The 114,233-nt window shown below is 72.2% G+C and carries 104 protein-coding genes and 1 riboswitch (2 of these 105 running past the window's edge); of the genes, 53 read left to right on the top strand and 51 right to left on the bottom strand.

Annotated features, from left to right (window positions below):
- The 3 genes in view from FJQ56_RS16170 to FJQ56_RS16160 are tightly spaced (each overlapping or abutting the next) and all read left to right on the top strand, a layout consistent with a single transcriptional unit that may run on beyond the window.
- Positions 1–376, top strand: the 3' end of a protein-coding gene (locus FJQ56_RS16170; protein WP_140010613.1) for an ABC transporter permease. 605 nt of this gene lie to the left of the window's left edge; only the last 376 of its 981 coding nucleotides appear in the window; its start codon lies off the left edge, out of view; it ends in the stop codon at positions 374–376.
- A complete protein-coding gene (locus FJQ56_RS16165; protein ID WP_170215434.1) occupies positions 373–1,446 on the top strand; it encodes an ABC transporter ATP-binding protein in 1,074 nt (357 codons plus the stop codon). The genes FJQ56_RS16170 and FJQ56_RS16165 overlap by 4 nt, the downstream gene beginning before the upstream one ends.
- On the top strand, positions 1,430–2,770 hold the full coding sequence (locus FJQ56_RS16160) for an ABC transporter ATP-binding protein (RefSeq protein ID WP_140010612.1): 1,341 nt from the start codon (positions 1,430–1,432) through the stop codon (positions 2,768–2,770). Before FJQ56_RS16165 ends, FJQ56_RS16160 begins: the two co-directional genes overlap by 17 nt.
- On the opposite strand, the gene FJQ56_RS16155 is transcribed toward FJQ56_RS16160, so the two are convergent.
- Positions 2,725–3,636 carry a RecB family exonuclease gene (locus tag FJQ56_RS16155; protein WP_246084206.1) on the bottom strand — a complete coding sequence of 304 codons (912 nt, stop codon included), beginning with the start codon at positions 3,634–3,636 and terminating at the stop codon, positions 2,725–2,727. The genes FJQ56_RS16160 and FJQ56_RS16155 overlap by 46 nt on opposite strands.
- A gap of 41 nt (positions 3,637–3,677) precedes the next feature.
- On the opposite strand from FJQ56_RS16155, the gene FJQ56_RS16150 reads away from it, so the two are divergent.
- The 19 genes from FJQ56_RS16150 to FJQ56_RS16060 all read left to right on the top strand — a co-directional run bounded on the left by FJQ56_RS16150 (position 3,678) and on the right by FJQ56_RS16060 (position 23,490).
- The gene (locus tag FJQ56_RS16150; RefSeq protein ID WP_140010611.1) at positions 3,678–4,640 is read left to right on the top strand and encodes a zinc metalloprotease; all 963 of its coding nucleotides are present in this window, start codon (positions 3,678–3,680) and stop codon (positions 4,638–4,640) included.
- A gap of 18 nt (positions 4,641–4,658) precedes the next feature.
- Positions 4,659–5,657, top strand: coding sequence for a tRNA (adenine-N1)-methyltransferase (locus FJQ56_RS16145; RefSeq protein WP_379142188.1), 999 nt, complete (start codon positions 4,659–4,661; stop codon positions 5,655–5,657).
- Positions 5,654–6,403 carry a glutamine amidotransferase gene (locus FJQ56_RS16140; RefSeq protein WP_140010610.1) on the top strand — a complete coding sequence of 250 codons (750 nt, stop codon included), beginning with the start codon at positions 5,654–5,656 and terminating at the stop codon, positions 6,401–6,403. The genes FJQ56_RS16145 and FJQ56_RS16140 overlap by 4 nt, the downstream gene beginning before the upstream one ends.
- A gap of 73 nt (positions 6,404–6,476) precedes the next feature.
- Positions 6,477–8,231, top strand: coding sequence for a proteasome ATPase (arc, locus tag FJQ56_RS16135; protein WP_140010609.1), 1,755 nt, complete (start codon positions 6,477–6,479; stop codon positions 8,229–8,231).
- A 161-nt stretch (positions 8,232–8,392) separates the two neighbouring features.
- On the top strand, positions 8,393–8,983 hold the full coding sequence (locus tag FJQ56_RS16130; protein ID WP_140010608.1) for a 1-acyl-sn-glycerol-3-phosphate acyltransferase: 591 nt from the start codon (positions 8,393–8,395) through the stop codon (positions 8,981–8,983).
- Positions 8,984–8,993: 10 nt separating this feature from the next.
- Positions 8,994–10,505: a depupylase/deamidase Dop gene (dop, locus tag FJQ56_RS16125; protein ID WP_140010607.1), complete on the top strand. Its 1,512-nt coding sequence runs from the start codon at positions 8,994–8,996 to the stop codon at positions 10,503–10,505.
- A 430-nt stretch (positions 10,506–10,935) separates the two neighbouring features.
- Positions 10,936–11,133: a ubiquitin-like protein Pup gene (locus tag FJQ56_RS16120; RefSeq protein ID WP_140010606.1), complete on the top strand. Its 198-nt coding sequence runs from the start codon at positions 10,936–10,938 to the stop codon at positions 11,131–11,133.
- A 5-nt stretch (positions 11,134–11,138) separates the two neighbouring features.
- Positions 11,139–11,990 carry a proteasome subunit beta gene (gene prcB / locus FJQ56_RS16115; RefSeq protein WP_170215435.1) on the top strand — a complete coding sequence of 284 codons (852 nt, stop codon included), beginning with the start codon at positions 11,139–11,141 and terminating at the stop codon, positions 11,988–11,990.
- A complete protein-coding gene (gene prcA / locus FJQ56_RS16110; RefSeq protein ID WP_140010604.1) occupies positions 11,987–12,865 on the top strand; it encodes a proteasome subunit alpha in 879 nt (292 codons plus the stop codon). Before prcB ends, prcA begins: the two co-directional genes overlap by 4 nt.
- The gene (locus FJQ56_RS16105) at positions 12,862–13,419 is read left to right on the top strand and encodes an NUDIX hydrolase (RefSeq protein ID WP_140010603.1); all 558 of its coding nucleotides are present in this window, start codon (positions 12,862–12,864) and stop codon (positions 13,417–13,419) included. The genes prcA and FJQ56_RS16105 overlap by 4 nt, the downstream gene beginning before the upstream one ends.
- 64 nt (positions 13,420–13,483) lie before the next feature.
- On the top strand, positions 13,484–14,845 hold the full coding sequence (pafA, locus tag FJQ56_RS16100; protein WP_140010602.1) for a Pup--protein ligase: 1,362 nt from the start codon (positions 13,484–13,486) through the stop codon (positions 14,843–14,845).
- A gap of 159 nt (positions 14,846–15,004) precedes the next feature.
- Complete coding sequence (locus FJQ56_RS16095; RefSeq protein WP_140010601.1) at positions 15,005–16,006, top strand: FKBP-type peptidyl-prolyl cis-trans isomerase; 1,002 nt, start codon at positions 15,005–15,007, stop codon at positions 16,004–16,006.
- Positions 16,007–16,034: 28 nt separating this feature from the next.
- Positions 16,035–17,000 carry a helix-turn-helix transcriptional regulator gene (locus FJQ56_RS16090; protein WP_140010600.1) on the top strand — a complete coding sequence of 322 codons (966 nt, stop codon included), beginning with the start codon at positions 16,035–16,037 and terminating at the stop codon, positions 16,998–17,000.
- A complete protein-coding gene (locus FJQ56_RS16085; protein WP_140010599.1) occupies positions 16,997–18,013 on the top strand; it encodes a helix-turn-helix transcriptional regulator in 1,017 nt (338 codons plus the stop codon). Before FJQ56_RS16090 ends, FJQ56_RS16085 begins: the two co-directional genes overlap by 4 nt.
- A gap of 49 nt (positions 18,014–18,062) precedes the next feature.
- Positions 18,063–18,386, top strand: coding sequence for a twin-arginine translocase TatA/TatE family subunit (tatA, locus tag FJQ56_RS16080; RefSeq protein ID WP_140010598.1), 324 nt, complete (start codon positions 18,063–18,065; stop codon positions 18,384–18,386).
- Positions 18,387–18,405: 19 nt separating this feature from the next.
- The gene (gene tatC, locus FJQ56_RS16075; protein ID WP_140010597.1) at positions 18,406–19,242 is read left to right on the top strand and encodes a twin-arginine translocase subunit TatC; all 837 of its coding nucleotides are present in this window, start codon (positions 18,406–18,408) and stop codon (positions 19,240–19,242) included.
- Positions 19,242–19,679 carry a hypothetical protein gene (locus tag FJQ56_RS16070; protein ID WP_140010596.1) on the top strand — a complete coding sequence of 146 codons (438 nt, stop codon included), beginning with the start codon at positions 19,242–19,244 and terminating at the stop codon, positions 19,677–19,679. Before tatC ends, FJQ56_RS16070 begins: the two co-directional genes overlap by 1 nt.
- A 98-nt stretch (positions 19,680–19,777) precedes the next feature.
- A complete protein-coding gene (locus tag FJQ56_RS16065) occupies positions 19,778–20,671 on the top strand; it encodes a diacylglycerol kinase (RefSeq protein WP_246084205.1) in 894 nt (297 codons plus the stop codon).
- Complete coding sequence (locus FJQ56_RS16060) at positions 20,668–23,490, top strand: DEAD/DEAH box helicase (protein ID WP_140010595.1); 2,823 nt, start codon at positions 20,668–20,670, stop codon at positions 23,488–23,490. The genes FJQ56_RS16065 and FJQ56_RS16060 overlap by 4 nt, the downstream gene beginning before the upstream one ends.
- 3 nt (positions 23,491–23,493) lie before the next feature.
- Here FJQ56_RS16060 and FJQ56_RS16055 read toward each other — a convergent pair whose 3' ends face one another.
- Positions 23,494–24,732, bottom strand: coding sequence for an NAD(P)H-binding protein (locus tag FJQ56_RS16055; protein WP_140010594.1), 1,239 nt, complete (start codon positions 24,730–24,732; stop codon positions 23,494–23,496).
- A complete protein-coding gene (locus tag FJQ56_RS16050; protein WP_140010593.1) occupies positions 24,729–25,682 on the bottom strand; it encodes a 5'-3' exonuclease in 954 nt (317 codons plus the stop codon). The genes FJQ56_RS16055 and FJQ56_RS16050 overlap by 4 nt, the downstream gene beginning before the upstream one ends.
- Positions 25,683–25,748: 66 nt before the next feature.
- Here FJQ56_RS16050 and FJQ56_RS16045 point away from each other — a divergent pair, with 66 nt between their 5' ends.
- Positions 25,749–26,204 (top strand): Lrp/AsnC family transcriptional regulator, encoded by a 456-nt coding sequence (locus FJQ56_RS16045; protein ID WP_140010592.1) that lies wholly within the window; start codon positions 25,749–25,751, stop codon positions 26,202–26,204.
- A 155-nt stretch (positions 26,205–26,359) separates the two neighbouring features.
- Here the strand turns inward: FJQ56_RS16045 and FJQ56_RS16040 are convergent, their stop codons facing one another.
- A complete protein-coding gene (locus tag FJQ56_RS16040; protein ID WP_140010591.1) occupies positions 26,360–27,307 on the bottom strand; it encodes a type IV toxin-antitoxin system AbiEi family antitoxin domain-containing protein in 948 nt (315 codons plus the stop codon).
- A 189-nt stretch (positions 27,308–27,496) separates the two neighbouring features.
- Positions 27,497–28,957, bottom strand: a complete 1,461-nt coding sequence (locus FJQ56_RS16035) for a KamA family radical SAM protein (protein WP_140010590.1) — start codon at positions 28,955–28,957, stop codon at positions 27,497–27,499.
- A 128-nt stretch (positions 28,958–29,085) separates the two neighbouring features.
- On the opposite strand from FJQ56_RS16035, the gene kdd reads away from it, so the two are divergent.
- The 7 genes from kdd (at position 29,086) to FJQ56_RS16000 (ending at position 36,213) form a co-directional block, all read left to right on the top strand.
- Positions 29,086–30,141 (top strand): L-erythro-3,5-diaminohexanoate dehydrogenase, encoded by a 1,056-nt coding sequence (gene kdd / locus FJQ56_RS16030; protein WP_246084203.1) that lies wholly within the window; start codon positions 29,086–29,088, stop codon positions 30,139–30,141.
- A complete protein-coding gene (gene kamD / locus FJQ56_RS16025) occupies positions 30,141–31,739 on the top strand; it encodes a lysine 5,6-aminomutase subunit alpha (protein ID WP_140010589.1) in 1,599 nt (532 codons plus the stop codon). The genes kdd and kamD overlap by 1 nt, the downstream gene beginning before the upstream one ends.
- Positions 31,739–32,503: a lysine 5,6-aminomutase subunit beta gene (gene kamE / locus FJQ56_RS16020; protein WP_140010588.1), complete on the top strand. Its 765-nt coding sequence runs from the start codon at positions 31,739–31,741 to the stop codon at positions 32,501–32,503. Before kamD ends, kamE begins: the two co-directional genes overlap by 1 nt.
- Position 32,504: 1 nt before the next feature.
- Positions 32,505–32,921 (top strand): 3-aminobutyryl-CoA ammonia lyase, encoded by a 417-nt coding sequence (gene kal / locus FJQ56_RS16015; RefSeq protein ID WP_140010587.1) that lies wholly within the window; start codon positions 32,505–32,507, stop codon positions 32,919–32,921.
- 442 nt (positions 32,922–33,363) lie between these two features.
- On the top strand, positions 33,364–34,902 hold the full coding sequence (gene lnt / locus FJQ56_RS16010) for an apolipoprotein N-acyltransferase (protein ID WP_246084202.1): 1,539 nt from the start codon (positions 33,364–33,366) through the stop codon (positions 34,900–34,902).
- A 5-nt stretch (positions 34,903–34,907) separates the two neighbouring features.
- Positions 34,908–35,657, top strand: a complete 750-nt coding sequence (locus FJQ56_RS16005) for a polyprenol monophosphomannose synthase (RefSeq protein ID WP_211351106.1) — start codon at positions 34,908–34,910, stop codon at positions 35,655–35,657.
- 22 nt (positions 35,658–35,679) lie between these two features.
- Entirely contained in the window at positions 35,680–36,213 is a 534-nt protein-coding gene (locus tag FJQ56_RS16000) for an FxsA family protein (RefSeq protein WP_140010586.1), read from the top strand.
- A 58-nt stretch (positions 36,214–36,271) separates the two neighbouring features.
- Here the strand turns inward: FJQ56_RS16000 and FJQ56_RS15995 are convergent, their stop codons facing one another.
- From FJQ56_RS15995 to FJQ56_RS15980, 4 genes are all read right to left on the bottom strand, one after another.
- Positions 36,272–36,661 (bottom strand): RNA polymerase-binding protein RbpA, encoded by a 390-nt coding sequence (locus FJQ56_RS15995; RefSeq protein ID WP_140010585.1) that lies wholly within the window; start codon positions 36,659–36,661, stop codon positions 36,272–36,274.
- A gap of 159 nt (positions 36,662–36,820) precedes the next feature.
- Positions 36,821–38,221: an MFS transporter gene (locus FJQ56_RS15990; RefSeq protein ID WP_140010584.1), complete on the bottom strand. Its 1,401-nt coding sequence runs from the start codon at positions 38,219–38,221 to the stop codon at positions 36,821–36,823.
- Positions 38,218–39,024, bottom strand: a complete 807-nt coding sequence (locus FJQ56_RS15985) for a glycerophosphodiester phosphodiesterase family protein (RefSeq protein ID WP_140010583.1) — start codon at positions 39,022–39,024, stop codon at positions 38,218–38,220. The genes FJQ56_RS15990 and FJQ56_RS15985 overlap by 4 nt, the downstream gene beginning before the upstream one ends.
- A 180-nt stretch (positions 39,025–39,204) precedes the next feature.
- On the bottom strand, positions 39,205–40,728 hold the full coding sequence (locus tag FJQ56_RS15980) for a helix-turn-helix domain-containing protein (RefSeq protein WP_140010582.1): 1,524 nt from the start codon (positions 40,726–40,728) through the stop codon (positions 39,205–39,207).
- An 88-nt stretch (positions 40,729–40,816) separates the two neighbouring features.
- Here FJQ56_RS15980 and FJQ56_RS15975 point away from each other — a divergent pair, with 88 nt between their 5' ends.
- The 4 genes from FJQ56_RS15975 to FJQ56_RS15960 all read left to right on the top strand — a co-directional run bounded on the left by FJQ56_RS15975 (position 40,817) and on the right by FJQ56_RS15960 (position 45,599).
- Positions 40,817–41,833: a zinc-dependent alcohol dehydrogenase family protein gene (locus FJQ56_RS15975; protein ID WP_140010581.1), complete on the top strand. Its 1,017-nt coding sequence runs from the start codon at positions 40,817–40,819 to the stop codon at positions 41,831–41,833.
- Between the two features lie 116 nt (positions 41,834–41,949).
- A complete protein-coding gene (locus tag FJQ56_RS15970) occupies positions 41,950–42,228 on the top strand; it encodes a DUF3072 domain-containing protein (protein ID WP_140010580.1) in 279 nt (92 codons plus the stop codon).
- A 33-nt stretch (positions 42,229–42,261) separates the two neighbouring features.
- Complete coding sequence (locus FJQ56_RS15965) at positions 42,262–43,242, top strand: helix-turn-helix transcriptional regulator (RefSeq protein WP_140010579.1); 981 nt, start codon at positions 42,262–42,264, stop codon at positions 43,240–43,242.
- The gene (locus FJQ56_RS15960) at positions 43,239–45,599 is read left to right on the top strand and encodes an ATP-binding cassette domain-containing protein (RefSeq protein ID WP_140010578.1); all 2,361 of its coding nucleotides are present in this window, start codon (positions 43,239–43,241) and stop codon (positions 45,597–45,599) included. Before FJQ56_RS15965 ends, FJQ56_RS15960 begins: the two co-directional genes overlap by 4 nt.
- A gap of 1 nt (position 45,600) precedes the next feature.
- Here the strand turns inward: FJQ56_RS15960 and FJQ56_RS15955 are convergent, their stop codons facing one another.
- From FJQ56_RS15955 to FJQ56_RS15920, 8 genes are all read right to left on the bottom strand, one after another.
- A complete protein-coding gene (locus tag FJQ56_RS15955; protein WP_140010577.1) occupies positions 45,601–46,242 on the bottom strand; it encodes a dihydrofolate reductase family protein in 642 nt (213 codons plus the stop codon).
- A 37-nt stretch (positions 46,243–46,279) separates the two neighbouring features.
- Positions 46,280–48,013 (bottom strand): arginine--tRNA ligase, encoded by a 1,734-nt coding sequence (gene argS, locus FJQ56_RS15950; RefSeq protein WP_140010576.1) that lies wholly within the window; start codon positions 48,011–48,013, stop codon positions 46,280–46,282.
- Positions 48,014–48,176: 163 nt separating this feature from the next.
- Positions 48,177–49,250: a GTP pyrophosphokinase gene (locus FJQ56_RS15945; RefSeq protein WP_170215433.1), complete on the bottom strand. Its 1,074-nt coding sequence runs from the start codon at positions 49,248–49,250 to the stop codon at positions 48,177–48,179.
- Between the two features lie 260 nt (positions 49,251–49,510).
- Positions 49,511–49,726 carry a hypothetical protein gene (locus tag FJQ56_RS15940; RefSeq protein ID WP_140010574.1) on the bottom strand — a complete coding sequence of 72 codons (216 nt, stop codon included), beginning with the start codon at positions 49,724–49,726 and terminating at the stop codon, positions 49,511–49,513.
- Positions 49,727–49,738: 12 nt separating this feature from the next.
- Positions 49,739–50,863 (bottom strand): CaiB/BaiF CoA transferase family protein, encoded by a 1,125-nt coding sequence (locus FJQ56_RS15935; RefSeq protein ID WP_246084201.1) that lies wholly within the window; start codon positions 50,861–50,863, stop codon positions 49,739–49,741.
- Entirely contained in the window at positions 50,860–51,477 is a 618-nt protein-coding gene (locus FJQ56_RS15930; RefSeq protein WP_140010573.1) for a TetR/AcrR family transcriptional regulator, read from the bottom strand. Before FJQ56_RS15930 ends, FJQ56_RS15935 begins: the two co-directional genes overlap by 4 nt.
- Before the next feature lie 13 nt (positions 51,478–51,490).
- On the bottom strand, positions 51,491–53,101 hold the full coding sequence (locus tag FJQ56_RS15925; RefSeq protein ID WP_211351101.1) for a class I adenylate-forming enzyme family protein: 1,611 nt from the start codon (positions 53,099–53,101) through the stop codon (positions 51,491–51,493).
- Complete coding sequence (locus tag FJQ56_RS15920; RefSeq protein WP_140010572.1) at positions 53,098–53,736, bottom strand: nitroreductase family protein; 639 nt, start codon at positions 53,734–53,736, stop codon at positions 53,098–53,100. Before FJQ56_RS15920 ends, FJQ56_RS15925 begins: the two co-directional genes overlap by 4 nt.
- Positions 53,737–53,884: 148 nt before the next feature.
- Here FJQ56_RS15920 and FJQ56_RS15915 point away from each other — a divergent pair, with 148 nt between their 5' ends.
- Positions 53,885–55,855, top strand: a complete 1,971-nt coding sequence (locus tag FJQ56_RS15915; protein ID WP_211351099.1) for a flavin-containing monooxygenase — start codon at positions 53,885–53,887, stop codon at positions 55,853–55,855.
- Positions 55,856–56,076: 221 nt separating this feature from the next.
- On the opposite strand, the gene FJQ56_RS15910 is transcribed toward FJQ56_RS15915, so the two are convergent.
- Entirely contained in the window at positions 56,077–56,925 is an 849-nt protein-coding gene (locus FJQ56_RS15910) for a helix-turn-helix transcriptional regulator (protein WP_246084200.1), read from the bottom strand.
- 173 nt (positions 56,926–57,098) lie between these two features.
- On the opposite strand from FJQ56_RS15910, the gene FJQ56_RS15905 reads away from it, so the two are divergent.
- The gene (locus tag FJQ56_RS15905; RefSeq protein WP_246084199.1) at positions 57,099–58,148 is read left to right on the top strand and encodes an SDR family oxidoreductase; all 1,050 of its coding nucleotides are present in this window, start codon (positions 57,099–57,101) and stop codon (positions 58,146–58,148) included.
- 16 nt (positions 58,149–58,164) lie between these two features.
- Here FJQ56_RS15905 and FJQ56_RS15900 read toward each other — a convergent pair whose 3' ends face one another.
- On the bottom strand, positions 58,165–59,259 hold the full coding sequence (locus FJQ56_RS15900; protein ID WP_140010569.1) for an SGNH hydrolase domain-containing protein: 1,095 nt from the start codon (positions 59,257–59,259) through the stop codon (positions 58,165–58,167).
- Positions 59,260–59,446: 187 nt separating this feature from the next.
- Here FJQ56_RS15900 and FJQ56_RS22955 point away from each other — a divergent pair, with 187 nt between their 5' ends.
- Complete coding sequence (locus FJQ56_RS22955; RefSeq protein ID WP_140010568.1) at positions 59,447–62,203, top strand: choice-of-anchor D domain-containing protein; 2,757 nt, start codon at positions 59,447–59,449, stop codon at positions 62,201–62,203.
- Positions 62,204–62,278: 75 nt separating this feature from the next.
- On the opposite strand, the gene FJQ56_RS15890 is transcribed toward FJQ56_RS22955, so the two are convergent.
- Together FJQ56_RS15890 and FJQ56_RS15885 are read right to left on the bottom strand one after the other, a co-directional pair.
- Entirely contained in the window at positions 62,279–62,953 is a 675-nt protein-coding gene (locus FJQ56_RS15890) for a response regulator (RefSeq protein WP_140010567.1), read from the bottom strand.
- Positions 62,950–64,527 (bottom strand): ATP-binding protein, encoded by a 1,578-nt coding sequence (locus FJQ56_RS15885; RefSeq protein WP_246084198.1) that lies wholly within the window; start codon positions 64,525–64,527, stop codon positions 62,950–62,952. Before FJQ56_RS15885 ends, FJQ56_RS15890 begins: the two co-directional genes overlap by 4 nt.
- Positions 64,528–64,579: 52 nt before the next feature.
- Here FJQ56_RS15885 and FJQ56_RS15880 point away from each other — a divergent pair, with 52 nt between their 5' ends.
- Positions 64,580–64,987 carry a VOC family protein gene (locus FJQ56_RS15880; protein WP_140010565.1) on the top strand — a complete coding sequence of 136 codons (408 nt, stop codon included), beginning with the start codon at positions 64,580–64,582 and terminating at the stop codon, positions 64,985–64,987.
- Between the two features lie 24 nt (positions 64,988–65,011).
- On the opposite strand, the gene FJQ56_RS22225 is transcribed toward FJQ56_RS15880, so the two are convergent.
- The 3 genes from FJQ56_RS22225 to FJQ56_RS15865 form a co-directional block, all read right to left on the bottom strand.
- The gene (locus FJQ56_RS22225) at positions 65,012–69,511 is read right to left on the bottom strand and encodes a M12 family metallo-peptidase (RefSeq protein ID WP_170215432.1); all 4,500 of its coding nucleotides are present in this window, start codon (positions 69,509–69,511) and stop codon (positions 65,012–65,014) included.
- A 136-nt stretch (positions 69,512–69,647) separates the two neighbouring features.
- Complete coding sequence (locus tag FJQ56_RS15870; protein WP_246084197.1) at positions 69,648–70,394, bottom strand: sortase domain-containing protein; 747 nt, start codon at positions 70,392–70,394, stop codon at positions 69,648–69,650.
- Positions 70,381–71,250: an LLM class F420-dependent oxidoreductase gene (locus tag FJQ56_RS15865; RefSeq protein WP_140010564.1), complete on the bottom strand. Its 870-nt coding sequence runs from the start codon at positions 71,248–71,250 to the stop codon at positions 70,381–70,383. The genes FJQ56_RS15870 and FJQ56_RS15865 overlap by 14 nt, the downstream gene beginning before the upstream one ends.
- Before the next feature lie 70 nt (positions 71,251–71,320).
- On the opposite strand from FJQ56_RS15865, the gene FJQ56_RS22950 reads away from it, so the two are divergent.
- Positions 71,321–72,652 carry a peptidylprolyl isomerase gene (locus FJQ56_RS22950; RefSeq protein ID WP_170215431.1) on the top strand — a complete coding sequence of 444 codons (1,332 nt, stop codon included), beginning with the start codon at positions 71,321–71,323 and terminating at the stop codon, positions 72,650–72,652.
- Positions 72,653–72,658: 6 nt separating this feature from the next.
- Here the strand turns inward: FJQ56_RS22950 and FJQ56_RS15855 are convergent, their stop codons facing one another.
- Both FJQ56_RS15855 and FJQ56_RS15850 read right to left on the bottom strand, forming a co-directional pair.
- The gene (locus FJQ56_RS15855) at positions 72,659–73,564 is read right to left on the bottom strand and encodes an oxidoreductase (RefSeq protein ID WP_140010563.1); all 906 of its coding nucleotides are present in this window, start codon (positions 73,562–73,564) and stop codon (positions 72,659–72,661) included.
- Positions 73,564–73,995: an OsmC family protein gene (locus FJQ56_RS15850; RefSeq protein WP_140010562.1), complete on the bottom strand. Its 432-nt coding sequence runs from the start codon at positions 73,993–73,995 to the stop codon at positions 73,564–73,566. Before FJQ56_RS15850 ends, FJQ56_RS15855 begins: the two co-directional genes overlap by 1 nt.
- Positions 73,996–74,140: 145 nt before the next feature.
- Between FJQ56_RS15850 and FJQ56_RS15845 the strand changes: the two genes are divergently transcribed.
- The 4 genes from FJQ56_RS15845 to FJQ56_RS15830 are packed head-to-tail and all read left to right on the top strand — an operon-like array spanning position 74,141 to position 78,753.
- A complete protein-coding gene (locus FJQ56_RS15845; RefSeq protein ID WP_140010561.1) occupies positions 74,141–74,422 on the top strand; it encodes a Fe-S cluster assembly protein HesB in 282 nt (93 codons plus the stop codon).
- A gap of 32 nt (positions 74,423–74,454) precedes the next feature.
- Positions 74,455–75,450, top strand: coding sequence for an NADP-dependent oxidoreductase (locus FJQ56_RS15840; RefSeq protein WP_140010560.1), 996 nt, complete (start codon positions 74,455–74,457; stop codon positions 75,448–75,450).
- A 50-nt stretch (positions 75,451–75,500) separates the two neighbouring features.
- Positions 75,501–77,945 carry an aminopeptidase N gene (gene pepN, locus FJQ56_RS15835; protein WP_140010559.1) on the top strand — a complete coding sequence of 815 codons (2,445 nt, stop codon included), beginning with the start codon at positions 75,501–75,503 and terminating at the stop codon, positions 77,943–77,945.
- Between the two features lie 7 nt (positions 77,946–77,952).
- Positions 77,953–78,753, top strand: coding sequence for a formate dehydrogenase accessory sulfurtransferase FdhD (locus tag FJQ56_RS15830; protein WP_140010558.1), 801 nt, complete (start codon positions 77,953–77,955; stop codon positions 78,751–78,753).
- Here FJQ56_RS15830 and FJQ56_RS15825 read toward each other — a convergent pair.
- Positions 78,744–79,478 carry an SMI1/KNR4 family protein gene (locus FJQ56_RS15825; RefSeq protein WP_140010557.1) on the bottom strand — a complete coding sequence of 245 codons (735 nt, stop codon included), beginning with the start codon at positions 79,476–79,478 and terminating at the stop codon, positions 78,744–78,746. The two genes, FJQ56_RS15830 and FJQ56_RS15825, sit on opposite strands and share 10 nt — an antisense overlap.
- 81 nt (positions 79,479–79,559) lie before the next feature.
- Between FJQ56_RS15825 and FJQ56_RS15820 the strand changes: the two genes are divergently transcribed.
- The 4 genes from FJQ56_RS15820 (at position 79,560) to FJQ56_RS15805 (ending at position 86,809) form a co-directional block, all read left to right on the top strand.
- Positions 79,560–80,735, top strand: coding sequence for an exonuclease SbcCD subunit D (locus FJQ56_RS15820; protein WP_140010556.1), 1,176 nt, complete (start codon positions 79,560–79,562; stop codon positions 80,733–80,735).
- Positions 80,732–83,731 (top strand): AAA family ATPase, encoded by a 3,000-nt coding sequence (locus FJQ56_RS15815; RefSeq protein ID WP_140010555.1) that lies wholly within the window; start codon positions 80,732–80,734, stop codon positions 83,729–83,731. The genes FJQ56_RS15820 and FJQ56_RS15815 overlap by 4 nt, the downstream gene beginning before the upstream one ends.
- Positions 83,732–83,891: 160 nt before the next feature.
- Entirely contained in the window at positions 83,892–85,418 is a 1,527-nt protein-coding gene (locus FJQ56_RS15810; RefSeq protein ID WP_140010554.1) for a TldD/PmbA family protein, read from the top strand.
- A complete protein-coding gene (locus FJQ56_RS15805; RefSeq protein ID WP_140010553.1) occupies positions 85,418–86,809 on the top strand; it encodes a metallopeptidase TldD-related protein in 1,392 nt (463 codons plus the stop codon). The genes FJQ56_RS15810 and FJQ56_RS15805 overlap by 1 nt, the downstream gene beginning before the upstream one ends.
- A 3-nt stretch (positions 86,810–86,812) precedes the next feature.
- Here FJQ56_RS15805 and FJQ56_RS15800 read toward each other — a convergent pair whose 3' ends face one another.
- The 15 genes from FJQ56_RS15800 to FJQ56_RS15730 form a co-directional block, all read right to left on the bottom strand.
- Complete coding sequence (locus FJQ56_RS15800) at positions 86,813–88,324, bottom strand: CYTH and CHAD domain-containing protein (protein ID WP_170215430.1); 1,512 nt, start codon at positions 88,322–88,324, stop codon at positions 86,813–86,815.
- A 46-nt stretch (positions 88,325–88,370) separates the two neighbouring features.
- On the bottom strand, positions 88,371–89,612 hold the full coding sequence (locus FJQ56_RS15795) for a serine hydrolase domain-containing protein (protein WP_140010551.1): 1,242 nt from the start codon (positions 89,610–89,612) through the stop codon (positions 88,371–88,373).
- Positions 89,609–92,530, bottom strand: coding sequence for an aminomethyl-transferring glycine dehydrogenase (gene gcvP, locus FJQ56_RS15790; RefSeq protein WP_140010550.1), 2,922 nt, complete (start codon positions 92,528–92,530; stop codon positions 89,609–89,611). The genes FJQ56_RS15795 and gcvP overlap by 4 nt, the downstream gene beginning before the upstream one ends.
- An 86-nt stretch (positions 92,531–92,616) precedes the next feature.
- Positions 92,617–92,709, bottom strand: a riboswitch (glycine riboswitch).
- Between the two features lie 107 nt (positions 92,710–92,816).
- A complete protein-coding gene (locus FJQ56_RS15785) occupies positions 92,817–93,377 on the bottom strand; it encodes a MerR family transcriptional regulator (protein WP_140010627.1) in 561 nt (186 codons plus the stop codon).
- Positions 93,378–93,567: 190 nt separating this feature from the next.
- A complete protein-coding gene (locus tag FJQ56_RS15780) occupies positions 93,568–94,050 on the bottom strand; it encodes a bifunctional nuclease family protein (protein ID WP_140010549.1) in 483 nt (160 codons plus the stop codon).
- A 182-nt stretch (positions 94,051–94,232) separates the two neighbouring features.
- Positions 94,233–95,021 (bottom strand): transcriptional regulator FtsR, encoded by a 789-nt coding sequence (ftsR, locus tag FJQ56_RS15775; protein ID WP_342776469.1) that lies wholly within the window; start codon positions 95,019–95,021, stop codon positions 94,233–94,235.
- A gap of 10 nt (positions 95,022–95,031) precedes the next feature.
- Positions 95,032–95,562 (bottom strand): FHA domain-containing protein, encoded by a 531-nt coding sequence (locus FJQ56_RS15770; RefSeq protein ID WP_140010548.1) that lies wholly within the window; start codon positions 95,560–95,562, stop codon positions 95,032–95,034.
- 124 nt (positions 95,563–95,686) lie between these two features.
- The gene (gene gcvH / locus FJQ56_RS15765; RefSeq protein WP_140010547.1) at positions 95,687–96,073 is read right to left on the bottom strand and encodes a glycine cleavage system protein GcvH; all 387 of its coding nucleotides are present in this window, start codon (positions 96,071–96,073) and stop codon (positions 95,687–95,689) included.
- Between the two features lie 93 nt (positions 96,074–96,166).
- The gene (locus tag FJQ56_RS15760) at positions 96,167–96,946 is read right to left on the bottom strand and encodes a DUF881 domain-containing protein (protein WP_140010546.1); all 780 of its coding nucleotides are present in this window, start codon (positions 96,944–96,946) and stop codon (positions 96,167–96,169) included.
- Positions 96,939–97,271, bottom strand: coding sequence for a small basic family protein (locus FJQ56_RS15755; protein ID WP_140010545.1), 333 nt, complete (start codon positions 97,269–97,271; stop codon positions 96,939–96,941). Before FJQ56_RS15755 ends, FJQ56_RS15760 begins: the two co-directional genes overlap by 8 nt.
- A complete protein-coding gene (locus FJQ56_RS15750) occupies positions 97,268–98,188 on the bottom strand; it encodes a DUF881 domain-containing protein (RefSeq protein WP_140010544.1) in 921 nt (306 codons plus the stop codon). The genes FJQ56_RS15755 and FJQ56_RS15750 overlap by 4 nt, the downstream gene beginning before the upstream one ends.
- Before the next feature lies 1 nt (position 98,189).
- On the bottom strand, positions 98,190–98,855 hold the full coding sequence (clsA, locus tag FJQ56_RS15745; RefSeq protein WP_140010543.1) for a cardiolipin synthase ClsA: 666 nt from the start codon (positions 98,853–98,855) through the stop codon (positions 98,190–98,192).
- Positions 98,856–98,958: 103 nt separating this feature from the next.
- Complete coding sequence (locus FJQ56_RS15740) at positions 98,959–100,023, bottom strand: hemolysin family protein (RefSeq protein WP_140010542.1); 1,065 nt, start codon at positions 100,021–100,023, stop codon at positions 98,959–98,961.
- Positions 100,020–101,438, bottom strand: coding sequence for a hemolysin family protein (locus tag FJQ56_RS15735; protein ID WP_140010541.1), 1,419 nt, complete (start codon positions 101,436–101,438; stop codon positions 100,020–100,022). Before FJQ56_RS15735 ends, FJQ56_RS15740 begins: the two co-directional genes overlap by 4 nt.
- A gap of 154 nt (positions 101,439–101,592) precedes the next feature.
- Positions 101,593–102,345 (bottom strand): spermidine synthase, encoded by a 753-nt coding sequence (locus FJQ56_RS15730; RefSeq protein WP_246084196.1) that lies wholly within the window; start codon positions 102,343–102,345, stop codon positions 101,593–101,595.
- An 83-nt stretch (positions 102,346–102,428) separates the two neighbouring features.
- Between FJQ56_RS15730 and FJQ56_RS15725 the strand changes: the two genes are divergently transcribed.
- The 5 genes from FJQ56_RS15725 (at position 102,429) to FJQ56_RS15705 (ending at position 107,765) form a co-directional block, all read left to right on the top strand.
- A complete protein-coding gene (locus FJQ56_RS15725; protein ID WP_140010540.1) occupies positions 102,429–102,806 on the top strand; it encodes a nuclear transport factor 2 family protein in 378 nt (125 codons plus the stop codon).
- 58 nt (positions 102,807–102,864) lie between these two features.
- On the top strand, positions 102,865–103,155 hold the full coding sequence (locus FJQ56_RS15720; protein ID WP_140010539.1) for a DUF1330 domain-containing protein: 291 nt from the start codon (positions 102,865–102,867) through the stop codon (positions 103,153–103,155).
- Positions 103,152–103,880 (top strand): enoyl-CoA hydratase, encoded by a 729-nt coding sequence (locus FJQ56_RS15715; RefSeq protein WP_246084195.1) that lies wholly within the window; start codon positions 103,152–103,154, stop codon positions 103,878–103,880. Before FJQ56_RS15720 ends, FJQ56_RS15715 begins: the two co-directional genes overlap by 4 nt.
- Before the next feature lie 216 nt (positions 103,881–104,096).
- The gene (locus FJQ56_RS15710; RefSeq protein WP_140010538.1) at positions 104,097–106,034 is read left to right on the top strand and encodes an N-acetylmuramoyl-L-alanine amidase; all 1,938 of its coding nucleotides are present in this window, start codon (positions 104,097–104,099) and stop codon (positions 106,032–106,034) included.
- Positions 106,035–106,058: 24 nt separating this feature from the next.
- Positions 106,059–107,765: a metallophosphoesterase family protein gene (locus tag FJQ56_RS15705; RefSeq protein ID WP_140010537.1), complete on the top strand. Its 1,707-nt coding sequence runs from the start codon at positions 106,059–106,061 to the stop codon at positions 107,763–107,765.
- 7 nt (positions 107,766–107,772) lie between these two features.
- Here FJQ56_RS15705 and FJQ56_RS15700 read toward each other — a convergent pair whose 3' ends face one another.
- On the bottom strand, positions 107,773–108,570 hold the full coding sequence (locus tag FJQ56_RS15700; RefSeq protein WP_140010536.1) for a CPBP family intramembrane glutamic endopeptidase: 798 nt from the start codon (positions 108,568–108,570) through the stop codon (positions 107,773–107,775).
- A 57-nt stretch (positions 108,571–108,627) separates the two neighbouring features.
- Complete coding sequence (locus FJQ56_RS22945; protein ID WP_281284687.1) at positions 108,628–108,762, bottom strand: hypothetical protein; 135 nt, start codon at positions 108,760–108,762, stop codon at positions 108,628–108,630.
- A gap of 84 nt (positions 108,763–108,846) precedes the next feature.
- Between FJQ56_RS22945 and FJQ56_RS15695 the strand changes: the two genes are divergently transcribed.
- The gene (locus tag FJQ56_RS15695) at positions 108,847–109,275 is read left to right on the top strand and encodes a GAF domain-containing protein (protein ID WP_140010535.1); all 429 of its coding nucleotides are present in this window, start codon (positions 108,847–108,849) and stop codon (positions 109,273–109,275) included.
- A gap of 14 nt (positions 109,276–109,289) precedes the next feature.
- Here the strand turns inward: FJQ56_RS15695 and FJQ56_RS15690 are convergent, their stop codons facing one another.
- From FJQ56_RS15690 to FJQ56_RS15660, 7 genes are all read right to left on the bottom strand, one after another.
- Positions 109,290–109,712, bottom strand: a complete 423-nt coding sequence (locus FJQ56_RS15690) for a type II toxin-antitoxin system PemK/MazF family toxin (RefSeq protein ID WP_246084194.1) — start codon at positions 109,710–109,712, stop codon at positions 109,290–109,292.
- A 73-nt stretch (positions 109,713–109,785) separates the two neighbouring features.
- On the bottom strand, positions 109,786–110,364 hold the full coding sequence (locus FJQ56_RS15685; protein ID WP_140010533.1) for a GNAT family N-acetyltransferase: 579 nt from the start codon (positions 110,362–110,364) through the stop codon (positions 109,786–109,788).
- A 20-nt stretch (positions 110,365–110,384) separates the two neighbouring features.
- Positions 110,385–111,731, bottom strand: coding sequence for an 8-oxoguanine deaminase (locus FJQ56_RS15680; protein ID WP_246084193.1), 1,347 nt, complete (start codon positions 111,729–111,731; stop codon positions 110,385–110,387).
- A gap of 20 nt (positions 111,732–111,751) precedes the next feature.
- Positions 111,752–112,561 (bottom strand): ABC transporter permease, encoded by an 810-nt coding sequence (locus FJQ56_RS15675; RefSeq protein WP_140010532.1) that lies wholly within the window; start codon positions 112,559–112,561, stop codon positions 111,752–111,754.
- Complete coding sequence (locus FJQ56_RS15670; protein ID WP_140010531.1) at positions 112,537–113,337, bottom strand: ABC transporter permease; 801 nt, start codon at positions 113,335–113,337, stop codon at positions 112,537–112,539. The genes FJQ56_RS15675 and FJQ56_RS15670 overlap by 25 nt, the downstream gene beginning before the upstream one ends.
- Before the next feature lie 11 nt (positions 113,338–113,348).
- Positions 113,349–114,206 carry an ABC transporter ATP-binding protein gene (locus tag FJQ56_RS15665; RefSeq protein ID WP_140010530.1) on the bottom strand — a complete coding sequence of 286 codons (858 nt, stop codon included), beginning with the start codon at positions 114,204–114,206 and terminating at the stop codon, positions 113,349–113,351.
- A protein-coding gene (locus FJQ56_RS15660; RefSeq protein WP_140010529.1) for an ABC transporter substrate-binding protein crosses the window boundary here: on the bottom strand, positions 114,203–114,233 show its 3' end. The gene runs 1,073 nt beyond the window's last position; only the last 31 of its 1,104 coding nucleotides appear in the window; its start codon lies off the right edge, out of view; its stop codon occupies positions 114,203–114,205. Before FJQ56_RS15660 ends, FJQ56_RS15665 begins: the two co-directional genes overlap by 4 nt.

Genomic DNA, 114,233 nt, shown 5'->3' with positions numbered 1-114,233 from the left:
CAACGTCGTGCAGTCGGTGCCGGTCATCGCGACGCTCAACGCCGCCGACGCGCTCGGCACCCTCGCGGCGCTGGGGTTCCTCGGGCTCGGCATCCAGCCGACCGAGGCGGCCGAGTGGGGCTACGACATCCAGGTCGGCCTGTCCTACGCCCAGGGTGGCGTCTGGTGGCCGTCGTTCTTCCCGGCGATGGCGATCATCCTGCTGATCACCGCGCTGACGTTCGTCGGCGAGGGCCTCAACGAGACCGTCAACCCGGCCCTGCGGCGGCGGCGCCACCAGCCGGTGGTCTTCCCGGCGCGCGACGCCGACGGGGCCGCCGCGCGCCCCGATGCCGGCGCCGACCCCACCCTCGAGAAGAAGGAGCCCACCTCGTGAAGGCCGAGCTCGTGGACGACCCCGGCACCGGCGCCATCCCGGCCGGACCCGTGATCGAGGCCGACGACCTGCGGGTCTGGTACGCCGGCCCGACTGCCCCCGTGCGCGCCGTCGACGGGGTGAGCTTCGTGATCCGCCCCGGCGAGATCCTCGGCCTGGTGGGGGAGTCCGGCTGCGGCAAGTCGACCCTGGGTCGTGGCCTGCTCGGACTGCTCCCCGACGGCTCGGCCCGCGACGGCGAGCTGCGGTTCCGCGGCGACGACATGCTCTCGCTGGGCAAGAAGGACCAGTACGCCCTGCGCGGCGGCTCCCTCGGGATGATCTTCCAGGAGCCGCTGACCCGCCTCAACCCGCTGATGCGCATCTCCGACCACTTCGCCGAGACCCTGCGCACCCACGAGAAGGGCATCAGCAAGGCCGAGGTCGAGGAGCGCTCGCTCGAGGCCCTCCGGGTGATGGGCATCCCGCCGACCCGCTTCCGTGCCTACCCGCACGAGTTCTCCGGCGGCATGCGCCAGCGGCTGATGATCGCGTTGGCCCTGGTGCTGCGACCGGCGTTCGTCGTGGCCGACGAGCCGACGACCGCCCTCGACGTCCTGGTCGAGGCGCAGATCATCCGGATCCTGCACGACCTGCGCCAGACCTACGAGACGTCCCTGCTGCTGATCACCCACAACCTCGGCATCGTCGCCGAGGCCTGCGACCGCGTCGCGGTCATGTACGCCGGTCGGATCGTCGAGATCGGGCCTGCCCGCGAGGTGTTCGCCAACCCGCGGCACAGCTACACCCGCGAGCTGCTGCGCTCGACGATCTCGTTGAAGACCACCGGCCTGAACTTCATCGACGGCGCGCCGCCCGACCTGAGCGACCCGCCTCCGGGCTGTCACTTCCACCCGCGCTGCCCCGACGCCATGAAGATCTGCGCCACCCGCGAGCCGGTCGACCGCGAGCTGCCGTCGGGCACCCGGGTGACCTGCTGGGCGGCCGACGTGCGCGACGAGGTCGTCACGCTGACCGAGACCGAGAAGGCGCCCCTGCCGAAGGAGATCGACAGTGCTGACGAAGCCTGAGGACCCCGCGGCGACCACCCCGGGCGCGCCCGCCTCCGCGGCGATCATCGAGACCGACAACCTCGAGGTCCACTTCCAGCTCCAGGGTGGCGCGCTCTCGCGCGTGCTCGGACTCGGCCAGCGCCGGGTCAAGGCGCTCGACGGCATCGACATCACGCTGCACCGTGGCGAGGTCCTCGGCCTGGTCGGTGAGTCAGGCTCCGGCAAGACCACGTTGGGTCGGGCCCTCCTCGGGCTGGTGCCGGCGACCGACGGCCGCATCGTCTACCACGCACCCGAGGGTCCCCGGACCGTGTCGGAGATGCGCGGCAAGGAGCTGCGCCAGCTGCGCACCGACCTGCAGATGGTGTTCCAGGACCCGAGCGCGGCGCTCAACCCGTCGATGACGATCGCCGAGGCCGTCGGACACCCGCTGGTGATCCACAAGATCGCCAAGGGCAAGGAGCTGACCCGTCGCGTCCACGAGGCCCTGGAGAAGGTGGGTCTCGCGCCGGTCGAGCGGTTCGCCGACAAGTACCCCTCGGACCTGTCCGGCGGCCAGAAGCAGCGGGCGGTGATCGCCCGCGCGATCATCCTGGGTCCCGAGGTGCTCGTCGCCGACGAGCCCATCTCGATGCTCGACATGAGCGTGCGCGCCAAGATCCTGCAGCTGATGCTCGACCTCAAGAACGACCTGGGGCTGTCCTACCTCTACATCACCCACGACCTCGCGAGCGCGAAGTACTTCTGCGACCGGATCGCGATCATGTACCTCGGGCGGATCGTCGAGATCGGCCCGACCGCCGAGATCTTCGCCAACCCGCGCCATCCCTACACCAAGGCGCTGCTCAAGGCGATCCCCGAGCCCGACCCGACCCGGACGGTGCCGCGCGACCTGCCGCGTGGCGAGATCCCCGACGCGGCCGAGCCGCCGCTGGGCTGCTCGTTCCACCCGCGCTGCGCCGAGGCCGTCGCCTCCTGCGGCTGGGAGTCGCGCGACCTGCGGGTGGTCCTCGAGCAGCACTGGACCCGCCGGACGGCCGACTACGACGCCGAGCGGTCGCTCGTCGGCGACCTCGAGCGCTTCGACCGGCCCGAGACCTCGGCCACCATGACGGCCGGCGACCCGATCGAGACGCTCGCCCTCATGGAGCGCATCCGGGCGGAGAACCCCGACGAGCCGATGTGGACCGGGGTGCGGTCCCTGGAGTCCGACGGACGCCAGGTGCGCATCGACTTCCACGACGGTGTCGACCCCGCGTTGCGCACGGCCGGAGGCGTCGAGGTGGCGTGCGTGCTCTATCCGGAGGGCGGTACGGCGGCCGGCTCGGGCTCCTCCGGCTGAGCCCGGTCGGGCAGGGGCGGGGGAGTGCCGCCCCACGCCGGGCAGATCGACTGGTGGGCGCACCAGCCGCACAGGGGGCTGCGGTGGGGCTGGTAGTCGCCGGTCTGCTCAGCGTGCTTGATGGCGCGCCAGACCGCCTCGACCTTGCGCTCGGTGGCGAGCAGGTCGGCCTCGTCGGGTGAGTAGGTGATGGTCTCGGTGCTACCGAGGTAGAGCAGCTGCAGGACCGTCGGGACCACGCCGCGGGTGCGCCACAGGACCAGGGCGTAGAAGCGCAGCTGGAACATCGCGCGCGCCTCGAACCCCTGCTGGGGGGCCTTTCCGCTCTTGTAGTCCGACAGACGGGTCGCGCCGTCGGGCGCGACGTCGACGCGGTCGATGTAGCCGCGCAGCAGCAGCCGGGAGTCGAGCAGCGCCTCGACGTAGACCTCACGCTCGGCCGGCTCGAGCCGGCGCGGGTCCTCGAGGTCGAAGTAGCGGCGTACGGACTCGCGGCACGACAGCAGCCACTCGACCACGTCGACGCCGTCGAAGGTCAGACCGATCTCGGGCTCCTCGACCAGGACCTGCTCCCAGACGGCCTGGACCATCGCCTCGGCCTGGTCGGGGGTACGCCGGTCGGCGGGCAGGTCGAAGAGGTCCTCGAGGACCTGGTGGACCACGGTGCCCCGGATCGCGTCGACCGACGGCGGCTCCGGCAACCGGTCGACGGTGCGGAACCGGAACAGCAGCGGGCAGCTGAGGAAGTCGGCGGCCCGACTGGGGGACAGCGCCCCGAGGACCTCGACACCGTCGATCTCGGTCGGGACGGGCCCGGCCGGGCTCACGTCGGCCACGACGGTCGCGTCCTGCTGGTCGGTGCCCACGACGCCAGCGTAGGTGTGCCCGGCGACACTAGGCTCGTCCTGTGCCCCTCACCCCCGCGTCGCCGTGGGCCGTGCGGGTCGGCCGGGTCGGGCGCACCGACATCCGGGTGTCGGCGTCGTGCCTGGTCGTGGTGGCCCTGATCGCCGTGGCCTTCGCCCCGCGCGCCGACGCGCTCGTGCCGGGGATCGGTCCGGTGTCCCTGCTGGCCGGGGTCGGCGTCGGCGTCCTCGTGTACGCCGCCGCGCTGGTCCACGAGGGGGCGCACGCCGTCCTGGCCCGACGCCACGGGCACGAGGTGCCGGCGATCGTGCTGGCCGCCGCCGGCGGACGGACCCGGGTGACGGGCGAGTCGGCGGGCCCGCGCGAGGAGGCGGTCACGGCGTTCGCCGGACCGGCGGTGTCGCTGGCCATCGGGGCGGTCGCGCTGGGGTCCCGGCTCACGGTCGACGCCGGCCTGCTCGCGCTCGCCCTCGAGGCCGTCGTCCTCGCCAACCTGCTGATCGGACTCCTCGACCTCGTGCCGAGCCCGCCGCTCGACGGCGGCCGGCTCGTGCGCGCCCTCGCCTGGCACCTCACGGGGTCCCGCGCCCGGGGTGCGCTGGCCGCCGCCTGGACCGGGCGGGCCACCGGTGTCGTGCTCGTGGTGCTCCCCGTGCTGACGGCCGCGGTCACCGGGTCCACGGCCAGCACGTCGGTCTGGGCGATCTGCCTCGGCCTGGGCATGCTCGCGTGGCTGTCGTCGTCCGCCGAGCTCGGCTTCGACCGGTTGCGGGTGCGCGTCGAGGGCCTCGCGGTCGCCGACCTCGCCCGGCCGCTCGTGCCCGGCGTACCGGCGCACCAGGTCTCGTCCGGCCTTCCGACGCTGCCCCACGCCGCCACCGCCGACGAGGTCCTCGTCGCCCTCGTACGACGTCCCGACGACCACCTGCTGGTCGACGCGGCCGGCACCCCGCGCGGCCTGCTGTCGCTCGCCGACCTCGAGAAGATGGGTCCGACGCGCTGACCCCGGTACGGTTCCGCGGTGCCCCACGACGACCAGGACCCGGCCCTCGACGTACCCCCCGAGGCATGGTCGGGGGTGCACCGCGGACCGCTGCGCGCCGGTGAGTGGGTGCGCCTGCTCGACGCCAAGGGCCGCAAGCACAACCTGCCGCTCGAGCCGGGCAAGCGGTTCTTCTCCAACCGGGGCCACGTCGAGCACGACGAGATGATCGGGCGCGAGGAGGGCTTCACCGTGACCGCCTCGACCGGCGGCGAGTACCTCGTGTTCCGTCCGCTGCTCTCCGAGTTCGTCGTCTCGATGCCTCGCGGCGCGGCCGTGGTCTATCCCAAGGACGCCGCCCAGATCGTCGCGATGGCCGACATCTTCCCCGGCGCCGACGTCGTCGAGGCGGGGGTCGGGTCGGGCGCGCTGACGTGCTCCCTGCTGCGCGCCGTCGGGCCGCACGGGCGGGTGACGTCCTACGAGCGCCGCGAGGAGTTCGCCGACGTGGCGCGCCAGAACGTCACCCAGTTCTTCGGCACCGTCGAGGGCGAGGGCCACCCCGCGTGGACCCTGCGGCTCGGCGACCTGGCCACCGAGCTGCCGGCGTCGGGCGAGCGCTGCGACCGCGTCATCCTCGACATGCTCGCCCCGTGGGAGTGCCTCGACGCGGCGGCCGACGCCCTGCGGCCCGGCGGCATCGTGTGCGCCTACGTCGCGACGACCACCCAGCTCTCGCGCTTCACCGAGACCGTGCGGGTGCACGGCGGCTTCACCGAGCCGCAGGCGTGGGAGTCGCTCGTGCGCGACTGGCACGTCGAGGGGCTCGCCGTACGCCCCGGGCACAAGATGATCGGCCACACGGCGTTCCTGGTCACCGCGCGCCGGATGGCGCCGGGCCAGCAGGCACCGCGCAAGACCCGCCGGCCCGCGGCCGGTGCCTACGGACCCGACTACACCGGTCCGCGGCCGCTCGACGTCCCGGACCTGCCGGCCGACGTCTTCGTCGACCAGCCGGAGCAGCAGCACGAGCAGTGAGACCCTTCCTCCTGCTGTCGATCCGGGCCGAGCGCGCGGCTGCCGACGACGAGCACGCCGCCTTCGCCCGCTTCCTCGGCCTCCCGCTCCACGAGGTGGAGCGGCGGCTGCTGGGCACCGACGACGTCGGCGACGTCGCCGGAGGCCTCGCCCGCTGGTCCGGGATCCTGCTCGGCGGCGGCTCGTTCACCTGGTCCGACCCCGCCGCGCACAAGTCGGCCGCCCAGCTCCGCGCCGAGGCGGCGCTGGTGGGGGTGCTCGACGCCGTCGTCGAGGCCGACTCGCCGTTCCTGGGTGCCTGCTACGGCATCGGCTCCCTCGGCAGCCACCAGGGCGGACTGGTCGACCGCTCCCATCCCGAGCCCGTCGGCCCGATGGCGGTCGACCTGACCGAGGCCGGCCTGGCCGACCCGCTGCTGGCGGGCGTGCCCCGCCACTTCGCGGCGTACGGCGGGCACAAGGAGGCCCTGACCAGGCCACCCGCCCACGCCGTCGTGCTCGCCACGTCGGCCGCGTGCCCCGTGCAGGCGTTCCGGGTCGGCGAGCACGTCTACGCCACCCAGTTCCACCCCGAGCTCGACCTGGCGGGCCTGCACACCCGCATCGAGACCTACGCGACCTACGGCTACTTCGACCCGACCGAGGTCGACGACCTCCGGGCGGCCGGTGCCGCCGTCGAGGTCACCCACCCGATGACCCTGCTGCGCAACTTCGCTCGGCGCTATCGGTCCGAGGCGAAATCGTGACCGACACCGGTTGGGACTCACCCGATCGGCGTCGGGCGTCCGGGTAGGGTCGACAGGACAGGAGGTGAGCCGAATGTCGAGCACGAATGACGGTTCCAGCACGGGCGGTCTCAACACCGATGAGCTGGTCGCTCAGGTGCGGTTCCTCGAGTCCGAGGTCGGTGACCTGAGGCGTCGGCTGTCCGACGGCCCGGTGTCCTCGCGAGGCCTCGACGCGCGCCTGGCCGACACGCAGCGCTCGCTGGCGGCGGTGACGTCGCAGAACGAGCGGCTCGCCCAGACGCTCCGTGAGGCGCGCGACCAGATCACCAAGCTCAAGGAGGAGGTCGACCGGCTGGCCCAGCCCCCGGCCGGTTTCGGCACCTTCCTGGCCCGCAACGACGACGACTCCGTCGACGTGTTCACCGGTGGCCGCAAGCTGCGGGTCAACGTCAGCCCGGGCGTCGAGCTCGACTCGCTGCAGCGTGGCCAGGAGGTCATGCTCAACGAGGCCCTCAACGTCGTCGGCGCGATGGAGTTCGAGCAGGTCGGCGAGGTCGTGATGTTCAAGGAGGTGCTCGCCGACGGCGACCGCGCCCTGGTCATCGCCAACGCCGACGAGGAGCGGGTGGTCCGCATCGCCGAGCCGCTGCGCTCGATCAAGCTGCGCGCCGGCGACTCGCTGCTGCTCGACTCTCGCGCCGGCTACGTCTACGAGCGGGTCCCCAAGTCCGAGGTCGAGGAGCTCGTCCTCGAGGAGGTCCCCGACATCGACTACAGCGACATCGGCGGCCTGTTCGGACAGATCGAGACGATCCGCGACGCCGTCGAGCTGCCCTACCTGCACCCCGAGCTGTTCGTCGAGCACGAGCTCAAGCCCCCCAAGGGCGTGCTCCTCTACGGACCTCCCGGCTGCGGCAAGACGCTGATCGCCAAGGCGGTCGCCAACAGCCTGGCCAAGAAGGTCGCCGCCAAGACGGGCCAGGAGGGGAAGTCCTACTTCCTCAACATCAAGGGCCCCGAGCTGCTCAACAAGTACGTCGGCGAGACCGAGCGACACATCCGCCTCGTGTTCCAGCGGGCCCGCGAGAAGGCCTCGGAGGGCACCCCCGTCATCGTGTTCTTCGACGAGATGGACTCGCTCTTCCGCACCCGCGGGTCGGGTGTCTCCTCCGACGTCGAGAACACCATCGTCCCGCAGCTGCTCAGCGAGATCGACGGCGTCGAGCTGCTCGAGAACGTGCTCGTCATCGGCGCCTCCAACCGCGAGGACATGATCGACCCGGCCATCCTGCGTCCTGGTCGGCTCGACGTGAAGATCAAGATCGAGCGCCCCGATGCCGAGGCCGCCCGCGACATCTTCAGCAAGTACCTCACCCCGTCGCTGCCCCTGCACGCCGACGACCTCGCCGAGTTCGGTGGCGACCGCGACGCCTGTGTGGCCGGGATGATCCAGGCGACGGTCGAGCGCATGTACACCGAGACCGAGGAGAACCGCTTCCTCGAGGTGACCTACGCCAACGGCGACAAGGAGGTCCTCTACTTCAAGGACTTCAACTCCGGCGCGATGATCCAGAACATCGTCGACCGCTCCAAGAAGATGGCGATCAAGGACCTCCTCGACCACGACCAGCGGGGCCTGCGCGTCGCCCACCTGCTGCAGGCGTGCGTCGACGAGTTCAAGGAGAACGAGGACCTCCCCAACACGACCAACCCCGACGACTGGGCCCGCATCTCCGGCAAGAAGGGCGAGCGGATCGTGTTCATCCGCACGCTGATCACCGGCAAGCAGGGCACCGAGCCGGGCCGGTCGATCGACACCGTCGCCAACACGGGTCAATACCTGTAGGCCTCGCTCGACCCCACGTTGGTCGAGGAAGTCGCGCTAGCGACTGTCTCGAGACCACACCACCGCAGCCGGCGCACCCACCTGGGTACGCCGGCTGCAGTGGTCTCGAGACGGCCGCAGGCGGCCTCCTCGACCGGCGTAGGGGCCGGTAGGTTCTGCGCATGCGACGCCACTTCCTGCTCCGACGCACGTTCGCCCGGGTGGCGCTCAAGGCGGCCCGTTGGCGCACGGCCGGCGAGGTGCCGCAGCGCGGCATCCTGGTCGGCGCGCCCCACACGTCCAACTGGGACTGGGTGCTCACCCTGCTGCTCGGGTGGGACAGCGGCGTACGGATCCGGCTGCTGGTCAAGCAGTCGTTCTTCAAGGGCCCGGTCGGGGTCCTCATGCGCGCGACCGGTGCCGTCGAGCTCGACCGCAGCAACCCAGGCGCCACGATCAAGGCGCTGCTGGCCGACGCCGCCGACGACGAGTCGTTCCTGCTCGGCATCGCCGCCGAGGGCACGCGCAGCAAGGTCGACTACTGGAAGTCGGGCTTCTACCGGATCTCCCAGCAGACCGGCATCCCGGTCACCCTGGCCTACCTCGACCGGCCGTCGCGCACGGTCGGGTGGGGACCGACCTTCGCCCTGACCGGCGACGTGCGGGCCGACATGGACCGGATCCGTGCGTTCTACGCCGACAAGACCGGGATCAGGCCCGAGCTGACGACCGAGCCCCGGTTGCGCGAGGAGGACCGTCCCACCACCCCGTAGGCTCGAACGCATGAGCGTCCGCCGCGTGATGGGCACCGAGGTCGAGTACGGCATCTCGGTCGTCGGCCAGCCGATGGCCAACCCGATGGTGGCCTCCTCGCAGGTGGTCAACGCCTACGCGTCCAGCACGGTCAAGGCGCGTCGGGCGCGCTGGGACTTCGAGGAGGAGTCGCCGCTGCGCGACGCCCGCGGCTTCGACATGTCACGCCAGGTGGCCGACCCCAGCCAGCTCACCGACGAGGACCTCGGCCTGGCCAACGTCATCCTCACCAACGGCGCTCGCCTCTACGTCGACCACGCCCACCCCGAGTACTCCACGCCCGAGGTGACCACCCCGCTCGACGCCGTGCTGTGGGAGAAGGCGGGGGAGCAGGTGATGCTCGACGCGACCCGTCGGGCCGCCCAGCTCCCCGGCGGGCCCCAGATCCTGCTCTACAAGAACAACACCGACAACAAGGGCGCCTCCTACGGCACCCACGAGAACTACCTGATGCGCCGCTCCACGGCGTTCGCCGACATCGTGCGGCACCTGACCCCGTTCTTCGTCAGCCGTCAGGTCGTCACCGGCGCCGGCCGCGTGGGGATCGGCCAGGACGGCCGCGAGCACGGCTTCCAGATCAGCCAGCGCGCCGACTTCTTCGAGGTCGAGGTCGGTCTCGAGACCACGCTGAAGCGGCCGATCATCAACACCCGCGACGAGCCGCACGCCGACCCGGAGAAGTACCGCCGCCTCCACGTCATCATCGGCGACGCCAACCTCTCGGAGGTCTCCACCTACCTCAAGATCGGCACCACCTCGCTGGTGCTGGCGATGATCGAGGAGAAGTTCATCTCCGTCGACCTCGGCGTCGACGGCCCGGTCGCGGGGCTGCGCGCGATCTCGCACGACCCCACCCTGCGCCAGACCGTCACGCTCCGAGACGGACGCCGGCTGACCGGCGTACAGCTGCAGCTCGAGTACCTCGACCTGGCCCGCAAGTTCGTGGAGGACCGGTACGGCGCCGACGCCGACGCCCAGACCGTCGACGTCCTGGCCCGCTGGGAGTCGGTCCTCGACCGTCTCGAGCGCGACCCGATGCTGTGCGCGCGCGAGCTCGACTGGGTCGCCAAGCTCCAGCTGCTGGAGCAGTACCGCACCCGCGACGGGCTCGAGTGGGACGACGCCAAGCTCCAGCTGATCGACCTGCAGTACTCCGACATCCGCCCCGAGAAGGGCCTCTACCAGCGCCTGGTCGCCAGCGGCCGGATGGAGCGGCTGCTGGACCAGCAGGCGATCGACGACGCCATGCACGACCCGCCGACCGACACCCGCGCCTACTTCCGCGGCCGCTGCCTGGAGAAGTTCTCCGAGCACGTCGCCGCCGCGTCCTGGGACTCGGTGATCTTCGACCTCCCCGGACGCGAGTCCCTGCAACGCGTCCCCACCATCGACCCCCTCCGCGGCTCGCGGTCCCACGTCGGCGGCCTGCTCGACCGGTGCGACACCGCCGAGCAGCTGTTCTCGGCCCTCACGCGCAGCTGACCTCCCGTCGGTCGAGGACCACACGCCGGTCGAGGTGCGAAGGCCGTCAGGCCTGAGCCTCGAGACCCCGCAGCGTCGTGGGGTCTGGACCGACGGGGTCCCCGACCCTCGGGGCGGTGAGCTGGCGACCATTCCGTGTTGTGGTTCGGTCGCTGGCTCACCGCTGACCGTGCCGGTCGTCGGCGGAGCATGCAGGCGCGCGGACACCCCGACCCGTGACACGTCCGCCGTCGGACGGCCCGAGCCGGTCGGTCCTCGGTGGAGTCGGCGCGTCGGCTGCGGGGGTCTCGAGGCTCAGGCCTAGCGGCCTTCGCACCTCGACCGACGTCGGCACGTACCTCGACCGACGTCGGGTGGAGTCAGGCGCGCCGGCGACGGTGGTCTCGAGATGTCCGTCGAATCCGTCGTACCCACTGAGTAGGGTCGGGACATGGCCCAGGAGCAGAAGCAGCCGCGCAAGTCGCAGGAGACCGAGGAGACCACCGAGGTGGCGCCCGAGACCGACGTCGCCGAGCGCAAGGAGGTCCTCGACCACGACGTCGACGACATCCTCGACGAGATCGACGAGGTGCTCGAGGCCAACGCCGAGGACTTCGTGAAGTCCTTCATCCAGAAGGGCGGCCAGTGAGCCAGATCCCCCACCAGGGCGACTCCCGGCTGCCGGCGGCCTACCTGCGTCCCGGCACCTCGTCCTTCAGCGACTTCCTCGCCGACCAGGCGCCCGGGCTGCTCCCCGGCAGCCGCGCGGTGCCCCAGGGCAACGCCGGTGACCTGGCCCCCCACGGCACCACGATCGTCGCCGCGACCTTCCCGGGCGGGGTGATCCTCGCCGGTGACCGGCGGGCCACGATGGGCAACGTCATCGCCCAGCGCGACATCCAGAAGGTCTTCCCGGCCGACGAGTTCTCCGCGGTCGGCATCGCCGGCACGGCCGGGCTCGCCGTCGAGATGGTGCGGCTGTTCCAGACCGAGCTGGAGCACTACGAGAAGATCGAGGGCACGACGCTGTCGATCGACGGCAAGGCCAACCGTCTCTCGGCCCTGATCCGCAACAACCTCGCCATGGCCATGCAGGGCCTGGCCGTCGTCCCGCTGTTCGCCGGCTACGACGTGCTCGCCGACCAGGGCCGCATCTTCAGCTACGACGTCACCGGCGGACGCTACGAGGAGACCGCGTTCCACTCGGTCGGCTCCGGCTCGATGTTCGCCCGCGGCGCCCTCAAGAAGCTCTACCGCGACGACCTCGACGTGACCGGCTGCGTCGAGGTGGTCGTTCAGGCGCTCTACGACGCCGCCGACGACGACTCCGCCACCGGCGGTCCCGACCTGACCCGCCGGATCTTCCCGGTCGTGCAGGTCATCACCGCCGAGGGTGGCTACCGGATGGCCGACGACGACGTCGCGGCGATCGCCGACCGCGTCATCGGCGCCCGGATGGTCCGGCCCGACGGCCCGGCCGCACCCCTGACCGGAGGCACCCCATGAGCGCACCGTTCTACGTCTCGCCCGAGCAGCTGATGAAGGACCGGGCCGACTTCGCCCGCAAGGGCATCGCCCGGGGCCGCTCCGTCGTCGCCGTCCAGTACGCCGACGGCGTGCTGTTCGTGTCAGAGAACCCGTCCCAGGCGCTGCACAAGGTGTCCGAGATCTACGACCGGATCGCCTTCGCGGCGGTGGGCCGCTACAACGAGTTCGAGAACCTCCGCATCGCCGGCGTCCGGCTGGCCGACATGCGCGGCTACTCCTACGACCGGCGCGACGTCACCGGTCGTGGTCTGGCCAACGCCTACGCCCAGACCCTCGGCACCATCTTCTCCAGCGGTGGCGAGAAGCCCTACGAGGTCGAGCTCTTCGTGGCCGAGGTCGGCGACACCGCCGCCGACGACCAGCTGTTCCGGCTGACCTACGACGGCCAGGTGGCCGACGAGCACGGGTTCGCCGTGATGGGCGGCCAGGTCGAGCTGGTCTCCACCAGCCTCGAGGCCGCCTACACCGAGCGCGCCCCGCTGGCCGAGGCGCTCGCCGGGGCGGTCACCGCGCTCGGCCAGACCGAGGGGGGCGGCCAGCGGGTGATCCCGACCCGCGACCTCGAGGTCGCGGTCCTCGACCGCACCCGCGCCCAGACCCGCAAGTTCGTCCGGCTCTCGCCGGCGCGGCTCGACACGCTCCTCGGCGAGCGCGGGCCCTCCACGCCCGGCGCGCCGTCCTCGGGCGACGGTCGCCGTGAGGGTGGCGGGTCCGGTGGCTCGACGGTGCCGCTCGTCGACGACCCCTCCGACCCGACCGACCAGGTCAGCGGCTCGGTCCCGCCGCTGGAGGACCCCGCGACCGGCGAGCCGCCGATCGCCCCCTCGCCGTGACGGCGCAGCCCGGTACGCGAGCAGGGTCCCCGCCGCCCTGGACCCGGGCCGGCGCCGACGAGGTCGCCTACGACGGTTTCGCCCGGATCCTGCACCGGCCGCTGCTGCTGCCCGACGGCCGCGAGGCGCTGTGGGACATCCACGACAGCCCCGCCACGGTGTCGGTGCTCGCGCTCACCCACGACGACCGGGTGGTGCTCGTCGAGCAGTTCCGCCCCGGGCCCGACCGGGTCGTCCTGTCGCTGCCGGGCGGTCTCGTCGACGACGGCGAGGAGCCGGTGGCCGCCGGGGTGCGTGAGCTGCGCGAGGAGACGGGCTACGCCGTCACGTCGGCCGAGCTCGTCGCCACCGTCGACCCCCCGAGCCACACCCGCCCCCGTCACGTGGTGCTCGCGCGCGGCGCCCACCTCGCCGGGGCCCAGCACCTCGACGAGCTCGAGGACATCACCGTGGTGGTGCTGCCGGTGGCCGACGTACGCCGCCGGCTGCCGACAGGGCGGCTCGGCGCCACCGAGCAGACCTACCTCGCGCTCGACCACGCCGGGCTGCTCTGAGGAAACTTCAGCCACCGGCTCCCAGACGCCCGCCGAACTGGGCATCGCCCCGTAGGGTCGTGACATGGACCGGCGCATCTTCGGCATCGAGAACGAGTACGGCGTCACGTGCACGTTCAAGGGTCAGCGGCGGCTCAGCCCCGACGAGGTCGCCCGCTACCTGTTCCGCAAGGTCGTCAGCTGGGGGCGCAGCAGCAACGTCTTCCTCCGCAACGGTGCGCGGCTCTACCTCGACGTCGGCAGCCACCCCGAGTACGCCACCCCCGAGTGCGACGACATCGCCGAGCTCGTCACGCACGACAAGGCGGGGGAGCGGGTGCTCGAGGGGCTGCTCCTCGACGCCGAGCAGCGCCTGCACGACGAGGGCATCGCCGGCGAGATCTACCTGTTCAAGAACAACACCGACTCGGCCGGCAACTCCTACGGCTGCCACGAGAACTACCTGGTGGGCCGTGCCGGCGAGTTCAGCCGGCTGGCCGACATCCTGATCCCGTTCCTGGTGACCCGGCAGATCGTCGTGGGGGCCGGCAAGGTCACCCAGACGCCGCGGGGGGCGTCCTACTCCGTCTCGCAGCGCGCGGAGCACATCTGGGAGGGCGTCTCGAGCGCCACCACCCGCAGCCGGCCGATCATCAACACCCGCGACGAGCCGCACGCCGACGCCGAGAAGTACCGCCGACTCCACGTCATCGTCGGCGACTCCAACATGAGCGAGACGACCACGATGCTCAAGGTCGCCAGCTGCGACCTGGTGCTGCGGATGATCGAGGAAGGCGTGGTGATGCGCGACCTCACGATGGAGAACCCCATCCGCGCGATCCGCGAGATCTCGCACGACGTCACCGGGCGCCGCAAGGTCCGCCTGGCCAACGGCCGCGAGGCGAGCGCCCTGGAGATCCAGGGCGAGTACCTCAGCAAGGCGCGCGACTTCGTCGACCGCCGCGGCATCAGCACCCCCCTCATCGAGCGCACCCTCGACCTGTGGGAACGCGGCCTCAAGGCCGTCGAGTCCGACGACCTGGGCCTGGTCGACACCGAGATCGACTGGGTCATCAAGCTCAAGCTCATCGAGCGCTACCGCGCCAAGCACGGCCTGCCGCTCGGTCACGCGCGGATCGCGCAGCTCGACCTCGCCTACCACGACATCCACCGCAGCCGCGGCCTCTACTACCTGCTGGAGAAGCGCGGGCAGGTGGCCCGGGTCAGCACCGACCTGAAGATCTTCGAGGCCAAGTCGGTGCCGCCGCAGACCACCCGCGCCCGGTTGCGCGGCGAGTTCATCCGCAAGGCACAGGAGAAGCGCCGCGACTTCACCGTCGACTGGGTGCACCTCAAGCTCAACGACCAGGCTCAGCGCACCGTGCTGTGCAAGGACCCGTTCCGCGCGACCGACGACCGGGTGCAGCGGCTCATCGACGGCATGTGAGGCCGCCTCGGCCAGTCGCGCCGGTCGGACACCCGTGCGTCGGGTGCGCCGGGCACGGCCGAGCCTTGTAGGCTCACCGATGCTCAGCGGCCGGTCCCTGGTCGTGCACCTCGACCGCCCGAGCCTGTCCACCCGAAGCCAGCATCGAAGGTTGAACCCGTGCTCCGAGGTACCCGGTCCACCGCCACGCTCGTGGCGTCCCTCGTCGTCGCCACCGGAGCGCTCGCCGCTTGTGGCTCCGACACCCCCGGCAACGGTCTGGACTTCGGCAAGGGGCTCGACGCGGTCACGATCTCCGGCGACGTGGGCGCGGCCAAGCTGACGTTCAAGGAGCGGATGGAGGCCGACAAGCTCGAGAGCAAGACGCTCGTCACCGGCGACGGCGCCGCGCTGAAGGACAAGGACAAGGTCTTCGTCAACTACGTCCTGGGCGACGGCTACACGCGCAAGAACGCCGTCGACACCTTCGGCAAGGACCCGGCGATCCAGGTCACCGTGGGCGCCGCCGAGAACGCCCAGCCGCAGTCCCTCGACGACGTCATCAAGAACGTGCTGGCCGACCACATCAAGGCTGGCGTGACCCGCGAGTCCCGCATCGTGCTCACCGGCAGCACCGAGGCCATGTTCGGCGCCCTGGCGCAGTCGCCGGCACTGGCCACCGAGGGCATCGGCAACGACGACGGCCTGGTGCTGGTCGCCGACGTCCTCGACGTGACCCCCCTGACCGGCCCCGAGGGCACCGCGACCGACGCGCCCGGCTGGGCGCCCGAGATCGTGGAGAAGGACGACGTCCCCTCCGGTCTCGACTTCGGCGACCTACCCAAGCCGACCGCCAAGGACCCGCTCTCGTCCGCGGTGCTGCAGGAGGGCACCGGCAAGAAGGTGGCCGAGGGCGACCTGCTGGTGCTCAACTACCTCGGCTCGGTCTACGACGCGAAGAAGCCGTTCGACGAGAGCTACGGCAAGGACAAGGAGCCGCTGGTGCTGCCGCAGGGCTCGTTCGTCCCGGGCTTCAACGAGGCGCTGCTGGACAAGAAGGTCGGCAGTCGCGTCATCATGCGGATCCCGCCGGACAAGGGCTACGCCGACTCCCCGCCGAGCGAGGAGATCCCCAAGGGCGCCACGCTCTACTTCGTCGTCGACATCCTCGCCGCCGTCTGATCCCTGGCTGCGACGGACCGGGTCACCGATGAGCGCGCACAAGACCGAGCGCCTGCTCAACCTGCTCATCATGCTGCTGGTCACCACCCGCCCCGTCCCCAAGTCGCGGATCCGCGAGATCCTCTACCCCGACGCCAGCCCCGAGGCGTTCGACAAGATGTTCGACCGCGACAAGGAGGAGCTGCGCAGCCTCGGCGTCCCGGTCGAGGTCGGCCAGATCGACGCCTACTTCGACGACGAGCCCGGCTACCGCGTCAAGCCCGACGAGTTCGCCCTGCCGGTCATCGAGCTGGCCGCGGACGAGGCCGCCGTCGTGGGGCTGGCCACCCGCGTCTGGGACCACCAGCGCCTGGCCCGAGCCACGACCGAGGCCGTCCGCAAGCTGAGCGCGGCCGGCGCCGAGATCGACCTCAGCGCCCTCGACATCGCGCAGCCCCGGCTGCCGGCCGACGAGCCCACCTTCGACGTGTTCTTCGAGGCGATCCTCGAGCGCTCCGTCGTGGAGTTCGACTACTGGCGCAGCGGCACCGACGCCCCGAGCCGACGACGTCTCGAGCCCTGGGGCGTCACCCGCTACTCGGGCCGCTGGTACGTCGTGGGCCACGACCTCGACCGGGGCGAGGAGCGCGTCTTCCGGCTCTCGCGGGTCCAGGGCGAGGCCCACAAGGTCGGCCGCCCGGGCGCCTACTCGATCCCCGAGGGCACCGACATCTCCGCCGCCACCCGACGCCTGGCCCCCGACCTGTCGACCGAGCCGGTCGTGCTGCTGGTCCGCGCGGGTGCGGCGCTCCCGCTGCGCCGCGCGGCCGAGACCGTCGAGGTCGGCGTACCCGGCCCCGACCAGGCGACCCCCTGGGACCGCCTCACCCTGACCCGCGCCTCGGTCGGGATCGCCGACGAGGTGCTCGGCTTCGGTGCGTCGGTCTTCGTCGAGTCCCCGGCCTCGCTGCGCGACCAGGTCGTCTCGCGGCTCGAGGCCGTGGTGGCCCGATGAGCGGCGCGGGGGCCAGTGCCGCGGGCGCCAAGGAGCAGGTCGGACGACTGCTCACGCTGGTGCCCTACCTGCATGCGCGGGGGAGCGTGCGGCTCGCCGAGGCCGCCGCCGCCCTCGGCGTGCGGCCCGAGGTGCTGCTCAAGGACCTCAGGGTGCTGTTCATGTGCGGTCTGCCCGGGGGCTATCCCGACGAGCTGATCGACGTCGACCTCGACGCCCTGCAGGACGAGTCGGGTCGGGTGCACGGCGACGGCGTCATCCGTGTCAGCAATGCCGACTACCTCGACCGGCCGTTGCGGCTGACCCCGGTCGAGGCCTCGGCGATGATCGTCGCGTTGCGGGCCCTGCGATCCGGCTCCGCGCCCGACGCCGCCGAGATCGTCGACCGGGTGCTCGCCAAGCTCGAGGGCGCGGCCGCCGACGGTCCCGCGGGGGGCGTGGTCGACGCGGCGCCCGACCAGCCCGACGGTGCCGAGCTGACGGCCCTCGCCGCCCGGCTCGACGACGCGGCCCGCCGCCAGGTGCAGGTCGAGCTCGACTACTACGTCCCCGCGCGCGACGAGCTGTCCCACCGTGTCGTCGACCCGCGGGGGACCGTGCGGCAGGGCGGGCACGGCTACCTCGACGCCTGGTGCCACTCCGCCGAGGCGCCGCGACTGTTCCGGCTCGACCGGGTCGCGGCGGCCCGGGTGCTGGACACCCCGGTCACGACCGAGGGCGACGGCCCGCGCGACCTGTCCGACGGCATGTTCGACCGCTCCGACGAGACGACCCTGGTGACCCTGCGCCTGGCGCCGGCGGCGCGCTGGGTCACCGAGTACTACCCGGTCGACGACGTACGCCCGCTCGGCGACGGCAGCGGCGATGTCGAGGTCGACCTGCTCGTGGCCGACGAGCGCTGGCTGACCAAGCTGTTGCTGCGGTTGGCCCCGCACGCCCGGGTGACCGCACCCGCGGCCTACGGTGGCGACGTCACGGCGGCAGCACAGGACGCCCTCAGGCTCTACCGGTGACCGGACGCGTAGGATCGTCGCGTATCCCCCTCCAACAGATTGGGACCCCATGATCAACCCACTGCTCGGCATGCCGCAGGGCGCGGAGTGGCTCGTCATCCTCGCGATCGTGATCCTCGTCTTCGGTGCCGCCAAGCTTCCCGACCTCGCTCGCGGCACCGGTCAGGCGCTGCGCATCTTCAAGAACGAGACCAAGGGTCTGCGCGACGACGACGACGACACCAAGCCCACCCCGAAGCCGACGCCGGCCTCGGAGATCTCGGCACCGGAGGCCACTCCGGCGGCCCCGGCCGCTCCCGTCGCCCAGCCCGTGGTGACCGACGAGGTCCCGGTCGTCCCCGAGACCGACGTCCGCCCCCACACCAACAGCTGAGCCGGGCGGTCCAGCCCCTGTGTCCATCGTCGGCGTCGCGCGGCTCTTCGTCGGCAAGCCCGTCCACCCCGTCGGCGACGACGGGCGGATGGCGCTCACCGACCACCTGCGAGAGCTGCGCGCCCGGCTGCTGAAGTCCGTCGCGGTCATCCTGGTCGTGCTGGTCGCCTCGCTGTTCTTCTTCGACCAGATCTACGACGCCGTCTACTGGCCGGCCAACCGGGCCCAGGACGCGCTGCCCGCCGGACAGCTGGTGCTCAGCACCAACGGCCCCGGCGCCGGGCTGCTCATCTACCTCAAGCTCTGCGGGTTCGCCTCGCTGGTCATCTCGGCCCCGTTCTGGCTCTACCAGATCTGGGCGTTCATCCTGCCCGGCCTGCACGCGCGCGAGCGACGCTTCACCCGCATCTTCGCCGCGATCGCCGGACCGCTGTTCCTCGCCGGCGCCGCCCTGGGCTACGTCACGCTGGCCAAGGGCATCGAGATCCTGGTCGGGTTCAACCCCGACGGGCTGACCAACCTGGTCAGCTTCGACGACTACCTGTCGTTCTTCAGCCGCACCATCCTCGTCTTCGGGATCGCCTTCGAGATCCCGCTGTTCGTGGTGCTGCTCAACCTGGCCGGCGTCCTCAAGGGCAAGACCCTGGGTGCCTACCGGCCGTGGATGATCGTCGGGGTCTTCGTGTTCGCCGCGATCGCCACCCCCTCGGCCGACCCCTTCACGATGTCGCTGATGGCCGTGCCGATGGTCCTGCTGTTCCTGATCTCCGAGGTCATCGCGCGCTACAACGACCGCCGTCGCGCCAAGAAGAACCCCTTCGCCGGCCTCGACCCGGACGAGATCTCCGTCATCTGATGGTGGCCCCGCCCGGTCGCCACGAGACGGTCGACCCGTTCGACCTCCCCGAGGAGCTCGGCACCGCCGACGTCGTCTGGAGGGCCACCGACGGACTCGCCGGCTGCCTGGTCCGCGGGGTCCTCGAGCCGGCGGACGGCGACCCGCTGCCCTGCGACCTGCTCGCCGTCGACGAGGCCTGCACCGGCCCCGTCACCGACGAGGCCACCCGTCGGCTGGTCCACCGGGCCTGGCGTGACGGCCAGGTCCATCTCGGCCGCACCGCGGGTGTCGACGGCGCCGGCGGTGTCGCCGGGCCCGATCAGGGGCGGCTGACGCTCCTGGTGCCCGGCACGGGCTTCACCGCCGACGACGTGCTCGAGACCCTGGCCCGCCTGGCCCGCTCGCTGGGTGCCGTCCCGTCGTCGTACGCCGTGCTGCTGCGGTTGGATCGCTGACCCGTCGCCCATGGGCGACGGGTCAGCGCGAGATCCTCGGTGACCCGTCGCCCGTGGGGGACGGGTCGGCGTGCTGGGGGCCCGACTAGGGTCGAGGGGTGTCGTCGGCCCGTCGTGAGATCGCCCTGCTGGCCAACCCCGTGGCCGGCATGGGCCGGGCGGCCGGGGTCGCCGACGAGGCGCTGGCACGGCTCCGAGCGGCGGGGATCGTCGTGCACGCCCTGGCCGGACGTGACGCCGACGAGGCACTCGACCTGGCCCGGGCAGCAGTCGCCGACGGCGTCGACGCCCTCGTCGTGGTCGGCGGCGACGGCATCGTCAACCTCGGCCTGCAGGCGACGGCGACCACGCCGACCCCCCTCGGCATCGTGCCGGCCGGCACCGGCAACGACGTCGCCCGCTACGTCGGCCTGACCCGCAAGGACCCGCTGGCCGCGACCGACCGCGTCGTGCGGGCCCTGACCACCGGGAGCCGTCGCACCTTCGACCTCGCGCGCACCGGTGGCCGCTTCTACGCGACGGTCCTGGCCGCCGGGTTCGACGCGCTGGTCAACGAGCGGGCCAACCGGATGACCTGGCCCCGTGGCCAGATGCGCTACAACCTGGCCACCCTGCTGGAGCTGCGCACCTTCGAGCCGCGCCCCTACGTGCTCGACCTCGACGGTCGCACGCTGACCACCGAGGCGATGCTCGTCGCGATCGGCAACGGCCCGTCGTTCGGCGGCGGGCTGCGGATCGCCGAGGGGGCCCTGCTCGACGACGGCCTGCTCGACGTGGTGATCATCAAGCCGATCAGCAAGCCCGAGCTGGTGCGCACCTATCCCCGGCTCTTCAAGGGCACCCACACCACGCACCCCCAGTACGAGCGGCACCTGGTCCGCCGGGTGACCGTGGCGGCCCCCGGCATCGTCGGGTACGCCGACGGCGAGCGGTTCGGACCGCTGCCGCTGACCATCGAGTGCGTCCCTGCAGCCCTGGAGGTCCTGGCATGAGCACCCCCCCGAACGCCCCCGACGACCACGACCAGCCGAGCGCCGCCGAGCGCTACGCCGCCTCCCGTCGTACGGCGAAGCACCCGGTGCTCAAGGACTTCGCCGCCCACTACGAGTTCGGCCTCGATGACTTCCAGCAACACGCCTGCCGCGAGATCGAGGAGGGCCGCGGCGTCCTGGTCGCCGCGCCCACCGGGTCCGGCAAGACGGTCGTCGGCGAGTTCGCCGTGCACCTGGCGCTCACCACCGGGCGCAAGGCGTTCTACACGACACCGATCAAGGCCCTGTCCAACCAGAAGTTCCACGACCTCGTCGCCCGCTACGGCCCCGAGCAGGTCGGCCTGCTCACCGGCGACAACGTGATCAACGGCGAGGCGCCGATCGTCGTGATGACGACCGAGGTCCTGCGCAACATGCTGTACGCCGGCTCGCGGACCCTCATCGGGCTCGGCTTCGTCGTGATGGACGAGGTGCACTACCTGGCCGACCGCGCGCGGGGCGCGGTGTGGGAGGAGGTCATCATCCACCTGCCCGAGTCGGTGACCCTGGTGTCGCTCTCGGCGACGGTCTCCAACGCCGAGGAGTTCGGCGAGTGGCTGGCCACCGTGCGCGGCGAGACCACCACGATCGTCGAGGAGCGCCGCCCGGTGCCGCTCTTCCAGCACGTCATGGTCGGGCGCCGCCTGCTCGACCTGTTCGCCTCCTCCGACGTCGATGCGGCCGCCGGCTTCGTCAAGGAGGGGGCCCCGGTCAACCACGAGCTGCTCAAGGTCGCCCGCGACGACTTCGCCGCGTCGCGGATGAAGGACCGCCGTACGCCGAAGGGCCAGCCGCGCAAGGGGCCGCAGTCGGGCAACGGGCGCCGGGTCTGGATCCCGAGCCGGCCCGAGGTGATCGACCGGCTCCAGCGTGAGCGCCTGCTGCCGGCGATCGTGTTCATCTTCAGCCGGGTCGGCTGCGACGCCGCGGTCCAGCAGTGCCTGGGCGCCGGCGTCCACCTCACGACGCCGGCCGAGCGCGACGAGGTCATCGCCTATGTCGAGGGCGCCACCCGTCACCTGCCGGCCGACGACCTCCACGTGCTGGGCTATCACGACTTCCTCGAGGGGCTGTCGCGCGGCGTCGCCGCGCACCACGCCGGGATGCTGCCGGCGTTCAAGGCCGTCGTCGAGGAGCTCTACCTGCGCGGGTTGTGCAAGGTCGTCTTCGCCACCGAGACCCTCGCCCTCGGCATCAACATGCCGGCCCGGACCGTGGTCATCGAGAAGCTCTCGAAGTGGAACGGCGAGACCCACGCCGACATCACGCCGGGGGAGTACACCCAGCTCACGGGCCGTGCCGGACGCCGCGGCCTCGACGTCGAGGGCCACGGCGTCGTGCTGTGGCAGCCGGGCACCAACCCGCGCGACCTCGCCGGTCTGGCCTCGACGCGCACCTATCCGCTGCGCTCGTCGTTCCGCCCGTCGTACAACATGGCGGTCAACCTCGTGCACCACTTCGGGCGGTCGCGCTCGCGCGAGCTGCTCGAGCAGTCGTTCGCGCAGTTCCAGGCCGACAAGGCCGTCGTCGGACTCGCTCGCCAGCTCGCCAAGAGCGACGACGCCCTGGCGGGCTACGTCGAGGCGGCCCGATGCCACCTCGGCGACTTCATGCAGTACGCCGGGCTGCGCCAGCGCATCGGCGAGGTCGAGAAGTCGGCCAGCCGGTCGCGTCGTACGGACCGGCGCGACGAGGTCATCGAGTCCCTGCGCCACCTCAAGGTCGGCGACGTGATCCAGGTGCCCGTCGGCAAGTTCGCCGGGTACGCCGTGGTCACCGACCCCGGCTGGAACCCCGACAGCCCGCGCCCGATGGTCGTCACCGCCGACCGCCAGGCGCGCCGGCTCGCGATGATCGACTTCCCGACCCCGGTGGCCGCGGTGGCCCGCCTGAAGGTGCCCAAGAGCTTCTCCGGGCGCAACCCGCAGATGCGCCGCGACCTGGCCTCGGCGCTGGTCGACAAGACCCACGGCCTCGCACCGCCCCCGCCGGGTTCGGCGCGCGGTGGAGCGGGCCGCTCCTCGGCGCCCCACTCCGGGGCGGTCGGCGACGAGATCGACGACCTGCGTGCCCGGCTCAGGGCACACCCGTGCCACTCCTGTCCCGACCGCGAGGACCACGCCCGCTGGGCCGAGCGCTGGTTCAAGCTCGACCGCGACGCCGCGACCCTGCGTCGGCGCATCGAGCAGCGCACCAACACCGTGGCCCGCCAGTTCGACCGGGTCTGCGAGGTGCTGACCGCGCTGGGCTACCTCGACGGCGACGTGGTCACCGACCGCGGCAAGCACCTGATGCGCCTCTACGGCGAGACCGACCTGCTCGCGGCCGAGGCCCTGCGCCTCGGGCTCTGGGACGGTCTCACCCCCTCCGGGCTCGCCGCCGCCCTGGCGTCGCTGATCTACGAGACGCGGCGGGCCGACGACAACCGGGTGCCCCGGATCCCGGGTGGCGACATCGGCGACGCGATCGAGGCCACCCGCAGGCTGTGGGTCGACCTCGACGCCCTCGAGCGGGAGCATCGCCTCGACTTCCTGCGCCCACCCGACCCGGGGTTCGCGTGGCTGGCCTACCGCTGGGCTGAGGGCGACGACCTCGACGACCTGCTCGGCCCGAGCGACCTCTCGGCGGGTGACTTCGTGCGCTGGACCAAGCAGCTGCTCGACCTGGCCGGCCAGGTCGCCGATGCCGCGGGCGACTCCCCGCTGCGTCGTACGGCGCGTGAGGTGATGGGTCTGCTCAAGCGCGGCGTGGTCGCCTACTCCAGCCTGGTGGAGGACTGACGCCTAGTCCGAGGTGATGCCCGGCGGCGCCGGGGCGCCGGCGACCTGGAAGGCCCCGCCGACGGCGTCCTCGTCGCGGATGGCGGCGACCAGGACCTCGGCCAGGTCGCCGCGCGGCACGGGTCCGGGTGCGACGTCCTGACCCAGCAGCACCTCGCCGGTCGGCAGGTCGTCGGTGAGCAGCGTCGGGCGCAACGCGGTCCAGGCCAGGCCGCTGGTGGCCGCGAGCGCGACGAGCTCGTCGCCGTTCCAGGCCCCCGGGACCAGCAGGAACCGCGTCACGCCCGCGCGCCGGGCGGCCTCGACGACCACGGCCGGCGAGGTCGGGGCGAGGTGGATGACAGCGGCACATCCGCGCAGGGCGTCGGCGACCGCGGCCGGGCCCTGCTCGAGGTCGACCATCCGGACCTCGGCGCCCAGGCGTTCGAGGCCGGCCCGAGCCGCCTCGTTGCGCGCGACGGCCACCGGCGGGGCCTTCTCGCGACCGGCCAGCAGCTCGACGACCAGGCGTCCCAGACGGCCCGACGCGCCGACCACGGCCACCCGTGGGCTCTCGGGCCAAGCGTCCGGGGTCGCGCGGGTCCACCACGGCAGCGTCGTACCGGTGAGGACCGCGAGGTGCGGCTGCCGGGCGGCGAGCCAGCCCACGGCCGCGGTGAAGTCGGTGTGGCCGGCCTCGCCGACCAGGACCGTGCGGACCTGGGTGGGCGTGAGCGACAGCAGCCGGGCGGGCGCCGCGAGGTGGGTGGTCTCGAACGGGGCGTCGTCGAGCAGCCGGTCGTCGGCGAGGGTGAAGCGCAGCACCTCGAGCGGTACGTCGCTGCCCAGCGCCTTGGCCGCCCGCAGGTCGAGGGTCGTGTGGCTGACCGCCCTCACCCAGCCCCACGGCACCGTGGACCAACCGAGGTGGTCGGGCACCTCCTGCTCGGGGTCGTCGGAGACGACGATGCCCTCGCGCAGGTGGAGCCCGTCGCCGTCGAGCCGGGCGAGCAGCTCGGGCTCGGCGGCGGCCCGTAGCCCGCGCACCGAGCGCGCGCCGACCGCGGCACCGTAGGCCCCGACCCCGCCGATCACGGCCGCCGCGAAGGCATCGGCACCGCCGACGTCCTGGGTGAGCAGCCCGACGAGGCACGCGAGCGCGAGCATCGCCATGAGCACCGTGAAGGCCACGGCCATGCCCGTCAGCCAGCGCAGGCCACTGGTCGGCGTCGTCCGGATCTCGAAGGCGTCGGTGGCGCTCACCCCGCGAGGACCCCGAGCAGCCGGTTGACGGGGGTGTCGAGGCTCCATCGCGCCACGAGGTCGACGAGCCGCTCGGGGTCGGCGGGCGTGCTGGGCAGTGCGGTGCGCGAGCGGTCGAGGTCGATGTCGCGGGCGACCGCGACGACCGTCGGCGCCACCGCCAGGTAGTCGCGCGCGGCGTTGATCTTGGCCCGCGGGCCGGTCGCGAGACCCGACCCGGGATCGGCCGCGGCGGCGACGATGCCGTCGAGGTCGGCGTACTTCTGCAGCAGGGTCGCCGCGGTCTTCTCCCCGACGCCGGCCACGCCGGGAAGCCCGTCGGAGGCGTCGCCGCGCATGGTGGCGAAGTCGGCGTACTGGCGGGCCTCGATGGCGTACTTGTCGCGCACCCACTGCTCGGTCACCTGCTCGTGGCGCCCGACGCCCTTGCCGATGTAGAGGATGCGGACGGCACCCCCCTCGGCAGAGTCGTCGACCAGCTGGAACAGGTCGCGGTCGCCGGTGACGACGTCGACCGGCTGGCCCGCGCCGGTGGCGAGGGTGCCGATGACGTCGTCGGCCTCGTAGCCGGGGGCGCCGATCACGCAGATGCCGAACGCCTCGAGCACCTGCCGCAGGATCGGCACCTGCACCCCGAGCGGGTCGGGCACCTCCTCGACGTCCGGGGCACTGGCCACCTCCTCGACCACGCGGTGCGCCTTGTACGACGGGATCAGGTCGACGCGCCACTGCGGCCGCCAGTCGTCGTCCCAGCAGCACACGAGGTCGGTCGGCTGGTACTGCTCGACGAGCCGGCTGATGTAGTCGAGCATCCCGCGGACCGCGTTGACGTTGGTGCCGTCGGGGGCGGCGTACTCGGGCATCCCGAAGAACGCGCGGAAGTACATCGAGGCCGAGTCGAGCAGCAGCAGGCGGCCAGGGTCGGTGGGGGTGCCGGTCACCCGGCGCATCCTGCCACGGCGTCCAGCGGCCGCGGTGCTACCTCTGCGGCGTCGACAACTACTAGGGTTCGACCGGTGACGACCGAGCTCGAGGCCACCGACCGCAAGATCCTGGAGCTCCTCGCCGCCGACGGCCGGATGTCCTTCACCGACCTCGGCAAGGCAACCGGGCTGTCGACCTCCGCGGTGCACCAGCGGGTCAAGCGGCTCGAGCAGCGCCGGCTGATCCTGGGCTACGGCGCGACCGTCAACCACGAGGAGGTCGGCCTGCCGCTGACGGCCTTCATCTCGATCCGCCCCATCGATCCCTCCCAGCCCGACGACTCGCCCGATCGGCTGCGCGCGATCAACGAGATCGAGTCGTGCTGGTCGGTGGCGGGGGAGGAGTCCTACATCCTCAAGGTCCGCGTCTCGACGCCCGCGGCGCTCGAGGACCTGCTGGCTCGCGTGCGCGCCGCGGCCAACGTGTCGACGCGCACGACGATCGTGCTGTCGACGCCGTACGAGACCCGGCCGGTGGTCGGGGTCTGAGGGGCCTGGCCCGCGGCGGCGACTTCAGGGATTGCCTGTTCACCGGGGAAGTCTGAAGTTCCCAGGCAATGCATTGCCTGCGAAGTTCAGAGGTCCCCGGCTCGCAGGCAATCCCTTAAGGGGTGGCCCAGACCTCGGTCCGCCGAGCCGGACGCTCAAGCAGCGGCGGGAACGAACTTCGCCCGGATCCGGTCGGCGGTCTGGCGAGGCCGGGCGAGGTCGGCCCAGACGACGCGCACGCACACCCACCCGGTGAGCCGGCAGATCATCTCCTCACGGCGCTGCTCGCGCACGACGACGTCCTTGGCCGACTCGCCGTCCCCGAGCAGACGTCCGTACTTGATCTCGCCGTCGAACTCGACGAAGACGCCGAGGGACGGCCACGCCAGGTCGACGCGGGCGACCACCCTGCCGCTCTCGTCGCGGACCTCGTAGTTGACCTCGGGTGCGGGAAGCCGCTGCGCCCAACACAGGTAGCGCAGCCGGGTCTCGCCGACGGACTCGGCGCGTGCGTCGGCGAGGCGCAGGATCAGGTCGGTGTGGAGGGTCTCGGGCCAGTCGTTCATCAGGGCGTAGCGCGTCGCGAGGCGCTCAGGGTCGGTCAGCGTTCGGTGAAGGAGGTCGTCGATGACGACCAGGGAGTGCTCGACGTCGAGCAGCGTGGTCACCTCGAGCGCCGTGCGCGTCGCGCTCATCACGAACAGACCGTCCCGGTCCTCGACTTCACCATCGAGGATGGTGCCGCAGTGCTGCGAGATGCCGGCCTCCTTGCGACCGGAGCGCTCGTCGCGACGGGTGAGGTCGACGTAGGTCAGGTCGACGTCCCACAGCGGAGCTGCCCACTCGTTGGCCGAGCTCTTGTGGCTCAGGACGACCTTGGTCCTCGCCTGGCGCACGGCGGCGCGGCAGCGCACGGCGTAATGCTGCTCCTTGGTCATCTCGTCCCAGGTGGCGCCGTCGCGATAGGCCCCGTGACGCACCCGCCGCCACTCGCCGCTCTTCACGAGCGCGCTGATCGCGTGGTCGTGGTAGCCGAGCGCCTCGGCCTCCCGGCGCAGGAAGACGCCGTAGCGATCGCAGATCTGGAGCAGTGCGGGGTCCATGACGGCGATCGTGTCGCGGATGAGGTCCGCCGGCACCCTTGCGCGCGCCGCCTGTGGATAGCGATCGCGAACCGCGCGCTTCAGGGATTACCTGTTCACCGGGGAAGCCTGAAGTTCCCAGGCAATGCATTGCCTGCGAACTTCAGAGGTCCCCGGCTAGCAGGCAATCCCTGAAGCGGCGCGCTCGACTCAGTAAGCCTGCAGCGCCGCCATCCGACGCGACGCCTCGGCCACCTCGGCGGCCTTGAGCGCCGACGTGTCGAGGTCGCCGTGCTCGGCCCACCACGCCTGGCCCTCGGCGGGCAGGGTGTGGATCGGGTCGTAGTACTCGTAGGTGCTGCTCATGTCGTGGCCCTCGTCCATCTCGATCGAGGTCCGGTAGTTCTTGGTCCAGTGCGAGATGCCGCGCACCTCGTCGTACGACGCCAGCTGGTGCACCCAGCGCTTGCCGACGAACGGCACGTCGCACACGATGCGCGGCGTGGCGAAGCCGGGCAGGTAGCCCATGATGTGGTGCTGCAGCCGCTGGGCGTCACCGACCGAGACCCGCCAGTGCTCCGAGTACGGGATCATGTCGCACATGTAGAAGTAGTAGGGCATGATCTGCGCCCCGTCGAGGAGCGCGAAGCACAGGTCGAGGAGCGCGTGCGGGTCGGCGTTGACGCCGTTGAGCAGCACGCCCTGGTTGCGTACGTCGCGCACCCCGGCGTCGAGCATCGCGCGGGACGCCTCGGCGACGAGCGGGGTGATCGAGTTGGCGTGGTTGGCGTGGGTGTGGATCGCGATCGACACCCCGCGGCTGCGGGCGATGCCGGCCACGCGGGCCATGCCCTCCTGAACCTCGGGCTGCAGCCAGTGCTGGGGGAGACCGACCAGGGCCTTGGTGGCCAGCCGGATGTCGCGGATGTTGTCGATCTCAAGCACGCGGGTCAGGAAGTCCTCGAGCCGGGCCCACGGCATGTTGGCGACGTCGCCGCCGGAGACCACGACGTCGCGCACGCTCGGCGTACGGCGCAGGTAGTCCATCATCGAGGCGAGCCGGTCGGTGGGCTTGGCGACGAACTTGAGCTTCTCGACGGTCGGGGTCGAGTTGCCGACGAGGTCCATGCGCGTGCAGTGGCCGCAGTACTGCGGACAGGTCGGGAGCAGCTCGGCGAGCACCTTGGTGGGGTAGCGGTGCGTCAGGCCCTCGGCGACCCACATGTCGTGCTCGTGCAGCGAGTCGCGGGTGGCGTGCGGGTGGGAGGACCAGTCGGTGCGCCGGTCGCTGAAGACGGGGATCATGTAGTGGCGCACCGGGTCGGCGTAGAACGCGTCGGTCAGCGAGCCCGGACCGCCGACGGCGGCGTGCGGCGCCATGGTGTTCATCATCTGCGGCGGCACGAGCATCGACATGGTGGCCCGCTCGGCCTGGTCGCGCTCGAGGTCGGCGTAGAACCGGTCGTCGACCAGGTCGCCGAGCAGCTCACGCAGCTGCTTGACGTTCTTGACGCAGTGGGCGCGCTGCCACTGCACCGACGCCCACTGCTCGGCGGTGACGTCCTTCCAGCCGGGGAACCGGGTCCAGTCGGGCTCGACGAGCTCGACCCGCTGGTAGGGGTAGGGCTGGCCGTTGTCCAGGCCCAGGGACAGGCTGGTCTCGATGCTCATGGCGACTCTCCGTGCCTCGCTGATCTGCGCCCAGGGCGCCGTGTGACCTAGGCTACGGGCAGAACGTCCGGCTCGCACATCTCCACGCCGGAAGATCTTCGGTTACCAGTACTTAACGAAGGACGACTGTGATCTCACCCGAGAGCGACCCCACCGGACTGCACCGGGTGCTGGACCGGCCCCCCGTGCTGCCGCAGGCTGCCCAACGCCTCGACACGCGCCGCGAGCTGTGGCCCGACGAGGTGCGCATCCGCGTCGAGCGGCTCAACCTCGACGCCGCGTCCTTCCGCCAGCTCGAGCGCACCCACACCACCGACGGGGTCGTCGACGGTGACGCGATCCGCGCGGCCGTCCTCGACATCGTCGCCACCCGCGGCAAGATGCAGAACCCCGAGACGGGCTCCGGCGGGATGCTCGTCGGCACGGTCGAGGAGGTCGGCCCCGACTCGCCGCTCGGCCTGGCCGTCGGCGACCGCGTCACCACGCTGGTCTCCCTCACGCTGACCCCGCTGGTCCTCGAGGACGCCCTGGCCTCGTGGGACGGGCTGGGGGAGCAGGTGCCGTGCGACGGCTACGCCGTCCTCTTCGGCCGCTCCATCGCCGCCGTCATCCCCGACGACCTGCCGGTGCCGCTCAGCCTGTCGGTGATGGACGTGTGCGGTGCGCCCGCCCTGACCGCCCGCATCGTCGGCGAGTACGCCGCCACCGGCCGCGATCCCGTGGTGGCGGTGGTGGGGGGCGCGGGCAAGTCCGGCTCCCTCAGCCTGGCTGCCGCCCGCGATGCCGGCGCCGCCCGCACCATCGGCGTGGTGCCCCACCAGGCCGAGTCCGAGCTGCTCACCGGCGCAGGGCTCGCCGACGAGGTCACCATCGCCGACGCCCGCGACCCCGTCGCCCTGCGCGACGCCGTGGAGAAGGCCGGCGGCCCGGCCGACGTCACCGTCGTCTGCGTCGACGTGCCCGGCTGCGAGGGCGGCGCCGTGCTGGCGACCGCCGACGGCGGCACCGTCGTCTTCTTCTCCATGGCCACGTCGTTCTCGGCCGCCGCGCTCGGCGCCGAGGGCCTGGCCGCCGATGTGCGGATGCTCGTCGGCAACGGCTTCGTGCCGGGCCACGCGGCGTACGCGATGGACCTGCTGCGCCGCACCGACGGCGTACGCCGGCTGTTCGAGAGCAGGCTCTGATGGCCGCGCGCGCTGCCAAGCGCGCCACCAAGCTCGACCTCGATCCCGCCACCGTCAGGCAGGCCCGCAGCCTGGCCCGCAAGGCCGGGCGCCCGATCGTGACCATGGCCAAGAAGCACACGACGGTGGCCGTCGAGCGCGCCACCCTGCGTCTGGCGGGCCTCGGCGGGGCCGACGACGAGGGCACCCCCTGGGTCAACCGGCTCATGGACACCGTGCGCGCCGACCTGCACGAGGTCGGCGGGCTCGAGCACGGAGTCGCACTGCCGGTCTGGGACGCCCTCCTGCGCGGCGAGGCCGACGACCTCGCGACCCTGGCCCAGAAGGCCGCGGCCGGCTCGGTCACCTTCCGCCTGCCCGAGGGCAGGGACGCCGAGCGGGCACGCGCGGCCAGCCGCCGCCAGGTCGTGCGGGGCCTGAAGACGGTCGACAAGCGCCGCCTCGAGCGCGATCGGATGATCAAGCGCCACGGAGACGCCCCGCGCCAGCCGTGGATCTACCTCATCGTCGCCACCGGCGACATCTACGAGGACATCCCTCAGGCCCAGCAGGCCGCTCGCGAGGGCGCCGACGTGATCGCCGTGATCCGCTCGACCGGTCAGAGCCTGCTCGACTTCGTGCCCGAGGGCGCGACCCGCGAGGGCTACGCCGGCACCTACGCGACCCAGGACAACTTCCGGCTGATGCGCGCGGCGCTCGACGAGTCGAGCAAGCAGCTGGGCCGCTACGTCCGCCTCACCAACTACGCCAGCGGGCTCTGCATGCCCGAGATCGCGGCGCTGGCCGGGCTCGAGCGGCTCGACATGATGCTCAACGACTCGATGTACGGGATCCTGTTCCGCGACATCAACCCGATCCGCACGTTCGTCGACCAGCGCTTCAGCCGCCAGGTCCATGCCCGCGCCGGCATCATCATCAACACCGGCGAGGACAACTACCTCACCACCGCCGACGCCATCGAGGCCGCCCACACGGTCACGACCAGCCAGCTGCTCAACGAGTACTTCGCCAAGGAGGCCGGGCTCGAGGACTGGCAGCTCGGCCTGGGCCACGCCTTCGAGATCGACCCCTCGATCCCCGACTCCTTCCGCCTCGAGCTCGCCCACGCGCTGCTGGCCCGTGAGGTGTTCCCGAACGCCCCGCTGAAGTGGATGCCGCCGACGCGCCACATGACCGGCGACGTCTTCAAGGGCAACCTGCTCGACGGGTTCTTCAACCTGGCCGGGGCGCTCACCGGTCAGGGCATCCTGCTCGTCGGGATGATGACCGAGGCCGTCGTGACGCCCTGGATCTCCGACCGCGACATCGCCCTGCAGAACGTCCGCTACGTGATGGAGGCCGCCGGCCGACTGCACGAGGACTTCCACCCGGCTCCGGACGGCGTCATCAACCAGCGCGCCCGCCAGGTGCTGGGGGAGTCGATCGAGCTGCTCGAGAGGATCGTCGACGACGGCCTGCTCGATGCCATCAGCACCGGCACCTTCGGGCTGATGAAGCGCCCGGCCGACGCCGGCCGCGGCCTCGACGGGGTCGCGGCCAAGTCCAGCGTCTACTACAACCCCGCCACGGAGATCCTCGACGCCCAGGAGGTGCTGTGATGAGCGACCCGACCGCTCCCGATCCGCTGCGGCCGGTGGTGCCCTACGGCGACACCACCGGCGACGCCATGGTGCAGATCAGCTTCACCCTGCCGATGCCGCACTCCAAGATCGCCGAGGGCTCGGCCCAGCAGCTGGCCAACAAGATGGGGATGGATCCCGCGCTGGTCGTGCACGCCAAGCCGATGGGACCCGACTTCACGTTCTTCGTGGTCTACGGGCGGGTCAACCACGTCGTCGACCCGAGCATCGTCCAGGTCGTCGAGCGCGACTACCCGCTGCTGACACCCAAGGAGGTCAACGCGGCCGTCAAGCGCTCGCTGCGCCGCCGGCTCACGGTCGTGGGCGCCTGCATCGGCACCGACGCCCACACGGTCGGCATCGACGCCATCCTCAACATCAAGGGCTTCGCGGGCGAGAAGGGTCTCGAGTACTACCGCGAGCTCAAGGTCGTCAACCTCGGCGCCCAGGTCTCGGTGCCCCAGCTCGTCGAGCGGGCCCGTGCCGAGAGGGCCGACGCCGTCCTGGTCTCGCAGGTCGTCACCCAGCGCGACGCCCACCTGCTCAACACCCGCGAGATGTCCGCGGCCTTCCGCGAGTCCTACCCCTCCGACAAGCGCCCGCTGCTCATCGTCGGCGGCCCGCGCTTCGACGAGAACATGGCCGGCGAGCTCGGTGTCGACCGCGTCTTCGGACGCGGTACGACGCCCGGTGAGGTCGCCTCCTTCATCGCCCACCGACTCGCCGCCACGAAGGTCGCCTGACATGTCCCTCCCGCCAGAGCCCCAGCCCCACCCCCAGCCGGTCGTCGGGACCCGCGTCGTCCACCGGCGCTACGTCCCCTACGCCCACGCCCACTACGCCGGCAACCTCGTCGACGGTGCCTACAGCCTCGGGCTGTTCGGCGACGTCGCCACCGAGCTGTGCATCGTCACCGACGGCGACGAGGGGCTCTTCGCCTCCTACTCCGACGTCCAGTTCAAGGCCCCTGTGCGGGCCGGTGACGTGCTGGAGGTCACCGCCGAGCTGGTCCGTGCTGGCACCCGGTCGCGGCTGATGGAGTTCGCCGTCCGCGTGGTCGCCCGGGGGGCTGCGACCGCGGAGCGACCGGGCCGGGCCGAGGTAATCGAGCCGCCGTTGCTGGCGACCACGGCCACCGGCACCGTGGTGGTTCCGGGCTGAGCCTCGGCGCGTCGTGTGCGACACGCCGTACGGGATGACTATTTCGAGGACTATTTCTCGTCTAGGGTCCTCGCGCTGACCTGCGATGATGGCCGTCGTCGCAGGTCAGACGCCGGTTGACACCCCCGAGAGCCCGCGCGAGCCTTGCCGCGTTCGCTCGTGCAGGTCGTGGCAGGCGGACCGACGTCCGAGTGGCCGTGTGCTCACCAGGTGTAGCGCCAACATCGTGGTGACGATGGTTCGCGGAGGTCGGTCCGCACCGCGAGAGCGACGCGGGAGGGCCCGCCCGGGCCGAGACAACGACGTCGTCACGACACCCAGTCGTGGCGGCGACGGCCGGAGCCCCGGTGGTCCCTCCCGCTCATGCACGCGGATCCTTCGGAGCCCACCACCGTGACGTTCCTGTGTGGCCACCCAGGGTCGCCCGGTAGCGTTGCCCCTCGTGCTGGCCCGCTCCCTCGTCGCGGCGCTCGCCGGGGTGGTCCTCTCGCTGGCCTACGAGCCGGTGGCCGTGGCCTACGTGATGCCGTTCGCGCTCGCGGCGTACGCCGTGTGCACGCGCGAGGTCCGCTCGCGGGCAGGCTTCCTGGTGGGCCTGGCCTTCGGAGTCGGGTTCTACTTCCCCCACATCCACTGGATGAGCCCGTCGATCGGGCTGCCCGCCTGGCTGGCACTGGCGTCCGTCGAAGCGCTGTTCTACGGGGTCCTCGGCGCCCTGTCGCCGGTCATCCAGCGGCTGCGGTCGTGGCCGGCGTGGCTGGCCGCCGCCTGGGTCGCGATGGAGACCATCCGCTCGACGTGGCCGTTCAGCGGGATGCCGTGGGGCCGGCTGGGCTTCGGCGTGGTGGACACCCCGCTGGCCCCGGCGCTGGCCTACGTGGGCGTCAACGGGGTCAGCATGCTGGTGGCGCTGCTCGGCTTCCTGCTGGCCCGGCTGCTGCTGTCCGCCCGGGGCGACGAGCGGCTGTTCGCGCTGGCCGCGGTCGTGCTGGTCGCGGCGGTGTCGGTCATACCCGCGGTGCGCCCCTGGACGCTCGACACGACGGGCACGGCCACGGTGGCCGCCGTGCAGGGCAACGTCCCCGGTCGCGGCGACGACGTCCTCTACGACGTCGAGCAGCTCACGCAGAACCACGTCGACGCGACCGTCGCGCTGGCCGACCGCGTCGCCGCGGGCGAGTCGCCGGGGCCCGACTTCGTCGTCTGGCCGGAGAACTCCACGGCCCGCGATCCCTTCGAGGACGCCGGGATCAACGCCGGCATCACCCGCGCGACCCAGGCCATCGGCGTGCCCGTGCTGGTCGGGGCCATCGTCGACGCGGATGCCGGCCACATCCTCAACCAGGGCATCGTCTGGGACCCCGAGACCGGTGCGGGGGACCGCTACGCCAAGCGGCACCCCGTCGCCTACGGCGAGTACATCCCGCTGCGCAGCGTCCTGCCCGACAGCCTGGTCAACAGCGGCCAGCTGGCCCGGATCCCGCGCGACATGCTGAGCGGGAGCCGCAGCACGCCACTGACCATCGCCTGCGTCGAGGTCGCCGACTCCATCTGCTTCGACGTCGCCTACGACGACGGCATCAAGACGCAGGTCGACCACGGGGCCGAGCTGCTGGCCGTGCAGACCAGCAACGCCAGCTTCATCTTCACCGACCAGATCGAGCAGCAGTTCGCGATCACCCGGGCCCGCGCCATCGAGACCGGCCGCTACGTCGTCGTCGCGGCCACCAACGGCGTCTCGGGCGTCATCGCCCCCGACGGCTCGGTCGTCGAGCGCACCCAGCGGCGCACCCAGGACGTCGTGGTCCAGACGGTGGACCTCAAGAGCGGCCGGACACCCGGGCTCGCGGTGGGGGAGGTGCTGCGGGCCGGCACCCCCGTGGTGACGGTCCTCGGCGTGCTGTGCGGGATCATCGTCGGCAGGCGCAAGCCGACGACCGCCGTCCAGCCGCCACCCAGGATCGAGGACCCCGACGCGTGACCCGCATGGTGATGGTCCTCCCGACCTACGACGAGGCCCTCAACCTGGCCTGGATCGTGGGGCGCCTGCACGCCGCGCAGCCGGGGCTCGACGTGCTCGTGGTCGACGACCAGTCACCCGACGGCACCGGTGAGATCGCCGACCGGCTGGCGGCCGCCGACCCCCGCGTCCACGTGCTCCACCGCAGCGCCAAGGGCGGCCTCGGGGCGGCGTACCTCGCCGGCTTCGGCTGGGCCCTCGAGCACGGGTACGACGTGATCGGCGAGATGGACGCCGACGGGTCGCACCAGCCCGAGCAGCTGCACCGGCTCATCGACGCGCTGCCCGGGGCCGACCTGGTCATCGGGTCGCGCTGGGTGCCGGGCGGCAGCGTCGTCAACTGGCCGCTGCGCCGCGAGCTCCTCTCGCGCGGGGGCAACATCTACGTCCGGCTGCTGCTCGGCATCCGCGTGCGCGACGCGACCGCGGGCTACCGGCTGTTCCGACGCAGCACCCTGGAGCGGATCGACCTCGACCAGGTCCGCTCCACCGGCTACGTCTTCCAGACCGACATGGTGAGCCGGACCCTGCACGCCGGGCTCGTCGTGCGTGAGGTGCCGATCGAGTTCGTCGAACGGGTCCGCGGCGAGTCGAAGATGAGCGGGGCGGTGGCCACCGAGTCGCTGCGCCGGATCACCGTGTGGGGCCTGCGCGAGCGCCGCGACCAGGTACGCCGTGGCCTCGCGTCGCGTCGTCGCCCCCCGCCGCCCACCTGACCCGCGTCCTACACTCGGTGACATGGCCACCGACCGTCCCGTCCGACCCGAGCGACCCGAACGAGCGGCGGGCGCCGGACGGTCGCGGCGGCGCAGCCGCCTGACGTGGGTGCTGTTCGTGCTGTTCGTGGTCGTGCCGATTATCGAGATCTACGTGCTCATCCAGGTCGGGCAGGTCATCGGCGGGTGGTGGACCGTGGCCCTGCTCATCGCCGACAGCATCCTCGGCAGCTGGCTGGTCAAGCGCGAGGGTGGTCGGGCGTGGCGCGGCCTGCGGTCGGCGCTCGAGACTGGCCGGATGCCCGCCACCGAGCTCGCCGACGGGGCGCTGATCCTGGTCGGCGGCACCCTGATGCTGAGCCCCGGCTTCGTCTCCGACGTGTTCGGCATCCTGCTCATCCTGCCGTTCACCCGGCCGGTGTTCCGGGCGCTGCTGGCCCGGATCGTGACCCGTCGGCTCGCGGTTATCGGACCGCTCGGCGGCCCGGGCGCCGGACGGGGCCCGGACGCACGACGCCCCGGACCTGTGGTCCGGGGCGAGGTGGTCGAGGACTAGCGGATCGAAGGAAGCGGATCGAAGGAACCGCGACCGTCACGAAACGATCAGGCGGCGGTCAGGCGGTCGCGCGTGCCTTCTTCTTCGACGAGGCGCGGTGCAGGTGGGCCGGCCCGATCTCGCCGCCACGCAGCAGCTCGAGACGCTCCTTGAGGATGTCCTCGAGCTCCTTCTCGGAGCGGCGTTCGAGCAGCATGTCCCAGTGGGTGCGGACCGGCTTCTCGGCCTTCTCGACACGCTCGATGCCGGACGTGCTGAGGCCTTCGGCGCCGCAGCGGGGGCACTCCCAGACCGCCGGCACGTCGGCCTCGACCGACATGGTGATCTCGAAGTCGTGACCGTGCTGGCACCGGTAGCCGACCTGCTGACGGGCGGCGAACTCGATGCCGCGCTCGTCCTCGAAGCTCTGACCACCCAGTCGTGCGCCACGCAGTGTGCGCTCTGCCATGAGGCACCTCCAAACCATGTGTGCGTGGGATGCGAGGCGGGCGGACGCCCGACTCTCTGTACTCAACGGTACCCAGCGCGCCAAGATTCCACGCCCGTTCCGCCCAGACCTTCGGTATGCCGTCGCCAGGTGCGTCGCGCGCGGGCCCGGGCCCGCCGGTCAGCCCTGCGTGCCGGTCGCGGTGCGCAGCGGTTCCGGCACGGTGTTGCCGGCCTCGCGGATGCCGCGCTCGGGATCGAGCCGTAGGAGGAAGAACGCGCCGACGGCGAAGAAGGCGATCAGGGCGAGCAGCGCCGGCCGGTAGGAGTCGGTGAGCTGGAACATCACGGCGAACACGAACGTGCCGAGCCACGACGTACCTCGCTCGCAGGCGTTGTAGAGCGCGAAGTACTCGCCCTCGCGGCCCCGGGGGATCAGCAGGCTGAAGAAGGACCGCGACAGCGCCTGGGTGCCGCCCAGGACCAGCCCGATCGCCACCGCGATCAGCATGAAGAGCGGCACGTTGCCCTCGGGCAGGAAGAACGCCAGGACCACGATGACGATCCACACGAAGACGCCGTAGAGGATCGGCTTGTAGCTGCCCACCCTGGCCGCGATCCTCCCGAAGAGCAGGGCGCCGCCGAAGGCGACGAACTGGATGAGCAGGATCGTGCCGATCAGCACGCTGTCGCCGAAGCCGAGCGTCTTGGAGCCGTAGGTCGACGCGGCGTAGATCACGGTCTGGATGCCGTCGTTGAAGAACAGGTACGCCGCGAGGAAGGTCAGCGTCATCGGGTAGCCGCGCAGCTCCTTCAGGGTGCGCCAGAGCTGGCCGAAGCTGCGGTCCAGGACGCTGCCGGTGACCGCGACCGGGTCGACCGGGTCGCGGTCGCGCAGGCGCAGGAACGGGATGATCGTGAACCCGGCCCACCACACCGCCGCCGACAGCAGCGAGAGCCGCACCGCGAACCCGCTGGAGAGACCGATGGCGTCGTGACCGAGGAACATGCCGAGGTTGATCGCCAGCAGGACCCCGCCGCCGAGGTAACCGAAGGCCCAGCCGCGCGAGGAGACCCGGTCGCGCTCGTCCTCGGTCGAGATGTCGACCAGGATCGCCGAGTAGCTCACCAGCGAGCAGCCGGCCAGCACGCTGGAGAACACGACCGCGACCGCGCCGATCTGCCAGTCGTCGTCCTTCATGAAGAACAGCAGCGAGGCGAACGCCGCGCCGGCCCAGGCGAAGAAGGCCATGTGCCGCTTCTTGTGCGAGGAGCGGTCGACGAAGGCGCCGACGACCGGGAGCACGAACGCGCTCAGGATCGTGGCGAAGCTGGTGAGGTAGAACGGCAGCGACCCGGCGGCGAGGTCGAGCCCCAGGAGCCCGACGGTGTTGCCGCACGAGGCGGCGTCGTCGAGGTTGTCGGGGCAGCCGGCGGCCTTGCCGGCGACCTCGATCATGTAGGGCGCGAACATGACGCTCAGCACCGTGGTGAAGTAGGCGCTGTTGGCCCAGTCGTACCAGTACCAGGCCTTCTGCTCCTGGGCGCGCTCGAGCGGCGCCAGGTCGGCGAACGAGGTCATGGGTCCCTTCCCAGGTCGTGGTCCTGCCACTGGCCGCGCTCGGCGAGCACGTGCTTCAGCGTGTCGGTGCGGTCGGTGAACATGCCGTCGACGCCACGGTCGAGCAGCACCCTCATCTCCTCCTCCGCGTCGATCGTCCAGACGTGCACATGCTTGCGCGCCGCGTGGGCCCGGCGCACCAGCCGCGCCGTGGTGACCACGAGACGGCCCCGGCGGTGCGGCAGCTGGAGGGCGTCGAAGTCGGCGCGCCGGCGTACGCCGGTGACGAAGCCCACGGCCTCGGCGTTCGAGGCCGACGTGGCCACGCGCCCGGCGGTGAGCCGCCGGAACTCACGGACCCTGGCCGTCGAGAAGGAGCCGACCAGGACGTCGTCCCAGAGGTTGCGGGCGCTGATCAGGTCGGCGAGCGGACGGACCGCACCGTCGGCCTTGAGGTCGATGTTGAAGCGGGCCCCCGGCAGCTCGTCGAGGAGCGCGGCCAGGGTCGGGATCTCCTCGCGGCCCCCGACGCGCGCCCGGCGTACGTCGGCGTGGGTGAGCGCGGCGATCGCGCCCTGCTGGTCGCTGACCCGGTCGAGCACGTCGTCGTGGAAGGCCAGCAGGACGCCGTCGGCGGTCGCGTGCACGTCGGTCTCGAGGTAGCGGTAGCCGAGGGAGGCGGCGTGCCGGAAGGCGGCGAGGGTGTTCTCGAGGCCCTCGATCTCGGGGTGGTAGGCGCCGCCGCGGTGGGCCAGCGCGAGCACCGTGCCCGGCTGTTCACACACCTCGTCGAGGTAGGGACGGCCGGTGCGCGGTGAGGTCACCGGGGAAGTATGGCGTCCGTCACGACGTGTGGGCTGAGCACCCGGGCTCGGGCGTGGGCTCCCGGGATCGGCTGCGGTGGTCTCGACATGCTTCTGGCGACCTCGTTCCTCGGTCGCCGGCGCTGCTCGACCTGGCCGCGCCCACGCCGGTCGCTCGTGCCTCGCGACCGGCTGCGCGTCTCAGATGTCGCGGAAGGTCTCGATGTTGGCGCCCAGGGCGCTGAGGCGCTCGGCGAGGTCCTCGTAGCCGCGGTGGATCACGTAGGTCGAGCGCAGCACCGAGGTGCCCTTCGAGGCGAGCATCGCCAGCAGGATGACGACCGCGGGACGCAGCGCCGGGGGGCAGACCAGCTCGGCGCCCGAGAACGACGTGGGGCCCTCGATCATCACGCGGTGGGGGTCGAGCAGCTTGACGTGACCGCCGAGCTTGGTGAGCTCGGTGAGGTAGATCGCGCGGTTCTCGTAGACCCAGTCGTGCAGGAAGGTCTGTCCGTCGGCCACCGCGGCGATGACCGCGAAGAACGGCAGGTTGTCGATGTTGAGGCCCGGGAACGGCATCGGGTGGATCTTGTCGAGCGGGGCGACCAGCTGCGACGGCTTGGTGTGGAGGTCGACCAAGCGCGTGTGGCCGTTGCGGGCGACGTACTCCTCGGAGCGCTCGTAGTGGAAGTTCATCTCCTCGAGCACCGCCAGCTCGATCTCAAGGAACTCGATCGGCACCCGGGTGATCGTGATCGACGACTTGGTGACGATGGCGGCCGCGAGCAGCGACATCGCCTCGATCGGGTCCTCGCTGGGGGCGTAGTCGACGTCGACGTCGATGGTCGCCAGCCCGGTGATGCGCAGCGTCGTGGTGCCGATGCCCTCGATCTCGACGCCGAGCTTCTGCAGGTAGAAGCAGAGGTCCTGGACCATGTAGTTGGACGAGGCGTTGCGGATGATCGTCTCGCCCGGGTGGAGGGCCGCGGCCATCAGGGCGTTCTCGGTGACGGTGTCGCCGCGCTCGGTGAGCACGATCGGGCGCCGGGGGCCGACGGCCCGGTCGACCTGGGCGTGGTAGCTGCCGTCGGTCGCCTTGACCTCGAGCCCGAAGGGTCGCAGCGCGGTCATGTGGGGCTCGACGGTGCGGGTGCCGAGGTTGCAGCCGCCGGCGTAGGGGAGGTCGAAGGTCTCGGCGCGGTGGAGCAGCGGGCCGAGGAACATGATGACCGAGCGGGTCCGACGGGCGGCCTCCTCGTTGATCCGGCTCAGGTCGAACTCACGGGGCGGGATGATCTCGAGGTCGTCGTCGCCGATCCACCGGGTCTGCACGCCGATGCTGTTGAGCACCTCGAGCAGCCGGTTGACCTCCTCGATGCGCGCCACTCGGCGCAGCGTGGTCCGGCCGCGGTTGAGCAGCGAGGCGCACAGGAGCGCGACGCCGGCGTTCTTGGAGGTCTTGACCTCGATCGAGCCCGACAGCGTGGTGGGGCCCTGGACGCGCAGGTGCGTCGGGCCGGCGCCGAGGGCGACGATCTCGGAGTCGAGCGCCTCGCCGATGCGGGCCAGCATCTCGAGCGAGAGGTTCTGGTGGCCCTTCTCGATCCGGTTGATCGCGCTCTGGCTTGTGCTCAGCAGATCGGCGAGCTGGGTCTGGGTCAGGCCCCGGTGCTTGCGCGCGTCACGGATGAGGTTGCCGATGCGTCCTTTGTAGTCCACTGCCATGTCACCCACGGTAACTCACATGTGAGATACCGGGTCAAGTCGTGGCGCGGCGCGCCGCGAGGTTGACCCGGCTGGTTGGCTGGGGGGCATGAAGGCAACGGTGATCCACGGCCCCCGCGACATCCGGTTCGAGGAGGTTCCCGACCCCACGATCCAGAAGCCGACCGACGCGATCGTCAAGGTGCACGCCTCGTGCATCTGCGGGTCCGACCTGTGGCCCTACCGAGGTGACGACGAGACCGAGAGCGCCCACACGATCGGGCACGAGTGCCTCGGCGTCGTGGAGGAGGTCGGCTCCGGCGTACGCGACTTCCGCCCCGGTGACTTCGTCGTCGTGCCGTTCGACCACTGCGACAACACCTGTCCGGCGTGCCTCAACGGCGCGCACTCGGCGTGCGACAACTTCGGCATCACCAAGAGCGGCCAGGCCGAGTACGCCCTGGTCACCCAGGCCGACGGGTCGCTGGTCAAGACCGACGGCGTGCCCGACGCCGATCTGGTCCCGTCGTTGCTCGCGCTCTCCGACGTGATGGCCACGGGCTGGCACGCCGCCGTGGCCGCGGGCGTCCGCGAGGGCGGCACCGCGGTCGTGGTCGGCGACGGCGCGGTCGGGCTCTGCGGCGTGCTGGCGGCGGCCCACCTGGGCGCCGAGACGGTGATCGCGATGTCGCGCCACGCGCCGCGACAGGAGCTGGCCCGCCGGTTCGGGGCGACGCACGTCGTGGCCGAGCGCGGCAAGGAGGGCGTCACGGCCGTCAAGGACATCCTCGGCGGCGTGGGAGGCGACGCGGTGCTCGAGTGCGTCGGCAACGGGCCGGCCTTCGAGCAGGCCTTCCGCGTGGCGCGCCCCGGCGCGACCGTCGGGTTCGTCGGCGTACCCCACGGGGCGGAGGCACCGCTGCGGACCATGTTCAGCAAGAACATCGGCCTGGCCGGCGGCATCGCGCCCGTCCGCCGCTACCTGCCCGAGCTGCTCCAGCTGGTCCTCGACCGCGTCATCGACCCGGGACAGGTCTTCGACCTGACGCTGCCGCTCGACCAGGTGGCCGACGGCTACCGCGCGATGGACGAGCGGACCGCGATCAAGGTGCTGCTCCAGCCCTGACGTCTCGTCGACCTGACGTCTCGTCGACCTGACGTCTCGTCGACCTGACGTCTCGTCGCCCAGCACTCTCCCTCCGGGTGGGCTCGCTGGGGGGTGGGCCGTCGTACGGTCGGAGCATGACTGAATCGAACACGCATTCGACCGACGCCACGGACCCGACGGAGCCCACCGGCTCGACCGAGGAGGTCCTCGGCGCCGGCGCCGGCAACACGACCGAGAAGGACCCCCACGACTGGGTCACCGGTGACGAGCCGATGACCGGCGCCCAGCGCAGCTACCTCGACACGCTGGCCCGTCAGGCGGGGGAGACCCTGTCGGCCGACCTGACCAAGGCCGAGGCGTCCGAGCACATCGAGCGGCTCCAGGAGTCGACCGGTCGGGGCACCGACTCCTGACGCACTTCGCGTGCGGACGTTAGCCTGCCGCGGGTGAGCGAGTTCCGGGCCGACGACGCGACCCCGACGGCTCGGGCGCTGGTGGCGCTCGAGCTGATCCAGGACCGTCCGGGGGTCTCGGGGGAGCGGCTCGGTGAGCGTCTCGGGGTCACGTCGCGCGCGGCCCGGCGCTATGTCGGGATCCTGCGTCAGGCGGGCATCCCGGTCGAGTCGACGCCGGGCAAGCACGGCGGCTACCGACTGGGGCGGGGTTTCCGGGTGCCGCCGCTGATGTTCTCGACCGACGAGGCGCTGGCGCTGGTGATGGCCGCGGTGCGGGGGCGCGGAGCGGTCGGGGGCGACGGCGCGGTGGACACGGCGCTCGACAAGATCGCGCGAGTGTTGCCCGCGTCCTTGTCCGGTCCCGTCGAGGCGCTGCGGGCCATCGGGTCGGCCCCGTCGGGCGACGGACCCGACCCGCGGCTGGCGAGCGAGCTGGCCCGAGCCGCGCAGGACGGCGTACGGCTGCGGTTGCGCTACCGGACGGCCGGTGGCGCCGAGCCACGCGAGATGACCGTCGACCCGTGGGGCGTCAACCTGCGCCACGACCGCTGGTACCTCCTGTGCTGGTCGCACCACGCCGACGCCAAGCGGGTCCTGCGGCTCGACCGGATCGAGTCGGCCACCCCCACGGGCGACCGGTTCACCCCGACCCTCGACCTGGACGTCGCCACGGCGGTCGACGAGCACATGGCGGAGGGCTGGGGCATCCCGGTCGAGGTCGTCGTCGCGGCGCCGTACGACGAGGTCGCGGCCTGCCTGCCGCGCAGCCTGGGCCGGCTCGAGACGACCGACACCGGGCACACGCGCGTGGTCGGCAGCACCGACGACGCCGGCTGGTACGCCTGGCAGCTGCTGCGGATCGGCGCGCCGTTCACGGTCGTCGGACCTCCCGCCCTGCGCGACGAGTGCCGTCGGCTGTCGGGCCGCCTGCGCGACGCCGCGGCCCCGACACCCGGGGAGGTGCCCGCATGACGAGCCACGTGCCCGCCGCGGCCCGCCACGACCTGATCCGGGTCGTCGGCGCACGGGTCAACAACCTGCGTGACGTCAGCGTCGACCTGCCCAAGCGCCGGCTCACGGTGTTCACCGGGGTGTCCGGCTCGGGCAAGAGCTCGTTGGTGTTCGGGACCGTCGCGGCCGAGTCCCAGCGGCTGATCAACGAGACCTACAGCACGTTCGTGCAGGGCTTCATGCCGACGCTGGCCCGTCCCGACGTCGACGTGCTTGAGGGACTGACCACCGCGATCATCGTCGACCAGGAACGGATGGGGTCCGATCCCCGCTCCACGGTCGGCACCGCTACCGACGTCCACGCGATGCTGCGCATCCTGTTCAGCCGGCTGGGCACTCCCCACGTCGGGGGCCCGCAGGCGTTCTCGTTCAACGTCGCCTCGATCGCCGGCGCCGGAGCGGTCACCGTCGAGAAGGCCGGCCGCACGATCCGCGAGCGGCGGGAGTTCAACGTCACCGGCGGCATGTGCCCGCGGTGCGAGGGTCGCGGCCACGTGCAGGACTTCGACCTCACCGCGCTCTACGACGACGAGAAGTCGCTCAACGAGGGTGCCCTGAGCATCCCGGGCTACACGATGGACGGCTGGAACGGCCGGATCCTGCGTGGCTGCGGCTGGTTCGACCCCGACAAGCCGATCAAGGACTACTCCGAGCGGGAGCTCGACGACCTCCTGCACAAGGAGGCCACCAGGATCAAGGTCGACGGCATCAACCTGACCTTCCTCGGCCTCGTCCCCCAGATCACCAAGACGTTCCTCGCCAAGGACGTCGACGCGATGCAGCCCCATGTCCGAGCGTTCGTCGAGCGGGCGGTCACCTTCACCCGCTGCCCCGACTGCGACGGCACCCGGCTGAGCGTGCTCGCCCGGTCGTCGACGGTGCGGGGCCGCAGCATCGCCGACCTGTGTCGCTTGCAGATCAGCGACCTGGCCGCCTGGATCCGTGGGGTCGAGGAGCCGTCGGTGGCACCGCTGCTGGCCGCCCTGACGCAGACCCTCGACTCCTTCGTCACCATCGGCCTGGGCTACCTCTCGCTCGACCGGCCCTCCGGCACGCTGTCCGGCGGCGAGGCCCAGCGCACCAAGATGATCCGCCACCTCGGCTCGGCCCTCACCGACGTCACCTACGTCTTCGACGAGCCCACGATCGGCCTGCACCCGCACGACATCCAGCGGATGAACGAGCTGTTGCTCCAGCTGCGCGACAAGGGCAACACGGTGCTCGTGGTCGAGCACAAGCCCGAGACCATCGCCATCGCCGACCACGTCGTCGACCTCGGCCCCGGCGCCGGCACCGAGGGTGGCGTCGTCTGCTTCGAGGGCACCCTCGAGGGCCTGCGGGGGAGCGACACGGTCACCGGTCGGCACCTGGACCACCGAGCCCGGCTCAAGGACTCCGTGCGTAGCCCCGCCGGGGTCCTGGAGATCCGGGGCGCGTCGACCCACAACCTGCAGGACGTCGACGTCGACGTGCCGCTCGGCGTCCTGACCGTGGTGACCGGGGTCGCCGGGTCGGGCAAGAGCTCGTTGATCCACGGCTCGGTGGCCCGCCGCGACGGCGTGGTGGCCATCGGGCAGGAGGGCATCCGCGGCTCGCGGAGGAGCAACCCGGCGACGTACACCGGTCTGCTCGAGCCGATCCGCAAGGCCTTCGCCAAGCAGAACGGCGTCAAGCCGGCGCTGTTCAGTGCCAACTCCGAGGGCGCCTGCCCGCACTGCAAGGGCGCCGGCGTCGTCTACAGCGACCTGGGCATCATGGCCGGCGTCGCCACGCCGTGCGAGGTGTGCGAGGGCAAGCGGTTCGCGGCGTCGGTGCTCGACTACCGACTCGGTGGGCTCGACATCAGCGAGGTGCTCGGGCTGTCCGTCGCCGACGCCGAGCGCTTCTTCGCCGAGGGTGTGGGTGCGCTTCCGGCCGCGCACCGGATCCTGGCGCGCCTGGCCGACGTCGGCCTCGGCTACCTCACGCTCGGCCAGCCGCTGACCACCCTGTCCGGAGGCGAGCGTCAGCGGATCAAGCTCGCGACGCACCTGGGGGAGAAGGGCGGCGTCTACGTGCTCGACGAGCCGACCACAGGTCTGCACCTGGCCGACGTCGACCACCTGCTCGGCCTGCTCGACCGGCTCGTCGAGTCGGGCAGGTCGGTCATCGTGATCGAGCACCACCAAGCGGTGATGGCCCACGCCGACTGGATCATCGACCTCGGACCGGGTGCCGGGCACGACGGCGGCCGGGTCGTCTTCGAGGGCACGCCCGCCGACCTCGTCGCGGCCCGCTCGACGCTGACCGGCGAGCACCTGGCGGCGTACGTCGGGTGAGCTACCTCCAGAAGAGGTAGTGCGTGAAGCCGTCGGGGCGCGGCACCACGTCGACCTCGTAGCGGTCGTACAGCTCGTCCGGCGAGGTCCACAGCCGCGACCCCCGGCCGAGCTCGACCGGGGCGACGGCGACGTGGAGGGTGTCGACGAGGTCGGCGTCGAGGAAGGCCCGGACGGTGGCGGCGCCACCGCCGAGCCGGACGTCCTTGCCGTGGGCCGCCGTACGCGCCTGCTGCAGGACGGCGGCCGGCTCGTCGTCGACGAAGTGGAACGTGGTGTCGGACAGTGAGAAGGACGGCCGCAGGTGGTGGGTCATCACGAAGACCGGGGTGTGGAAGGGCGGCTCGTCGCCCCACCAGCCCACCCACTCGTGGTCGACCCACGGGCCGCGTTGAGGACCGAACTTGTTGCGGCCCATGATCTCGGCGCCGACGTTGCGGTGGAACTCGCGGACCAGGTGGTCCTCGAGTCCGAGGCTGCCACCGGGCTCGGTGCGGTTGGGCCAGCTCGCCGTACCGAAGGCCCAGGACATCAGCTGCCCGGGGTCGGCGTGACCAAAGGGGGACTCCAGGCTCTGCCCCTCACCGGCGCCGTAGCCGTCGCTGGAGACGACGAAGTTGTGGACCCTCAGCAGCTGGCTCATGGGGGACCAGACCGGCAGCGACACCCGGACTCATCGGTCACATGCGCTCCGGCGACTCGATCCCGAGCAGGTCGAGACCGGACACCATGACGCGCAGCGTCGCGGCGCACAGCGCGAGCCGCGCGTCGCGGGTTTCCTCGTCCGGGGCCTTGAGCACGGGGCAGTGCTCGTAGAACTGGGAGAACGCCTGGGCGAGGTCGAACAGGTAGGCGCACAGGCGGTGCGGCTCGAGGGTTAGGCCAACCGCGGTGACTACGTTGCCGTGCTCGAGCAGGGCGAGGCAGAGCGCTCGCTCGGCCGGGGAGTCCGCCCGGAGCGGGGCGGTTGCCTCGGCGGGGGACAGGCCCGCCGTACGGAAGATCGAGTGCAGGCGCGCGGCGGCGTACTGGATGTAGGGGCCGGTGTTGCCGGTCGGGGCGACCATCCGGGCCAGGTCGAAGACGTACTCGCTGTCGTGGGCCACGGACAGGTCGGCGTACTTGACGGCGGCCATCGCGACCTGGGGCGCGACGACCTCGCGGGTCGCCTCGTCGAGCGGTGGCTGCTGCTCGTCGAGGACCCCGCGGGCCGCCGCGACCGCCTCGTCCAGCAGGGACATCAGCCGCAGCGGAGCACCACTGCGGGTGCGCAGGATCTTGCGGTCGTCACCCAGGACGTTGCCGATCTTGACGTGGACGACCTCGACGTCGTCGGGCAGCCAGCCCGCGAGCCGCGCGGTGGCCCACACCATCTCGAGGTGCAGCGACTGTGGAGCGCCGATGACGTAGAGCATCCGGTCGGCGTGCAGGGTGCGGACCCGGTGGCGCACGGTGGCGAGGTCGGTCGTGGCGTAGCCGTAACCGCCGTCGGACTTGCGCACGATCAGCGGCAAGGGCTTGCCCTCACGACCGGTGTAGCCGTCGAGGAAGACGCACAGCGCGCCGTCGCTCTCCACCGCGATCCCGGCCTCGACCAGCTCGGCGCAGACGGCGGCCAGGTCGTGGTCGTAGGTCGACTCGCCGGCCAGGTCGGCGTCGGTGAGGGTCACCCCGAGCCGACGGTAGATGGTGTTGAAGTAGTTCTGGGAGCGCGCGACCAGGCGCCGCCACACCACCAGCGTGGCCTCGTCGCCGGACTGGAGGGCCACGACCCGGGCGCGGGCCCTCGTCGCGAACCCCTCGTCGCCCTCGAACTCGGCGCGCGCGGCCTGGTAGAAGGCGTTGGGGTCGGTCTCTACCAGGGCGGCGGCAGGGGAGTCCTCACCGACGTCGAGCAGGTGCTCGATGAGCATGCCGAACGGCGTGCCCCAGTCGCCGATGTGGTTCTGACGGACGACGTGGTGCCCGAGGTGCTCCAGGGTGCGCGCCAGCGCATCGCCGACGACCGTGGTGCGCAGGTGCCCGACGTGCATCTCCTTGGCGACGTTGGGCGCGGAGTAGTCGATCGGCACGACCTGGGCCTCCTCGACGGGTACGCCGAGGCGCGGGTCGGCCGCGAGGGCCGTCGCCTGAGCGCCGATCCAGTCGTCGCCCAGGGTCAGGTTGAGGAAGCCCGGGCCGCTGATCTCCACGTCGTCGCAGATGCCGCCGACCTCGAGGTGCTCGACGATGCGGGCCGCGACCTCACGAGGCGGGAGGCCGAGCCGCTTGGCGAGGGCCAGCGCGGCGTTGACCTGGACGTCGGCGTACTGGCTCGGTCGCAGCACCGGGTCGGTCCCGCGCAGCTCGGGCCCGAATGCCTGTTCGATCGCAGCGGACACCAGGGGAGCGAGGACCGACTCGGGGGAGAGCATGCGCCCACGGTAGAGAATCCGGTTGTCCCGGGGCGAACTCCCACTCGGCGCCGGGAACGCACGTTGCCAACTGGAACCGCCGCCTGCAGCGATGGGAGAGCGGCCGGCAGCGACGGGTGGTGCTGCTTGCGGTCAGCAGGGGCGGGGTTCTCTCACTTGCACATCACTGCGCCGTGCGCCGCTCTTGAAGAAGAGCTCGCGCTCGCGGCAACCAATCGTCGGGAGTGCCATACACCTCTTCGTAAAAATCGTCCACCTCTGGTCGCTCGACCGCGAGAGCTTGGCTAAGGAAGTCGTCAAGGTTAATGGCTCGACGGGGTCCGGCTTCAACCTCTGAGACCACCTTCAGCAAGGTCGAGTCGCTCACCAGTTGATGAAGCCACTCGTCAACTTGAAGAAGCTGCGTCATCCCAGCCAATTTGAAGAACTCCAGTAGGTCGCTGCGGTCTCGTGCGGTCTGGAAAGGTTGGGCGCCGTGTGGAAGCAATGGTTCGCCGACTGCCTCCACGCTGGCTCGCGCACGTGAATACACAGGACTTCGGTCGAAATATGCGTCAAGCGAATCAGCATTCAGCTCAGCCGACAGGTCGCCGTCATCGACGCTTTTGGCATAGGAAGCAGCGAGCTCAACGACGGAACGTCTGAGGTCGGAGAACTGAGAGTCCGCAATCTCGAAAAGGGCACTGAGTCGATGCAAAGTGCGTCGAAGTTCGCTTGGAACGGACGATTCATTTTTGTAATCTAGCTTATGGTTGACCGCAGCCCATGCGTGTTGCAACGACGTGCGCACTTGGACCTCGAATTTCAAATTCTGACACGGCTGCCATTCGGCAAGAGTGGTACGCGGTGACTTCAATTGGAGAATGTAGTGACGCGACAGGTACCCAAATTGATCCCACTTCAACTGCTTGCTCTTGTCGACAGAATTGCTCTCATCAACCTCAAACTCTCGGGCAAGCAAGCTTTCAACAACGTCCACATCCTCAAGATAATAGGTAATCACCCGCACGCCGCAAAGATCTGTTATGTCGCCCAGGTCGCTGTATGCATCACCCTTATCGCTCAACTTGTCTCGCAAGCTCTCGGTTGACTTTGCGCGTGACTCAATCTGGATGATGTCGAGGCCCTCACCCTTAAGCAGATCTAGCAACAGTTGACGAATCCGAATCGCAAGCGCCTCATAGTCCGCCCGCGCAATCTCGTATTGACGGACAATTGCATCTGCTTCGTCGATCACGGTCGTACCGTAGCCTGGCCGTGTCGCTTGCATGGGGTTGTGCGACCAGATCTGGGGCAAGGGGTGGGCCACAGATTCGTTGACGATCGAGAGCGTCCGTACCGTAGGCGCACGGGCAAGCGGCGAGTTCTATTGTCTACCCCAACCCATCTAAGCCGTCCGCCGATAAGTGACATTATGTCAGGTCATAGCGACAGGAGCCGACCAGCCTCGCCCACGTAGGGACTCTCGCGCTCCCTCCCCGACCGAGGCCGCCGACCTCACCGGAGCCGGATGTCCGCCTCGGCGGCGACCGTCTCGACCAGGTCCACCAGTTCTGCCGCCGCGTGATCGACCCATCGGTCGATCGTGTCGGTGACCGGCTCACCGCAGCGACAGCCCCAGTGCTCGGGCTCGACCGGAACGTCCGTGGTCTCGGCAGGCTGGAGGATTCGGAGGAACGTGCCCGAGGACCCCGTCAACAGAGACGCGCACATGATCGGCCTCCTTCAGCCGCCGGTGCGACCTCCACCGTCGGCCCACTCGTCGAGGACGCCGACGAGATCGGCCCCCACGAGGGGGCCTGGCGTCGGTGGGACCGATCGGGAGAACCGCGGCGCGGGTGCCGCCTGCACGTCCCCGTCGACCGTGACGAAGCTCCCCCGCTCTCGTGCGTAGGCATGGTCCGGCGCCTCGGCGAACGACAGCACCGGCGTGACGCAGGCGTCCGTCCCGTCGAACGCCGTCGCCCACTCCGCACGGGTCCGCTCCCCCAGCCGCTGGGCCAGCACGGCTCGCAGCGCCGGCCAGTGGCGCCGGTCCCACCGGTCGGGAAGGTCCTCCAGCCCGAGCACCCGCACGAGCGCGTCCCAGAACTGCGGCTCGAGCGCACCGACGGCCACGTGGCCGTCACGGCAGGCGTAGGTGGCGTAGAACGGCGCCGACCCGTCGAGCAGGTTGTCGCCGCGCTGGTCCGACCAGCGTCCGGCGGCCCGCCACGACCAGGCGAGCTGGGCCAGCAGGTTGACGCCGTCGGTCATCGCCGCGTCGACCACCTGGCCGCGCCCCGACGTACGGCGCTCCCACAGCGCGGCCATCACCCCGACGACCAGGAGCATCGAGCCGCCGCCGAAGTCGCCGACCAGGTTGAGCGGTGGCACGGGCGGCGCGCCGGCCGGGCCGATGGCCTCGAGGACTCCGGTAACCGCCAGGTAGTTGATGTCGTGCCCGGCCGCGCCGCTCCACGCGCCCTCCTGGCCCCACCCGGTCATCCGGGCGTAGACCAGGCCGGGGTGCCGCTCCAGGCACACGTCGGGGCCGAGGCCGAGCCGCTCCATCACCCCGGGGCGGAACCCCTCGATGACCACGTCGGCGCACGACACGAGATCGAGCACGCGGTCCACCTGCGCGGCGTCCTTGAGGTCGACCTCGACCACCCGGCGCCCGCGCCACAGCAGCGCGTCGGCGTCGGCCGCCCCGTCGGGCGCGGCGGCCCGCACCGGGCGGCGTACCTGCACCACGTCGGCGCCGAGGTCGGCCAGCACCATCGCGGCGTGCGGCGTGGGTCCGAGACCCGCCATCTCGACGACCCGCAGACCGGCCAGCGGGCCGCGGCTGGGAGCGCCGTCCGTCACCGCGGACCTCCACGACGACCCAGGACGCCGTCGATCGCGAAGGAGACGTAGGTGGTGACGAGTGCCTCGACGTCGTGGTCGTCGCGCAGCCACCAGCTGATGCCGTTCAGCATGTCGAGGACGGCGATAGCCGCCCTCGACGGATCCTCGACGTGCAGCTCCCCCGCACGCGCGCCCGCCGCGATCACGTCACGGACCCGACGCTGGTAGTACTTGCGGTAGTCGGTCACCCGCGCGAGGTGCTCGGGCGTGAGCGCCGGCAGCTCGCGGAGGCTCACGAGGTGCTCGACGCGGTTGTCGGCGAGGTTGCGCACGTGGGCCTCGATCAGCGACGCGAGCCGCTCGGTCGGAGTGCCCTCGGCGTCGAGCAGCGGCAGGTGCTGCTCCTGCGGGTCGCGGGTCATCTTGAGAGCGATCGCGTAGAGGATCTCCTCCTTGGAGCCGAAGTGGTTGTAGAGACTCGCACCCTTGATACCCACTGCGTCGGCGATCTCGCGCATGCCGACCGTGTGATAGCCCTGCTCGGCGAAGAAGCGGGCCGCCGCGGCCACGATCTCCTCACGACGCGCTGCGCCGGCGATCCTCGGCGGGGCTGCCGACTCCCGGTCCTCCATGGCGCTCAGGATGTCAGGCCGTCCCGTGCACGCGTCGCAGCTCACGCTTGAGCAGCTTGCCCTGAGGGTCGGTCGGCAGCTCGTCGACGACGTGGACCGACTTCGGCACCTTGTAGGCCGCCATGTCGGCGCGGCAGTGCGTGCGCAGGTCGTCGCCGGTGACCGCGGACCCCGGACGCAGCACGACGAACGCGGTGACGACCTCCGACCAGTAGTCGTCGGGCAGCCCCACCACGGCCGCGCGGACGACGTCAGGGTGGGCCTGCAACGAGCGCTCCACCTCCTGCGACGACACGTTGAGCCCACCCGACTTGATCATGTCCTTGCTGCGGTCGAGGAAGAACAGGTTGCCCTGAGCATCACGGCGCACGATGTCGCCGGTGTGCACCCAGCCGTCGGCCAGCACGGCGGCGGTGCGCTCGGGGTCGAGGTAGTAGCCGAGCATCACCGAGGGCGTACGGCAGAGCAGCTCGCCGGTCTCCCCCTCCTCGCCGAGCGGGTCGACGACCTTGACCTCGAGGTGGCCGACCGGACGGCCGATCCAGGTCGGGTCGCTGTCCGGGATGTCCTCGAGCCGCTTGAACCAGCCCACCGATCCCAGCTGGGTCAGCTCGGACTGCCCCCAGTAGGTGCCCCAGATCGACGCCGGCGCCGCGGCGTGCCACGCCTCGATCGCCCGAGGGGACACCTGGCCGCCGTAGGTCAGGCAGCGCTCGATGGTGCCGACCGTGTCGGGCCCGAAGTCGGCGTGGTCGGACAGGGAGATGAAGAAGGTCGGGGTCTGAGCGAGCACCGTGATCTGCTCGTCGCGGATCATCCGTAGCGACTCGGCGGCGTCGGTGGTCGCCGGGAGCACCAACGTGGCCCCCAGCAGGATCAGCGACGTCAACGACCCGATGCCGGCGATCGTGTGGAACGGCATCACGTAGAGCCACACGTCGTCGGGCAGGCAGCGCAGCCCCCACGTGTAGGCGGGCGAGGTGGAGATCAGGTAGTTGCGGTGGGCGATCATCACGCCCTTGGGTGCCGCCTCGGTACCGCTGGTGTAGACGATCATCGCCAGGTCGTGCTCGTCGACCTCGCAGTCGGGCTCGTCGGACGATGCCCCAGCCATCACGTCGTCGTAGGCGTGCCACCCCTCGACGTCGGGGGTGCCGAGCACGACGACCGCCGGCACCGGGTGCACGGACACCACCGCGGCCATCACCGGCGCCAGCTCCGGCGACACCACCACCGCGGCGGGCTGGAGGTGGGAAATCTGCTGTGCGACCTCGCGCTCGCCGAACAGGAAGCTGATTCCGGAGTAGGCGGCGCCGACCTTGAGGACTCCGTAGTAGGCGACGACGCTCTCGATGCGGTTGCGCGACATGACCGCGACCCGGTCGCCCCGGCCGACGCCGAGCTCGAGCAGGGCGTGGGCGAAGCGGTTGGCGCGCTCGTCGAGGTCGGCGTAGGTGGCCACCTCGCGCCGTCCGTCGGCGTCGTAGGCCACGATCGCCGGCTTGTCCTGCAGCGTCTGGGCGTGCCGCCGCAGCTGGTCACCGATCGTCGCGCGGCCCAGCCGGGACCGCTGCACCTCGGTGAGGGACGCGCCCGCCACCACCTCGGAGGGCGCGCCGCTCACGCGAACATCGGGGTGTCGAAGCTGTCGAGGAACGCGATGTCCTCGACCGGGCTGCGCGTCAGCTTCCTCGGGAATCCCTTGGCCGGGTAGCCGACGGCCATGTGGGCGGCGGTGATGAACCCGTCCGGGATGTTGAGGAGCTCCTTGACCGCAGGCTCCTCGGCGCACAGCAGGGTGGTGATCGCCGACGCAACCCCCTGCTCGCGCAGGGCGAGGGTCAGGTTCTGGACGGTCGGGTAGATCGAGGCGCCGCCGACGACGCTGAGCCGGTCGAGCTCGTGGTCGGTGGGGTGCAGCCCGTCGATCTCGGCGCACACCACCATCAGCACGGGCACCTCGGCCAGGTGGTGGGCGAAGTAGTTGGCGCTGGCGACGGTGGCCGGCACGGCGCCGACGTTCTTGGTGCCCTCGAGGATCATGTCGTAGTAGGCCGACCAGTAGGGCATGTAGAGCTCGGCCAGGCGCTGCTTCTTCGCCTCGTCGCGCACCACGATCCAGCGCACCGGCTGGCGGTTGCCGCCCTGCGGACCGAAGCGCGCGTTGTCGAACGCCGCGTGCAGCACCTCGTCGCTCACGTGCTGGTCGCTGTAGTAGCGGCAGGTGCCGGTGGTCCGCATCGCCTCGCTGAGCTCCATGACAGTTCCTCGTTCTGTTCGGGCGTGCTTACCGCCGTTAGCATGTCGTAGGTCACACAGTAGCGGGCTGATGTTGGTGGTCAAGCGATCCGATCACACCGTGAGTTCATGCCACCTGGTCAATACTTACGACTGTTAGTCTGGCGCCATGACTCAGGTCCCGACCTCGCACCAGCTCGACGTCCCCCGGCTGCGCACCGCGGTGGCGTCGGGCAACGTGCCGACGTTGTTGGCCGTGCTGGTGCACCTGACCGGCGAGTCGAGGTGGTTCGACGAGCGCTACCGGCCCACCCGCAGCCGTGGCATGGACGACAACCGCACCGGCGGACTGCCCGAAGCCGCGCAGCAGGAGGTCCGCGACGCCGTGGTGGACGCCGTCCAGGTCTGGCACCGCGACGGCGCGCCGCCCCTGGCCCCGTTGCCGCTCGACCGGCTGGCCACCCTGATGGACTTCACGACAGGTGAGACCGTGCCGCCGGAGTTCGCGCCGATGATGGACGAGATCGTGCAGGGTGGCCCGCGCCCGGAGCCGCTCTCCCCCGTCGCGACGTCCGAGGAGATGTCGGTCATCGTGGTGGGGGCTGGCATCGCCGGAATGCTGGCCTCGACCCGGCTGACCGACGCAGGGATCTCCCACGTCGTGCTGGAGAAGAACCCCGAGGTGGGCGGGTCGTGGTGGGAGAACCGCTACCCCGGCGCGGGCGTCGACACCCCGAGCTACCTCTACTCCCTGTCCGGGTTCGAGCACGACTGGTCGACCCACTTCGGCAAGCGCGACGAGGTGCAGGGCTACCTGGAGGCCTTCGCCGACCGGCACGACGTACGGCGTCGGGTGCGGTTCGGCGTCGAGGTCACCCGCGCGGCGTACGACGTCGAGCGCCAGCTGTGGGCCGTGACCACCCGCGACGCGGAGGGTCGGACCGAGGAGCTCACGGCGCGGGTGCTGATTAGCGCCGTCGGCTTGCTGAACCGCCCCAAGGTGCCGGCCCTGCCTGGCATCGAGACGTTCACCGGTCCGCTCTTCCACAGCGCCCGCTGGCCGGTCGAGCTCGACGCCGCGGACGCCCTGGCGGGCAAGCGCGTAGCCGTCGTCGGTGCCGGGGCCAGCGCGATGCAGATCGGCCCGGCGATCGTCGACCGGGTCGGCTCGCTCACCGTGTTCCAGCGCTCACCGCAGTGGATCGCCCCGAACGACGACTACTTCGCCGCCGTCGAGGACGACGTCCACTGGCTGATGGCTCACGTGCCGGGCTATCGGGGCTGGTACCGCGCCCGGTTGTCCTGGATCTACAACGACAAGGTGCACGCCTCGCTGCAGGTCGATCCCGACTGGCCGGAGGAGAAGGCGTCGATCAACGCCGTCAACCACGGCCACCGCCAGTTCTACGAGCGCTACCTGCGCGGCAAGCTCGACGGGCGACCCGACCTGATCGAGAAGTCGCTTCCCGACTACCCGCCCTTCGGCAAGCGGATGCTGCTCGACAACGGGTGGTACGACATGCTCCGCCGTCCGCAGGTCGACCTCGTGACCGAGGGCGTGGCCGCAGTGACGCCGTCCGGCCTGGTCGACACCGCCGGCGTCGAGCACGACGCCGACGTGGTCGTGCTGGCCACCGGTTTCCAGAGCGACCGCTTTCTCCACCCCATGGACGTCGTCGGACGCTCGGGACACACGACGCGCGAGGTGTGGGGCGACCACGACGCACGCGCCTACCTCGGCATGACCGTGCCCGACTTCCCCAACCTGTTCGTGATGACCGGACCCAACACCGCGTTGGGCCACGGGGGCAGCTTCATCACCATCCTGGAGTGCCAGGTGCGTTACATCCTGGACGCCGTAACCACGATGGCCCAGCAGGGACTCGGGGTGCTGGAGTGCCGCGCGGACGTCAACGACCGCTACAACGAGGCCGTCGACCAGGCCCACGGCCGCATGGTGTGGACCCACCCGGCGATGGACAACTGGTACCGCAACGACGCCGGCCGGGTGGTGGCCGTGCTGCCGTGGCGGATCATCGACTACTGGACGATGACGCGCGAGGTGGACCTCACCGACTTCATCACCGAGCCACTGCGGTCGACCCCTCGTGCCGACGTCAGCAGTCCGGCCGCTCCGTGATCCGCACCGACCTCACCAGCTCGCGCCGCTGTCCGTTGCGAGGGACGTCGACACCGCGCAGCACCGTCTCGCCCTCCACAGGGACCTCGGTTGCCGGTCCTGCTGGCTACTGCGACGCGTCCACACCATGCTGCTCGACTCACCGCTGCACCTGAACCGCTGACACCGAGCCCGCACGCTCCGATCCGTCGCCGCTGAGGAGCGAGACCGGCATGCGACGGTCATCGCTCGCCGAGACCGCGGGCGAGCAGCACGAGAGCGTGCTCGGACGGCGTCCCGGGGCGCGCGGTCAGGATCATCAGCCGGTGGTCGGTGCCGTCCGCCACGGTGGTGACGCTGAAGTCGAGCTCCAGCAACCCGACCGTCGGGTGGCGGTAGCGCTTGGCGCCCTCGGTGCAGCTGGCCACGGCGTGGGTCGCCCACAGCTCGGCGAAGCGTTCGCTGGCCATGCTGAGCTCGCCGACGAGGCTTCCCAGGTGAGGGTCGCCGGGGTGGTTGCCGGCCACGATGCGCAACGCGGCCACGGCGCGCAGGGTCTCGCTCCCCCAGTCCTCGTGCAGCTCGCGGGTGTGGGCGTCGAGGAAGAGCATCCGGGTGGTGTTCGGCCGCGACGTCGGACGATCCGGTGCGGCGTACGGGAGGTGGCCGGCGAGCAGGGCGTGGGCCAGCGGGTTCCACGCCAGGACGTCGTTGCGCCGGTCGAGCGCGAGCACCGGCACCTCGTGGACGCTAGCCACGACCTGGGCGGTGGCCCGACCCAGCGGTGCCACGGACTCCTGGGTGCCGCGCTCGCGCGCCGGTCGCGCGATGCGGTGCAGATGGCTGCGTTCGTCGTCGCTCAGCCGCAAGGCTCGGGCCAGCGCATCGAGGACGCCGTCGGACGCGCCGCTCCCCGATCCCTGCTCCAGGCGCGTGTAGTAGGTCGCGCTCACCCCGGCCAGCTGCGCCAGCTCCTCACGACGCAGGCCGGGCACCCGCCGACGGCCGTACGACGCGACGCCCAGCTCGACCGGGTCGAGCAGTGCTCGACGACTCCGCAGGAACTCGCCCAGCTCGGTGTTGGCCTCCACTCCCCCAGTCTCCTGCACCACCGGACGCGATGGGTCGCCGAGCATGACCCTGCCAGGAGTAGGCACGGTCAGCCTGGCCTGCGCCGGGCGTGGTGCGGCAGCGCGGGACCGACCACCGTGAGATCGAGCCGCCACCACGGCGGTCCCCCACCCCTGGAGGTCAACGCGTGTCCGTGTCCCGCACTGCCCTGGTCCTCGGCGCCCACGGCGTCATCGGCTCCACCCTGATCGACCACCTCGCCGCGCTGCCCGACTTCGACGTCGTCGGCGTCTCACGTCGTGGCGGCTCCGACACGGACCAGGTGCGCCACGTGGCTGTCGACCTCCTGGACGCCGACGCGACGTACGACGCGATGTCGCGGCTGCCCGAGGTGACCCACGTCTTCTACGCCGCCTTCCAGGACCGGCCCACCTGGGCCGAGCTCGTGGCACCCAACCTGGCGATGCTCACCCACACCGTCGAGGCCGTCGCCGCGCACGCCGCGGACCTGCGCCACGTCAGCCTGATGCAGGGCTACAAGGTGTACGGCGCCCACCTGGGCCCGTTCCAGACGCCCGCACGCGAGGACGACCTGGGCCACCTGCCGCCGGAGTTCAACCTCGACCAGCAGCGCTACCTCACCGAGCGGCAGGCCGGGCAGGACTGGACCTGGTCGGCGCTGCGTCCGTCGGTGGTGTGCGGCACCGCCCTGGGCAACCCGATGAGCCTGGTCGCGGTCCTGGCCGTCTACGCGACCATCAGCAAGGAGCTCGGCGTACCGCTCCGCTTCCCCGGGCGGCCCGGCGCCTACGACACCCTGCTCGAGATGACCGACGCGGGACTGCTGGCCCGGGCGACGGTGTGGGCCGCGACGGACCCGGCGGCCGCCAACCAGGCCTTCAACATCACCAACGGCGACCTGTTCCGGTGGAACCAGATGTGGCCCTTCCTGGCCGGCGTCTTCGGGCTCCCCGTCGGTGCTCCGCTGCCGATGACGTTGGCCGACGTGATGGCCGACAAGCAGGAGCTCTGGGAACGGATCGTGGCCGACCACGACCTGGTCCCTACCCCGTGGGCGGACGTGTCGTCCTGGCCGTTCGGCGACGCGGTCTTCTCCTGGGACTACGACTTCCTCGCCGACGGCTCCAAGGCCCGGCGCCACGGCTTCAACGAGCACGTCGACACCCGCCTCATGTTCGCCGACCTCGTCGCCGACCTGAGGCAGCGGCGGATCATCCCGTGACCTGAGGCCCGGCCCCTCACGGGAGACCGAGGGCCGTCATCACCCGCCCGAGCCGCCAGGTGAGCGTCTCGACGTAGGTGCGGCTCAGGTGGGAGCCGTCGCGGTAGACCAGGACGTCGCCGTCGTTCGGCTGGCACGTCGTGCCGGGGCAGACCAGCCGGACGGGATCGATCCACGCCAGGTCGGCGCTGCGCCCGGCAGGGACGTCGCGGCCGAGGAGAGCCGGGCTCACATCGACCCCGCCGGCGGCGCGGACGCCGCGCACCTGGACATCGCGACCCGAGGCCGCGATGCCGGCGGCCCGGTCGAAGGCGCATGCGGCGAGATCGTCGCGGTGCTCCCGGAGGCACGTCGGGACATCGAAGGCCTGTCGTCGTACGACCGGCTTCGGGGTGTCGCTGATGACGGCGACCCGGCTACCGGCGGCGATCCAGCCGGCCCAGGCCTGCATCTCGCCCTGCACGAAGAGGTCCTGCGCGACCGTGTCGCGGTCCTCCCCCGGGGCCAGCTCGCGGGTGACGAGCGCGTTGTCGGCGGAGCTGCCCGCCAGGACCAGGTCGACCGGGTGGCGGGCGAGCTCGTCGTCGACCAGGCGGTTGTACGTCGTGCACGAGCGGAACTCGGCGCCGTCGCGGACGAGAGGAACGGCGACCGGAGCGCACGCGGACTTGGTGTAGAGCCTGATCCGCCATCCCCTGGTCCGAGCCAGCTCCTGCAGGGCCGGGGCCCACTGGGCAGCCTTGGAGTCGCCGACCACGGCGATCGTGGCCGTGGCGTCCTCGACCGTGGCGCCGTAGGTACATCCGGTCAGGGACTCGCCGGCCATCGTGACCTGGCAGCCGTCGCGGTAGAGATCGGCCCTGTCCTCGAAAGCGTCCTCGGGGGACGGCTCGAGGTCGTCGTACCGGACCTGGGGTGCGGAGGTGGGGACCGCGGCGTCCGGGGATGCCGAGGGTGGGTAGGACCGGTCGGCCGTGGCGGAGGTCGTGGGTGCGTCCGACGCCGCACTCGTCCGGTTGCCGTTCGTCGGCGCCCGCCCGCCGCATCCTGAGCCCACGACCGCGACGACGCACAGGGCCGCCACCAGCCTCGGCAGGTCTGCGGTCCTCATCGTCGTGGGCTCCTTCAGGGGCGTGGCACACCAGCGGCGTCCCCGGCTCAGTCGCTGCACCTGATGATCCCCTACCGACAGACGCCCTGCAGGCAGCGGCGCGCCGCCGTCGACTCTTGCGAGGAGTCGACGCCGAGTTTCGTCGATTCGCGCCCGCGCCGGGTGCAGAGGTGGTCGAATCTGGCGCATGAGACGTACCTCAGCCGCTGCGTGGTCGGGCCACGCCTGGACTCAGGGCCGCTCTGCGGTCACCGCCCTTCTTGCTCTGACCCTTCTCGTGGCCGGCAACGCGGTCCTCGCACCCGGTGCGCAGGCCATGCCCGCCGACCCCCAGCCGACCTACCAGCTGCGGGTCACCGCGGCCTACGCCACCAGCACCGCGACCACCACCGGCACCACGATCAAGTCCAGCGCGACGATCAAGAACGTCAGCGGCGTACGCCAGCCCACCCGCTCGGTCCGGCTCTACCTCACCGACGGCACCACGACCTACGGACTGGCCACCACCACCGTGGCCTCCCTGGCCCCGTCCAAGAGCACCACGGTGCGCGACACCACCACCGCGCCGCTGCGCGTGCCCGCCGGACGCTACGCACTGCGCGCCTGCCTGGGCCCCATCGGATCCCAGTCCTGCCGCGACTCCAGCCCCACCATCACCATCGGCGCCGCCCGACTGGCCGCCTCCCCCACCACCCTGGCCTTCGGCCAGGTCCCGGTCGGTGAGACCTCCACCAAGGAGGTCACCATCACCAACCGTGGTCACGCCACCTCCGGCACCGTCACCATCTCCTTCAACGGCGACCCCGCCTTCACCGCACAGTCCTCGACCTGCGGGTCCTCCCTGGACCCCGGCGACTCCTGCCGGGTCAAGGTCACCTACGCCCCCACCACCCCCGGTGAGGCCGCCAGCAACCTGATCGCCTCCAGCCCCCGCGGCGGGATCGCCTCGATCGGCCTGACCGGCACCGGCCTGGGCGCCGCCACGCTGAGCATCAGCCCCGACAGCGCCCTGTACGACGACACCCTCCTCGATGCCACCTCCGAGCCGGTCACCTTCACCGTGACCAACACCGGCAACCTGCCCTCCGGCGTCCCGGTGGTCTCCCTGGGCGGCTCCACCGAGTTCGACATCACCACCACCACCTGCACCGCCGCCCTGGCCCCCGGTGCGACGTGCACCGTGACCGCCACCTTCACCCCCACCACCCGCGGCGCGGCCACCACCGACCTCACCGTGAGCGCCACCCCCGGCGGCACCACGACCGCCGAGCTCACCGGCACCGGCCTGGCCCCCGCCGAGCTCAGCCTCGACCCCGCCACGGCCGCCCTGCCCGCTACCGTGATCGGCCAGCAGTCCGAGGCCCGGACCTTCACCCTGACCAACGACGGCGACGTCACCACCGGCACCCCCACCATCGCCCTGACCGGGGATGACGCCGCGCAGTTCACCATCGACGACAACGCCTGCACCGCCGCCCTGCCGGCCGGTGCGTCCTGCACCATCGACGTCCTGTTCGCCCCCACCGCCGCCGGTCAGGCCACCGCCTCGCTCACCGCCTCGGCCACCCCCGGCGCCACCACCACCTCGGACCTGACCGGCCTCGGACAGACCGAACCCGCACTGTCCATCGACACCACCGCCTACGACTACGGCTACACCGGCGCCGCCAGCCAGCACACCTTCACCATCACCAACGACGGCGACACCCCCACCGGCGTCCCGACCGTCGACCTCACCGGCGACACCGCCTTCACCATCACCACCAACACCTGCACCACCGCCCTGGCCGGTGACGCCACCTGCACCGTCGAGGTCACCTACACCGGCACCGGGACCAACCAGCAGACCGCCCAGCTGTCCGTGACCGCCACCCCCGGCGGCACCGTCACCACCGACCTCACCGGCAGCCCCCTGGCCCTGACCATCGCCCCCACCACCTACAACTTCGGCGGCATCCCGGTCGGCGACACCAGCGACACCCAGTCCTTCACCCTCACCAACCACCGCCTCACCGCGGTGTTCGTCAGCAGCCAGACCATCATCGGGCCGTTCGCGATCGACAGCAGCTGCGTGGCGGCGACCGTCCCGGCGCAGGGCACCTGCACCTTCACCGCCCGGTTCGCTCCCGCCTCCTCCGGACCGGCCACCGGGTACGTCGAGTACGTCGCCAACGGCACCGCGGTCCGCGTCGACCTCTCCGGCACCGGCCTGGCGCCTGCGGCGCTGACCGTCGACCGGAGCGCCATCCAGTTCGGCGCCTACGCACCGTCCACGACGGGCACCCAGGTCCTCACGGTCACCAACACCGGCGACCTGGCCACCGCCGCGACGCCCACCGTGACGATCTCGGGCACCGACGCGATCGAGTTCACCGTGCAGGACACCACCTGCTCCGGTCCGCTGGCCGGGGGGGCGTCCTGCACGGTCACCCTGCAGTTCGCTCCCCTGACGCTCGCCGACGAGAAGTCGGCGACCGCCACCGTGAACGGGCCTGGTGCCCCGACGGTCCCCCTGGCCGGAGTCTCGGCCCCGCTGGGCGTCACGATGGTGCCAGCGGTCTACGACTACGGCGCCCAGCCGGTCGGCAGCTCGACGATCAAGGTCTTCCGGGTGGTCAACACGACCGAGAGCGGTGCCCCGATCAACTCGGTCAGCAGCCAGACCCCGTTCATGCTCGACATCCCGGGCGACTTCACCTGTGTCCTGTCCATCGACGTCATCCAGCCGCACAGCTGGTGCACGATCTCGATCGCCTTCCGCCCCACCAGCGCCGGGCCGGTCACCCGGACCCTCACGGCCGGCGGTGACTTCGGAAGCGCCTCGGCGACCATGAACGGCACCGGGGTGCCCGCCCGTCCGGGCAGCGCAGCCATCAACGGCCGGACGTCGACGGCGACGTCCGTGACCCGCCACCACGGCGAGGTCGTCGTCGGGCGTGACTGACCCGAGGGTGGGGTGCGCCGCCTCGGGCGTGTCTCACAATCCTGGGCGGCGCCACCCCTGATTGAGAGACACGCCCTAGCGGGCGGCGTACTCCACCTCGGGCCGTCCGGAGCCGTAGCGCTGCCCGCGCTGCAGCATGCCGGAGTCGGCAAGGTGCTCGAGGTAGCGCCGAGCGGTGACTCGCGACGCCCCGAGCGCGGCGGCGACCTCGCTCGCCGAGCGTGGACCGTCAGCCTCGCGCACCACCGCCACCACGGCACGCAGCGTCTCGGCGCTCATCCCCTTGGGGAGCTCGGAGGCCACGGGCCGCAGCGCGCCCAGCATCCGGTCGACCTCGTCCTGCACGACCTCGTCGGGGGCCGTGGCGACGTGTGCGCGGAACTCGGCGTACTGCTCGAGACGGGCACGGAACGTGGCGAACGTGAACGGCTTGAGGAGGTAGAACGAGATGCCGTGGGCCATCGCCCGCCGGACCACCTCGGTCTCGCGGGCCGCGGTCACCGCGATCACGTCGACCAGGTCGCCGGCCGCCCGCAGCCGCTGCAGCAGCCCGAGCCCGTGACCGTCGGGCAGGTGCATGTCGAGGAGCACCAGGTCGACGCTCCCCCGGTCCTCGAGCACCCGTGCGGCCTCGCCCGCGCTGTGGGCGACCCCGGCGAGCACGAACCCGTCGAGGCGTCCGACGTACGTCGCGTGCGCCTGGGCGGTGAGCGGGTCGTCCTCGACGACCAGGACGCGGATGTCGCTCACCGGGCACCGCCGGGGCGCACCGGACGACCCAGGTCGACGGTGAAGGCCGCACCGCCGAGGTCGGAGCGTCCGATGCGGACCGCTCCCCCGTGCCGCCGCGCGACCTGGTTGACCAGCGCGAGGCCGACCCCGCGGTCGTCGGCCTTGGTCGACCAGCCGCGCTCGAGCACGTGGTCGGCCTCGTCGTCGCTGAGCCCGGAGCCGCTGTCCTCCACCGTGACCACCGGGGCGTCGGTGCCCCCCAGGACCACCCGGACCCGGCGCTCGCCGACCCGGCCGTCGAGCGCGTCGAAGGCGTTGTCGACCAGGTTGCCGACGACGGTGACCAGGTCACGGGCGGGTACGTCGCCCCCGAGCGACCCGACGACGCTGAGGTCGATCCCCCGCTCGCGGGCCGCGGCGGTCTTGCCGAGCAGCAGCGCCGACACGGCCGGGTCGCCGACCGCGTCGACCACCGCGTCGGCCAGGTGCTGCGCCCCGTCGAGCTCCTCGGTGGCGAACGCGACCGCGTCGTCGGGGCGACCGATCTCGAACAGGGACACCACCGTGTGCAGCCGGTTGGCCGCCTCGTGGTTCTGGGCCCGCAGCGCGTCGGTCAGGCCGCGCACGGCCGCGAGCTCGCCCGTGACGGCCTGGAGCTCGGTGTGGTCGCGCAGGCTGACGACCGCGCTGACGGAGCGACCGTCCCAGCGGGCCGGGGCCGAGCTGACCACCAGCATCCGGTCGCCGGCGACGTAGAGGTCGTCGGTCTCCGGACGCAGGCTCAGCGCGGCGTCGACGAGGGCCGGTGCGAGGCCGAGGTCCTGCACCTGACGGCCCACGACGTCGTCGGGCAGGTCGAGCAGCCGTCGCGCCTCGTCGTTGACCAGCTGCACCTTGCCGGCCGGATCGATGAGCAGCAGACCCTCGCGCACGGCGTGCAGGACGGCCGAGTAGTACTCGTACATGCGGGTGATCTCGAGCTCGCCGAGGCCGTGGGTCTGGCGTCGCAGCCGACGGCTCAGCAACCAGACTCCGACGAGCCCGACCAGGAGCACCGGCGTCGAGGCGATGCCGATCGAGACCACGTCGTCACGCAGCCGGTCCTGGATCGAGGTGACCGTGATGCCGACCGACACCAGCGCGACCACCACGCCTGCCGGGTCGCGCACCGGGACGACGGCACGCATCGACGGGCCCAGGGTGCCGGCGTACTCCTGGGTGAAGGTGCCACCCCGCGGGGCGTCGCCCAGGTCGCCGATGAACGGCTTGCCGATGTTGGCGGGATCGGGGTGGGTGAAGCGGGTTCGGTCGAGGGCCATGATCGTGATGAAGTCGACGCTGGTGTCGCGGCGCACCTGCTCGGCGAACGGTTGCAGCCGGGCCGACGGGTCGGCGGTCGCTAGCGCCTCGACCACCGTCGGCGAGTCGGCCACCGCGCGCGCCACGGCGAGCGAGCGGTCCGTCGCCTCGCCCCGGGCGTCGCCGCGGGCGTCGTACGCCGCGACGCCGAGCAGGGCCAGCACGAGGACGACGACGACGCCGACCTGGAGCAGGAGGACCTGACGCGCGACAGGGACCGGACGACGCACCACGCCTGCATCATGACCGACCGGCGCGCGAGAGGGCACCCCGCATGATGGGGCCATGGGCTACCCGCAGCTGATGCACACCGCGCTCGACGCCACGGACTGTCGCGCACTGGCCGAGTTCTATCGTCAGCTGCTCGGTCTGGGCTACCGGCCGGGTGACGAGCCCCCCGACGACGACGGTCCGGACGACGCCGACTGGCTGGTGCTCCTCGATCCCGAGGGACGCCGGGTGCTGGCCTTCCAGCAGGTCGCCGAGCTGACGCCCTCGACGTGGCCGGACGCCGACGTGCCCATGCAGCTGCACCTCGACCTCCGGGTCGACGACGTGGCCGAGCTCGACCGGCACCGGCGTCGGGCCGAGGAGCTCGGGGCCCGCGTGCTGCTCGACCGCACCGACTCCGAGGAGCCCTTGTGGGTGCTCGCCGACCCGGCCGGCCACCCGTTCTGTCTGCTGGTCGGGTGACCGGGCCGGGAGGTCGGCGGACCCTCAGAGAGCGCCGGAACGCAGTGGCCGCCCGGCCGCCATCGGGGTGAAGGCGGAGGTGCGGACGACGAGCCCGTCGATCCGGACCTGGGCGTCGGTGCGGCTCACGATCCGCAGGGTCCCCGACCGGGGCGTGGTGAACGTGGCGATGGCGGCCACCCGCAGCTTGCGGGCGGTGCCCTTGGCGTTGATCGTCGCCAGCTTGGTGTCGCCGAGGAAGACGTCGACCGACCCGAAGCTCTGGGCGTTGCTGAGCACCAGGGCCAGCGACGTCGCCTTGACCACGGGGTAGCTCAGCGTGGAGGTCTTCCGGGTCGCCGCCACGTAGGTGCTACGGAAGTAGCCGGAGGCACTGACGCGCTTCCAGGTGCCCTTGACGATGCGCAGGCGCGCGTCGTCGACCGGCACGTAGAACCGGCGACGGACCGGCGTCGCGTCGGTGTTGCCCGCGGCGTCGGTGGCGGCGACGTAGAGGTCGTAGGTGCCGGCCGGCAGCAGGGACCGGGTGAGGGTGCCGTCGGCACAGCCGACCTCGTTGCCGTTGAGCGTGCAGGTGAAGGTCGACCCGCTCTCGGACGAGGCGAAGGCGAAGGACACGTCGCGGGCCAGCTGGGTGCTGCTCTGGGCGGGTCCGGTGGTGATGCTCGTCTGCGGCGCGGTGGTGTCACCGGCGCTCACCACGAGGGCCGTCGGGGACGAGGCCCCGGTGTAGCGGGGGCTCGTCAGGGTGGCGACGACCTGGTAGGTACGCGCGGAGGTCGGCGAGAACGTGCAGGAGGCCACGCCGGAGGTGACCGTCGCGGTGCACAGGGCGTCACCGGTGGTCTGGTCGCTGAAGGCGACGGTGCCCGCGGGGGTGCCCGGGGTGGCTTCGCCGTCGGCCACGGTGGCCGAGACGGTCACCGGGCCCACGGTCTCGGCCGTGTCACCGGTGTAGGTCACGGTCGCTGCGTCCTTGACCACGACGATCGTGAAGTCGACCGTCCGGTCGCCCGCGTTGCCGGCCCCGTCGGAGACAGTGGCGGTGACGTCGTAGGACCCGGGGTCGACGTCGGCCACGCCGGTCACCTCGAACCGGGTGGTGCCGGGGCGGGTGCCGTCGGCGGACGTGGTCGTCCGAGTCAGGTCGAAGCCGTCCGGCAGACCGGAGGCGCTCGCGGTGATGTCGTCGCCGTCGACCTCGGAGGCCTCGGCGGTGATGGTCGGCGTGGTGGACAGCGCGTCGGACGAGGCCGCCGTGAAGTCGCCGCCGGCCGCGTTGCCGCCGGTCGTGAGCGTCGGGATCGGCGTGGCGAGCACGAGGAGCGTGGCCGCGGCCGAGGCCCCGGTGTAGCGGGCGCTCGTCAGCGTGGCGACGACCCGATAGGTGCGGGTAGCGGGAGCCGAGAACGTGCAGGACGCGACGCCGGACGCGACGGTGGCGGTGCACAGGGCGTCGCCGGTCGTCTGGTCGGTGAAGGCGACGGTGCCGGCAGGCGTGCCCGGGGTGGCGTCGGTGTCGGCGACCGTCACCGAGACGGTGCGGGTGCCCGTCGCCCCGGCGGTGTCACCGGTGTAGGTGAGGGTCGCGGTGTCCTTGGCGACCACGATGGTGAACGACACCGTCTGGTTGGCGGCGACACCGTCGCCGACGGTGACCGTGACCGGGTAGCTGCCCGGGTCGACGTCGGCGGTGCCGGTGACGGTGAACGACGTCGTGCCCGGTCGGACACCGGCGGCCGACGAGGTGCCCCGGGTCAGGGACAGGCCCGCCGGGAGGCCGGACGCGGTGGCGGTGATCGCGGTGCCGTCGACCGAGGAGGACGAGGCCGTGATCGACGGGGTCGTCGACAGTGCGTCGGAGGATGCGGCGTCGAACGTCGCACCGGCGGCGTTGCCACCGGTGGTCAGCGTCGGGGCGTCGGAGCCCGGGGTGATCGAGATGTTGCCGTCGTTGACGTCGTAGAAGTAGTTGCCGACGGCCTCGACCTTGATGCGCCCCTGGGTGGTGGCGACGTTGGGCCAGGTGATCGTCTCGGTGCCGTCGTTGGGGGTGCTGGCGGCCAGGACGGTCGGGAAGGTCAGGCCGCCGTCGGTCGAGAAGGAGATCTTGACGTCGGTGGCGTAGGTCGCGGTGTTGGTGCTCGCGACGTTCCAGGTGAGGCTGCCCGACTCGTTGCCGGTCACCGACGTGGCGGTGCCCTGCGACGTGATCAGGAACGGGCCGGCCGTGCCGACGGTGATCGCGGTGTCGGCGAAGGAGGTGCCGCCGTCGGAGCCGCCGTCAGGTCCGCCGAGGTCGCGGGCGGTGAGCCGGAAGCTCAACGAGCGCGCCGTGGTGGGCAGGAACTCCGAGAAGCACCGCAGAGCGACCGTGTCGGCCGTCCCGGTGCCGGTCAGCGTCGGGCAGCTGCCGGTGGCGGCGTTGGTCTGGCCGGCCGCGACCTGCGCGGCGTCGGGGAACGAGCGCGTCGGGCTGGTGCCGGCGATGTTGAGGCCCGGCGAGTGGTACTGCTGGGTCCCCGCCGAGCCGACGTTGGCGTAGGTGCCGAACACCCGGAACAGCGGACCGCTGGACTTGGTGTTGCTGCTGAGCGTCGTGCCGGTCGTGCCGCCCTGGTTGTTCTGCTCCCACGAGTAGACGAGCGCGTCGTCGTCGGGGTCGGTCGCCGAGCCGGTCAGCGCGAACGGCGTCCGGAGCGGGATGGTCTTGGCCACCGGGGCGGTGACGGTGGGGTTGCGGTTGCCGGTCGGGGCGGGGTTGGCGAAGCCCTGGTTGGTCTCGGGGCCGCCGTTGTCGAAGGTGCCGACGATGGCGGTGAAGGTGCCCGTGACCAGGGCGACCGTGGGCGTCGGGATGTCGGCGGTGCCGGACCAGGTGACCTGGAAGCCGTTGGCACCGGTGCCGAAGCTGGTGCCCTTGGAGCCGCTGACCGTGGCGGTCGCGCCGCTCGGCTCAGCCGCCTCGAGGGCGGTCTTGAGGCCCGCGGCGGTGTAGTTGGTGCCGACCGTGACCGTCGACGGGGTGCCGCCGTAGGAGATGGTGAAGGACTCGCCGGCCGTGGTGAAGCCGCTGAGGGCGATGTTCTGGATCTCCTGCACCGCGCCCGGGTTCGAGCGCGTGAACGCGGCGATCTCGGTCTGGCTGCGCTGGGAGAAGTAGGGGTCGCTGTGGTTCTGCAGGTTGTCGATGCCGCAGATGCCGGCGTAGGCCATCACGGTGACGCCCGAGCCGGGCTCGACCGAGGTCGCGGCCTCCCGGTTGCCGCCGGCGCAGCTGCCGGTGGTGCCGTTGAAGGTGTGGTTGCCCGCGAACTGGTGACCCATCTCGTGGGCGACGTAGTCGATCGCGAACCCGTCACCGGTGGGCGGGTTGAGGCCCGTGCAGCCGCCGGCCTTGATCGTGGTGCCGACCGCGCCCAGGTAGGCGACGCCGCCACCGTCTCCGTCGGGGCCGAACATGATGTGGCCGATGTCGTACTTGTCGGCACCGATGATCTGGCCCACGACGAACCGGTTGGTGTCGATCACGTCACCGCAGCCCACGTCGGCGGACGTGTAGCAGGCGACGTTGCCGCACGGGCCGTTGGCGCCGAGGAACTGGGCGTCGGTGTTGAAGTTGAGGGCGTCGTTGCCGTCGACCAGGAGCATGCGCACGGAGAGGTCGTCGCCGTAGACCTGGTTGACCCGGCTCATCAGGGTCACCTTCTCGGCGGTGACGATCGGGTTGACGACCGCGGGATCGGTCGAGGACGTGAAGTACTGGGTGTAGGACGGGTCGGTGACGAGGGCAAGGCGGTAGGTGCGTTGCACGGCGACCGCTCCCCCGCCCTCGCCGACGCCGGGGTCCCCGGCCACGCGGGCTGCGGCGCGGCGGGCCGCAGCGGCCATGCCGGCCTTCTCGGGCTCGATCAGCCTCTGATCACGCGCGGGCAGGTCCTCGCCGTCGTAGGAGAGGTAGAGCGCATCGGCGCCCTGGTCGGTGCCGTTGTAGGCCGGGTCGACGTACCAGGAGGCACCGGGGCCACGCACGGAGGCGTGGAAGCCCATCGGGGTCACGTCGAGGCGGATGCTGGCCGGGGCCCCGCCCGTCGTCGTGCCGGCGTAGGTCGTGATCTCGGGGTGGGCGGCCGCGAGCCCGGGCTCCATCACCGGTGACTCGGTCACCGCGAACTCGACGAGCTCGCCGTCGGGAGCCGGGACCTCGATCACGAGGGGCTTCGCCGAGGACCTCTCGGCCGGGGCCGACCCGAGCCGCGAGGACAGGGTGCCGAGGTCGAGGTGGTAGGCGGCGTAGGCCGACGGGGCCACCCGCTGACGCAGGCCGGCGCGGCGCGCCTGCGGGCGCTCGGAGACCTCGGTCCAGACGTCACCGGGGTCGGCGGCGGCCGCGACGACCGTGGCGGCCGACCGGGCGGTCGGGACCGCCTCGGCGGGCGGCGCGACGGTGGCGACGAGACCTGCCACCACGGCGGCTGCCGTGGTGACCGAGAGCAGGGAGCGCGAACGAGGTACGACGGGCAACAGGAGTCCTTAGATCGAGGGTCACCGCAATCTAGGCCCCACCACCGACACCTGACCCGGTTTCGGTACGACTGTGTCGCTCGGCCCCGCAACTGGTGCGTGACGGACCTCTCACCGGCCGCCCCGCCGACCCCGGTCAGGCGGGACGGGTACGGACGAGCACGCCGATCTTGTCGATCCGGTGTTCCGGGTTGTCCAGCTCGTCGGCCCAGAAGTTGCCCTCGGCGTGGTCCTCCTGGGTGCGGCAGGTGGAGATGGTGATCATCGCCCGGGTCGCCCGCACACCGGGGCGTCCCGGCACCGCGGCGCGCTGCTCGCGCAAGGACCGCTCGGAGCGGAACGACGTGATCCGCGTCGTGGCGATCCGGTAGACGTAGACGGTCTCCCCCGCCGTCACCAGCACCTCGTCGCCCCGCTCGAGCTCGGGGAGCCGCAGGAAGATCGCCGTCGCGGAGTTGCGGTGGCCGGTGACCTGGTAGTTGCCGATGCCGCCGGGCCCCGTGCCGCCGTCGGGCCCCGACGGGCTCGCGGCGATGCCGGTGTTCTGGATGGCGTGACCGGCCGCGTCGTCGGTGACGCCGCGGTAGGTCTGCACCTCGAGGCCGTCGATGTCGAGCTGCGGGATGCTCATCCGGGCATCGCGGGCCCGACCGTCGCTGACGACGTACGGCGGCGGGGCGGGTGCGGGGGCAGTCGAGGTGGGTGCCGACGTGGGTCCGTCCGGGGACGCCGACGGGGCGGTCGGGGACGCCGGGCTCGGCGGGGCGGTCGGGGCGGTGGCCGACGGGGAGCGGGTCCGCGCCGGCTCGGCACCCTCGCCGTCGACCGAGCAGGCCGACAGCAGGAGCAGGCCTGCGACCCAGGCGGGACTAGACGTCCGCAAGACGCGGCAGCACCTTCTCGACCACGTCGGTCGTCCAGGCCACCGGGTCGTCGGTGGGCGGGGAGAGGGTGACCGTCTCGACGCCGAGGGCGGCGTAGCCCTCCATGTCGGTGAGGAAGCCGTCGGGATCGGTCTGCGGGTCGGCCATCAGGATGACGCTCTTGTCGATCGCGTCGTAGTCGGTGCCGACCTCGTCGCAGTGGCGTCGGAGCACGTCGAGCTTGTGGGCCATCACGTCGTGGCCCTCGCCGAAGATGTTGCACATCTGGGCGTACTGGGCGACCAGGCGCAGCGTCTTGCGCTCCCCCGCCCCGCCGATGAGGATCGGTGGGTGCGGCTGCTGGTAGGCCGGGGGCACGTTGGCGGTCTCGGCCAACCGGTAGTGCGTGCCGTCGTAGGCGCCGGTGTCGGCGCTCCACATCTGCAGGCAGACCTGCAGGGCCTCCTCGAGCCGCTCGAAGCGCTCGGCCGTCGGCGGGAACGGCACGCCGAGGCCGGCGTGCTCCCGGTCGTACCAGGCGGCCCCGATGCCGAGCAGCGCGCGGCCCCGCGAGAGGCGGTCCAGGGTGGTGACCTGCTTGGCCAGCAGCCCGGGGTGGCGGTAGGTCACTCCGGTCACGAGCAGGCTGAGCCGGACGTTGCGGGTGATCGCAGCCAGGTAGCCGAGGGTGGTGTAGCCCTCGAGCATCGGCTCGTCGGGCCCGCCGAGCTGCTCCATCTGGAACCAGTGGTCCATGACGGTGAGCAGGGAGACGCCGCCCTCGTCGGCGACCCGCGCCGTCTCGGTGAGCCGGTCCTCGAGAGTGGTCGGCCAGTCGGGGTGGCTGAAGTTCGCGTAGTGCACTCCCAGCTTCATGTCCCGAGCGTAATCCGGTGACGGTGACCAGGTCAGGTCCCGCTCAGGTGACTCACCTACGATCGCCGCCATGGTGAAGCGACGCGTGTCCCGGCCGCTCGGAGCGGCGGTCCTCCTCGTCCTGGCCCTCGGCGGCCTCGCGGCCTGCGGTGACGACGACGGCAGCGCCGGCCCGGGAGGCGCTGCTACGGAGCGCACCCACGCGCCCCAGCCCACGAACCCGTCAGGCGCGGCCTGCGAGTACCCCGCCGGCGGCGAGGCGGCCAAGCCGGCCGACCCGCCGGCCACGACGGCGGCCTACTCCGGCACCGTCGACGTCACCCTCAAGACGTCCGTGGGCGACCTGGCCGCGACCCTCGACGCCAGCACCGCGCCGTGCACGGTCAACTCGTTCACCTCGTTGGCCAGCCAGGGCTACTTCGACGGTACGTCGTGCCACCGGCTGACCACCTCGGGCATCTTCGTGCTCCAGTGCGGTGACCCCACGGGCAGCGGCTCCGGCGGTCCGGGCTACACCTTCGGCGACGAGCTCAGCGGCTCGGAGACCTACCCGGCCGGCACGCTCGCGATGGCCAACGCCGGCCCGGGCACCAACGGCTCGCAGTTCTTCGTCGTCTACGCCGACACCGACCTCCCGCCGAGCTACACCGTGTTCGGCAGCATCGACGCGGACTCCGTGGCGACCGTCGCCAAGGTGGCGAAGGCGGGCACCGACAACGCCAACGGCGACGGTGACGGGGCCCCCAAGACCAAGGTCAACCTCGAGTTCGTCGACGTCGGCAAGGCCGGCGCCGCGCCCAGTGCCTCCCCCACCGCCACCGCCACGTCCACCGAGCCGGCCGGCGCCTGCACCTACACCTCCGACGGCACCGGGGGCTCCGGCTCGAAGCCGGTCGACGCTCCGCCGGCGGACCCGACCGTCAAGGGCTTGGTCAAGGCCGTCATCACCACCAACGTCGGGCGCATCCCGATCACCCTGGACGCCACCGCCGCCCCCTGCACGGTCGGCTCGTTCGTCTCGCTGGCCGAGCAGAAGTTCTACGACGGCGTGCCCTGCCACCGCCTGACGACCAAGGGCATCCTGGTGCTCCAGTGCGGCGACCCGACGGGCGCCGGCACCGGCGGCCCCGGCTACACGTTCCCCGACGAGCTCACGGGCTCCGAGAAGTACACGACCGGGACGCTGGCCATGGCCAACTCCGGGCCCGACACCAACGGATCGCAGTTCTTCATCGTCTACGGCAAGACCTCGCTCCCGGCGTCCTACACCGTCTTCGGGACGGTCTCGCCCGCCGGGCTCAAGGTCGTCGACAAGGTCGCGCGGGCCGGTGTCAAGGGTGGCGGCGAGGACGGCGCCCCCCAGCGGGCCGTGAAGTTCACCAAGGTCACGGTCGACGACTGACGGTCGCTACAGCGGCCAGGTGACGCCGCTCAGCTCCTCGGACCGGGCCCAGGCCGCCCGGGCCAGGTCGGGGTCGATCGCGCTGCGGCTGCGTCCGACACCGACCGGCCAGCCGTTCATCTCGTGCAGCCGGTGCGGGCCGAGGTAGGTGTTGCCGGGCACGTCCATCGTGGCGGCGTACAGGGTGGGCATCGCGCCCTGGGACGGCTTCATGCCGACCAGGCCGTGGCCCCACGACCCGACCCACGCGAAGAGGCCGGGGCCGCTGCTCGAGGTGATGCCGGTGGCCGTGCTGCCGGGATGGGCGCCGGTGGCCCGCAGGGTCGACCCGGCGGCGGTCAGGCGGCGCTGCAGCTCGGCCAGGAACAGCAGGTTGGCCAGCTTGGACGCCCCGTAGGCGCCGTACGGCGAGTAGCCGCGGCGCTCCCAGTCGAGGTCGTCGAGCTGCAGGTCGCCGGAGCGGTGGCTCTGCGACGACACGACGACGACGCGGTCGGTCAACCGGGGCAGCAGCAGGTTGGCCAGCGCGAAGTGACCGACGTGGTTGGTCGCGAGCTGCAGCTCGATGCCGTCGACGCTGCGACTGAAGGGCACGCCGAGGATGCCGGCGTTGTTGACCAGCACGTCCACGTCACCGCCCGCCACGACCTCGGCCGCGAACCGGCGTACGGAGGACAGGTCGGAGACGTCGAGGGAGGCGACCTCGACCGACCCGTCGACACGGCCGATGTCGCGGACCGCGGCAGCGCCCTTGTCGGCGTTGCGGCAGGCGAGGACGACGTGGGCACCACGCTGCGCGAGCGTGCGCGCGGTCTCGAGCCCGACACCGCTGTTGGCTCCGGTGACCACGAAGCGGCGCCCGTCCTGACGGGGTACGGCGGACCAGGGCGTCGCCCGGCCGGCGCGAGTCATCAGTCGGCGAGGACGTAGGCCACGTCGGAGCCGAGCCCGACGGTCCGCGACACGGTGCAGATGCGGTCGTGGGTCTGCTGGAGGAACCTCGGCAGGCTCTCGCGCGCCTTGTCGCCACCCTCGCCCTCGGGGAACACGGTGTCGAAGAGCAGGCGGAGGTTCTCCATCCGGCCACCGGTCTCGTCGCGCACCTTGTCGCCCTCGGCGACGACCTCGAACCGGGTCGGCTCGGCCCGGCGCCCGGTGAGCTCCTCGACGTTGATCGCCGCGCACCCGGCGAGCGCGGCGAGCAGCAGCTCGACGGGGCTGAAGTCGGTGTCGCTCACCCCGACGTCGAGGGTGCCGCCGGCGGCGTTGGTGATGCGGAACGCCCCCGGGCCCACCCGGGCCAGGCTGACGCTGCGGAGGCTGTCGTGGGTCGGGTCGGTCATGGCCCCAGGCTGCCACGTCGGCGGCCGTCTCGGACACCGGTCCGACACGCGCGGGATCCCGCTCGCCTTGAACCTCGCGCCCGAGTCCGTCACGTTGGAGAGGTCAGAGAACGACACCCGCACGAACCGGAAGGAAGGCGAGCCCATGCTCACCCTCACCGAGAACGCGAGCACGATCGTCCGAGACATCACCGCTCAGCCCGAGCACACCGAGACCGCCGGCCTCCGCATCGCCGCCGACGGCGACCCGTCGTCGTTCACCATCGCGCCGGTCACCGGCGCCGAGCCTGCCGACCTGGTGGTCGAGCAGGCGGGGGCCACGGTGTTCCTGGACGAGGGGGCCGCCGAGGTCCTCGACGACAAGATCCTCGACGCCGCCATCGACGACCAGGGGCGCGTGGAGTTCGCCCTCGCCCACCAGGCCTGAGGCGCGCTGGGCTGGACTGGCAGGGTGGTCGGGTGACTACGACGACTCGCCAGATCCAGCTCACCGCCCGACCGCAGGGCACGCCCACGCCGGCCGACTTCCGCACCGTCGAGGCCACGCTGCCCGACCTCGCGGAGGGCCAGGTGCTGGTGCGCAACACCTACCTGTCCGTCGACCCCTACATGCGGGGCCGGATGAACGACGTGAAGTCCTACGTCCCGCCGTACGCACTGGACGCGCCGCTCGAGGGCGGTGCTGTCGGCGTCGTCGAGGAGTCGACGTCGGGGTCCGTGCCCGTGGGCGCCACCGTGCTCCACATGGCCGGATGGCGTGAGCACGCCGTGCTCGGCGAGCGCGAGGTGCGCGTCGTCGACACCGACGCCGCGCCGGCGTCGGCCTACCTCGGCGCGCTCGGCATGCCGGGCCTGACCGCGTGGGTCGGGCTGACCGCCATCGCCCACCTGCGCGAGGGCGACACCGTCTTCGTGTCCGGCGCCGCCGGCGCGGTCGGCTCGATGGTCGGCCAGCTCGCCCACAAGCTGGGTGCCGCCAAGGTCGTGGGCTCGGCGGGGTCCGCGGCCAAGGTCTCCTGGCTCGTCGACGAGCTGGGCTACGACGCCGCGTTCGACTACTCCGAGGGCCCGGTCGCCCGTCAGCTCGCCGAGCACGCGCCCGTCGACGTCTACTTCGACAACGTCGGCGGTGACCACCTCGAGGCTGCGATCCAGCACATGGGCACCGGCGGCCGGCTCGCCCTGTGCGGCGCGATCGCCGGCTACGACCACCCGGTCCCGGGTCCCCGCAACCTGATGCTGGTGATCGCGAAGCGGCTGATGCTGCGCGGCTTCATCGTCAGCGACCACGGCGACCTCGCCGGCGAGTTCTACCGCACCGTCGCGCCGTGGCTGGCCAGCGGCGACATCACCTACCGCGAGACCGTCCTGGACGGCCTCGACCGCACCGTCGAGGGGTTCCTGGGCCTGGCCACCGGCGCCAACACGGGCAAGATGCTGATCAAGCTGGGCTGATCGCCAGGGCGGGGGACGCCGCTCGACCGCACCGTGCCTAGGCTCTTCGCATGCCCGTCGCGTCGTCCCGCAGCCTGCTCCGCACCGAAGCCGTCGCCCGCCGTGAGCAGCTCGACGTGACGTCGTACGACGTCGTGCTCGACCTGACCGGCGAGGCGACCTTCGGGTCGGTGACCACGATCGAGTTCGAGAGCACCGGGGGGCCGACGTTCGTCGACCTCAAGCCGGTGTCGGTCGCCGCGATCCGGCTCAACGACCGGCCCGTCGACGTCGACCTGCTGCGTGAGGGGCGGCTGCCGATCGAGACGTCGGCCGGCACCAACGTGCTGGTGGTCGACGCGCGGATGCCGTTCCGCAACGACGGGGAGGGGCTGCACCAGCACGTCGATCCCGCCGACGGACGCCGCTACGTCTACGGCATGTCGTTCATGGACGCCGCGCCGACGGTGTTCGCCTGCTTCGACCAGCCCGACCTCAAGGCGCCCTACACGCTGCACGTCACCGCGCCGCCCGACTGGGTGGTCGTCGGCAACGCCCCGGCCACCAACCCCGAGCCGGGGCGGTGGGAGATCGGTCCGACCCAGCCGCTGTCGACCTACTTCGTCACGGTCGTCGCCGGTCCCTACCACGTGGTCCGCGACGAGCACGACGGCATCCCGCTCGGCCTCAGCTCGCGACAGAGCCTCGCCCAGCACCTCGACAAGGACGCCGACGAGCTGCTGACGATCACCCGGCAGTGCTTCGACGAGTTCCACCGGCTGTTCGGCATCCGCTACCCCTTCGGCGACTACCACCAGGCGTTCGTGCCCGAGTTCAACGCCGGCGCGATGGAGAACCCCGGCTGCGTGACGTTCCGCGACCAGCTGGTCTTCGACACGCGGGTCACCCGCGGGACCCGGATCGTGCGGGCCACCACGGTGGCCCACGAGATGGCCCACCAGTGGTTCGGCAACATCGTCACGCCGACCTGGTGGGACGACCTGTGGCTCAACGAGTCGTTCGCCGAGTACATGGGCAACCGCGTCACCGCCGACGTCACCCAGTACGACGACGCCTGGACCCACGTCGCCTGGTCGCGCCGCCAGTGGGGGCTGCTGGCCGACCAGCGCCCGACCACGCACCCGGTGGCCGGCAACGGCGCGGTCGACGCGGTGGCCGCGCTGCAGAACTTCGACGGCATCTCCTACGCCAAGGGCTCCAGCATCCTCAAGCAGCTGTGCACCTCCCTCGGCGACGAGGTGTTCTTCGCCGGCGCGATCGACCACTTCACCCGTCACCGCTTCGGCAACGCCACCATGCACGACCTCGTCGCCAGCTGGGAGAGGTCCGGTGCCGGCGACCTCTCGCCCGTCGTCGACCAGTGGCTACGGGTCGCCGGGGCCGACACCTTCACGCTCGACCGCGAGGCCCACGTGCTCCGTCGTACGCCGCCGCCGGAGCACCCCGCCGACCGCGCCCACCGCTTCGAGGTCGCCACGCTGAGCGAGGGCAGCGTCACCACCACCGTCGTCGACGTGTCCGGCCCCGAGACCCCGCTGCCCGACCTCGCCGGCACGGTCGTGCTCGACCCGCGGGAGCAGAGCTGGGGCGTCTACGTCCCCGACACCGCCACCGTGGCCGGCCTGCGCACCGAGCTGCCACTGGTCGGCGACGACGGGCTGCGCGCCGCGATCTGGAACAACCTCAAGAGCGGGTTCAACGAGGCGCTCGTCGCCCCCGACGACGTCGTCGAGCTGCTCGTGCAGGCCTTCCCGGTGCAGGACACCGAGGACACCGCCCGGCACACCGTGCCGTGGGTGCTCGGCGAGGTGCTGCCGGCGGCGACGCCGGGCTCGACCGCGCGGGTGCACCGGGCCGTGGCCGACCTGGTCGGCTCGACCGAGCCGGGCTCCGAGCTGCAGCTCTCGGCGTTCCGGGCCGCCGTGCGCACCGCCGACGACGTGGACCTGCTGCGCGACTGGCTCGCCTCGCCCCCGACCGGGATCGACCTCGACGCCGACGTGCGCTGGCGGCTGCTGGTGCGCCTCGCGACCCTCGGCGGCACCCACCCGACCGAGCTCGACGCCGCCCTGGCCGACGACAGGACCGCAGCGACGGCCGTCTCGCACGTGCTGGCCACGACCTCCCTGCCCACGGCCGAGGCCAAGGCCCTCGCGTGGGAGATGTTCACCGGGGTCCTCGACTCCCCCAACTACGAGCTGGTCGCTGCCGGGCAGGGCCTGTGGCAGGGCTCCCAGCGCGAGCTGACCGCGCCCTACGTCGAGCGCTACTTCGCCGAGCTCCCGGCCACCTCGCAGGTGCGGTCGGGCTGGGTGCTGGCGCTGGCGGCCGACGCGTTCTTCCCGCGGACGTTCGTCGACGACGACACCCTCGCCCGCACGGAGGCGCTGCTCGACAGCGACGTGCTCGAGCCCGCCGTACGCCGTCGCGTCGCCGACCACGCCGACGAGCTCGCCAGGCGCCTGGCCGTCCGCGCGGCCTACCCCGTCTCGTGAGCCCGCGATGAGGGCCCGCCGTCCCGGCCCCTCCGTTCGGATCAAGGTCGTCGAGGGGGGCCGCACCCGCGAGGACCGCGTGGTCACCGAGGAGCCCCTGGAGATCAGGCTGCAGTGGCCGGGTGCCCCGGCCCGCCGGGTCTGGACGACCATGCGGACACCTGGCCACGACTTCGAGCTCGCCGCTGGCTGGGTCCGCCACGAGGGCCTGGCCACCTCCGTGCACGGCGTCGCCTACTGCACCGACGTGACGCTCGCGCCCGAGCAGGAGTTCAACGTCGTCACCGTCACCCTCGACAGCGAGCCCCGCACCCTCCCCCACCAGCACGAGGCCCAGTCTGCGGGGTCGTCGGCATGCGGCGTCTGCGGCCGCGACAGCGTGGAGGCCGCCATCGCCACGACGGGCCGGCCGTGGACCGGCGAGCTGCCCTCCGACGACGTCGTACGGCGCCTGCCCGGTCTGCTGCGCGAGGGGCAGAAGGTCTTCGACCGCACCGGCGGGGTCCACGCTGCCGGTCTGGCCACCGCGGCCGGCGACCTGCTCGTCGTGCGCGAGGACGTCGGTCGGCACAACGCGGTCGACAAGGTCACCGGCGCCCGCATGCTCGCCGGCGACCCGGAGGCCGGGGCCGCGCTGGTCGTCAGCGGCCGCGCGGGGTTCGAGCTCGTCCAGAAGGCCGTCGCCGTCGGCACCGGCGCGCTGGTCGCGGTCGGCGCCCCCACCAGCCTCGCCGTCGACCTCGCAGCCCGGGCCGGTCTGGCGCTGTGGGGATTCGCCTCCGCCGAGCGCGCTGTCCGCTACTGCTGAAGCAGCCGCAGCCCGTGCTCGGCGAGCGCAGCGAGGACCCGCTCGATGTCGTCCGTCGGCGCGTCGTCGTCGAAGGAGCCGTAGGCCCGCACCCCCAGGCCGGAGTCGACGACCTGCACGATGCCCCCGAGCGAGGGCAGCAGGACCTGCAGGTGTCGCTCCGACGTCTGTTCGAGGTCGTGGAGGCCGAGCGCGAGGAGGCCGGCCGCGACGGCGTTCCCGTCGCTGCCGTTGCCCCACATCTCGAAGGTCCGGCGCGCCGTGGACGACTCGAAGACGGGCCAGAGGGGCGGGTCGAAGCCGTCGAGGACCCGCGCGACGGCCGGGAGCAGCCCACCGTCGAAGGCGAGGGCCTCGTCGCTGTGGCGCGGCAGCACGTAGACGCGATCGGGCGCACCGGCCACGAAGCAGAACTCGTCGCCGTCGAGCGTGTCGGCTATCACGACTCCACGCGTCTGCAGCGTCTCGGGCGTCACCTCCACCCCGTCGGTCTCCCAGAACCAGTAGTCGGTGATCCGCTGGCGCCACTGCGCGGTCGTGCCGGCGAGGTCACCGGGCACGTAGACCCGCACGGTCTCGCACGTGATCCCGCGCCCGTAGCGCTCCACGTGGGCGACGTAGTCCTCGGGCAACGGGGTGCCGAGCGCGGCTGCCGCCGCGCTGGTCTCGCTCGCCGGGACGGGGCTGGAGTGGCGGCTCACGAGCCGCAGGTCGCTGAGGTTCACACCCGCGTTCTAGCACGCCGGCCCCGGCTCCGCGGCGCGTGCTCCGCGGCCATGTCGGTGGTCGCACCTAGCGTTGGAGACATGCGCATCCTCCACACCTCCGACTGGCACCTGGGCCGGTCGTTCCACCGTGAGGGGATGCTCGGCCACCAGGCCGCCTACGTCGACCACCTGCTCGAGGTCGTCGAGTCCGAGCGCGTCGACCTGGTGGTCGTGGCCGGTGACGTCTACGACCGCGCGCTGCCGCCGGTCGACGCCGTACGGCTCTGCGACGACGCGCTCGTGCGGCTGGCCCGCTCGCGGGCCTCGGTCGTGCTGACCAGCGGCAACCACGACTCCGCCCAGCGCCTCGGCTTCTCCTCGCGCCTCATCGACGCCGCCGGGGTCCACCTGCGCACCGACGTCTCGTCGGTGGGCTCGCCGGTGCTGCTCGACGACGCCCACGGCCCGGTCGCGGTGCACGGCATCCCCTACCTCGACCCCCACGCGGTCGCCGAGCCGTGGTCGCTGGGCCAGCGCTCCCACGAGGCGGCGCTGACCGAGGCGATGACCCGCGTACGCCGTGACCTCGCCGCGCGCCGCGGCACCCGCTCGGTGGTGCTCGCCCACGCGTTCGTCGCCGGCGCGCAGCCGTCCGACTCCGAGCGCGACATCACCGTGGGCGGTGTGGCCCGGGTGCCGACCAGCGTCTTCGACGGCGCCGACTACGTCGCGCTGGGTCACCTCCACGGAGCTCACGTCCTGAGTGACCGGGTGCGCTACAGCGGCTCCCCGCTCGCCTACTCGTTCTCCGAGGCCGGTCACCACAAGGGCTCCTGGCTCGTCGACCTCGACGCGACGGGCGCGGTGTCCGCCGACTGGGTCGAGGCGCCCGTCCCGCGCGCCCTCGCCCGCCTGACGGGCACGGTCGAGGAGCTGCTCGGCTCCCCCGAGCACGCCTGGGCCGAGGGCTGCTGGGTCGAGGCCACGCTGACCGACCCGGGTCGTCCGCTGCAGGCGATGGAGCGGCTGCGGCGACGCTTCCCCCACACGCTCGTGCTGTCCTTCGCCGGCGCCCGGCCGGCGCTGGGTGCGCCGGCGGCATCGATGACCCACGCCCGGCGCGACCACGAGGTCGCCCGCGAGTTCCTCATCGAGCTGCGCGGCCACGAGCCCGACCCCGACGAGGCCGCGCTCCTCGACCGGGCGGTCGACGCCTGCTGCGACGACCCCGACGCCGACGCCCTCATCAGCGAGGTCGGGGCGGTGGCGCCGTGAGGCTGCACACCCTCACGGCCGAGGCGTTCGGACCCTTCGCGACCGCGGCGACGGTCGACTTCGACGAGCTGTCCGACGCCGGGCTGTTCCTGCTGTCCGGGGCGACCGGGGCGGGCAAGACCAGCGTCCTCGACGCGGTGTGCTTCGCGCTCTACGGCGACGTTCCCGGCGACAGGAGCGCCGCCAAGCGGCTGCGCTGCGACCAGGCGGCCCCCGGCGCCGTGCCGCGGGTGCAGCTCGAGGCCACGCTGTCGGGCCGGCGCTTCCGGTTCGTCCGCTCGCCGGCGTGGGACCGCCCCAAGAAGCGCGGCTCCGGCACCACCACCGAGCCGGCCAAGGTCACGGTCTCCGAGCTGGTCGACGGGGCGTGGCAGCCGCTGTCGAGCCGCCTCGACGAGGCCGGTGACCTGGTGGGTCGCGTCGTCGGGCTGACGATGAACCAGTTCACCCAGGTCGCGATGCTTCCCCAGGGTCGCTTCCAGGCGTTCCTCCGCGCCCGTTCCGACGAGCGCCACAAGCTCCTGCAGCAGCTCTTCCGTACCGGCCGGTTCGAGGCCGTCGAGCGGTGGCTCGTCGAGCGTCGGCAGCGCCTGTCCCGCGACGACGCGCGTCACCACGAGCGCGTCGCCGACGTGGTCAGCCGTGCCACCGAGGCCGCCGCGGTCGCGCTGCCCGACGGCATCGACCTGCACGCGCTCCAGCTCGCCGCCGATGACGGCGTGCTGCGCTCCTGGCTCGAGCAGACGCAGGCCGCCAGCGTGCGCGCCCGCAGCGCCGCCGACGCGACGCTCCTGGAGGTCACGGCCCGCGAGGGCGCCGCCCTGACGGCGCTCGAGCAGACCCGGAGCGAGGCGGCCCGTCGGCGACGGCTCGACACCGCCCGGCACGAGCTGGCCGACCTGCGCAGCCGCGCAGCGGCCCACGACGACGACACCCGTCGGCTCGACGCGGCCCGGCGCGCGGCCGGCGTCCTGCCCTGGGCGCGGCTGGCCGAGGCCGCCGACCTCCGGGCCGAGGCGGCGACGACGCGCGCCGTGGCCGCAGCGAGGGCCCTGCACCAGCACCGGCCCGACGTCGAGGAGTCCGTCGACCTCGAGGCGCTGGCCGCCGACTGTGCCGAGGCCGCGGCCACCGCCCGCGCCCTGCGGCCCCGGGCCGAGCGGCTCGTCGTCGTCGACGAGGAGGTCGGCGCCCTCCGACGCCGGGTCCACCGGCTCACGGCCCAGCTCGACGAGCTGCGCCGGGTGCACGCCCAGCGACCCGCCGAGATCGACGAGCTGCGGGCCCTGGTGCTCGAGGTGCGCGCCGAGGCGGCCACGGTCGACGGGCTGACCGCCCAGGCGCAGGACCTGCGCAACCGGCTCGACGCGCACGAGGAGGCGACCGTGCTCGCCGCCCAGCGCGAGGAGGCCCGTGAGCGCTGGCTGACGTCCCGCGAGGTGTCGCTGGCCCGCAAGGACGCGCTGCTCACCGTCCAGCTCGCCCGGGTCGACGGCATGGCCGCCGAGCTCGCCGGGGCGCTCGTGGTGGGCGGCGGCTGCTGCCCCGTCTGCGGGTCCGCCGAGCACCCGTCCCTGGCCCATCCGGCGCCCGGTGCCCCCGACGCCACGACCGAGCGCGAGGCCCGCAAGCAGCTGGCCGACGCCGAGGTCGTCGAGCACGCCCTCGACCAGCAGGTGCGCGACCTCGACCAGAACCTCGCTGCCGCCACCGCTCGAGCCGGCGAGGGCGATCCGGCCGAGCTCGTCGCGCGGTTGGCCGCCCGCCAGGCCGCTCTCTCCCAGTCGTGGCGAGCCGCGGGCCGGCTGCCCGACCTCGAGGCCCGGCTCGACGCCCAGGTCGCCGAGCTCGACCAGCTCGGTACCCGCGTGGCCGGGCTCACCGCCGACGCGGCGGCCGCCGACACGGCCCACCAGCGGGCCACGACCGAGGCCGAGGCGCTGCGCGCCGAGCTCGCTGCCCTGGGGGCCGCCGACCTCACGGCTCTCGACGCGATCGCCGCGGCCCACCGCCGTACCACCGAGCTGTGCGCCGACGCCCTGCGCTACCGCGACGACGCCGTCGAGGCCGGCTGGTCGGCCGAGCAGGCCCACCGCGCGCTCGACGACGCCGCGACCGAGGCCGGGTTCGCCGGGCCCGGCCCCGTCCGCGAGGCCGCCCTCGAGCCCGACGCCGTGGCCCGGCTCGCCGAGTCCGTGGCCCGGCACCAGCAGCGTCTCGCCGCCGTCACCGAGGTGCTGCGCGAGGCCGGCCCGTCCGACGACGAGCCCGTGGGCGACCTCGACGCCACGCTGGCCGCTCACGAGGCGGCCCACCAGGCGGCGGTGACGGCCTCGCGTCGGGCCGCGTCCGACGTGGCGGTCCACGCCGCCCGCTCGACCCGCCTGGCCGGGCTGCTGGTCGAGCTCGACGAGGCCCTGGCCGCCTGGGCACCGCTGCGGCGCGACCTCGCGCTGGTGACCCGGCTGTCCTCGTTCGTCGAGGGTCGTTCGGCCGACAACCTGCTTCGGATGCGCCTGTCGGCCTTCGTCCTGGCCTACCGCCTGGGCCAGGTCGTCGGCGCCGCCAACGAGCGCCTGGCCCGGATGAGCGACCAGCGCTACTCCCTCGAGCACACCGGCAAGCGGGGCGCCGGCGAGACCCGCGGCGGGCTCAGCCTGCTCGTGCGCGACGACTGGTCCGGCGAGTCCCGCGACCCCGCCACGCTCTCGGGGGGCGAGACCTTCGTGGTCTCCCTCGCCCTCGCCCTGGGCCTGGCCGACGTGATCGCCCACGAGGCCGGAGGTGCCTCCCTCGACACCCTCTTCGTCGACGAGGGCTTCGGCTCCCTCGACGCCGACACCCTCGACGACGTCATGGACACCCTCGACGCCCTGCGCGACGGCGGCCGCGTGGTCGGCGTGGTCAGCCACGTCGCCGAGATGCGCGACCGGATCCCCACCCAGCTCGTGGTCACCAAGTCCCGCCAGGGCTCTTTCGTCGCCCTGCGCCGCTGACCCGTCCGCCACGGGCGACGGGTCGACGTACGTCTCTCGCTGACCCGTCGCCCATGGGCGACGGGTCGGCGCAGATTTCTCGGTGACCCGTCGCCCATGGGCGACGGGTCGACGTCAACCCGGTCGCCGAGACCGACGGCCTGCGGATAGGTTCGCGAGCATGAGTGGTCTCGACCCGACCTTCACCGACCTGCCCTACCGGGCGCTCGGCGACGCCGCCCTCACCCGCGCCCGGGAGCTCGGCGTCACCCACGCCGACTTCCGGTTCGAGCGGGTCCGCTACCAGAGCCTGCGGGTGCGGGACGGGGCGCTCCAGGGCGCCAGCGACGCCGAGGACCTCGGGTTCGCCGTCCGCGTCATCCACCAGGGCTCGTGGGGCTTCGCGGCCGGGGTGGTGCTGACGCCCGAGGAGGCCGTGCGGGTGGCCGAGACCGCCGTCGCGGTCGCGGTCGTCGCCTCCGGTATGACGACCAGGCCCGTCGAGATCGCCGACGAGCCGGTCTACGACGACGTCACCTGGGTCAGCGCCTACCGGACCAACCCGCTCGAGGTCCCGACCGCCGACAAGGTGGCCGTGCTGGTCGACTGGACCCAGCGGCTGCGCACGGGGTCCGCGGTCGACCACGCCACGGCCTACCTCCAGCAGGTCCAGGAGAACAAGTACTACGCCGACCTCGCCGGCACCCGCACCACCCAGCAGCGGGTGCGGATGCAGCCGGGGTTCGAGGCGATGGGCGCCGGGGCCGACACGTTCGACTCGATGGCCAGCATCGCCCCGCCCGTCGGCCGCGGCTGGGAGTACGTCACGGGCACGGCCGCCGAGGGCGCCTGGGACTGGGACGCCGAGCTCGACGAGGTCCCCGAGCTGCTGGCCGAGAAGCTCAAGGCCCCCAGCGTCGAGGCCGGCACCTACGACCTGGTCATCCACCCCAGCAACCTGTGGCTGACGATCCACGAGTCGATCGGCCACGCCACCGAGCTCGACCGGGCGCTCGGCTACGAGGCCAACTACGCGGGCACCTCGTTCGCGACGATCAACAAGCTCGGCACGCTGCAGTACGGCTCCGGCGTCATGAACGTGACCGGCGACCGCACCCAGGAGCACGGCCTGGCCACCGTCGGGTACGACGACGAGGGCGTCGAGACCCAGCGCTGGGACATCGTCCGCGACGGGGTGCTGGTCGGCTACCAGCTCGACCGCCCGATGGGCGTGATGCTCCCCGAGCTCAACGGCGGGCGGTCCAACGGCTGCGCCTACGCCGACTCCCCCGGCCACATCCCGATCCAGCGGATGGCCAACGTGTCGCTGCAGCCCGACCCCGACCCGACCGGACCCAGCACCGCCGACCTGATCGGCCGGGTCGAGCGCGGCCTCTACGTCGTCGGCGACAAGTCCTGGTCGATCGACATGCAGCGGTTCAACTTCCAGTTCACCGGCCAGCGGTTCCACACGATCAAGGACGGCGAGCTCGTCGGCCAGGTGCGCGACGTCGCCTACCAGGCGACGACGACCGACTTCTGGGGCTCGATGGAGGCGGTCGGCAACCGCGACACCTGGGTCCTCGGCGGTGCGTTCAACTGCGGCAAGGCCCAGCCCGGGCAGGTCGCGGCGGTCAGCCACGGCTGCCCCACGTCGCTGTTCCGCGACGTACGGATCCTCAACACCCTCGAGGAGGGCGGCAACTGATGGCCACCCCGACCAACCCCCAGTCGCTGGTCGAGCAGGCGCTGGTCGCCACGACCGCCGACGACTGCATCGTCATCGTCCGCGACCACACCAGCGCCAACCTCCGGTGGGCCAACAACACCCTCACCACCAACGGCGTGATGCACGGCCTGACCGTCACGGTCGTCTCGTTCGTCGGCGAGGCGACCGGCTCGGTCACCGGCAGCGCGACCACGCAGGCCCAGGTCACCGACCTGGTCAAGGCGGCCGACGCGGCCGCGCGGGCCGCCTCGCCCGCCGAGGACCGCAACCCCCTGGTCACCGCCGCCGACTCCCCCGCCAGCCCCGCCTGGGACGACGCCCCCGAGCCCACCGACATCCACGTCTACGACGCGTTCGCGCCGGCCCTCGGCGAGGCCTTCGGGCGAGCCCAGGCCGGCGGCCGGATCCTCTACGGGTTCGTCAACCACGAGGTGACCACGACCTACCTCGGCTCCTCGACCGGCCTGCGCCTGCGGCACGTGCAGCCCACCGGCCACTACGGCTGCACCGGCAAGAACGCCGCGCTCACCGAGAGCGCCTGGGTCGGTGGGGCGACCCGCGACTTCGCCGACGTCGACGCCCTCGCCATCGACGCCGAGGTCGCGCAGCGCCTGGCCTGGGGCAGCCGGCGCGTCGACCTGCCCGCGGGCCGCTACGACACGATCCTGCCGCCGACGGCCGTGGCCGACGTGATGATCGACGCCTACTGGTACGCCGGGGCCCGCGACGCCTGGGAGGGCCAGTCCGTCTACAGCCGGCGGCCCACCGGCACCCGCATCGGCGAGCGGATCGCCTCGCCCGGCGTCCACCTCTACAGCGACCCGGCGCACGACCGGCTGCAGTGCGCGCCGTTCAACGTGGCGACGTCGTCGGGCAGCGAGAGCTCGGTCTACGACAACGGGCTCCCCCTCGGCCGCACCGACTGGATTCGCGACGGCGAGCTCGCCGCGCTGCTGCAGACCCGGCACACCGCCACGATGACGTCGCAGCCGGTCACCCCGGCCGTCGACAACCTGGTCCTCGACATCGACTCCGGCGCCGGGACGATCGACGACCTGGTCGCCGGCACCGAGCGCGGACTGCTGCTGACCTGCCTCTGGTACATCCGCGAGGTCGACGCCCAGTCGCTGCTGCTCACCGGGCTGACCCGGGACGGGGTCTACCTCGTCGAGAACGGCGAGATCACCGGCTCGGTCAACAACTTCCGCTGGAACGAGAGCCCGATCGACCTGCTCCGCCGCTTCAGCCACGCCTCGGCCACCGTCCCGAGCTTCAGCCGCGAGTGGGGCGACGACTACTTCTCGCGCACCGCCACCCCGGCGCTGCGCATCCCCGACTTCAACATGTCGAGCGTGTCGCAGGCCATGTGACGCTCACCCGAGCAGGTCGTCCTTCGTCCCGCGCAGGTGAGCCCAGGCACGGTCGAAGGCGGCGTCGCGGTCCTCGTCGCGCGCGGCCTCGCGAGCGTGGAGCACCCCGTAGGTGAAGGAGCTCTCGCCGTGGGCGGTCGCCTCCTCGGAGATCGCGAGGAGGTCGGCACGCGCGACCGCGGCGTCCTGACGGTCTCCGAGCACCCGGGTCACCTCCTGCGCCGCCTTGCGCAGCCGCTTGGCGTCGCGGCCCCACGCCGGCTCGAGCACCTCGCAGGCGTAGCGGAGCCGCTTGGCGGCCTTGCGGGCGTCGTGCAGCGCCTCCTCGCGCTCGGCCGGCTCCGCCGTGCGCGCGCGGCGGACGCGGGTGCGCAACCGCTTGTGGTCGCGGGCCACGAGGTCGACGAGGTCGTCGGCGGGCTCGTCCGCGGCGTCGGTCCAGGGCGGGTCGACCACCAGGTCGTCGAGCTGGTCGAGCAGGCGGAGGTAGCGGGGCGAGCCGAGCGTCTCGCCGGCACCCGCCGCCGTGTCGCGGAGGTGGGCGCCGTAGTGGTCCTCGAGGCGACGGCGTACGGGTCCGACGACGAGGTCGGGGTCGAGGTCGTCGACCAGGCCGCGCAGCCGGTCGAGGGAGACCTCGGCGTCGCGGGCGTCGCCGAGGCTGCGCGCGAGCCACTGCAGGTCGGCGCGGACGGGGTCGGTGACGTCGCGGTCGAGCAGCGGCCGGTAGGTCGCCAGCGCACCCCGCAGCCGTCGGCAGGCCACCCGCAGCCGGTGGACACCGTCGTCGGCGCCGCGTCGTACGTCGCAGTCGCGGCGGCGCAGCTCGGCCACCTGGTCGAGGAGCCGGGCGTGCAGCACCGGCCCCGCAGTGCCGTCGCGATCCGGCTCGGGAGGCGCCGGGAACCCCGCGAGCCGCTCGGCGAGGACCGTGCCGATCTTGCGCTGCTCGGTGCGGGGGTGGATGTCGCTGGCCGCGGCCAGCAGGGCGTCGGCCGCGTCGAGCAGCACGGGTCCGGCCCCCACGAGCTCGATCTCGAGCTCGCGCCAGCTGATGGCAGCGGCAGCGGCAGGCCCGTCGATCGGGGTGCCGACCACGACGTCGTCGGCCACCTCGGCCAGCACCGCGCCGTCGGCGTCGAGGAGCAGAGACGTCGTGCGCTCGGTCACGATCGTCGCGACCGGGCCCAGGTCGCGCCCGCGGGTCCACCCCAGCACGGTGTGCGCGAGCGTGGCCGGGACGACGTCGGACTCCCCCAGCGGCAGGTGCACCTCGTCGCGGCCGTCGCCCGCCGGGATCTTGAGGTGCCAGCCCGCGTCGTCCCCGCCGGTACGACGACGCAGCGTGACGCCGGCGCAGATCAGGGACAGGTCGTCGGTGTCGAGGTACGTCGCGGCGAGGGTCGCCGTGCGCGGCTCGGTCACCGAGGCCACCGCCGTCAGCGCGGCGAAGTCGGGCAGGACGTCGTCTGGCCCCAGGGCGTAGGCCCTCTCGACCTCGTGGTGGTCCGTCACGGGACCAGTCCTATCCGATCGGGGTGAACGACCGGTGGGAGGGCCGTCACGGGCCGGGGATCGGGGCGCGCGGGTCGTAGGGAGTGCGGGTGTAGACGAAGGTCGCGCACTCCAGGTGGTGCTCGTGCGCGTGCAGGGTCTCGCCACGGTGGTAGCCGGTGGCGCCGACGACCCGGCCGTCGGGGCGTACCTCGAAGGTGTGGCTGAGCGTGCCGCCCTGCAGGGCGCGGACCTCGAGCCGCTCGTGCTGCCAGCGCCACTCCGTGGCGGTGTTGCCCCAGAACCAGACGCCCAGCAGCGGCTCGACGGCGGCCGGCACCGTGGTGGACGGCACCCACGGCACGGGGAGTCGGGGCGGCGTACCGGTGAGGAGCGCGTGGGCCACCCGGTCGGCGTCGAGCCCGGTGGTCGCGTCGGCGAGCGCGATGGTGCCGTCGCCGCTGACCGGGTCGACGAACAGCGAGGCGAGGAAGCCCGGCATCGAGCCGGTGTGTCCGACCAGGCCGCGTCCGTCGAGGTCGACCAGCCGCAGGCCCAGGCCGTAGCCCGGGTCGAGCCGGGGCGTCGACATCTCGGCGATGCTCGAGGCGGCCAGGACGTCGGGCCGCCGCCCGGCCAGGACCGTGGCCCACACCGCGAGGTCGGCGACGGTGCTCCAGAGCTGCCCGGCCGGGGCCATCGCCCCGGTGTCGGTGTGCGGCTCGTCGTGGAGGACGCCGGTGAGGTGGCCGACGCTGTGACCCCGGGCGTGCGGGGCGACCGGGCCCCACGTCGTACGGGTCATGGCGAGGGGTGCGAGCAGCCGCGTCTGCACGACCTCCCACCACGACGCGCCGCGCAGCCGGGCGACGACCTCGCCGAGCAGGCCGTAGCCGAGGTTGGAGTAGTGGAAGTAGTCGCCCGGGCGGCTCACGGCGCCCGACCCGTCGTGGGCGGCGGCCAGCTCGGCGAACGAGCCCCCGGTCGACCGCTCCCACCAGGGCCCGGCCGGCTCGCTCTGCATGCCGCCGGTGTGACCGAGCAGGTCGGCGAGGGTCAGGTCGGCGTAGCCCACGCCGGGCAGGTGGGCCCCGAGCCGGTCGTCGAGCGTGAGCAGCCCCTCGTCGCGGAGCTGGACGACGAGCACCGCGGTGAGCGTCTTGGTGATCGACCCGATCCGGTAGGCCGTCGCGGGGTCCGCGGACACCCCGGCGGTCTCGACCAGGGCGCCGTCGCGCAGGACGCCGCCCACGACCGACGGGAGCCGACCGTCGTGCTGGAGGGCGGTCAGCCGGGCGGCCAGGCTCACTCCGGGCCGACCTCCGCGAACGCCTCCGGCGGCGGGCAGGCGCACACCAGGTTGCGGTCGCCGTAGGCCTGGTCGATGCGGCCGACCGGCGGCCAGTACTTGTCGCCGGTGAGCTGCGAGGCCGTGCCGGTCGGGAAGACCGCGAGCTCGCGGGAGTAGGCGCGGTCCCACTCGCCGACGAGGGCACGTGACGTGTGCGGGGCCCCGCGCAGCGGCGAGGTCTCGGGGGTCCACTCCCCCGCGGCGACCCGGTCGATCTCAGCGCGGATCGCGATCATCGCGTCGCAGAACCGGTCGATCTCGGCGAGGTCCTCGGACTCGGTCGGCTCGACCATCAGGGTGCCCGCGACCGGGAACGACATGGTCGGGGCGTGGAAGCCGTAGTCGACCAGGCGCTTGGCCACGTCGTCGACGGTGACGCCGGTGTCCTTGGTCAGGGCTCGCACGTCGAGGATGCACTCGTGGGCGACCAGCCCGCCGTGCCCGGTGTAGAGCACCGGGAAGTGCTCGCCGAGGCGCTTGGCGACGTAGTTGGCGGACAGCACGGCGGCGGCCGTGGCCCGGGTCAGGCCCTCGGCGCCCATGAGCCGGATGTAGGCCCACGAGATCGGCAGGATCCCCGCCGACCCGTACGGCGCCGCGCTCAGCGGCCCGATGCCCACGCGCTTCTCGGGCTCCGGGTGCATGCCGTGGGTCGGCAGGAACGGCGCCAGGTGGGCACGCACCGCCACGGGCCCGACGCCCGGACCGCCACCGCCGTGAGGGATGCAGAAGGTCTTGTGCAGGTTGAGGTGGGAGACGTCGCCGCCGAACTCGCCGGGCTTGGCGTAGCCCAGCAGGGCGTTGAGGTTGGCCCCGTCGACGTAGACCTGCCCGCCGTGGGCGTGCACGACCTCGCACAGCTCGGAGATCGTGTCCTCGTAGGCGCCGTGCGTCGAGGGGTAGGTCACCATGATCGCGGCCAGGGTGTCGGTGTGCTTCTCGCACTGCGCGCGCAGGTCGTCGAGGTCGACGGTGCCGTCGTCGGCGCCCTTGACCACGACGACCTTCATGCCGGCCATCACGGCCGAGGCGGCGTTGGTGCCGTGGGCCGAGCTGGGGATCAGGCAGACGTCGCGCTGCTGGTCGCCGCGCGAGTGGTGGTAGCCACGGATGGCCAGCAACCCGGCGAGCTCGCCCTGGGAGCCGGCGTTGGGCTGGATCGAGACGCGGTCGTAGCCGGTGACCTCGGCCAGCCAGCCCTCGAGCTCGTCGACGAGCTGCCGGTAGCCCTGCGCGTCCTCGGCCGGGACGAACGGGTGCAGGTCGGCGAAGCCGGGCAGCGAGACGGGCTCCATCTCGGTCGTCGCGTTGAGCTTCATCGTGCAGGAGCCGAGCGGGATCATGCCGCGGTCGAGCGCGTAGTCGCGCGCCGAGAGCCGCCGCAGGTAGCGCAGCATCTGGGTCTCGCTGTGGTGGCTCGAGAAGACCTCGTGCGTGAGGTACGCCGTCTCGCGGCGCAGGTCGTCGGGCAGCGAGTCGCCGACGAGCTGGTCGATCGCCTCGACGTCGGACTCGGTGGTCGAGCCTGTCGAGACCCCGAACGCGTCGAGCACGCTCTCGACCGTCGAGCGGGTGGTGGTCTCGGACGTCGACACCCCGACCCGGTCGGCGTCGACCAGGCGCAGGTGGATGCCGCTGGCGCGGGCGTCGGCGACCACGGTCTCGGCGCGACCGGGCGCCTGCACCTCGAGGGTGTCGAAGAACCGCTCGTGGGTGACGGTGAGCCCGCCGTCGGTGAGCGCACGGGCCAGGACCGCGGCGTAGCGGTGGGCCCGGGTCGCGATCGCCCTGAGCCCCTCGGGGCCGTGGTAGACGGCGTACATCGAGGCGACGACGGCGAGCAGCACCTGCGCGGTGCAGATGTTGGACGTGGCCTTGTCGCGGCGGATGTGCTGCTCGCGGGTCTGCAGGGCCAGGCGGTAGGCGCGGTTGCCCTCGGCGTCGATGCTCACCCCGACCAGCCGGCCGGGCAGGTGCCGCTCGAGGCCCTGGGCGACGGCCATGTAGCCGGCGTGCGGGCCGCCGTAGAACAGCGGGACGCCGAAGCGCTGGCTGGATCCGACGACGACGTCGGCCCCCATCGAGCCGGGCGACTCGAGCAGGGTCAGGGCGAGCAGGTCGGCGGCCACGACGGCCAGCGCGTTGCGCTCGTGGGCCGCCTCGATGAGCGGCTTCGGGTCGAGCACCCGGCCCGAGGCGCCGGGGTACTGGACCAGCACGCCCGACAGCGCCCCGTCGGGCAGGTCGTCGGGCAGGCCGGTGGTGAGGTCGGCGACGACCACCTCGATGCCCATGGCCTGGGCGCGGGTGCGCACGACCTCGATGGTCTGCGGCAGCGCGTCGGCGTCGACGACGAACGGGCCGCTGGCCTTGCGGTTGCCCCGGCGGACGAGGGTCATCGCCTCGGCGGCGGCGGTGCCCTCGTCGAGGAGGCTGGCGTTGGCGGTGGGCAGGCCGGTGAGGTCGCCGACGACGGTCTGGAAGTTGAGCAGCGCCTCGAGCCGGCCCTGGCTGATCTCGGGCTGGTAGGGCGTGTAGGCGGTGTACCAGCTGGGGTCCTCCAGCACGTTGCGGCGTACGACGGGCGGCGTGATCGTCGCGTGGTAGCCCAGCCCGATCATCGACTCGCCGGGCCGGTTGGCCTCAGCGATCCGGCGCAGCTCGTCGGCGGCGGCCGCCTCGGTCAGCGGGGCGGGCAGGTCGAGCTCGTCGGCGCTGCGGATGCCGCCGGGCACCGCAGCGGCCATCAGCTCGTCGAGCGAGGCGTAGCCGAGCCGGCCCAGCATCCGCTCGATGTCGTCGGGGCGCAGGCCGATGTGGCGATCGACGAACGGCAGCGCCGCGTCGAGCTCGGAGAGGCTGAGGTGGTCGGACACGAGGGCTCCTGGGATCGCACGATCACGGACGGCCCTCCCCCTCTGTCACCCTCGCCAAGAATCTGGTCGGGGGGCTCCACAGGTGCCTGCTCCGCGCGGTCCGGGTGCCTGAGAGGTTCCGGGGAGGAATTGCCCCTTCGGCGCTTCGGTGCTGCTGAAGACTCTCCCGCGCGGGATCGTCAGCCCCGCCAATCTAGCCGACCCGTCGCCCATGGGCGACGGGTCACCCCGAAAACGACGCTGACCCGTCGCCCACGGGCGACGGGTCAGCGTGGAGGACGGTGGATCAGCCGGCGTTGCGGGCCTGACGGCGTACGGCGAGCTCGTCGGCGGCGGACGGCGTGTCGTTGGTGGCGGCGGGCTCGTCGGCGCGCTCGCTGGGCAGCTCGGCGAGGGTGCCCTCGATCTCGCGCCAGACGCCGCCGATGGCGATGCCGAACACGCCCTGACCGCCCTGGAGCAGGTCGATGACCTCGTCGTTGGAGGTGCACTCGTAGACCGACGCACCGTCGCTCATCAGCGTGACGTGGGTCAGGTCGTCGGTGCCGCGCTCGCGCAGGTGGCCGACCGCGGTGCGGATCTGCTGCAGCGAGATGCCGGCGTCGAGGAGGCGCTTGATGATCTTGAGGATCAGGATGTCGCGGAAGGAGTAGAGGCGCTGCGAGCCCGACCCCTTGGCGCCTCGCACGGTCGGCTCGATGAGCCCGGTGCGGGCCCAGTAGTCGAGCTGCCGGTAGGTGATGCCGGCCGCGCTGCACGCGGTCGGACCGCGGTAGCCCTGGTCGCTGGGAACCGTGGAGAGCTCGTCGGTGAAGAGCAGACCCTGCTCCTCGGCAGACTCGACGATGACGCTGTCGACAGCGTCGTGGTGCGGCTTCTGCTCGTTCACACGGTCCTCCGTGAGGTCTACTTCGCTCCGGGGAAGGTGCCGTGATGACACGCATGGAGTTACAGCGAAGGACTTCAAGGTACGGCGCCCGGTGCGGTCGGTCAAAGAACCTCTCGGCGTGTCGCAACCCTCAACCTCAGGTTGAGGCTCAGCCTGCGGAGTCGGTCCCGGCCTCGAAGTCCTCGGGCGTCACGTGGTCGAGGAACTCACGGAACCTCTCGACCTCGTCCTCCTGCTCGGCGGGCACGGCCAGGCCGGCCTCGTCGAGCACGCCCTCGGCGCACACGATGCGGGTGCCGGTGCGCAGGGCCAGCGCGATCGAGTCCGACGGCCGGGCGCTGACCTCGACGCCGGACACGAAGACCAGGTTGGCGAAGAACACGCCGTCCTTGACGTCGATGATCTGCACCTCGGTGAGCTCGTTGCCCGTGGCCTCGAGGACGTCCTTGAACAGGTCGTGCGTCAGTGGCCGCGGGGGTACGACGCCCTGCTGGGCGAACGCGATCGCCGTCGCCTCGACCGCGCCGATCCAGATCGGCAGGTAGCGCTCGCCCGACACCTCGCGCAGCAGCACGATCGGTTGGTTCGAGGGCATCTCGACCCGTACTCCCATGACGTCCACCTCGCGCATGCCTCAACCCTACTCGCGTCCGGTCGGGGACTCGGACGGCATGTCGGCGGGGCCACCCTGGGTTGTTACCGACCGTTCGGACTGCTGGCCTGCCCGTTGAAGCGCATGCCAGCAGTCGCAACGGTCAGTAACAAGCCCGGTTCGGCCCGCACCCCGCCCACCGAGCAGGCACAAAAGTCGGGTCAGGACCTCTTCAGCCCGGACTTGACCAGGGTCGCGTGGAGCCGCACCGACAGCGCGGCGATCTCGTTGACGGCGGTGTCGGCGCGGGCTCGGGCACCCGCGTCGCGGCCCCCGCGCAGCGGCGCGACGACCTGCTCGACGAGCCCGACCTCGCGGTCGGCGGCGGCGCGGAAGGCGCGCAGGTGGCGCGGTTCGAGACCGAAGTCGGCGAGCTCACGGGCGGTCTGGGCGATGACGAGGGCGTCGGTGTCGTAGTGGCCGGTGCCGAGCCGGGGCACGATGAGGCCGAACTGCTCGAGCTGGTCGAGCAGGGCGCTGTCGATGTCGGCGATCTTGAGCAGCTCGCGCCGCGAGAGCCGCAGCTGGTCGCGTCGGGCGAACGACTCGGCCGAGGGGGTGCCGTCGCCCGCCAGCGCGACCTGCGGGACGACCGGGACCACCGGCTCGATCGGCGGCGGCTCGAGCCCGCGGTCGATGGCGTCGAGGTGCTCGGCGATGACCTTGAGCGGCAGGTAGTGGTCGCGCTGCATCGTGAGCGCATAGCGGAGCCGCGCGACGTCGGCGGGGCTGAACTTGCGGTAGCCCGAGGGGGTCCGCTCGGGGCTGATCAGCCCCTCCTCCTCCCAGTAGCGGATCTTGGGGATGGAGATCGCCGGGAAGTCGGCGCGCAGCAGGTCGAGGACCTGGCCGATGTTCATCCGGCCGGACTCATGACCGGAGTCGCGGCCGGGGTCCTGGTCGGACCGGTCCGCGGCACCGTCGCCGGCACCCGGGAGCGCACTGGGCACGGCAGCGGTCCTAGACGGGTTCGTGACCGGAGAAGAAGACCAGGCGGTACTTGCCGATCTGCACCTCGTCGGAGTCCTTGAGGTGGACGGTCTCGATGCGGTCGCGGTTGACGTAGGTGCCGTTGAGGCTGCCGGCGTCGCTCACGGTGAAGGTGTCGCCGTCACGCACGAAGACCGCGTGGCGGCGCGAGACGGTCACGTCGTCGAGGAAGATCTCGCTGTCGGGGTGGCGGCCGGCCTGCACCTCGTCGGCGTCGAGCAGGAACCTGCTCCCCGAGCCGGGGCCCTTCTGCACCACGAGCAGCGCATGCCCCGTGGGCAGCGCGTCGACGGCGGCGGCGTCGACCGGGTTGAGCGCCCGGTCGGACGTCTCGGACTTCTCCGCGCCGAGACCGATCTGGATGGTCGCGGTCGAGTCACCGGACGGGTCGGGCCGAGCGCCCGCGGCCGGCGGCGTCACGGTCAGGATCCTGGTGCCGCACTGGGCACAGAATCGGGCGTCGTCGGGATTCTGCTTGCCACAGTTGGTGCAGAACGGCATTGCGTGGTTCCCCTCCGGTTCGACCCTGTCCTCAACCCTCACCACGTGGGTGAGGTTGACGGTTCACCGAACCTACCAGTTGACGTCGAGCGCTCATCGGGCTTCGGCGCAGCCGAGACCCGACTCAGCCGTCGAGCGTCGCGACGTAGGCGTCGGGGGCGAGCAGGGCGTCGACGTCGGCCGGTGTGACCGGCACGATCTCGAAGAGCCAGCCGCCGCCGTAGGGGTCGTTGTTGACCAGCTCGGGGGTGGCGTCGAGCGCCTCGTTGCGGGCCACGACCTCGCCGGTGAGCGGGGCGTAGACGTCGCTGACGGACTTGGTCGACTCGAGCTCGCCGCAGGTGCTGCCGGCCTCGACGGTGTCGCCGATCTCGGGCAGCGACACGTAGACGATGTCGCCGAGCGCGTCCTGGGCGTAGTCGGTGATGCCGATGCGCACGGCCCCCTCGTGCTCGCCGGGGCTGCGCACCCACTCGTGCTCGACGGTGTACTTCAGGTCCTCGGGGTACACGGGTCTCCTCCGTCGGTGCTGTGCGGGTGCGTGCGGGTGCGTGCGGGTGCGATGTCGTGCGGCGAGCAGGCTATCGGGTCCGGGGTGTCGACCTCACGGGTCGGGCTCGGCCTCGTCGGGGTCGGCCGCACGGCGGGTGGTGTCGATGTCGAGGGAGGTGAGCTCGTCGACGCTCAGGGTGCCGCCGTCGAGCCGCACCTGGCGGGCCGGGCCGAGCGAGAAGACCAACGCCCCGGCCAGGGTGCTGGCGTCGCCGATGGCGTCGACGACGTACGGCGACTCGACCAGCCGCCCGTCGATGAGCAGGCCGCCGGTGCCCTGCTCGAAGGACGTCGACGCGATCAGCCGTACCTTGCCGTTGACCTGGATCGCCTCGGCGCCGACCGAGCGCAGCTCCTGGATGACGTCGAGGAAGGTCGACACCTTGACCACCCCGGTCTCCTCGGTGATGGTGACGCGCACGCCGGGCCCGGTGACGGGCACCAGCCCGGCCAGCACGTTGAGGCTGTCGACCTCGCGCTGGGTGCGCTCGAGGGCGGCCTCGCGGCGCGTCGACTCCGAGAGCAGGTCCTCGCGCTCGCTGCGCAGCCGGTCGATCTCGGCCTGGGTGCGCTGGGTCGTGCCGGCCAGGCCGTTGAGGGCGTCGATGAGGTCCTGCTGACGCAGCCCGGAGTAGGTCGAGTCCTCCTCGGTGGTGCGGATCTGCGTGACCGCGGCGAACCCGACGAGCGCAAGCAGGACGGCGACGATCGTCTGGCTGCGCGAGGGGCGGGTCATCGCCCGGGCCAGGCGCGAGCGCCCCGAGCCCGGCTCGTGGACGTCCGCGCCGACCTCGCCGCCGGCAACCTCGCCGTCGGGCACCTGGTCAGGCATGGAACAGGTGCCGTCGGATCGCGGCGACGTTGGAGAAGATCCGGATGCCGAGGACGACGATGACGCCGGTCGACAGCTGGCCGCCGACGCCGAGGCGGTCGCCGAGGTAGACGATGCCGGCCGCGATCACCACGTTGCTGAGGAACGAGACGACGAAGACCTTGTCGTCGAATATGCCGTCGAGGTAGGCGCGCAGGCCACCGAAGACCGCGTCGAGGGCGGCGACGACGGCGATCGGGAGGTAGGGCTCGAAGCCGAGCGGCACGTCGGGCCGGAAGAACAGCCCGAGCGCGACCCCGACGAGCAGGCCGAGTGCGGCGATCACTGCGTGGTCCCTCCCCTCTGGTAGGTCTGGTCGTCGGCGGTCTTCTCGCGCGCCGAGCGGAGCACCTGCCGCGACGCGGGCGCCGCCGGCAGGCGCAGGTCGTCGACATTGTCCACGTCGTAGGTGAACCCGTAGGAGGCGGCGTTGGAGGCGAACACCTGGCCGGTGGTGCTGTCGGCGAAGCGGGCGGCCAGGGTGCGGGTGTCGCCGATGGCCTCCACGACGTACGGCGGGGCCACACCGACGAAGTTGACGGCGATCGCGACCCCGCTGGTGCGGATCGCGGTGGTCGACGACATCCGCTGGCCGTTGACGGCCACTGCCTCTGCGCCGGCCTCGAACAGGCCGTTGACCAGCAGCCGCAGGTCGAGGTCCTTGACCTCCTGGGCGTCGTCGGCGTCGGGCGCCTGGGTGACGGTCACCCGCACCCCCTCGCCGCGGACCGCGATGAAGCCGGTGCCGACCTGCAGGCGCCGCTCGGTGAGCGCCAGGGCCTGCTGCTGGTCGGTGAGCCGGCGTACGCCGCGCTCGAGCTGGGCGACCCGGGTGCGGTAGGCCGCGACCCGCTTCTCCAGCAACGCACGCTGGTCGCTGGCCGACTCGATCCGGTCGATGAGGGTGGCCCGGCTGGCCGAGTCGACGTCGGCGTTGCGGTTGGTCTGCACGAACGCCGTGGCCGCGAGGACCCCGAAGACCATCACGACGACCGTCGCCACCCGGAGCTGGCGCCCCCGCGGTGGGAGCGGTGCGCCGGCGGTCCGGCGGTCGGCGGCGTGCTGGTAGTCCTCGTCGAGCGACTGCTGGGTGATGAGGGTCAGCAGGGGCATCCGCACCCGGTCGGGCACGGGTGCGGCCGCGGTCACGGTCGGGGTCGGCGTACGCCGGTCGCGTCCGGCGCGGTGCTCGTGCTGGTCCATGTCAGCCGTCGCGGGCCGCGTTGCGGGTACGGGCGCGGCCCCGGTCTCGGGCGGGTCGTCGCTCGGTCGTGGCCAGCAGGCGGCGCACCTGCCAGGCGTAGAGCAACCCGGCCCACCAGTAGAGCCCGATGCCCCAGATCGCGAACGCCCAGCCGAAGACCTCGGCCAGGGTCGCCACGGTGCCGTCGCCATCGCCGAGGAGCAGCAGCGGGAACGCGTAGAGCAGGTTGAACGTGGCGGCCTTGCCGAGGAAGTGCACCGGCAGCGCGCTGAAGCCACGGGTGCGCAGCAGCGGCACCAGTCCCCACATCAGCAGGTCGCGCAGCGGCAGCGAGATGGCCATCCACCACGGGATGATGTCGCGCATCGCCAGGCCGACCACCACGGCCAGGATGTAGAGCCGGTCGGCGACGGGGTCGAGGATCTGCCCGACCACCGACTGCTGGTCGAGCTTGCGGGCCAGCCAGCCGTCGAGGAAGTCGGTGACGCCCGAGACCATCAGCACCGCGAGCGCCCAGACGTCCTCCTCGGGCCCGAGGATCAGCCAGAGGAAGAGCGGGACGCCGAGCAGGCGCAGCGCGCTCAGGGCGTTGGGCACGGTCCAGACGAGGGGCTGCGGGCCCCGAGCACCGGGGGCACCCCGGGTCCCGTCCGCAGTCTCGCTCACAAGGACGCAGCCTAGGCGGTGAGCGGGGTGGGCCCGGCACCGCCGAGCCGGTGGCCCACCCGGGGACTCAGCCGGGGACCCAGCCGGTGACCCAGCCGGTGACTCAGCCGGTGACTCCGGAGGGCGAGTCCTCGAGGTGGGCTGCGTCGCGGATCTCGCCGACGAGCTCCTCGATGACGTCCTCGAGGGTCGCGACGCCGAGCGTGGCGCCGGTGGCGTCGACGACGCGGGCCATGTGGGAGCCGCGGCGCTGCAGGACCTCGAGCGCCTCGTGCAGCGGCGAGGTGTGGGTCACCGTGGCGAACGGCCGGACCCACTTGTCGTCGATGGGCCGGGCGCGGCGCTCGGCGTCGGGCTCGAGGACGTCCTTGATGTGCAGGTAGCCCAGGAGCTCGCCGTCCTCAGCCGAGACCGGGAAGCGGCTGAAGCCGGTGCTCGCGCACAGCGCCTCGACGTCGGCCGGGGTCGAGCCGCGCTGCACCGTGATCAGGCCGCCGGAGGGCAGGCAGACCAGCTCGACGGACTTCTCGGTGAAGCCGAGCGCGCCCGCGAGCCGGTCGTACTCGTCGGCCTCGATCAGGCCCTCCCCGCGCGACTCCTCCACCAGGGCGGCGACCTCGGCGCGGGTGTAGGTCGAGCTGACCTCGTCGCGCGGCTCGACCCGGATCAGGCGCAGGGTGGCGTTGGCGATGGCGTTGAGGGCGCTGATGATCGGACGCAGGGGGGCCGCCACGGCGACCAGCAGCGGTCCGAGCACCAGCGCGGCCCGCTCGGGCCCGGCGAGGGCGATGTTCTTGGGGACCATCTCGCCGAGCACGACGTGCAGGAACACCACGACGGTGAGGGCCAGGACGAACGCCACCGGGTGGACGAAGCCCTCCGGGACGCCGAGGTCCTCGAAGAGCGGCTCGATCAGGTGGGCGAGGGCAGGCTCACCGACGGCGCCGAGGCCGACGGAGCAGATGGTGATGCCGAGCTGGGCGGCCGCCATCATCACCGAGACGTTCTCCATGGCGTGCAGCGTCGTGCGCGCCATGCGGGACCCGGCCTGGGCGCGCGGCTCGATCTGGCTGCGGCGCGCGGAGATCAGCGCGAACTCCGCGCCGACGAAGAACGCGTTGAACGCCAGGAGGAAGACCGCGACGACGAGCGCGGCGGTGTCGCTCACGACTCGCTCCCCTCGGGCGTCGCCGGAGCCGAGTCGAGCTCGGTGCCAGCCTCGGGGCCGGCCTCGGGGTCCGGCTCGGGGTCGGGCCCGTGGAGCAGCAGCGAGAGCCGGTCGATGCGCAGCCCGTCCATGTGCTCGACGGTGAGCACGGCGAGGCGGCGGCGCGGGGCGTCAGGGTCGGACCGGTCGGGCACCTCGACCTCGGCGATGTCGCCGACGACGGGGATCTTGCCGAGCACCTGGAGCACGAGGCCGGCGACGGTGTCGTAGTCCTCGCTCTCGGGCAGCTCGACCCCGGTGACGTCCTCGACCTCGTCGGGTCGCAGCAGCCCGGACAGCGACCAGCTGCCGTCGCGACGCTGGCGGGCGCGGGCGCCGAGGCGGTCGTGCTCGTCGGCGATGTCGCCGACGATCTCCTCGATGACGTCCTCGAGGGTCACGATGCCGGCGTGGCCGCCGTACTCGTCGAGGACCACGGCCATCTGGAACCCGTCGGCGCGGAGCAGGGCCAGCAGGGGGTCCAGGCGCAGGGAGTCGGGGACCACGATCGGCTTGGCCATCAGGTGCTTGACCTTGGTGGTCGCGCGCTCGTGCATCGGCAGTGCCACGGCGTTCTTGACGTGGACGGTGCCGACGACCGTGTCGTCGTCGTCGAGGACCGGGAAGCGCGAGTGGCCCGTGTGCCTGGTCAGGTCGATGACGGCGCTGGCCCGGTCGTTGACCTCGAGGCTGCGGGTGCGCACCCGCGGCGTCATGATCTCGCCGGCGGTGCGGGTGCCGAACTCGACCGAGCGCTCCATGAGCTCGGCGGTGTCGGCGTCGAGGGTGCCCTCGTCGGCCGAGCGCTGGATCAGCGAGGCGAGCTCGTTGGAGCTGCGGGCCGAGCGCAGCTCCTCCTGCGGCTCGATGCCCAGCCGCCGCACGATCGCGTTGGCCGAGCCGTTGAGCACCTTGATCGGGCCACGCATGAAGGCGGTGAAGAAGCGCATCGGGAGCTGGGTGGCGCGGGCGGTGGCCATCGGCAGGGCGATCGCGAGGTTCTTGGGCACCAGCTCGCCGAACAGCATGGTGAGCACGGTGCTGACCGTGAAGCCGAAGACCAGGGAGGTGGGGGCGACTCCCCCGTCGGGCATCCCGAGCGCCTCGAGCGGTCCGCGGACCAGCTCGGAGATCGCCGGCTCGGCCAGGTAGCCGATGCCGAGGTTGGTCACCGTGATGCCGACCTGGGCGCCGGAGAGCTGGGTCGACAGCGAGCGCAGGGCCGTCTGCACACCGCCGGCGGCGACGTCGCCGTCGGCCGCAGCGCGCTCGACCTGGCCCCGGTCGACCGTGACGAGCGCGAACTCGGCGGCCACGAAGACGCCGCACAGGACGATCAGGGCCAGCGCGACCGCCAGCAGGATCCAGGGGGTCATCGCGCGGCCTCGGGACCAGCGGGAGGGCGGGCAGGGGGGTTCGTACTTTGAGAGCCGTCCATCGGGCGGTTCTGGGCCTCCGGGTCGTCGAGTCAGGAACCTTCAGCGTAGGGCATGGGCGACCACCCGCCGAGGTGCCGAGGGGATGACCGGCTCAGCGCCCGCCGCCGAAGGAGTCGCTCACCTGACGCTCGTCGAGCACGCGGTACGGCGCCGCCGAGGTCGTCGCACTGCGCCGCAGCGCCGCCAGCGGCGGGTCCGCTCCGGCCACCAGGAGCAGGTTGCCCGGGCGGCGCGCCCGCAGCGTGGCCGGCTCGGCGCTCAGCACCACCGGCCCGATCGCGGCGCGCAGCCGGGCCACGGCGTCGCGGGCGCGCGGGAACGGCGCACGGTCGGCGAGGTTGAGCAGCACCAGGCCGCCGGGGGCCAGGGCCCGGGCCAGGTCGGCCAGGAACGGGGCGCCGAGCAGCTCCTCGGGCACCTCCCCGTCCTGGTAGGCGTCGATCACCACGAGGTGGGCGTGCCCGTCGCGCAGGGCGGCCACGCCGGTGACACCGTCGACCGGCCGGACCTTGATGCCGCTGGCCCGCGGGAGCGGGAGCCGCTCACGCACGAGCGCGGTGAGCTCCTCGTCGGGCTCCATCACGACCTGACCGGTCCCGGGGCGGGTCGCAGCGACGTACCGGGCGAGCGTGAGGCCAGCGCCCCCGACGTGCACGACCCGGGTCGCCTCCGGCGCCAGCACGTCGACCACGTCGCCCATCCGGCGCACGTAGTCGAAGACCAGTCGGGTCGGGTCGTCGAGGTCGACGTAGGACTGGTCCCGCCCGTCGACGCGCACCAGGAACCCGCCGGCGTGCTCGGTGGGCACCACCTCACGCACGACCTCACGCACGACGTCCGTCACCGGCGCCACGGTAGGCGTCCGACGGCGACGACCGGGCAGCGGCTGCCCTGGCGTCGAACTAGAACGTGTTATAGAAACGTTCCATGACCCTGAGCAACGACGACGTCGCCGCACGCGTCCACCGCTACCTGGAGACCGTCGCGAACGGCACCGCGGACGACGTCACGGCCCTCTACGCGCCGGAGGCGACGGTCGAGGACCCGGTGGGCTCCGACCCGCTGCAGGGCCTCGAGGCGATCCGGGCCTTCTACGCCACGTTCGAGTCCCTGCCCAAGACCACCGAGCTGGTGACGGTGCGTGCGGTGGCCGGGCAGGCGGCGTTCCACTTCAGGATCGTCGTCGACCTCGGCGGCGGCGCCACCTCGACGATGGAGCCGCTGGAGGTCATGACCTTCGACGACGACGGGCTGATCACGTCGATGCGCGCGTTCTGGGCCGAGAGCGACCTGGTGATGGCCTGAGCGGCCACGGCGCGAGCACCCGCGCCCCGTCCGGGGCCGGTCCTGGCACGATGACGCCATGACGGCCTACTGGATCAGCACCTACGTCGAGGTCACCGACGACGCCAAGCTCCAGGCCTACGCCGCCCTGGCACTTCCGGCCCTGACCGGCGCCGGCGGGACGTTCCTGGCCCGCTCGCTGCCCTCGGCGGTGTTCGAGGCCGGCCAGGAGACCCGCACGGTGCTCATCGAGTTCCCCTCGGTCGAGGCGGCCGTGGCGGCGCACGACAGCGCGGCCTACCAGGAGGCCCTGGCCGCCCTCGGCGACGGGGCGGTGCGCGACATCCGGATCGTCGACGCCGCCGGGTGAGCGTGCTCGACACCCGCCGCGACGGCGCGGTCTCCCTCCTCGAGCTGCGCCGGCCCGACCGCCGCAACGCCCTCGACCTCGAGCTCTGCCGCGCGATCACCGCCGCAGCCCGGGCCGAGGTCGCTGCCGGCGCCCGGGTGCTGGTCGTGACCGGCGACGGTACGTCGTTCTGCTCCGGCGCCGACCTGACCGGGGTCTACGGCGAGGAGTTCCTGCACGCGCTCTACGGCATGCTCCACGGCCCCGACGGCCTGACCGGGCTGCCGGTGCCGGTCATCGCCGCCGTCAACGGCCCTGCCATCGGAGCCGGCACCCAGCTCGCGCTGGCCTGCGACCTGCGGGTGGCCGACGAGACCGCGCGGTTCGCCGTCCCGACCCCGCGCAACGGCATGGCCGTCGACGCGTGGACGATCCGGCGGCTCGCCGACGTCGCCGGCGGGGGCGTCGCACGACGGCTGATGATCGCCGCGGAGACGATCGACCGGTCCGCCGCGCTCGCCTGCGGCCTGGCCGACCGGGCCGGCACCCTCGACGACGCACTCGGGTGGGCGCACGAGATCGCAGCGCTGGCGCCGCTGTCGCTCGCCCACAACAAGGCCGTGCTCAACGGTGCCGACGACGCTGCCGCCGAGGCGTCGTTCGCGGCGTGCTGGGCCAGCGACGACGTGCGCGAGGCGGCCGCAGCGCGGGTCGAGAAGCGGCCACCGGTGTTCACCGGCCGCTGAGCGCACCCTACGTCGGCTGAGGTGCGAGGAGCCCCGGCGACGAGCCTCGAAGCCACCGCAGCGTCCCGCAGACCGGGCCCGTGGCTTCGAGGCTCGCTTCGCTCGCACCTCAGCCGACGGGTGGACCTGATGCTGGACAACGTGCGCCGTCGCGGAGGAAGGTGACGGGGTCAACCAACGTTGCAGCCGTCTCGGGCTCTGGTCGGAAGGTCTCCAGTGGGTTCCTCTGTCTCTCGACGTCATTTCCTGCTCACCACGGGGGTCGGTGCCGGCGTGCTGGCCACGGCCGGCCCGCTCGCCGGACCCGTGCAGGCGCTCGTCTCCCCTGCCGTCCGGGTCGACACGCACCCCGTGTTCGCCAAGGCCGGACAGGCCTACGGCGTGCCACCGGCCCTGCTCGCGGCCCTGAGCCACGCGCAGACCCGGTGGGCCGACCAGGACGGCCGGCCCAGCTCGTCGCTGGGCTACGGCCCGATGCACCTGGTCGACGGGACCGCCGCGGCGCAGGCCCGCGGCCGCGCCGGCAAGGACGACGTCTCCCCCGTGCTCGACACGCTCCACGAGGCGGCCGCCGCCTCCGGGCTCGGCGTCGACGTCGTACGACGTGACCCCGACGCCAACGTGCGCGCGACCGCCGCCCTGCTGGCGGCCCGCCAGCGCGAGGCCGGCCGCCCGGTCGGGGTCGACACCGACCCCGCGCAGTGGTTCGCGACGGTGGCCGCGACCAGCGGCCTGGTGACCGCCGCGACCCAGCTCGAGCTCGCTGACACCGTGCTGGCGACGGTCCGCGACGGTGGCCGGGTCGAGCTCGCCGACGGCTCGAGGCTGGTGCTCCCGGCGCGCACGGTGGGTGCCCCTGACGGCCAGCGCACCGCGCTGCGCTCGCGGGCCACCGAGGCCCGCCGCCAGCGCGGCCACCACGACGACGTCGAGGCTCCGCGCGGGCTCGACGTCGAGTGGATCCCGGCGCCCTACGAGCAGTACGGCCCCGGTCCGGGTGACTACGGCAACCACGACCTCGCCGACCGGCCCCGCGCGCCCAAGATCACCCACCTCGTCATCCACGACACCGAGGGCTACTGGGACACCGTGCTCGACCTGGTGACCGACCCCACCTATGTCTCGTGGCAGTACTCCCTGCGGTCCGACGACGGCCACATCGCCCAGCACGCCAAGGCGAAGGACGTCTGCTGGCATGCCGGCAACTGGTACCTCAACATGCACTCGATCGGCCTCGAGCACGAGGGCTTCGCAGCCGAGGGAGCGCCGTGGTTCTCCGAGGCGATGTACCGCACGTCGGCCCGGCTGGTGCGCTACCTGGCCCGCAAGCACTCGATCCCGCTCGACCGGGCCCACGTCATCGGGCACGACCAGGTGCCCGGCACGACGACGCCGACGATCCCGGGGATGCACTGGGACCCGGGCCCGTTCTGGGACTGGGAGCACTACTTCGACCTGCTCGGCGCGCCGCTGCACCGCGGCACGTCCCACCGTCGCGCGCGGGTGGGTGACGTCGTACGGATCCTGCCGGGGTTCGCGGGCAACGTGCAGCCGGTCACCGGGTGCGAGACCGGCGGCGACGACTGCGGCGGGCTGCGCGACACCAACTTCGTGACCCTCCGCACCGCGCCCGACGCCGCGGCCCCGCTGGTCAACGACCCCGGCCTGCACCAGACCGGGCAGGCCGCCACGACCGAGGTCTCCGACATCAGCGCCCGCGCCACCGCCGGCACCGACTACGTCGTCGCCGGCGTCGAGGGCGACTGGACCGGCGTCTGGTTCCTCGGCACGATCGGCTGGTTCGTCAACCCGCGCCGCCGCCCCACCGCGCGCGTCGTGCAGCACCCCCTCGGCCGGGTGCGCGCCAAGGGCGCCGCGGCCAAGGTCTACGGCCGCGCCTACCCCGAGGCCTCGGCGTACGCCGACCCGGCCGACGTGCAGGCGGTCTCGCCTTTGCTCTACACGCTGCCCGCCGGTCAGCTCTACGCCGTGGGCGACCTGGCGCCGGTGACGGACTACTACAAGGCCAAGACCTACTCGCTCGACACCCCGGGTGACCACGTCGACATCGTGGGTTGCGACCGCTACGTCCAGATCAACCTCGGGCACCGCATCGCCTTCGTGCGGCGCGAGGAGGTCGACGTCCTGCGCTGAGGCGGCTCTCCGTACGGTGGACCCATGAGGGAGCAGGCGGTGCGCGTGATGCTGCGCGTGCTCCGCCGGTACGCCGTCTGCGTGGTGGTCGCCGGGGTCATCGGCCTTCCCCTGTCGCTGTCGTGGGCCGTCACCCACACCGAGGTCGACGAGAAGATCGGCACCTCGCCGACGACGTTCACCCTGTCCACCCAGGGGCACAGCGAGGTCCGCCTCGGCATCGCCGGCACCGTCTACGTCCCCTCCTCGCGGGGTCCCCTGGGCGTCGTCGCCACGATCGACGGGCCCGGCGACCCGGGCGCCGGCAACGGCGACCTCGCCAACTACGTGCGCCCGGAGATGCTCGAGCTCTACACCGGCCTGTTCCACGACCCCGAGGACGCCGTCGCCGAGTACGTCGACCTGGTGACCGCCGAGCTGCGCCACCAGCTCGTGGTGTCGGTCCTGGTGGTGGCGCTGGTCGGCGGCCTCGGCCTGCTCGCGCTGTCCGAGCTGCTCCCGCTGCGCAGCCTGCGCGCCAGCCGTCGCGACGCGCTGCGCGTGGTGGTCGCGGGCGTGCTCGCGCTCGGGATGACGGGAGGTCTGGCTGTCGTCCAGCTGCGCGGCTCCGAGGGCGGCCGCGGACCCACCGAGGGCACCTACGCGCTCACGGCGCTCGACGGGAGCCTCGCCGAGGGGGCCACCACCGACAGCCCCGTCGTCCGTGCCCTGCTGAGCGGTGCGGTGGAGAAGGCGCAGAAGCTCGTGTCGCGCCAGGACGCCGCCGAGCGGGCCTACCGCGAGGTCGCCCTGTCCGACCTGGAGCAGCAGTCCGGGCTGATGGAGGGGCCGCGCGACGGCGAGCGGGCCGTGATGATGCAGTCCGACATGCACTGCAGCGCCACCATGATCCGACTGCAGCGTCAGGTGTTCGCGCAGCTGAGCGAGGCCGACAAGGCGCCGTCGCTGCTCGCGATCGCCGGTGACCTCACCACCAACGGCACCGCCGCCGAGGGCACCTGCATCGCCGACGAGGCCTCGATCTCCGGCGACGCACCGGTCGCGGCCATCGGCGGCAACCACGAGTCCTCGGTGAGCGAGGAGCAGATGGCCGACGCCGGGATGAAGGTGCTCGACGGGCAGACCGAGGAGGTCGGCGGCGTCCGCGTGCTCGGTGACAGCGACCCGTCGCGCACCGAGCTCTTCGGCGGGAGCAGCCTGCGCGGCGACGAGGGCCAGGACGGCCAGGGCCGTCGCCTGCGCGAGGTCGCCTCCGAGGAGGACCGGCCCGACCTGGTGCTGGTCCACGAGGCCTACGCCGCCCAGGCCTTCCTCGACATCGAGTCCGTCGACTCGCTCGTCCAGTCCCCCACGACGTCGCCCACCGTGCCACCCGCCGACCCCGACGACGACGGGGTGGGCGACGTACCCGCCGGGGCCGTGTTCTACGGCCACTGGCACCGGTCGATCGAGCCCCGTGTCCTCTGGAACTCCGACGGCACCTGGACCCTGCTCATGGAGCTCGACACGACCGGCGGCGCCATCGACACCCCGACCATCAACAACTTCTCCACGCCGTGGTCGCGACCGCAGCAGGAGGCGTCGTTCCCGGTGGTCTTCCTCGACGACGACACCCGGCTGGTCACCGGCTACCAGCTCTACCGCTTCGCCACCGACGGCACGGTCACCGTCGAGCCGCGCGTCGACGTGGGCGGCGTGCCGGGCGAGGCCGCCGCGGCGCCGCAGGACTGACCGCGCCCTAGGTCGGCAACCAGGACACGTGCCCGGCGAGGGCCGCGTAGCCGACGAACGCGCCGACGTCGAGCAGCGTGTGGGTCACCACGAGCGGGGTGACCCGGCCCCAGCGGCGGTAGAGCCAGCCGAAGAGCAGGCCCATCGCGAGGTTGCCGAAGAACCCGCCGAGGCCCTGGTAGAGGTGGTAGCTGCCGCGCAGGAACGCGGCGAGCACGATGGCCTTGAGGTCGGTGAAGCCGAGCTGACGCAGGCGCACGATCACGTAGCCGAGGACGATGAACTCCTCGAGCACGGCGTTCTTGACCGCCTGGAGCACGAGCACCGGGATGTTCCACCACGGCGAGGTGTCGAGGCCGGAGGCCTCCACGGTGAGGTTGAGGTCGAGGGCGTTCATCACCAGGTAGAACGCCAGGCCGAGCGCCCCGACACCCGCCGCGAGACCGGCGCCGCGCAGCAGGTCTCCCCACCCGGCGTCGCGGAACCACACCTCGCGCAGCCGGACGCCGGAGCGGACGAGCAGGTAGCCGACCAGGGCCACCGGCACCATCGTGAAGGCGATGTTGAGCAGCTGGTAGGTCAGCTCGAACCAGGGCCGCTCGGGCGCGAAGGACCCGTTGAGGGTCGTCGTCTGCGCCGACAGCCCGCCCGGCTGGGTCGCGGACTCGAGCAGGTCGACCGCGGAGTAGATGCCGCTGCGTCCCAGGGTGAGGAGCAGCACGATGGCCAGCTCGATGCCCAGGAGCCGGCGGGCGTGCGGGGTCAGCACCTCCGCCTGCGGCTCACCGGCGGCGTACGTCGTCATGCGCCCATCATGCTGCGTGGGCCAAGGTCGGCCGGCGAGGGCGCCGGGCGGCGCCGGCTACCCGAGGCTCGTCACCGGGGCGAGGCTCTGGGTGTCGCTGTCGCCACCCTGCCTGCTGCCGATCAGCAGGAAGATCGCGCCGACCACGAGGACGAGCACGATGACGGCGGCGACGATGAGACGGCGGTCCATGCCCCCACTCTCGGGCCGCGGACCCGGGCGTGCCGCACCCCAAGGGAGGGCGAGCGTCCGCCGGCCGAGCGCGAGGCTGGTGACATGCCGGTCTACCGGGCCCCGATGCGGTCACGCCGCGACGACGTCGACCCGACCCTGGCGACCGTCCGGGCCCTGCGGCTCGGGGTCGTGGGCATCGGGGGTCACCTGGCCGTCGCGCCCGGCAGCCTCGCGGAGGCTCTCGCCGCGACGTACGACGAGCACGGCGAGCGCGCTGCCGCCCGGCTGCGCCGCTTCGCCGAGGTGGGGGCCGGCGCGCAGGTGTGGACCCGTGACGACGACGGGCTGTTCCGCGTCGGCGTCCTCACCGGCGGCTGGCGCTACGACGTCGACGACGAGGCGTGGGCCGCGGACCTGGTGCACGTGCGCGACTGCGCGTGGTCCGCGCCGGCCGACGTCGTGCCGGCGGCGGTGCTGGCGACCTTCGCCCGGGGCGGACGCAACTTCCAGCAGGTGCGGGCCCTGCCCTGATCGGGAGACCCGCCCTACCAGCCGTTGGTCTCGCGCACGGCTGCGGCGACCTGCTCGAAGCGGGCCCGGTCGAGGGCGGCGCCCTCCCGGCGTACGGCGGAGGGCGCGAGTCGCAGCACCCGGTCGAGCCGCACCTCGCTGGGCCGGCCCTGGCGGTCCCAGGCGCCGGTGCCGACGTCGAGCCAGACGGGTCCGCCCGGACGGCCACGACGCGGGTCACCGGTGTGGTCCTTGCTGGTGAGCATCAGCCCGAGCAGGTCCTCACCCGCACGGGCCAGCACCAGCACGGGTCGGTCCTTGCCCCGACTGGGGTCCTCCTCGTAGGGCACCCACGCCCAGACGACCTCTCCGGGGTCGGCGTCGCCGTCGGCGCGCGGGGAGTACTCGATGCGGGCGCGGCCCTCGAAGTCGCCGCGGTACGCAGCCTGGGACGTCACGCCGGTGGCTGCACGACGACGACGCAGGCGCCCCGCCCATCGTCGGATCCGCCCGGTCGCCATGCACACCAACCTAGTGGTGGAGCATCCGGCGCATGACCAGCCGGGGCATCCTGCTGGCCACGGCGTCGGTCATCCCGACGACCTCGAAGCCGGCCTTCTCGAACATGGCACGGGTGCCGACGAAGGCCATGGTCAGGTCCATCCGCTGCTCCCCCGGGTCGACCGGGTAGGCCTCGACCGCCGGTGCGCCCCGCTCGGCGGCGTACGCGACGGCGCCCTCGACGAGCGGGGTGGTGTGGCCCCGCCTGCGGTGGCCGCTGCGGACGACGACGCAGATGATGCTCCACACGTCGAGGTCGTCGACCGGGCGGATCAGCCGGGACCGGACCAGCCGGCTGTTGTCCGCGCGCGGGCCGATGCTGCACCAGCCGACCGGCACGCCCTCGTCGTCGTAGCCGACCACGCCGGGCGGGTGCTCCCGCCCGCACAGGGCTCGCGCGGCGTCCTCGCGGGACTCGTGCTCCTCGATCTCGGCGGTGGTCAGCCGGTGCGACAGGCACCAGCAGTGGGTCGCCCGCCGGTTCGGGTTGACCACGTCGGCGAAGTCGTCGAACCGGTCGGGGGTGACCGGGTGGGTCGTGAGGGCCATCCGTGCAGTCTGCGACGGACTCAGGCCCTGGGCCAGAGCCGACGCGCCCGGCGGGTCAGGTCCGCGCGCAAGGCGGCGAGGTCGGCACCGACGAGGTGGCCGTCGCGGACGACGTGCTCACCGGCGACCAGGACGTGACGAGCCGAGCGGTCGGGCCCCAGCACGAGCCCGGCCAGGGGGTCCAGCACGTCGGCGATGTCGTCGCCCGGCCAGACCACGAGGTCGGCCTGGCGCCCGACCTCGAGGGCACCGAGGTCGTCGCGGCCCAGGCACGCCGCGCCGCCGGTGGTCGCCAGGGCGAGGGCGTCGGCCGGTCCGAGCGCCGTGGGCGACCGGTCGCGCTGCCGGGCGAGGTAGACGGCCTGGCGCAGCTCGGGCTGGAGTGCACCGACCTCGTTGGAGGCGACCCCGTCGACGCCGAGGCCGACCGGCGCACCTGCGGCGACCAGGTCGCGCACCCGGGCGATGCCGGCGCCGAGACGCGAGTTGGACGACGGGCAGTGCGCGACGCCGGTGCGGGTCGCGCCGAGGCGGGCCACCTCGGCGTCGGAGAAGTGGATGCCGTGGGCGACCCAGACGTCGGGGGCGATCCAGCCGAGCTCGTCGAGCAGCTCGAGGGGACGTCGTCCGAAGCGGGCCAGGCTGTCGTGCTCCTCGTCGAGGGTCTCGGCCAGGTGGGTGTGCAGCCGGAGTCCGAGGCGGCGCGCGAGAGCAGCGCTCTCGATCATCAGCTCGCGGCTCACCGAGAACGGGCTGCACGGTGCGACCGTGACGACCACGCGGTCGCCGTCGTGCAGTCGCGCGTGCACGGCCTCGGTGGAGGCCAGGATCGCGTCGAGGTCCTCGACGACGTGGTCGGGTGGCAGTCCGCCGTCGCTCTCGCCGAGGTCCATCGACCCGCGGGCCAGGTGCACCCGGATCCCGATCCGACCGGCCGCCGAGGCGATCGCGTCGAACACCGAGTCGTCACCGCCCGGCACCAGGTAGTGGTGGTCCGCAGCCGTCGTGCAGCCCGACAGGGCGAGCTCGGCCAGTCCCACCAGGGCGGCGGCCTCCACGTCCTCGGGCCGGATCCGTGCCCACACGGGATAGAGCGTCTGCAGCCAGCCGAAGAGCGTCGAGTCGACGGCCCACCCCCGGGTCAGCCACTGGTAGAGGTGGTGGTGGGTGTTGACCAACCCGGCGGTGACCAGGTCGCCGGTGCAGTCGACCACGGCGTCGCCGGCCTGGGCCGGGACGTCGCCGACCGCCACGATCACACCGTCGGCGAAAGCCACGTCGCCGGGCCAGCGAGCACCGCGCAGGACCGTGCGCCCCACGCTGGTCGAGGTGCGAGGAGCCCCGGCGACGAGCCTCGAGACCCCCACGGGCGACGTGCTCGACCTCCTCAGACGACCTTCACCCCGAAGCGTTGGAGCACGAGCCGCTCGGCCAGCTGGGCCACGGTGTAGAGCAGGATCGAGGCGACCGTGACGACGACGACCAGGGCCCAGAGCCGGTCGTACTGGTAGAGCGCGAGCGAGGTGTTGACGGCCTTGCCGACGCTGTCGGTGGTGGTGAAGTACTCGGCGATGAGGGCGCCGGTGATGGCGCCGGGCACCGAGATGCGCACCGCCGCGAAGATCGACGGCAGGGCGGTCGGGTAGGCCACCCGGCGCAGCACGTCGAGCGTCGAGCCGCCGTAGACGGTGACCACGTCGCGCATCTGCGGCGTGACCGACCTCAGCCCGAACGCGATCGTCACCAGCGCCGGGAACAGCACCACGATGCCGCTCATCACCGCCACGCACAGGAACCCGTTGCCGAAGATGAGGGTGATGATCGGCGCCAGGGCCACCAGCGGCACGGTGCGGACCAGCATCACGACCGGCATGCTGGCGGCCTCGACGCCCTTCGACAGCACCATCCCGGTGGCCAGCACGACGGCGACCGCCAGGCCGGCCGAGAAGCCGATGCCCGCGTCGATCAGGGTCTGCCACAGGGGGCCGAGCACGTCGGCCCGGTTCTCGGCGGCCTCGGGCTCGGTGAACAGGTAGGCCCAGACGTCGGCGGGGCGTCGTACGACGAGGTCGCTGACGTCGGAGAAGTCGAGCAGCACCACCCACAGAGCGACGACGACAGCCAGGACGAACGCCAGGTTGAGCACGGGGCGCCCGACCAGGCGCAGCGCCGTCACCGGGCCACGCCCTTCGACCACGGCGTGACGATCCGGCCGACGAGCCCGATCGCCAGGTAGGCGACACCGGCGACGATCGCGCAGGCGATGCCGAGGGACCAGGCCAGCGCGGTCTCCCGGTTGTTCTGGGCCAGGATGAGCGAGGGGCCGACGCCGACCTCGAGGTGGCGGTCGAAGTACTCGCCCAGCAGGGCGCCGAGGTAGGCCGCCGGTGCGGCGATCTGCAGGGTCGTGAACAGCGCGGGCAGGGCCGAGACCAGCCGGACGCGGAGGAACTGCTGGGGCTTTCCGCCGCCGTAGACCGACACCACGTCGAGGGCCGCGGGGTCGGCGGAGCGGAAGCCCAGGACGGCCCCGACGACGGTGGTGAAGAAGACCGAGATCGCGGCCAGGTCGACCGCGGTGGCCGAGTGGCCGCCCGGCTCGGGGAGGTCGTGGACGATGATGAGGATCGGGGCGAGGGCCACGACCGGGAGGCAGTAGGTCACGACCGCCAGCTGCATCACCACCGCCTCGAGCCGTGGCACCAGCAGCACGAGCGTGGCCAGCACGAGCGCAGCCCCCACCCCGACCACGTAGCCGCGCAAGGCCTCGCCGAGGGTGACGGAGAAGATCCGCTGGTAGTAGTCGAGACCGCGCTCACGGAATACCGCCAGCACGTCGGGCGGGGTCGGGACCTGGTTGTCGGCCAGCCAGGTGGCCGCCGAGACCCACCAGACCGTCAGGCTGATCACGGCGCCGAGCACGCCGAGCGCGATGCTCGTCTGCTGCTCACGCGTGATCGTCGGCGTACGCATCGCGATCTCCCTCAGTGCTCGTCGACCGCGACGCGGTCGCCGAACAGCAGGTCGGAGGCGTGGTCGTGGAGTGCGTGGAACTCGGGGGTGCGCATCATCTCCGGCGTCCGCGGGCGGGGCAGGTCGACGGTGATGACCTCCTTGACCCGGCCGGGGCGCGCGCTCATCACGGCGACCTGGTCGGACAGGAAGATCGCCTCGGAGATGCCGTGCGTGACCATGAGCGTGGTCGCGGGCTTCTCGGTCCAGATCCGCAGGAGCTCGAGGTTGAGCCGCTGGCGGGTCATGTCGTCGAGGGCGCCGAACGGCTCGTCGAGCAGCAGCACCGACGGCTTGACCACCAGCGACCGGGCGATCGAGACCCGCTGACGCATGCCGCCGGACAGCTGGGCGGGCCGTGCCTTCTCGAACCCCTCCAGGCCGACCAGCCGGATCAGCTCACGCACCAGGGCCTGGTCCGGCTTGGTGCCCGAGACCTGGAACGGCAGCCTGATGTTGGACTCGACCGAGCGCCACGGCAGCAGGGCGGCGTCCTGGAAGGCGATCCCGAGCTGGTGGTCGCGCCGCAGCTCGCCCGGTGTCTTGCCATCGACGCGGGCCTCACCACTGGTGGCCGTCTCGAGCCCCGCCAGGATCCGCAGGATCGTGGACTTGCCGCAGCCCGAGGGCCCGAGCAGCGACAGGAACGCGCCCTTGTCGGTGTGCAGGGTGGCGCCCTCCAGGGCGACGACCTCCTTGCGCCCGGCCTTGAAGGTCTTGCTCAGGTCCTGGATGTGCAGACCCGTGCCGCTGAGCGCCGTCCCACCGGCCGCCCCGTCCGGGGTCGAGCCCGTGGACGAGGCAGCCGCGGTGGTGTCGGCCTCGGTCACTTCTTGAGCTCGGGGTTGTCCCGGTAG

It is taken from the genome of Nocardioides plantarum (assembly GCF_006346395.1).
In the GTDB taxonomy this organism is placed as follows: domain Bacteria; phylum Actinomycetota; class Actinomycetes; order Propionibacteriales; family Nocardioidaceae; genus Nocardioides; species Nocardioides plantarum.
This window is presented reverse-complemented; position numbering and strand designations above follow the sequence as displayed.

What these genes read in the sequence shown, in the direction of transcription:
- arc (WP_140010609.1), top strand. Translation starts at nt 6,477, where the DNA reads ATGTCGAGCACGAATGACGGTTCCAGCACGGGCGGTCTCAACACCGAT.
- FJQ56_RS16130 (WP_140010608.1), top strand. Translation starts at nt 8,393, where the DNA reads ATGCGACGCCACTTCCTGCTCCGACGCACGTTCGCCCGGGTGGCGCTC.
- dop (WP_140010607.1), top strand. Translation starts at nt 8,994, where the DNA reads ATGAGCGTCCGCCGCGTGATGGGCACCGAGGTCGAGTACGGCATCTCG.
- FJQ56_RS16120 (WP_140010606.1), top strand. Translation starts at nt 10,936, where the DNA reads ATGGCCCAGGAGCAGAAGCAGCCGCGCAAGTCGCAGGAGACCGAGGAG.
- prcA (WP_140010604.1), top strand. Translation starts at nt 11,987, where the DNA reads ATGAGCGCACCGTTCTACGTCTCGCCCGAGCAGCTGATGAAGGACCGG.
- pafA (WP_140010602.1), top strand. Translation starts at nt 13,484, where the DNA reads ATGGACCGGCGCATCTTCGGCATCGAGAACGAGTACGGCGTCACGTGC.
- FJQ56_RS16090 (WP_140010600.1), top strand. Translation starts at nt 16,035, where the DNA reads ATGAGCGCGCACAAGACCGAGCGCCTGCTCAACCTGCTCATCATGCTG.
- FJQ56_RS16085 (WP_140010599.1), top strand. Translation starts at nt 16,997, where the DNA reads ATGAGCGGCGCGGGGGCCAGTGCCGCGGGCGCCAAGGAGCAGGTCGGA.
- tatA (WP_140010598.1), top strand. Translation starts at nt 18,063, where the DNA reads ATGATCAACCCACTGCTCGGCATGCCGCAGGGCGCGGAGTGGCTCGTC.
- FJQ56_RS16070 (WP_140010596.1), top strand. Translation starts at nt 19,242, where the DNA reads ATGGTGGCCCCGCCCGGTCGCCACGAGACGGTCGACCCGTTCGACCTC.
- FJQ56_RS16060 (WP_140010595.1), top strand. Translation starts at nt 20,668, where the DNA reads ATGAGCACCCCCCCGAACGCCCCCGACGACCACGACCAGCCGAGCGCC.
- FJQ56_RS16050 (WP_140010593.1), bottom strand. Translation starts at nt 25,682, where the DNA reads ATGCGCCGGGTGACCGGCACCCCCACCGACCCTGGCCGCCTGCTGCTG.
- FJQ56_RS16040 (WP_140010591.1), bottom strand. Translation starts at nt 27,307, where the DNA reads ATGGACCCCGCACTGCTCCAGATCTGCGATCGCTACGGCGTCTTCCTG.
- FJQ56_RS16035 (WP_140010590.1), bottom strand. Translation starts at nt 28,957, where the DNA reads ATGAGCATCGAGACCAGCCTGTCCCTGGGCCTGGACAACGGCCAGCCC.
- kamD (WP_140010589.1), top strand. Translation starts at nt 30,141, where the DNA reads ATGGCCGCGCGCGCTGCCAAGCGCGCCACCAAGCTCGACCTCGATCCC.
- kamE (WP_140010588.1), top strand. Translation starts at nt 31,739, where the DNA reads ATGAGCGACCCGACCGCTCCCGATCCGCTGCGGCCGGTGGTGCCCTAC.
- kal (WP_140010587.1), top strand. Translation starts at nt 32,505, where the DNA reads ATGTCCCTCCCGCCAGAGCCCCAGCCCCACCCCCAGCCGGTCGTCGGG.
- FJQ56_RS16005 (WP_211351106.1), top strand. Translation starts at nt 34,908, where the DNA reads ATGGTGATGGTCCTCCCGACCTACGACGAGGCCCTCAACCTGGCCTGG.
- FJQ56_RS16000 (WP_140010586.1), top strand. Translation starts at nt 35,680, where the DNA reads ATGGCCACCGACCGTCCCGTCCGACCCGAGCGACCCGAACGAGCGGCG.
- FJQ56_RS15995 (WP_140010585.1), bottom strand. Translation starts at nt 36,661, where the DNA reads ATGGCAGAGCGCACACTGCGTGGCGCACGACTGGGTGGTCAGAGCTTC.
- FJQ56_RS15990 (WP_140010584.1), bottom strand. Translation starts at nt 38,221, where the DNA reads ATGACCTCGTTCGCCGACCTGGCGCCGCTCGAGCGCGCCCAGGAGCAG.
- FJQ56_RS15980 (WP_140010582.1), bottom strand. Translation starts at nt 40,728, where the DNA reads ATGGCAGTGGACTACAAAGGACGCATCGGCAACCTCATCCGTGACGCG.
- FJQ56_RS15975 (WP_140010581.1), top strand. Translation starts at nt 40,817, where the DNA reads ATGAAGGCAACGGTGATCCACGGCCCCCGCGACATCCGGTTCGAGGAG.
- FJQ56_RS15970 (WP_140010580.1), top strand. Translation starts at nt 41,950, where the DNA reads ATGACTGAATCGAACACGCATTCGACCGACGCCACGGACCCGACGGAG.
- FJQ56_RS15960 (WP_140010578.1), top strand. Translation starts at nt 43,239, where the DNA reads ATGACGAGCCACGTGCCCGCCGCGGCCCGCCACGACCTGATCCGGGTC.
- FJQ56_RS15955 (WP_140010577.1), bottom strand. Translation starts at nt 46,242, where the DNA reads ATGAGCCAGCTGCTGAGGGTCCACAACTTCGTCGTCTCCAGCGACGGC.
- argS (WP_140010576.1), bottom strand. Translation starts at nt 48,013, where the DNA reads ATGCTCTCCCCCGAGTCGGTCCTCGCTCCCCTGGTGTCCGCTGCGATC.
- FJQ56_RS15940 (WP_140010574.1), bottom strand. Translation starts at nt 49,726, where the DNA reads ATGTGCGCGTCTCTGTTGACGGGGTCCTCGGGCACGTTCCTCCGAATC.
- FJQ56_RS15930 (WP_140010573.1), bottom strand. Translation starts at nt 51,477, where the DNA reads ATGGAGGACCGGGAGTCGGCAGCCCCGCCGAGGATCGCCGGCGCAGCG.
- FJQ56_RS15920 (WP_140010572.1), bottom strand. Translation starts at nt 53,736, where the DNA reads ATGGAGCTCAGCGAGGCGATGCGGACCACCGGCACCTGCCGCTACTAC.
- FJQ56_RS15915 (WP_211351099.1), top strand. Translation starts at nt 53,885, where the DNA reads ATGACTCAGGTCCCGACCTCGCACCAGCTCGACGTCCCCCGGCTGCGC.
- FJQ56_RS15900 (WP_140010569.1), bottom strand. Translation starts at nt 59,259, where the DNA reads ATGAGGACCGCAGACCTGCCGAGGCTGGTGGCGGCCCTGTGCGTCGTC.
- FJQ56_RS22955 (WP_140010568.1), top strand. Translation starts at nt 59,447, where the DNA reads ATGAGACGTACCTCAGCCGCTGCGTGGTCGGGCCACGCCTGGACTCAG.
- FJQ56_RS15880 (WP_140010565.1), top strand. Translation starts at nt 64,580, where the DNA reads ATGGGCTACCCGCAGCTGATGCACACCGCGCTCGACGCCACGGACTGT.
- FJQ56_RS15865 (WP_140010564.1), bottom strand. Translation starts at nt 71,250, where the DNA reads ATGAAGCTGGGAGTGCACTACGCGAACTTCAGCCACCCCGACTGGCCG.
- FJQ56_RS22950 (WP_170215431.1), top strand. Translation starts at nt 71,321, where the DNA reads ATGGTGAAGCGACGCGTGTCCCGGCCGCTCGGAGCGGCGGTCCTCCTC.
- FJQ56_RS15855 (WP_140010563.1), bottom strand. Translation starts at nt 73,564, where the DNA reads ATGACTCGCGCCGGCCGGGCGACGCCCTGGTCCGCCGTACCCCGTCAG.
- FJQ56_RS15850 (WP_140010562.1), bottom strand. Translation starts at nt 73,995, where the DNA reads ATGACCGACCCGACCCACGACAGCCTCCGCAGCGTCAGCCTGGCCCGG.
- FJQ56_RS15845 (WP_140010561.1), top strand. Translation starts at nt 74,141, where the DNA reads ATGCTCACCCTCACCGAGAACGCGAGCACGATCGTCCGAGACATCACC.
- pepN (WP_140010559.1), top strand. Translation starts at nt 75,501, where the DNA reads ATGCCCGTCGCGTCGTCCCGCAGCCTGCTCCGCACCGAAGCCGTCGCC.
- FJQ56_RS15830 (WP_140010558.1), top strand. Translation starts at nt 77,953, where the DNA reads ATGAGGGCCCGCCGTCCCGGCCCCTCCGTTCGGATCAAGGTCGTCGAG.
- FJQ56_RS15820 (WP_140010556.1), top strand. Translation starts at nt 79,560, where the DNA reads ATGCGCATCCTCCACACCTCCGACTGGCACCTGGGCCGGTCGTTCCAC.
- FJQ56_RS15810 (WP_140010554.1), top strand. Translation starts at nt 83,892, where the DNA reads ATGAGTGGTCTCGACCCGACCTTCACCGACCTGCCCTACCGGGCGCTC.
- FJQ56_RS15805 (WP_140010553.1), top strand. Translation starts at nt 85,418, where the DNA reads ATGGCCACCCCGACCAACCCCCAGTCGCTGGTCGAGCAGGCGCTGGTC.
- FJQ56_RS15780 (WP_140010549.1), bottom strand. Translation starts at nt 94,050, where the DNA reads ATGCGCGAGGTGGACGTCATGGGAGTACGGGTCGAGATGCCCTCGAAC.
- FJQ56_RS15770 (WP_140010548.1), bottom strand. Translation starts at nt 95,562, where the DNA reads ATGCCGTTCTGCACCAACTGTGGCAAGCAGAATCCCGACGACGCCCGA.
- FJQ56_RS15760 (WP_140010546.1), bottom strand. Translation starts at nt 96,946, where the DNA reads ATGCCTGACCAGGTGCCCGACGGCGAGGTTGCCGGCGGCGAGGTCGGC.
- FJQ56_RS15750 (WP_140010544.1), bottom strand. Translation starts at nt 98,188, where the DNA reads ATGGACCAGCACGAGCACCGCGCCGGACGCGACCGGCGTACGCCGACC.
- FJQ56_RS15735 (WP_140010541.1), bottom strand. Translation starts at nt 101,438, where the DNA reads ATGACCCCCTGGATCCTGCTGGCGGTCGCGCTGGCCCTGATCGTCCTG.
- FJQ56_RS15725 (WP_140010540.1), top strand. Translation starts at nt 102,429, where the DNA reads ATGACCCTGAGCAACGACGACGTCGCCGCACGCGTCCACCGCTACCTG.
- FJQ56_RS15720 (WP_140010539.1), top strand. Translation starts at nt 102,865, where the DNA reads ATGACGGCCTACTGGATCAGCACCTACGTCGAGGTCACCGACGACGCC.
- FJQ56_RS15705 (WP_140010537.1), top strand. Translation starts at nt 106,059, where the DNA reads ATGAGGGAGCAGGCGGTGCGCGTGATGCTGCGCGTGCTCCGCCGGTAC.
- FJQ56_RS15700 (WP_140010536.1), bottom strand. Translation starts at nt 108,570, where the DNA reads ATGACGACGTACGCCGCCGGTGAGCCGCAGGCGGAGGTGCTGACCCCG.
- FJQ56_RS22945 (WP_281284687.1), bottom strand. Translation starts at nt 108,762, where the DNA reads ATGGACCGCCGTCTCATCGTCGCCGCCGTCATCGTGCTCGTCCTCGTG.
- FJQ56_RS15695 (WP_140010535.1), top strand. Translation starts at nt 108,847, where the DNA reads ATGCCGGTCTACCGGGCCCCGATGCGGTCACGCCGCGACGACGTCGAC.
- FJQ56_RS15685 (WP_140010533.1), bottom strand. Translation starts at nt 110,364, where the DNA reads ATGGCCCTCACGACCCACCCGGTCACCCCCGACCGGTTCGACGACTTC.
- FJQ56_RS15670 (WP_140010531.1), bottom strand. Translation starts at nt 113,337, where the DNA reads ATGCGTACGCCGACGATCACGCGTGAGCAGCAGACGAGCATCGCGCTC.